At 58.0% G+C, this 115,343-nt stretch carries 103 protein-coding genes and 2 pseudogenes (2 of these 105 only partly in view); 53 read left to right on the plus strand and 52 right to left on the minus strand.

The window, feature by feature from the left end:
- Together pqqA and S7A_RS10110 are read right to left on the minus strand one after the other, a co-directional pair.
- On the minus strand, positions 1-65 hold the 5' portion of the coding sequence (pqqA, locus tag S7A_RS20810; RefSeq protein WP_009090272.1) for a pyrroloquinoline quinone precursor peptide PqqA. 7 nt of this gene lie to the left of the window's left edge; only the first 65 of its 72 coding nucleotides appear in the window; it begins with the start codon at positions 63-65; its stop codon lies off the left edge, out of view.
- Positions 66-207: 142 nt separating this feature from the next.
- Positions 208-1,224: a dipeptidase gene (locus S7A_RS10110; protein WP_009090273.1), complete on the minus strand. Its 1,017-nt coding sequence runs from the start codon at positions 1,222-1,224 to the stop codon at positions 208-210.
- 165 nt (positions 1,225-1,389) lie between these two features.
- On the opposite strand from S7A_RS10110, the gene leuA reads away from it, so the two are divergent.
- Positions 1,390-3,105, plus strand: coding sequence for a 2-isopropylmalate synthase (gene leuA, locus S7A_RS10115; protein ID WP_009090275.1), 1,716 nt, complete (start codon positions 1,390-1,392; stop codon positions 3,103-3,105).
- Here the strand turns inward: leuA and S7A_RS10120 are convergent.
- Complete coding sequence (locus S7A_RS10120; protein WP_009090277.1) at positions 3,026-3,805, minus strand: helix-turn-helix transcriptional regulator; 780 nt, start codon at positions 3,803-3,805, stop codon at positions 3,026-3,028. The two genes, leuA and S7A_RS10120, sit on opposite strands and share 80 nt — an antisense overlap.
- The gene (locus S7A_RS10125) at positions 3,802-4,662 is read right to left on the minus strand and encodes an NAD(P)-dependent oxidoreductase (protein ID WP_009090278.1); all 861 of its coding nucleotides are present in this window, start codon (positions 4,660-4,662) and stop codon (positions 3,802-3,804) included. The genes S7A_RS10120 and S7A_RS10125 overlap by 4 nt, the downstream gene beginning before the upstream one ends.
- 195 nt (positions 4,663-4,857) lie before the next feature.
- Here S7A_RS10125 and pqqU point away from each other — a divergent pair, with 195 nt between their 5' ends.
- Both pqqU and S7A_RS10135 read left to right on the plus strand, forming a co-directional pair.
- The gene (gene pqqU / locus S7A_RS10130; protein WP_009090280.1) at positions 4,858-6,978 is read left to right on the plus strand and encodes a TonB-dependent receptor PqqU; all 2,121 of its coding nucleotides are present in this window, start codon (positions 4,858-4,860) and stop codon (positions 6,976-6,978) included.
- Between the two features lie 343 nt (positions 6,979-7,321).
- Positions 7,322-10,141, plus strand: a complete 2,820-nt coding sequence (locus S7A_RS10135) for an autotransporter outer membrane beta-barrel domain-containing protein (RefSeq protein ID WP_009090281.1) — start codon at positions 7,322-7,324, stop codon at positions 10,139-10,141.
- A 74-nt stretch (positions 10,142-10,215) separates the two neighbouring features.
- Here the strand turns inward: S7A_RS10135 and S7A_RS10140 are convergent, their stop codons facing one another.
- From S7A_RS10140 to S7A_RS10150, 3 genes are all read right to left on the minus strand, one after another.
- On the minus strand, positions 10,216-10,773 hold the full coding sequence (locus S7A_RS10140; protein WP_009090283.1) for an isochorismatase family protein: 558 nt from the start codon (positions 10,771-10,773) through the stop codon (positions 10,216-10,218).
- A gap of 9 nt (positions 10,774-10,782) precedes the next feature.
- Positions 10,783-11,214 (minus strand): MarR family winged helix-turn-helix transcriptional regulator, encoded by a 432-nt coding sequence (locus S7A_RS10145; protein WP_009090285.1) that lies wholly within the window; start codon positions 11,212-11,214, stop codon positions 10,783-10,785.
- Positions 11,215-11,280: 66 nt separating this feature from the next.
- Positions 11,281-11,838 carry a helix-turn-helix domain-containing protein gene (locus S7A_RS10150; protein ID WP_009090287.1) on the minus strand — a complete coding sequence of 186 codons (558 nt, stop codon included), beginning with the start codon at positions 11,836-11,838 and terminating at the stop codon, positions 11,281-11,283.
- Positions 11,839-11,976: 138 nt separating this feature from the next.
- On the opposite strand from S7A_RS10150, the gene S7A_RS10155 reads away from it, so the two are divergent.
- The 4 genes from S7A_RS10155 to S7A_RS10170 all read left to right on the plus strand — a co-directional run bounded on the left by S7A_RS10155 (position 11,977) and on the right by S7A_RS10170 (position 20,071).
- Entirely contained in the window at positions 11,977-13,152 is a 1,176-nt protein-coding gene (locus tag S7A_RS10155; protein ID WP_009090288.1) for a benzoate/H(+) symporter BenE family transporter, read from the plus strand.
- Positions 13,153-13,323: 171 nt separating this feature from the next.
- Positions 13,324-14,745: an SrfA family protein gene (locus S7A_RS10160; protein ID WP_009090289.1), complete on the plus strand. Its 1,422-nt coding sequence runs from the start codon at positions 13,324-13,326 to the stop codon at positions 14,743-14,745.
- 2 nt (positions 14,746-14,747) lie between these two features.
- Positions 14,748-17,711, plus strand: a complete 2,964-nt coding sequence (locus S7A_RS10165; protein WP_009090291.1) for a virulence factor SrfB — start codon at positions 14,748-14,750, stop codon at positions 17,709-17,711.
- Positions 17,708-20,071, plus strand: a complete 2,364-nt coding sequence (locus S7A_RS10170; RefSeq protein WP_009090293.1) for a virulence factor SrfC family protein — start codon at positions 17,708-17,710, stop codon at positions 20,069-20,071. Before S7A_RS10165 ends, S7A_RS10170 begins: the two co-directional genes overlap by 4 nt.
- Before the next feature lie 90 nt (positions 20,072-20,161).
- Here the strand turns inward: S7A_RS10170 and S7A_RS10175 are convergent, their stop codons facing one another.
- The 3 genes from S7A_RS10175 to S7A_RS10185 form a co-directional block, all read right to left on the minus strand.
- Positions 20,162-20,425, minus strand: coding sequence for a barstar family protein (locus S7A_RS10175; protein ID WP_009090295.1), 264 nt, complete (start codon positions 20,423-20,425; stop codon positions 20,162-20,164).
- Positions 20,425-20,859 carry a ribonuclease domain-containing protein gene (locus tag S7A_RS10180; RefSeq protein WP_009090297.1) on the minus strand — a complete coding sequence of 145 codons (435 nt, stop codon included), beginning with the start codon at positions 20,857-20,859 and terminating at the stop codon, positions 20,425-20,427. Before S7A_RS10180 ends, S7A_RS10175 begins: the two co-directional genes overlap by 1 nt.
- A gap of 86 nt (positions 20,860-20,945) precedes the next feature.
- Positions 20,946-21,287, minus strand: a complete 342-nt coding sequence (locus tag S7A_RS10185) for a helix-turn-helix domain-containing protein (RefSeq protein ID WP_009090299.1) — start codon at positions 21,285-21,287, stop codon at positions 20,946-20,948.
- A gap of 301 nt (positions 21,288-21,588) precedes the next feature.
- Here S7A_RS10185 and S7A_RS10190 point away from each other — a divergent pair, with 301 nt between their 5' ends.
- Positions 21,589-22,743: an efflux RND transporter periplasmic adaptor subunit gene (locus S7A_RS10190; protein ID WP_033736255.1), complete on the plus strand. Its 1,155-nt coding sequence runs from the start codon at positions 21,589-21,591 to the stop codon at positions 22,741-22,743.
- Between the two features lie 12 nt (positions 22,744-22,755).
- Positions 22,756-25,908, plus strand: coding sequence for a multidrug efflux RND transporter permease subunit OqxB (oqxB, locus tag S7A_RS10195; RefSeq protein WP_009090302.1), 3,153 nt, complete (start codon positions 22,756-22,758; stop codon positions 25,906-25,908).
- 68 nt (positions 25,909-25,976) lie between these two features.
- Here oqxB and S7A_RS10200 read toward each other — a convergent pair whose 3' ends face one another.
- From S7A_RS10200 to S7A_RS10215, 4 genes and pseudogenes are all read right to left on the minus strand, one after another.
- Positions 25,977-26,333: a type II toxin-antitoxin system HicB family antitoxin gene (locus S7A_RS10200; RefSeq protein WP_009090304.1), complete on the minus strand. Its 357-nt coding sequence runs from the start codon at positions 26,331-26,333 to the stop codon at positions 25,977-25,979.
- Entirely contained in the window at positions 26,326-26,607 is a 282-nt protein-coding gene (locus S7A_RS10205; RefSeq protein ID WP_009090306.1) for a type II toxin-antitoxin system HicA family toxin, read from the minus strand. Before S7A_RS10205 ends, S7A_RS10200 begins: the two co-directional genes overlap by 8 nt.
- A gap of 161 nt (positions 26,608-26,768) precedes the next feature.
- Positions 26,769-27,254 (minus strand): annotated as a pseudogene (locus tag S7A_RS10210) (Rrf2 family transcriptional regulator); the annotation flags it as partial.
- A 207-nt stretch (positions 27,255-27,461) separates the two neighbouring features.
- A complete protein-coding gene (locus S7A_RS10215; protein ID WP_009090310.1) occupies positions 27,462-28,646 on the minus strand; it encodes an MFS transporter in 1,185 nt (394 codons plus the stop codon).
- A 199-nt stretch (positions 28,647-28,845) separates the two neighbouring features.
- Between S7A_RS10215 and tus the strand changes: the two genes are divergently transcribed.
- Positions 28,846-29,775, plus strand: coding sequence for a DNA replication terminus site-binding protein (gene tus / locus S7A_RS10220; protein ID WP_009090311.1), 930 nt, complete (start codon positions 28,846-28,848; stop codon positions 29,773-29,775).
- Between the two features lie 39 nt (positions 29,776-29,814).
- On the opposite strand, the gene fumC is transcribed toward tus, so the two are convergent.
- Entirely contained in the window at positions 29,815-31,212 is a 1,398-nt protein-coding gene (gene fumC, locus S7A_RS10225; RefSeq protein ID WP_009090312.1) for a class II fumarate hydratase, read from the minus strand.
- A 197-nt stretch (positions 31,213-31,409) separates the two neighbouring features.
- Here fumC and manA point away from each other — a divergent pair, with 197 nt between their 5' ends.
- The 3 genes from manA (at position 31,410) to add (ending at position 35,401) form a co-directional block, all read left to right on the plus strand.
- The gene (gene manA, locus S7A_RS10230) at positions 31,410-32,585 is read left to right on the plus strand and encodes a mannose-6-phosphate isomerase (protein WP_009090314.1); all 1,176 of its coding nucleotides are present in this window, start codon (positions 31,410-31,412) and stop codon (positions 32,583-32,585) included.
- A gap of 131 nt (positions 32,586-32,716) precedes the next feature.
- Entirely contained in the window at positions 32,717-34,216 is a 1,500-nt protein-coding gene (locus tag S7A_RS10235) for a YdgA family protein (RefSeq protein WP_009090316.1), read from the plus strand.
- 189 nt (positions 34,217-34,405) lie between these two features.
- A complete protein-coding gene (gene add, locus S7A_RS10240) occupies positions 34,406-35,401 on the plus strand; it encodes an adenosine deaminase (RefSeq protein WP_009090317.1) in 996 nt (331 codons plus the stop codon).
- Between the two features lie 293 nt (positions 35,402-35,694).
- Here the strand turns inward: add and S7A_RS10245 are convergent, their stop codons facing one another.
- The 5 genes from S7A_RS10245 to S7A_RS10265 form a co-directional block, all read right to left on the minus strand.
- Positions 35,695-36,741, minus strand: coding sequence for an oxidoreductase (locus S7A_RS10245; protein ID WP_009090319.1), 1,047 nt, complete (start codon positions 36,739-36,741; stop codon positions 35,695-35,697).
- Positions 36,742-36,820: 79 nt separating this feature from the next.
- A complete protein-coding gene (araC, locus tag S7A_RS10250; protein WP_009090320.1) occupies positions 36,821-37,738 on the minus strand; it encodes an arabinose operon transcriptional regulator AraC in 918 nt (305 codons plus the stop codon).
- Between the two features lie 76 nt (positions 37,739-37,814).
- Positions 37,815-38,798 carry an L-arabinose ABC transporter permease AraH gene (gene araH / locus S7A_RS10255; protein WP_009090322.1) on the minus strand — a complete coding sequence of 328 codons (984 nt, stop codon included), beginning with the start codon at positions 38,796-38,798 and terminating at the stop codon, positions 37,815-37,817.
- A gap of 12 nt (positions 38,799-38,810) precedes the next feature.
- Positions 38,811-40,331 (minus strand): L-arabinose ABC transporter ATP-binding protein AraG, encoded by a 1,521-nt coding sequence (gene araG / locus S7A_RS10260; protein ID WP_009090324.1) that lies wholly within the window; start codon positions 40,329-40,331, stop codon positions 38,811-38,813.
- Between the two features lie 99 nt (positions 40,332-40,430).
- Entirely contained in the window at positions 40,431-41,414 is a 984-nt protein-coding gene (locus S7A_RS10265) for an arabinose ABC transporter substrate-binding protein (RefSeq protein ID WP_009090326.1), read from the minus strand.
- Between the two features lie 365 nt (positions 41,415-41,779).
- Between S7A_RS10265 and S7A_RS10270 the strand changes: the two genes are divergently transcribed.
- The 3 genes and pseudogenes from S7A_RS10270 to S7A_RS10280 all read left to right on the plus strand — a co-directional run.
- Complete coding sequence (locus S7A_RS10270; protein ID WP_009090328.1) at positions 41,780-43,483, plus strand: ribulokinase; 1,704 nt, start codon at positions 41,780-41,782, stop codon at positions 43,481-43,483.
- Positions 43,484-43,674: 191 nt separating this feature from the next.
- Positions 43,675-45,174: an L-arabinose isomerase gene (gene araA / locus S7A_RS10275; protein ID WP_009090330.1), complete on the plus strand. Its 1,500-nt coding sequence runs from the start codon at positions 43,675-43,677 to the stop codon at positions 45,172-45,174.
- Between the two features lie 1,359 nt (positions 45,175-46,533).
- Positions 46,534-46,821, plus strand: a pseudogene (locus S7A_RS10280) (GNAT family N-acetyltransferase); the annotation flags it as partial.
- A gap of 30 nt (positions 46,822-46,851) precedes the next feature.
- Here S7A_RS10280 and yjfF read toward each other — a convergent pair.
- The 4 genes from yjfF to ytfQ form a co-directional block, all read right to left on the minus strand.
- On the minus strand, positions 46,852-47,838 hold the full coding sequence (yjfF, locus tag S7A_RS10285; protein ID WP_009090334.1) for a galactofuranose ABC transporter, permease protein YjfF: 987 nt from the start codon (positions 47,836-47,838) through the stop codon (positions 46,852-46,854).
- Entirely contained in the window at positions 47,835-48,851 is a 1,017-nt protein-coding gene (gene ytfT, locus S7A_RS10290; RefSeq protein WP_009090336.1) for a galactofuranose ABC transporter, ATP-binding protein YtfT, read from the minus strand. Before ytfT ends, yjfF begins: the two co-directional genes overlap by 4 nt.
- Positions 48,844-50,364: a sugar ABC transporter ATP-binding protein gene (locus tag S7A_RS10295; protein WP_009090337.1), complete on the minus strand. Its 1,521-nt coding sequence runs from the start codon at positions 50,362-50,364 to the stop codon at positions 48,844-48,846. The genes ytfT and S7A_RS10295 overlap by 8 nt, the downstream gene beginning before the upstream one ends.
- 63 nt (positions 50,365-50,427) lie before the next feature.
- Positions 50,428-51,384 carry a galactofuranose ABC transporter, galactofuranose-binding protein YtfQ gene (gene ytfQ / locus S7A_RS10300; RefSeq protein WP_009090338.1) on the minus strand — a complete coding sequence of 319 codons (957 nt, stop codon included), beginning with the start codon at positions 51,382-51,384 and terminating at the stop codon, positions 50,428-50,430.
- Between the two features lie 685 nt (positions 51,385-52,069).
- Between ytfQ and ydgT the strand changes: the two genes are divergently transcribed.
- From ydgT to S7A_RS10350, 10 genes are all read left to right on the plus strand, one after another.
- Entirely contained in the window at positions 52,070-52,285 is a 216-nt protein-coding gene (gene ydgT / locus S7A_RS10305) for a transcription modulator YdgT (protein WP_009090339.1), read from the plus strand.
- Between the two features lie 109 nt (positions 52,286-52,394).
- Positions 52,395-52,838: a DUF2569 domain-containing protein gene (locus tag S7A_RS10310; protein ID WP_009090340.1), complete on the plus strand. Its 444-nt coding sequence runs from the start codon at positions 52,395-52,397 to the stop codon at positions 52,836-52,838.
- Positions 52,839-52,962: 124 nt separating this feature from the next.
- The gene (gene rsxA / locus S7A_RS10315) at positions 52,963-53,544 is read left to right on the plus strand and encodes an electron transport complex subunit RsxA (RefSeq protein ID WP_009090341.1); all 582 of its coding nucleotides are present in this window, start codon (positions 52,963-52,965) and stop codon (positions 53,542-53,544) included.
- Positions 53,544-54,122: an electron transport complex subunit RsxB gene (gene rsxB / locus S7A_RS10320; protein ID WP_009090345.1), complete on the plus strand. Its 579-nt coding sequence runs from the start codon at positions 53,544-53,546 to the stop codon at positions 54,120-54,122. Before rsxA ends, rsxB begins: the two co-directional genes overlap by 1 nt.
- Positions 54,115-56,613: an electron transport complex subunit RsxC gene (gene rsxC, locus S7A_RS10325; protein ID WP_009090346.1), complete on the plus strand. Its 2,499-nt coding sequence runs from the start codon at positions 54,115-54,117 to the stop codon at positions 56,611-56,613. The genes rsxB and rsxC overlap by 8 nt, the downstream gene beginning before the upstream one ends.
- Entirely contained in the window at positions 56,614-57,672 is a 1,059-nt protein-coding gene (gene rsxD / locus S7A_RS10330) for an electron transport complex subunit RsxD (protein WP_009090347.1), read from the plus strand.
- Positions 57,673-57,675: 3 nt separating this feature from the next.
- Positions 57,676-58,308, plus strand: coding sequence for an electron transport complex subunit RsxG (gene rsxG / locus S7A_RS10335; RefSeq protein WP_009090348.1), 633 nt, complete (start codon positions 57,676-57,678; stop codon positions 58,306-58,308).
- Positions 58,301-59,005, plus strand: a complete 705-nt coding sequence (locus S7A_RS10340; RefSeq protein ID WP_009090356.1) for an electron transport complex subunit E — start codon at positions 58,301-58,303, stop codon at positions 59,003-59,005. Before rsxG ends, S7A_RS10340 begins: the two co-directional genes overlap by 8 nt.
- Positions 59,002-59,634 (plus strand): endonuclease III, encoded by a 633-nt coding sequence (gene nth / locus S7A_RS10345; RefSeq protein ID WP_009090357.1) that lies wholly within the window; start codon positions 59,002-59,004, stop codon positions 59,632-59,634. The genes S7A_RS10340 and nth overlap by 4 nt, the downstream gene beginning before the upstream one ends.
- A gap of 161 nt (positions 59,635-59,795) precedes the next feature.
- Positions 59,796-60,527 (plus strand): HPP family protein, encoded by a 732-nt coding sequence (locus tag S7A_RS10350; RefSeq protein ID WP_009090358.1) that lies wholly within the window; start codon positions 59,796-59,798, stop codon positions 60,525-60,527.
- A 55-nt stretch (positions 60,528-60,582) separates the two neighbouring features.
- Here S7A_RS10350 and S7A_RS10355 read toward each other — a convergent pair whose 3' ends face one another.
- On the minus strand, positions 60,583-61,278 hold the full coding sequence (locus tag S7A_RS10355) for a CTP synthase (RefSeq protein WP_009090359.1): 696 nt from the start codon (positions 61,276-61,278) through the stop codon (positions 60,583-60,585).
- Between the two features lie 578 nt (positions 61,279-61,856).
- Between S7A_RS10355 and dtpA the strand changes: the two genes are divergently transcribed.
- Positions 61,857-63,353, plus strand: coding sequence for a dipeptide/tripeptide permease DtpA (gene dtpA / locus S7A_RS10360; protein ID WP_009090360.1), 1,497 nt, complete (start codon positions 61,857-61,859; stop codon positions 63,351-63,353).
- Positions 63,354-63,500: 147 nt separating this feature from the next.
- Positions 63,501-64,106, plus strand: coding sequence for a glutathione transferase GstA (gstA, locus tag S7A_RS10365; protein ID WP_009090361.1), 606 nt, complete (start codon positions 63,501-63,503; stop codon positions 64,104-64,106).
- A gap of 32 nt (positions 64,107-64,138) precedes the next feature.
- Here the strand turns inward: gstA and pdxY are convergent, their stop codons facing one another.
- The 4 genes from pdxY to S7A_RS10385 form a co-directional block, all read right to left on the minus strand.
- Positions 64,139-64,999, minus strand: coding sequence for a pyridoxal kinase PdxY (gene pdxY, locus S7A_RS10370; protein ID WP_009090363.1), 861 nt, complete (start codon positions 64,997-64,999; stop codon positions 64,139-64,141).
- A gap of 56 nt (positions 65,000-65,055) precedes the next feature.
- Complete coding sequence (tyrS, locus tag S7A_RS10375) at positions 65,056-66,330, minus strand: tyrosine--tRNA ligase (RefSeq protein WP_009090365.1); 1,275 nt, start codon at positions 66,328-66,330, stop codon at positions 65,056-65,058.
- A gap of 140 nt (positions 66,331-66,470) precedes the next feature.
- Positions 66,471-67,127, minus strand: a complete 657-nt coding sequence (gene pdxH / locus S7A_RS10380) for a pyridoxamine 5'-phosphate oxidase (protein ID WP_009090367.1) — start codon at positions 67,125-67,127, stop codon at positions 66,471-66,473.
- Between the two features lie 25 nt (positions 67,128-67,152).
- Complete coding sequence (locus S7A_RS10385; protein ID WP_009090369.1) at positions 67,153-67,467, minus strand: MliC family protein; 315 nt, start codon at positions 67,465-67,467, stop codon at positions 67,153-67,155.
- Between the two features lie 189 nt (positions 67,468-67,656).
- Between S7A_RS10385 and S7A_RS10390 the strand changes: the two genes are divergently transcribed.
- The 5 genes from S7A_RS10390 to ycgZ all read left to right on the plus strand — a co-directional run bounded on the left by S7A_RS10390 (position 67,657) and on the right by ycgZ (position 69,841).
- Complete coding sequence (locus tag S7A_RS10390; RefSeq protein ID WP_009090370.1) at positions 67,657-67,860, plus strand: hypothetical protein; 204 nt, start codon at positions 67,657-67,659, stop codon at positions 67,858-67,860.
- 384 nt (positions 67,861-68,244) lie between these two features.
- A complete protein-coding gene (locus S7A_RS10395; protein WP_009090372.1) occupies positions 68,245-68,478 on the plus strand; it encodes a YgdI/YgdR family lipoprotein in 234 nt (77 codons plus the stop codon).
- 15 nt (positions 68,479-68,493) lie between these two features.
- The gene (locus S7A_RS10400; protein WP_009090374.1) at positions 68,494-68,724 is read left to right on the plus strand and encodes a YgdI/YgdR family lipoprotein; all 231 of its coding nucleotides are present in this window, start codon (positions 68,494-68,496) and stop codon (positions 68,722-68,724) included.
- Between the two features lie 378 nt (positions 68,725-69,102).
- On the plus strand, positions 69,103-69,375 hold the full coding sequence (locus S7A_RS10405; RefSeq protein WP_009090376.1) for a hypothetical protein: 273 nt from the start codon (positions 69,103-69,105) through the stop codon (positions 69,373-69,375).
- Positions 69,376-69,601: 226 nt separating this feature from the next.
- Entirely contained in the window at positions 69,602-69,841 is a 240-nt protein-coding gene (gene ycgZ, locus S7A_RS10410; RefSeq protein ID WP_009090377.1) for a regulatory protein YcgZ, read from the plus strand.
- Positions 69,842-69,915: 74 nt separating this feature from the next.
- On the opposite strand, the gene S7A_RS10415 is transcribed toward ycgZ, so the two are convergent.
- Positions 69,916-70,530 (minus strand): TetR/AcrR family transcriptional regulator, encoded by a 615-nt coding sequence (locus S7A_RS10415; RefSeq protein WP_033736262.1) that lies wholly within the window; start codon positions 70,528-70,530, stop codon positions 69,916-69,918.
- A 427-nt stretch (positions 70,531-70,957) separates the two neighbouring features.
- Between S7A_RS10415 and umuC the strand changes: the two genes are divergently transcribed.
- The gene (umuC, locus tag S7A_RS10420; RefSeq protein ID WP_009090382.1) at positions 70,958-72,220 is read left to right on the plus strand and encodes a translesion error-prone DNA polymerase V subunit UmuC; all 1,263 of its coding nucleotides are present in this window, start codon (positions 70,958-70,960) and stop codon (positions 72,218-72,220) included.
- A gap of 61 nt (positions 72,221-72,281) precedes the next feature.
- On the opposite strand, the gene S7A_RS10425 is transcribed toward umuC, so the two are convergent.
- The 12 genes from S7A_RS10425 to S7A_RS10480 all read right to left on the minus strand — a co-directional run bounded on the left by S7A_RS10425 (position 72,282) and on the right by S7A_RS10480 (position 85,689).
- Positions 72,282-73,715 carry an anion permease gene (locus tag S7A_RS10425; RefSeq protein ID WP_009090384.1) on the minus strand — a complete coding sequence of 478 codons (1,434 nt, stop codon included), beginning with the start codon at positions 73,713-73,715 and terminating at the stop codon, positions 72,282-72,284.
- Between the two features lie 98 nt (positions 73,716-73,813).
- Entirely contained in the window at positions 73,814-76,423 is a 2,610-nt protein-coding gene (gene acnB / locus S7A_RS10430) for a bifunctional aconitate hydratase 2/2-methylisocitrate dehydratase (RefSeq protein ID WP_009090385.1), read from the minus strand.
- Positions 76,424-76,489: 66 nt separating this feature from the next.
- Positions 76,490-77,050 (minus strand): alpha/beta hydrolase, encoded by a 561-nt coding sequence (locus tag S7A_RS10435; protein ID WP_009090392.1) that lies wholly within the window; start codon positions 77,048-77,050, stop codon positions 76,490-76,492.
- Positions 77,051-77,079: 29 nt separating this feature from the next.
- Positions 77,080-77,952, minus strand: a complete 873-nt coding sequence (gene citG, locus S7A_RS10440) for a triphosphoribosyl-dephospho-CoA synthase CitG (protein WP_009090394.1) — start codon at positions 77,950-77,952, stop codon at positions 77,080-77,082.
- Complete coding sequence (gene citX / locus S7A_RS10445; RefSeq protein ID WP_009090396.1) at positions 77,921-78,475, minus strand: citrate lyase holo-[acyl-carrier protein] synthase; 555 nt, start codon at positions 78,473-78,475, stop codon at positions 77,921-77,923. The genes citG and citX overlap by 32 nt, the downstream gene beginning before the upstream one ends.
- Complete coding sequence (gene citF / locus S7A_RS10450) at positions 78,472-79,992, minus strand: citrate lyase subunit alpha (protein WP_009090398.1); 1,521 nt, start codon at positions 79,990-79,992, stop codon at positions 78,472-78,474. The genes citX and citF overlap by 4 nt, the downstream gene beginning before the upstream one ends.
- A gap of 30 nt (positions 79,993-80,022) precedes the next feature.
- A complete protein-coding gene (gene citE / locus S7A_RS10455) occupies positions 80,023-80,898 on the minus strand; it encodes a citrate (pro-3S)-lyase subunit beta (protein WP_009090399.1) in 876 nt (291 codons plus the stop codon).
- Positions 80,895-81,188 (minus strand): citrate lyase acyl carrier protein, encoded by a 294-nt coding sequence (gene citD, locus S7A_RS10460; protein WP_009090400.1) that lies wholly within the window; start codon positions 81,186-81,188, stop codon positions 80,895-80,897. Before citD ends, citE begins: the two co-directional genes overlap by 4 nt.
- Before the next feature lie 24 nt (positions 81,189-81,212).
- Positions 81,213-82,286 carry a [citrate (pro-3S)-lyase] ligase gene (gene citC / locus S7A_RS10465; protein WP_009090402.1) on the minus strand — a complete coding sequence of 358 codons (1,074 nt, stop codon included), beginning with the start codon at positions 82,284-82,286 and terminating at the stop codon, positions 81,213-81,215.
- A gap of 55 nt (positions 82,287-82,341) precedes the next feature.
- Positions 82,342-83,205 carry a fumarylacetoacetate hydrolase family protein gene (locus S7A_RS10470; RefSeq protein WP_009090405.1) on the minus strand — a complete coding sequence of 288 codons (864 nt, stop codon included), beginning with the start codon at positions 83,203-83,205 and terminating at the stop codon, positions 82,342-82,344.
- A 74-nt stretch (positions 83,206-83,279) separates the two neighbouring features.
- A complete protein-coding gene (locus S7A_RS10475) occupies positions 83,280-84,521 on the minus strand; it encodes an MFS transporter (protein WP_009090407.1) in 1,242 nt (413 codons plus the stop codon).
- 79 nt (positions 84,522-84,600) lie between these two features.
- Positions 84,601-85,689, minus strand: a complete 1,089-nt coding sequence (locus tag S7A_RS10480; protein WP_033736263.1) for a 4-oxalomesaconate tautomerase — start codon at positions 85,687-85,689, stop codon at positions 84,601-84,603.
- 159 nt (positions 85,690-85,848) lie between these two features.
- Here S7A_RS10480 and S7A_RS10485 point away from each other — a divergent pair, with 159 nt between their 5' ends.
- Positions 85,849-86,775: a LysR family transcriptional regulator gene (locus tag S7A_RS10485; protein WP_033736264.1), complete on the plus strand. Its 927-nt coding sequence runs from the start codon at positions 85,849-85,851 to the stop codon at positions 86,773-86,775.
- Positions 86,776-86,935: 160 nt separating this feature from the next.
- On the opposite strand, the gene umuD is transcribed toward S7A_RS10485, so the two are convergent.
- Both umuD and S7A_RS10495 read right to left on the minus strand, forming a co-directional pair.
- Entirely contained in the window at positions 86,936-87,355 is a 420-nt protein-coding gene (umuD, locus tag S7A_RS10490; protein ID WP_009090412.1) for a translesion error-prone DNA polymerase V autoproteolytic subunit, read from the minus strand.
- Positions 87,356-88,006: 651 nt separating this feature from the next.
- The gene (locus S7A_RS10495; protein WP_009090413.1) at positions 88,007-88,231 is read right to left on the minus strand and encodes a hypothetical protein; all 225 of its coding nucleotides are present in this window, start codon (positions 88,229-88,231) and stop codon (positions 88,007-88,009) included.
- A gap of 551 nt (positions 88,232-88,782) precedes the next feature.
- On the opposite strand from S7A_RS10495, the gene S7A_RS10500 reads away from it, so the two are divergent.
- From S7A_RS10500 to S7A_RS10510, 3 genes are all read left to right on the plus strand, one after another.
- A complete protein-coding gene (locus S7A_RS10500; RefSeq protein ID WP_033736266.1) occupies positions 88,783-89,040 on the plus strand; it encodes a biofilm development regulator YmgB/AriR family protein in 258 nt (85 codons plus the stop codon).
- 276 nt (positions 89,041-89,316) lie between these two features.
- On the plus strand, positions 89,317-90,165 hold the full coding sequence (locus S7A_RS10505) for a manganese catalase family protein (protein ID WP_009090415.1): 849 nt from the start codon (positions 89,317-89,319) through the stop codon (positions 90,163-90,165).
- Positions 90,166-90,236: 71 nt separating this feature from the next.
- Entirely contained in the window at positions 90,237-91,100 is an 864-nt protein-coding gene (locus tag S7A_RS10510) for a glucose 1-dehydrogenase (protein WP_009090416.1), read from the plus strand.
- Here S7A_RS10510 and S7A_RS10515 read toward each other — a convergent pair.
- On the minus strand, positions 91,097-92,101 hold the full coding sequence (locus S7A_RS10515) for a UV damage repair endonuclease (protein ID WP_009090417.1): 1,005 nt from the start codon (positions 92,099-92,101) through the stop codon (positions 91,097-91,099). The genes S7A_RS10510 and S7A_RS10515 overlap by 4 nt on opposite strands.
- 102 nt (positions 92,102-92,203) lie before the next feature.
- Between S7A_RS10515 and S7A_RS10520 the strand changes: the two genes are divergently transcribed.
- Positions 92,204-92,569 (plus strand): MmcQ/YjbR family DNA-binding protein, encoded by a 366-nt coding sequence (locus S7A_RS10520; RefSeq protein WP_009090418.1) that lies wholly within the window; start codon positions 92,204-92,206, stop codon positions 92,567-92,569.
- Positions 92,570-92,648: 79 nt separating this feature from the next.
- Here the strand turns inward: S7A_RS10520 and zinT are convergent, their stop codons facing one another.
- Positions 92,649-93,296 (minus strand): metal-binding protein ZinT, encoded by a 648-nt coding sequence (gene zinT, locus S7A_RS10525; protein ID WP_050544663.1) that lies wholly within the window; start codon positions 93,294-93,296, stop codon positions 92,649-92,651.
- Between the two features lie 389 nt (positions 93,297-93,685).
- Between zinT and katE the strand changes: the two genes are divergently transcribed.
- Complete coding sequence (gene katE / locus S7A_RS10530; RefSeq protein ID WP_009090420.1) at positions 93,686-95,950, plus strand: catalase HPII; 2,265 nt, start codon at positions 93,686-93,688, stop codon at positions 95,948-95,950.
- Positions 95,951-96,033: 83 nt separating this feature from the next.
- On the opposite strand, the gene S7A_RS10535 is transcribed toward katE, so the two are convergent.
- Positions 96,034-97,692, minus strand: a complete 1,659-nt coding sequence (locus S7A_RS10535; protein ID WP_009090421.1) for a methyl-accepting chemotaxis protein — start codon at positions 97,690-97,692, stop codon at positions 96,034-96,036.
- Positions 97,693-97,906: 214 nt separating this feature from the next.
- Here S7A_RS10535 and S7A_RS10540 point away from each other — a divergent pair, with 214 nt between their 5' ends.
- Complete coding sequence (locus S7A_RS10540; protein ID WP_009090423.1) at positions 97,907-99,163, plus strand: mechanosensitive ion channel family protein; 1,257 nt, start codon at positions 97,907-97,909, stop codon at positions 99,161-99,163.
- A 35-nt stretch (positions 99,164-99,198) separates the two neighbouring features.
- On the opposite strand, the gene S7A_RS10545 is transcribed toward S7A_RS10540, so the two are convergent.
- Positions 99,199-99,492 (minus strand): hypothetical protein, encoded by a 294-nt coding sequence (locus tag S7A_RS10545; RefSeq protein ID WP_009090426.1) that lies wholly within the window; start codon positions 99,490-99,492, stop codon positions 99,199-99,201.
- 413 nt (positions 99,493-99,905) lie between these two features.
- Between S7A_RS10545 and treZ the strand changes: the two genes are divergently transcribed.
- The 4 genes from treZ to S7A_RS10565 all read left to right on the plus strand — a co-directional run bounded on the left by treZ (position 99,906) and on the right by S7A_RS10565 (position 107,226).
- Positions 99,906-101,690, plus strand: coding sequence for a malto-oligosyltrehalose trehalohydrolase (gene treZ / locus S7A_RS10550; RefSeq protein ID WP_009090428.1), 1,785 nt, complete (start codon positions 99,906-99,908; stop codon positions 101,688-101,690).
- A complete protein-coding gene (gene treY, locus S7A_RS10555) occupies positions 101,687-104,215 on the plus strand; it encodes a malto-oligosyltrehalose synthase (protein ID WP_009090430.1) in 2,529 nt (842 codons plus the stop codon). Before treZ ends, treY begins: the two co-directional genes overlap by 4 nt.
- A gap of 50 nt (positions 104,216-104,265) precedes the next feature.
- A complete protein-coding gene (glgX, locus tag S7A_RS10560; RefSeq protein WP_009090432.1) occupies positions 104,266-106,341 on the plus strand; it encodes a glycogen debranching protein GlgX in 2,076 nt (691 codons plus the stop codon).
- A 120-nt stretch (positions 106,342-106,461) separates the two neighbouring features.
- On the plus strand, positions 106,462-107,226 hold the full coding sequence (locus S7A_RS10565) for an SDR family NAD(P)-dependent oxidoreductase (RefSeq protein WP_009090434.1): 765 nt from the start codon (positions 106,462-106,464) through the stop codon (positions 107,224-107,226).
- 98 nt (positions 107,227-107,324) lie between these two features.
- Here S7A_RS10565 and S7A_RS10570 read toward each other — a convergent pair whose 3' ends face one another.
- Complete coding sequence (locus S7A_RS10570; protein WP_009090436.1) at positions 107,325-107,597, minus strand: hypothetical protein; 273 nt, start codon at positions 107,595-107,597, stop codon at positions 107,325-107,327.
- Between the two features lie 381 nt (positions 107,598-107,978).
- Between S7A_RS10570 and S7A_RS21410 the strand changes: the two genes are divergently transcribed.
- Genes S7A_RS21410 through S7A_RS10580 form a run of 3 tightly spaced genes read left to right on the plus strand, consistent with a single transcriptional unit; the run spans position 107,979 to position 109,840 of the window.
- Complete coding sequence (locus tag S7A_RS21410) at positions 107,979-108,137, plus strand: hypothetical protein (protein ID WP_158000251.1); 159 nt, start codon at positions 107,979-107,981, stop codon at positions 108,135-108,137.
- Between the two features lie 3 nt (positions 108,138-108,140).
- Positions 108,141-108,680, plus strand: coding sequence for a TetR/AcrR family transcriptional regulator (locus tag S7A_RS10575; protein WP_009090438.1), 540 nt, complete (start codon positions 108,141-108,143; stop codon positions 108,678-108,680).
- Positions 108,680-109,840 (plus strand): MFS transporter, encoded by a 1,161-nt coding sequence (locus S7A_RS10580; protein ID WP_009090439.1) that lies wholly within the window; start codon positions 108,680-108,682, stop codon positions 109,838-109,840. The genes S7A_RS10575 and S7A_RS10580 overlap by 1 nt, the downstream gene beginning before the upstream one ends.
- A gap of 96 nt (positions 109,841-109,936) precedes the next feature.
- Here the strand turns inward: S7A_RS10580 and S7A_RS10585 are convergent, their stop codons facing one another.
- Positions 109,937-110,173, minus strand: coding sequence for a hypothetical protein (locus S7A_RS10585; RefSeq protein ID WP_009090441.1), 237 nt, complete (start codon positions 110,171-110,173; stop codon positions 109,937-109,939).
- A 296-nt stretch (positions 110,174-110,469) separates the two neighbouring features.
- On the opposite strand from S7A_RS10585, the gene S7A_RS10590 reads away from it, so the two are divergent.
- The 3 genes from S7A_RS10590 (at position 110,470) to S7A_RS10600 (ending at position 112,763) form a co-directional block, all read left to right on the plus strand.
- The gene (locus tag S7A_RS10590; protein ID WP_009090443.1) at positions 110,470-110,991 is read left to right on the plus strand and encodes a GNAT family N-acetyltransferase; all 522 of its coding nucleotides are present in this window, start codon (positions 110,470-110,472) and stop codon (positions 110,989-110,991) included.
- 99 nt (positions 110,992-111,090) lie between these two features.
- On the plus strand, positions 111,091-112,302 hold the full coding sequence (locus tag S7A_RS10595; RefSeq protein ID WP_009090445.1) for a diguanylate phosphodiesterase: 1,212 nt from the start codon (positions 111,091-111,093) through the stop codon (positions 112,300-112,302).
- Between the two features lie 227 nt (positions 112,303-112,529).
- On the plus strand, positions 112,530-112,763 hold the full coding sequence (locus S7A_RS10600; protein WP_009090450.1) for a DUF4060 family protein: 234 nt from the start codon (positions 112,530-112,532) through the stop codon (positions 112,761-112,763).
- A 46-nt stretch (positions 112,764-112,809) separates the two neighbouring features.
- Here S7A_RS10600 and anmK read toward each other — a convergent pair whose 3' ends face one another.
- Entirely contained in the window at positions 112,810-113,931 is a 1,122-nt protein-coding gene (gene anmK, locus S7A_RS10605; RefSeq protein WP_009090451.1) for an anhydro-N-acetylmuramic acid kinase, read from the minus strand.
- 282 nt (positions 113,932-114,213) lie between these two features.
- Between anmK and slyB the strand changes: the two genes are divergently transcribed.
- Entirely contained in the window at positions 114,214-114,681 is a 468-nt protein-coding gene (slyB, locus tag S7A_RS10610; protein WP_009090452.1) for an outer membrane lipoprotein SlyB, read from the plus strand.
- Positions 114,682-114,718: 37 nt separating this feature from the next.
- On the opposite strand, the gene slyA is transcribed toward slyB, so the two are convergent.
- Positions 114,719-115,156 carry a transcriptional regulator SlyA gene (gene slyA, locus S7A_RS10615; protein WP_009090453.1) on the minus strand — a complete coding sequence of 146 codons (438 nt, stop codon included), beginning with the start codon at positions 115,154-115,156 and terminating at the stop codon, positions 114,719-114,721.
- Between the two features lie 150 nt (positions 115,157-115,306).
- Between slyA and S7A_RS10620 the strand changes: the two genes are divergently transcribed.
- On the plus strand, positions 115,307-115,343 hold the 5' portion of the coding sequence (locus S7A_RS10620) for a DUF1656 domain-containing protein (protein WP_009090455.1). 200 nt of this gene lie beyond the right edge of the window; the window shows 37 of its 237 coding nt (coding positions 1-37); the start codon lies at positions 115,307-115,309; the stop codon falls past the right edge of the window.

Genomic DNA, 115,343 nt, shown 5'->3' on the forward strand with positions numbered 1-115,343 from the left:
TTGGAGATGTAGAGAGTCACTTCCAGACCGAGACGCAGATCAACGAAGGTTGGTTTTTTCCACATAATTTATATCCTCTTTATTAACAGTAATTTAGCTGCCTGGAATCAGCGTGACAGCGATTAAATGAGAGCACTGTCACAATTTCCAGGCAGATGGTGCGCCAATGGCGCGTCGGGATCAAGTCCGGACGTAAGGAAATTGTTATCACAGCCCGGTCAGACGTAAAACCCGCTGCCAGTTTCCCCATGCCAGCTTCTCTGTCAGTGTCTGATCATAGCCCGCTTCCCGGAAAGCCGCGAGCAGACGCGGCATCCCGCTGACATCCCCCAGCGCATCCGGCGGGGTGATGCCGTCGAAATCGGAGCCAAAGGCCACATGGTCGCTGCCCATTATCCTCAACAGATGATCACAATGCTTAACAATTTCTGTTAATGGCGTGTCAGCGTCGCGTTTACCGTCGGCCCGCAGAAACGCGTTGCCGAAGTTGATGCCGACCAGACCCCCGCTGTCGCGGATCGCCATCAGCTGCGCATCCGTGAGATTGCGCGGCTGCGGGCAGAGGGCGTGCGCGTTAGAGTGGCTGGCGACCAGCGGCGCAGCGGCGATCCGGGCAGTATCCTGGAAGGCCTTTTCATTCATGTGAGAGACGTCGATCATCATATTGAGCGCGCTGGCCTGCTGGATCAGCCGTTCACCGGCCGGGGTCAGCCCCGGCCCGGTATCGGGCGAGCCGGGGAAGCTGCCGCTGACGCCCTGACCAAAGCGGTTAGGCAGATTCCAGAACGGCCCGATACTGCGCACCCCCGCCTGCCAGAAGGCGTGCAGCTGTTCGCCCTCTTCATCCAGCGCATCGGCCCCTTCGATATGCGCCACCATCGCCAGCACATCCGCCGCCCGGCACTCTGTAATCTCCTCCACGCTGCGGCAGAGACGCGCCCGGCCCCCTGATTCATCGGCCAGTTGCTGCAGGATCTGCAGCTGCTGCCACATGATCTCAAGCGGTTGCCAGGGTTCACCAGCACGGGCTGGCACGGTGCGGGCAATGTACTCCTGCGGCGGCACAAAAATCGCAAACAGCCCGCCGCCAAAGCCGCCCTGCTGAATGCGCGGGAAATCGAGGTGGCCCCGTTCAATACCCTGATAAAACGCCTGTACAGGCGCATCGCGATGGTGCAGCCAGAGGTTAAGCAGCAGGTCGTTGTGACCGTCAAAAATCAGCATAAGTGTTCACCCGGAGAAACAGGCGATCATGCTAACCCCGCCCGGCAGATTCATCAAACCGGAGCGCACGCAGGGTGTTGTCACTTTTGCGCATCAGGTTGTCAGCATCGCGCGCGCGGCGGAGAGGCGCTGGCGGCAGACTGATAAAAAAACAAGGAGAACCCTATGCTGACGCAACCCGCTGATAAATACCGTCCCGCCCCGCTGATGTCGCTGCCCGATCGTCAGTGGCCTTCACGCCAGCTCACTCAGGCACCGCGCTGGCTCTCTACCGATCTGCGCGATGGCAATCAGGCGCTGGCAGAGCCGATGGATCGCGAGCGCAAAATGGCCTTCTGGGATCTGCTGCTGCGCTGCGGTTTCCGGGAGATTGAGGTCGCCTTTCCCTCAGCATCGCAGACAGATTTTGATTTCGTTCGCGATCTGATTAAACAGCAGCGCATTCCGCAGGATGTAACGCTGCAGGTGCTGACACAGGCGCGCGCCGATCTGATCGCTCGCACCTTCGAATCGCTGCAGGGGGTGCCGCGCGCCATTGTGCATCTCTATAACGCCACTGCGCCGCTGTTTCGCGAACGGGTTTTTAAACAGAGCAAAGCGGAGATTATCGCCCTCGCCACCGCAGGCGCGCGGCAGATCCGCGCCGGATGCGAGGCGCAGCCGGCAACCCACTGGACCTTTCAATATTCACCCGAGACGTTCTGTTTCACCGAACCCGCGTTCGTTATGGAGATTTGCGAGGCGGTGGCGGATGTCTGGCAGCCTGATGTCACGCGGCCGATGATCATCAACCTGCCCGCCACGGTGGAGGTGAATACGCCGAATGTCTATGCCGATCAGATCGAGTATTTCTGTCGCCACTTCAGCCGCCGCGATGCCGTCTGTATCAGCGTCCATCCGCATAACGATCGCGGCACCGGCGTCGCCTGCGCGGAGCTGGCTCTGCTGGCAGGCGCTGACCGGGTTGAAGGCTGCCTGTTTGGCAACGGCGAGCGCACCGGCAATGTCGATCTGGTCACGCTGGCGCTGAATCTCTACACGCAGGGCGTTTCGCCGCAGCTCGACTTCAGCAAAATGCAGGAGGTGATTGAGGTGGTGACCCGCTGCAACCAGTTGCCGGTGCATCCCCGCCATCCCTACGCGGGGGAGCTGGTCTTCACCGCCTTCTCCGGTTCGCATCAGGACGCGATCAAAAAAGGGTTCGCCATTCGCGCCGAACAGCAGGAGACGCTGTGGCAGATGCCCTACCTGCCCCTTGACCCGGCCGACATCGGCTGCAGCTATGAGGCGGTGATCCGTGTCAACAGCCAGTCAGGCAAAAGCGGAGCCGCCTGGCTGCTGGAACAGAATCACGGTTTACAGCTGCCGCGTGCCCTGCAACAGGATTTCAGCCGTTGTGTGCAGCAGGAGACAGACCGGCACGGTGGCGAGATGACGCACTACGCGCTGTGGCAGCTCTTTTGCCGCCGCTACGGTGTGACGCAGCCGGCAATCACCCTGGAGCAGGCTGACAGCCAGAGCGACAGCGCCGGACAGACGCAGATGCGCGCCAGCGTCCGCTGTCAGGAGCGTCCGGTGACGCTCACCGGCCGGGGCAATGGCTGGCTGTCGGCGGCGGTCAATGCCCTCGCTGGCGCGTTCGATCTTCATCTGACCATTGAGGATTATCATGAACATACGCTGGGGCGGCGCAGTGACAGCCGTTCCGTGGCCTATATCAGCTGTGTGGATGCGCGTGGGGTGCGGGCATGGGGTGTGAGCATCGACAACGACACAACCCGTGCGGCCCTGCAGGCACTGCTCAGCGCGGCGGGCTGCTTTCTGGCGGCGGAAAGTAGTCCGTCGGTGACACGCCCAGCAGACGACGAAACATCGCACTGAAGGCGCTGGGGCTTTCATAGCCCAGCTCCAGCGCCACCCGCAGCACCGCGTCGCCCTGCGCCAGTCGCGTCAGAGCGATCGCCAGCCGTGCACGTCGCACCCAGTCGCTGAACTGCAATCCGGTTTCGCGCATAAAATGGCGGGCCAGCGTCCGGCCCGAGACGTTCAGGTGGGTACTGGCGCGCAGTAACGTCCAGTTTTCGCCGGGGGTCTGCTGGATCCGCTCACACAGCGCCTGAAGCCGGGCGCTGTGTGGCGTCGGCAGCGCAAATGGCAGCACATCCATGCCGCGAATTTCATCCAGAATCAACTCCATTACCCGCTCAGCCCGGCTGCCTGCTTCGTAATGCACCGGCAGCGCGAGTGCGGTAACAATCAGCTCACGCAGCAACGGCGAGATCTGCACCACCTGACAGCTGGCGGGCAGATCGGCACGTGCCAGCGGATCGATAAACAGCGTGCGCGCCGCGACGCTGCCGGTAATCTGCAACGCATGACGGGTAAATGCGGGCAGCCAGACGCCGCGGCTGGGTGGCACGATCCAGCTGCCATACTCCGTTTCCACCCGCACCACGCCGCTCAGCGTGTGGATCAGCTGAGCGCAGGTATGGTGGTGCCAGGGCTCACTGGCACCGTGCCGGTAGTCGTGCGCCAGTGGCACCAGCGGACGATGGCTGAAGTCAACCGGCTGCTGGCTCATTGCGCCTTCAGATAGCGGTAGATCACCGCCAGATCCTCTTCACCATGTCCTTCATCAACCGCCTGCTGCCAGAGCCGGGAAATATTCTCCAGCGCCGGCAGCGGCGTTTCTGCAGCATCCAGCGCCAGTCGGGCATCCTTCAGCGCCCAGACCAGATGCATCTGCGGGGTGTAGTCATCGCGGGCCATCATCTCCAGCTTCATTTTTGCATAAGGGGCTGCGAGCGGACCGCCCTCCAGCACCTGCCAGAGATCGTCGGTGGAGAAGCCGAACTGCGCTGCCAGTTGGGTACTCTCTGCCAGGCTCTGCATCATGCCAATCAGCCAGCTGTTGATCACCAGCTTCATACGGCTGCTTTTACCCGCTTCGCCCAGCCATTGCGTACCTTTACCGATGGCGGTAAACACCGCTTCTGCCGCCTGCGCCCGGCTCTGATCGCCACTGGCGAGCACCAGAATCTGTGCGTTTTCGGCCGGTGCCTTAGTGCCGGAAACCGGCGCATCAATAAACAGCAGATCGGGACGGGCCTCTGCGAAAAAGGCGATCAGCGCATCCGTTTTTTCCACCCCGATGGTGCCCATCTGGCACAGCGTTGCACCCTGTTTAAGGGCTTCCTTAACCTGATGCAGCACCTGCTCAGTGGTATCACCGTCCGCCAGCATGGCGATCACGACATCCGCCTGCCGCACTGCCTCGTCTGGCGTGTCAGCCAGCTGCAACCCCGCGTCCAGCAAATCTTCGCCGCGTGCGCGGGTGCGATTCCAGCCGTGCACGGTAAAGCCTTTCTTCAGCAGATTAGCGGCAAATGCGTGCCCCATCGCGCCTAATCCCAGAACCGCCACTTCAGGTTGTTTCATGCTGACTCCCTTGAGTTATCTGACGGCATCCCACAACGGTGGATGCCCGTGACCAGTAAAGTTGCGTTTCAGCCTGGCGGTAAACAGAGAAAAAATCCAGCCCGAAACGGTGTACCCCAACCGGGCAAACCCTTACCATACGCGACAATTGTTCCATCTGGTTCAATACCTCTTCTCTTTTCCAGGCGACTTATAATGAAAATAATTTCTCTGCGTCAAATGACGCTGGTCATGTTGCCCGCCATGCTGCCGCTGCCGCTGCTGGCAGCGGATAACGACGCGACCCTAGTCGTCACCGCCGCACCGTCAGAACAGGGGCTCAACGAACTCGATACCCCCGCGGCCCTGAGCGTGGTCAGCGGCGACGATATGCGCCAGGCCGCCCCGCGCGTGAACCTGTCGGAAAACCTCAGCAGCGTGCCCGGTCTGCAGATCCAGAACCGACAAAATTACGCCCAGGACCTGCAGATTTCGATGCGCGGCTTTGGCTCCCGTTCCACCTATGGCGTGCGCGGCCTGCGCATTTATGTGGATGGCATTCCGGCGACCATGCCGGATGGGCAGTCACAGACCTCAAATATTGATATCGGCTCGGTTGACCATGTTGAAGTGCTGCGCGGCCCCTTCTCAGCACTCTATGGCAATGCGTCAGGCGGGGTCATCAACGTCACAACACAGCAGGGGCAGCAGCCGGCGACGCTGGAAGCCGGCAGCTGGTACGGCAGTTACGGCAGCTGGCGCAACAGTATCAAAGCCAGCGGCGCGACCGGTGATGGCTCGCATGCCGGCGATGTGAACTACACCGTTTCTGCCTCCCGCTTTACCACCCACGGCTATCGCGACCACAGCTCCGCCCAGAAAAACCTCGGAAACGCCAGACTCGGCGTGCGCATTGATGATGTCAGTACCCTGACGCTGCTGTTTAACAGCGTTCACATCGACGCACAGGACCCGGGCGGCCTGACCGCGGCACAGTGGCGCGACAATCCGCGTCAGGTGGTGAACAATGTCTCGCTCTATAACACCCGCAAAACGGTCGATCAGACCCAGGGCGGTCTGCGCTATCAGCGCCAGATGAGTGAAAATGACGACCTCAGCGTCATGCTCTATGCGGGCATGCGCGAAACGACCCAGTTCCAGTCGATTCCCGCCGCCGTGCAGCTTAAACCTTCCCATCCCGGTGGCGTGATCGCCCTGACCCGCCATTATCAGGGTGCAGACACCCGCTGGACTCATCGCGATACCCTGCTGTCCATTCCGGTAGCGCTGACCGGTGGCCTCGACTATGAAACCATGAGCGAGCGCCGTAAGGGCTACGAGAACTTCACCGTCAGTGATGGCGTTACGCACCTGGGCGAACAGGGCAATCTGCGACGCAACGAGCGCAACCTGATGTGGACGCTCGATCCCTACCTGCAGACCGCCTGGCAACTGACGGATAAGCTTTCGCTCGATGCGGGCGTGCGCTTCAGCACCGTCAACTTTGACTCGAATGACTTCTACATTCGTCCCGGCAACGGCGACGACAGCGGGAATGCGCGCTATCACAAGTGGCTGCCCGCGGCGGCGCTGAAGTATGCCGTTGATCCCGGCTGGAACGTGTGGATCTCTGCCGGGCGCGGCTTTGAAACCCCGACCATCAATGAGCTTTCCTATCGTTCGGATAATGCGACCGGCCTGAACCTGGGACTGAAACCCGCCACCAGCGACACGCTGGAGGCAGGCACCAAAAAACGTATCGGCAATGGCCTGCTGAGCGCGGCGCTGTTCCAGACTGACACCCGCGATGAGATTGTGGCAGATGCCAGCAGCGGCGGTCGTACCACCTATAAAAACGCCGGTCAGACACGCCGTCGCGGTCTTGAGCTGAGCCTGGACCAGCAGTTTGCCTGGGACTGGCGGCTGAAGATGGCTTACACCCTGCTGGATGCGCGCTATCGCAGCAACGCCTGCGGCAGTGACAGCTGTGACGGCAACCGCATTCCGGGTATTGCCCGCAACATGGCCTACGCAGGCCTGGGCTACCTGCCCGAAGAGGGCTTCTATGCGGGAAGTGAAGTGCGCTACCTGAGCCAGATTGCCGCTGAAGATCAGAACAGCGTTAACACCCCCTCTTACACGGTGGCCGCACTGAACAGTGGCTATAAATGGAAACTGGACGCGTGGACGCTGGATCTGTTTGGGCGGGTCGATAACCTGTTTGACCGGCATTACGTGGGGTCGGTGATTGTGAACGAGAGTAATGGCCGTTATTTCGAGTCTGCGCCCGGTCGTAATTACAGCGCTGGATTCACGGTGAGTTACGCATTTAACTAATTTAATAAGTGGCTTTTATAAAGCCACTTATTACCGTCGAACCCTGCATTGCCAATTAATAATATTCGTTACATTCTTAGTTGATTAATAACCCACACAGGCCCGCACTCATAAGAAAAGCCCCTTATTTACCCACCCCCGTAACCTTATTGCAACCAGAACCCTCTTTTGATAATAGAAACCGGGGCACATTTGGGATAAATCAAAAATAGAATCCGCCTTCCCTGATAAATTATCCTCAGCTCAAACGTATCTGCTCAGGCGCACATTGAATAATTAATTTTTCTGTGTGCGCGTTGATTTTTCGTGCCACACAGGGAATGTTTTGCTGATGAATAAGATAATGAGTCGTTTAACGCCGCTGGCGTTACTGACAGGATTTATGATGAGCGGTAACGTGGCGGGTGAGAATATCGGAAGCCAGACAGGGGCGAATATAACCCTGAATGATGGCGACATTCTGACCGGAGACGCCACCTATTCAGGCGGGCTATATGGCGTCGTCAATCCCTACAATCAGACCGGAATTGTTAATCTGGGTCGTCGCGCTTTTATAAACGTTACTGATGCCGATAATTATGCACGCGGCGTAGTCATCTGGGGGAATGAGAGCCAGCTGTTTGCGGAAGGACTTACTCTCAATATCAGTGGAAATAGTGCCCTGGGCATTAATATTACGGGTCAGGATATTACTGCCGATCTGGGGACGGGAACCACTGTCAATGTGACCGGAACCGCTACCGCTTCCGGTATCCTGATTCGGGGAGCGTCATCGCTGAAAGCGGAAGCCCTTACGGTGAATCTGACAGGAGACGGTGGTTTTGGCCTCAGCGTCAGCAATGCGGGCACCCGCGTGGACCTGGGGAGTGGCAGCACCCTATCGACTCAGGGCAGAGGAAGCCACGCTATCAGGGTCCATGCCCTGAATGGGAAAGAGTCATCCCGCCGCACAACACTGACCGCAAATCAACTGACGCTCAACACGACAGGCGATTCTGCTTATGGCCTCAATCTGCAGGCCGATTCGCTCGCCAATCTCGGATCCGGAAGCACCATCACGACAACTGGCGCGAACGCCTTTGGTATCTGGAACTTTGGTGAACTCGCCGCTGATAATCTGACCATTAATACGACAGGAAGCGGCTCAATCGGTCTTGAAGTGCGTCAGAATGGCGTTGCTGACATTGGCCCCGGCAGTCAGGTAACGTCTGCTCAGGCTGGCAGCATCGTCGCCAGCGGCACGTCAGCAATCATTAACTTCAAAGGAACAGCAGAACAGCGAAACAGCCTTCATTCAGGCGGTTCTTATGCCGCATCTGCCCAGACGTCTGGCTCCTCTGTTACGCTTGATGAGACCGATATTACCAGCGCCGACATGGCGCTGTGGGCGCTGAACGCGGGTCATATCTCGGCGAATAATGTTTCCATCAGTAGTTCAGTGACTCCCAGAGCGGCGCTTTATGCAATGACAGGCGGCGAGATCAATCTGACCGGTAATGTCGATATCGCTATGGCTTCGGCAGATCAGTTCGCCATCGCCACGCAATATAACGAAGGTTATGCACAGGGCGTGGTTAATATCGACGGCAAACTGAATATGACAGGATCCGTTTATTCCCGCGGCGGATTCGTTGATTTAGCGCTGCAGCCCGGCTCGGTCTGGCAAGGCGCAGCCATCAGCGACGGTGTGAATAAGGGGTATCTGAATACGACCTTAAATAAAAGTGACTGGTATGTCAGCGCAAATTCAAATGTGGATCGGTTAAACATGAATAAGGGGCAGATTGATTTTACCCGGTCAATCTCTGCATCCGATTATTCCACCTTAACCGTTGCCGATCTGTCAGGTAGTGGTAATTTTAATATGCGTATTGATCTGGCAGGTGAAGGTGATGGCGTTAATAACCATGGCGATAAGCTGGTTGTCACAAACAGCAGCCAGGGTGACTTCACATTGTCATTTGTTAATCAGGGCAGTCTGGCGACAACAGGCCATGAGTTATTAACCGTGGCAGAAACTCCTGACGGGATAGCAAATTTTACCACAGCATCAGATATTGAACTGGGCGGCTATCTCTACTCAGTGCGTAAAACCGGCACGAACTGGGAACTCTATTCTTCCGGCGCCGCATCAGCACCGGAACCAGAACCCGCTCCGGATCCGGCACCAGATCCAGCCCCTGCTCCGCAGCCTGCGCCAGAACCTGAACCTGAACCTGAACCTGAACCTGAACCGGCACCGACGCCCCCGATTACCACCACGGCAGATGCAGGCGGTAATTTCCTGCATATCAGTTACCTGATGAACTATGTCGAAACGCAAACCCTGTTTCAGCGCCTGGGCGACATCCGTCAGGACAATGCGAAAGGGAATGTCTGGCTGCGGGGCTTCGGCGGTAAACTGAACACCTTCTCAGGCGGCAGACTGAGTGACTTTGAAATGGGCTACAGCGGCTATCAGTTTGGCGCAGATAAGCGTCTGGCCGAAGATATAAACGTGTCAGGCGGCCTGTTTATGGGGACCACCCACGCCTCACCTCACTACCGCGGGGGCGAGGGTACGGCCAAATCAGAACATGTGGGGGGCTATCTGACCTGGGTCGCCGACAACGGTTTTTACGTCGATCAGGTCGTTAAGATCAACCGCATCCGCAATCAGTTCAAGGTGAAAGATAGCCAGCAGAATCTGGTTTCCGGTCAGGCCAAATCAACCGGATTCACATTTTCCGTTGAGGCGGGCAGGCGTTTTCACTTCTCTCCTGATGACCAGGGCTTTTATCTCGAACCTCAGGCTCAGATTACCGCAGGCCGGCAGAAAGGGTCGCAGACCCGGGCCAGCAACGGTCTGGTTATCGCGTTTAAAGATTATCATTCCGTTAACGGTCGGGCAGGCGCGCTGGCAGGATACAGTCAGAAAAGTGGAGCCACGAATTACAATGTCTATTTCAAAACCGGCGTGGAACGCGAGTTTTCAGCCAGCATGCAATATGCTCTGAACGGTTCAACGGAGAAAGCGGATCTCAGCGGAAATGCCTTGCGCAACGGACTGGGAGTCAGTGCCGATATAGACACCGCACATCATCTTTATCTGGAAGCCGATTTAACGACCGGTCAGCGCTTTGATCAACGCCAGCTCAATGCCGGTTACCGTTTTAGCTTTTAACTGAAGGTGGCACGTTCAGCCATCCCTGTCCTGCCCTCCGTGGCAGGACTTTTTTTGCCTGATACTCAGTCAGATCAGGCCTGCGGCAGCAGCGCAACAATCTCCTCACTGCTGCCGGTTTCACCCAGGCGCGGGAAAATGAGATTGATGCTGTTGTTGTGCGTATCAATGTTGAGATCGGTCATCGCATCGGTTGCCAGCGTGACGTTGTAACCCGACTCATAGGCCTGTCGCGCCGTGGACTCCACACCGATACTGGTCGCGATCCCGCAGATCACCACCTGGGTGATGCCGCGCTGCTGCAATTCCTCGTGCAGCGCCGTGGCCTGAAACGCGCCCCAGCTCTTTTTGGTGATGGTGATGTCATTCTGCTGCGGCGTCATCGCCGGAACCAGCGTCGCCCAGTCGGCAGGCAGTTCACCGCTGTGACGGGCCTGCTCAGTGCGGCCTGGCGCACCACCGGCCACGTTAACCAGCACAACCGGCAGATTATGCTGGCGGAATGCCGCCGCCAGCGCGGCACAGCGCTCGATTACCGGCTGCGGCTCATGGACCAGTGGCAGCGCCACAATGCCATGCTGCAGGTCGATAACAATCAGCGCCGTTTTTGCATCAAGTGTGGTTACAGCCATATTAAATCCTTAAAGTGAATGGTCAGCGAGTCGCTGCAGTAAAGGGAGAACATCGGTCAGTTGCTGCTGTTCAGCCGGTGTCAGCCGGGCCTCCAGCGTCCGTACCAGCCAGTCGTCACGCATCGCGCGGCTGGAAGCAATCACCGCCAGGCTGGCCGCGGTCGGCAGGTAGCGGGTCTTGCGGCCATCGTGCGGGTCGGGTTCCCCTGTCACCAGATCCGCCGCCAGTAACCCCGCAACGGTGCTGCCCATCGACTGGCTGCGCACGCCTTCCGCCGCGGCCAGCTGCGTCACCGTCATCGCCCCGTCCCGCACCAGATGGCCCAGTACCGCCACCTGTGACCAGGTTAACTCACCGGGTGGGGCCGATTCGCGCAGGCGGCGACTCAGCTTACCCACCAGCATGCGCAGCAGGGCTGCCGATTCAGTCAGATCGCTCATTGCCGGTCTCCATAGCCAGGCGAAAGTATAGAGATACGAAGGTAAACTGTGTAGTTTACTCAGGTATCAATTTGTAACGTCCGGACGCTGCAGATAGTGGATCAGACTGTGAAAACGCAGTGGCGTCGCCAGCGGATTACGGTAGCTGTGTGCCACATCCGCCCTGAACTGGAACGCCTCCCCCGCCACCAGTCGTCGCCAGATATCACCGACGCCCAGCAGCAGCTCGCCCTCAATCACCACCACCTGCTCGACACAGCCCGCTTCATGGGGGGACGACTGGCTCTGCGCGCCCGCTGCCAGCTCAACCGCCAGCAGATCAAAACGCAGCTGCGGATCGTAAGGCAGCAGCGGATGAACCGTCATCTCGGCATTGGCCTGGCTGAACCCGGCGACCGCGCCAGAGGGAAGCACCCGTCCGTCGATAAAAAAGGAAAAGGGAACGCTGAAACCGGTGGCGATCTTCCACAGCGTGGCTACGGTCGGACTCGACTCGCCGCGCTCAATCTGCCCCAGCATCGCTTTACTGACGCCGGTTCGCTCTGCCGTGAGCGTCAGGCTCCAGCCGTTGGCCTGGCGCAACTGTCTGAGCGCGGCGCTCAGGTGTTGCTGAAAATCTGCCATTTTTTCTCCTGCATTTTTCGTCAATGAGCTGACGTTATGCTGCCAGTGTAGCACTTGTGCGTTATAGCGTATCATGCAATTATGTGCGCTATAACGCACAACGCAGATTCACCTTCGCTGAAGGTGACAGAGAGAGCGATGATGAAAAGAGTGGGACATCCCCGTTTTACCCTGCCGATGGTGGTTTCCGGCTTTGTCGCCGTGCTGGTGGGCTACAGCAGCAGCGGCGCCATTATTTATCAGATGTTTCAGGCGGCGGGCGCCACACCGGCGCAGATCGGCGGCTGGCTCTCGGTACTCGGCATCGCGATGGGGATCGCCTCGCTGGGATTGTCGCTGCGCTACCGTATGCCGGTGCTGGCCGCCTGGTCAACACCGGGCGCGGCGCTGCTGGCCACCAGCTTTCATGGCATTTCGCTGAACGAGGCGGTGGGCGTCTTTGTGTTCTCCAATCTTCTCATCGTCCTGTGCGGGGTCACCGGACTGTTTGCCCGACTGATGAATCACATTCCCGCCTCGCTGGCGGCGGCGATGCTGGCCGGGATTCTGCTGCGCTTCGGGCTGCAGACCTTTGCCGATTTGCAGACCAACTTTGTGCTCTGCGGCAGCATGTGTCTCGCCTGGCTGCTGGCCCGCCGCTGGCTGGCCCGCTATGCCATTCTGGTCACCCTGCTGATCGGTATCGCCGTCGCGCTGGCGCAGCACGCCATTCACTTTCCGCCGCAGCCCTTAAGCGTAATGCTGCCCGAACCGGTGATGCCGCACTTTACCCTGACCACCCTGCTGGGAATCGGAGTGCCCTATTTTCTGGTTACGATGGCGTCGCAGAACGCCCCCGGTATCGCGACCTTACAGGCGCACGGTTATCGTGCGCCAGTGTCTGCCCTGATGAGCTGGACTGGCCTGACGGCGCTGCTGTTATCACCGTTTGGCGGTTTTTCCGTCTGTGTGGCGGCCATTACCGCGGCGATCTGCATGAGTGATGAGGTCGACCCCGATCCGCAGCAACGCTGGCGCGCGGCGGTACTGGCGGGAATTTTCTATCTGCTGGCGGGTGCGTCCGGGGCGTTGATCGCCGTGCTGTTCAGCGCCCTGCCTGGAGTGCTGATTGAAGCGCTGGCGGGACTGGCTCTGCTTGCCACGCTGGGCGGCAGCCTGCAGCGCGCGCTCGAACAGCCTGCTGAACGCGACAGCGCGCTGATCACTTTTCTGATCACCGCTTCCGGCGTCTCGCTTCTGGGTATTGGTCCGGCCTTCTGGGGCCTGGTGGGCGGCATTATCGCCCATCTGCTGCTGGTGCGCAGACGCGCCTGAATCTGCTGATCTCACTGAACTGGCGGTTGTTTTTCCGCCAGCCAGTGAAAAAAACGCTGGATTTAGCCCCTTTTCTGCCGTTTGATTTGTCATTGCCCCGCGTAAAATCAACGTAATCGTCGATAACACGCGATTTTCTGCCTCAGACAACGACCGATAAGGGCCCAACAGGTGGCAAAAACTTTTCTGCGCAGCGGTAATTTAGATGCAGTTCTGGCATTAGGTGAAAATGGCCAGCCGGTCTACGCCTCAGCACTGCAAATTCGTGAAACCCTGCGCCTGCGCCGTCAAAGCGCACTGGCAGATTGCCTGGCCATTCCCCAGGCCAACGACCGGGGCGACCGCCTCGACTGGTATGCCCCTTTCAGCGGCCGGGTGAAATCCTGGCTGGGCGCCAGCGATCATGAGCGTCGCGCGGCGCTGCAGCACCTTACCGCCTGCCAGCAGGATATGCAGGATCTCAGTACGCGCGCGCGCGCGGCAGAGAACCCGTCGATGCGCCTGTTTGGCGCGCTGCTGAGCAAAACTCTGCAATTTCCCGACCAGCAGTATGTCTATCTGGTCGATGGCAAACCGGTGATCACGTTCTGGGGCTTTGTCGACGCGCAGGCGCGCAGCCGCGATGACGCGCTGGCCTGCCTGCGTGACACACTGGAAGAGAATCTGCCGGTGGCGCTGGTTGAACCGCCACCGGCTGTGTTGCCTGCCGCGCCTGTCGTGGCAGAGCCGGAGACCTTCGCGCCGCCACCGGTTCCGGAACCTGAGATCCTGCCTGAACCTGAACCCCAGCCTGCTGCGCCTGTCGACGCTCAGCCCGTTGCGCCTCTCCCGGCGCGTCGCCGTTTCCGCGTCTGGTATCTGCTCCCACCGGTCGCGATTGCCGCCGCCGTCATGGTGGCGGTGCTGCTGCATCGTCAACCCTCTGAGTCCACCCCGTTGGCAACGGCGAAGCCAGCGGCGACCCCGGCGACGGTGCCGGCTCCCGCTACGCCGGCAGTCACGGCGAGCCAGCCTCCGGTGGCTGCCGCACCGACCGTGGCCGCCAGCGCGCCTGCGGTGACGACGCCGGCCACCCTCACCCCGCCAGCGGTGACGGCCACGGCTGAAGCGCGCCCCGACACACAGCCGCAGTCAGCGGCCAGCACCACCGAGACCCCGCCTGCCGCCGCGTCTGCTACCCTTGCCAGTGAAGCGACCCCGACGGTACCGGCGAAGCCAGACGATCTGATTGTGACGCCGGATGCGGTGCGTGACGGGCAGGTGCAGGTGATCGATGGCCGCTGGCGGGTCACCATCAACCAGATGCCGACGCCAACCGGTAAGCCACCCGTGATGCGCTTCCAGTTTAAAAATGGTAAAGGCAGCGTGCAGGTCACTCAGGGTAATACCAGCTGTAAAGCCGATGTCAGCGCCGCCATGACCAGCGCCGGTAATCTGGTGATTGAGAGCCGCTACACCGCGAAGTGCCAGAACAATTCGCGCTACCGTATGCCGCTGCTTGTCTGCCACGCCAGCATTGGCGCCGCGCAGTGCGAAGCGCAATTTGCTGAAGACCGGGTCTTCCCGATGACGATTAAGCGTGAGAGTAAATAACGATGCTGGCTCCCCTGATCGATGACAAACAAAAAATTTCGCTGATTGAAAACAGCGGCGTGCAGTTCCTGGATTTTGGCCTGCAACTCTCAGATACCCCGGCGCGCCGTCAGTTTGTGCGCCAGACGGCCAACGGCCCGCTGCTGCGCCTGAACGTCGATGGCAACAGCGGAAAGTTCCTGCTCTATCCGGAAGATGGTGGTGCTGCCGAAGTGGTGCGCCCGGAATCCGATATCGCGCTGGCGGACTCCCTGACGCTGCTGTCAGCCTGCTGGCTGCCGCTGCCCATGCTGCGTTGTGCCAGCGGACGTCGTTTTATCGGTGGCCCTGAAAACTGGGCGCGGATGCGTCTGGTTGCCCTGCCCGCACCGGACGCAGCGGGCAATACCCATCGCGTTACCCTTGCCTTTGATACCCGCTGCGTGGCGGAAGAGGATGGCGGCGAGCAGCTGGGCCTTACCCCGGCGGATGCGCAGAATGGTGTCACCTTTGCCCTCGCCTGGCACAACTACGAGCTGGGCGACTTTCTCGATCTGACCTGGGTCGATGGCTGGCTGCGCGAATCCTTTACCGACCGCGTCAGCGACCGCCGCGAGCAGGCGATCAAACAGGCGCTGCGTGAATTTGAGTATCAGGCGCACTACCTGAATCTGCTGGAGCTGCTGGGCCAGCAGCTCGACCTCAGCGAGATCCACATTCAGGCCGCCACACTGCAGACCCCGGCGGTCAACGTCGATATCATCCTTGATGTGGGCAACTCCCACACCTGCGGCATCCTGGTGGAAGATCACCCGGAAGAGAGCAACGGCCTGAAGCAGACCTATGAATTGCAGCTGCGCGACCTCTCTCAGCCGCATCAGGTTTACAACGAGCTGTTTGACAGCCGTCTGGAATTTGCCGAAACCCGCTTTGGTAAAGCGAACTTTTCGCTGGAGAGCGGGCGCGAACAGGCCTTTATGTGGCCGTCGCTGACGCGTGTCGGTCGTGAGGCGAGCCGTCTGGCCCTGCAGCGTGCGGGACTGGAAGGCAGCACCGGCCTCTCCAGCCCGCGCCGTTATCTGTGGGATGAGGCACGCTATCAGCCGGGCTGGCGCTTTAATACGCCGGGCGAGCAGGCGGAACCGCTGGCTTATGGTGCCCCCTTTACCACGCTGCTGAACGATGAAGGCCAGCCGCTGTCGACGCTGGCGCCGGACGATCGTCTGCCGGTCTTTTCACCGCACTACAGCCGCAGTTCGCTGATGACCTTTATGCTCTGTGAGCTGCTGGCTCAGGCGCTGATGCAGATGAACAGCGCGGCTCAGCGTCAGCGTATGCCGCAGAGTCACGCGCCGCGTCAGCTGCGCCATGTGATCCTGACGCTGCCGTCCGCGATGCCCAAGCCGGAGCGTGAAATCTTCCGTCGCCGGATGCAGGAGGCGCTGGCGCTGGTCTGGAAAGCCGAAGGCTGGCTCGCGGATGAGGATGATCTGGCATCGGCCGTCTCCCGTCAGAACCCGAAACCTTTGCCGGATGTGCAGATGGAGTGGGATGAAGCCACCTGTGGTCAGATGGTCTGGCTGTTCAATGAGACGCAGGTCAACTTTGCCGGTCGCGCTGAAGACTTTTTCAGCAGCATGGCGCGTCCGGATCGGCCGCGCGATGAGGGCGAACTGCCAGGTAAGAGCCTGCGCATCGCCTCGATTGACATCGGCGGCGGCACCACCGACCTGGCGATTACCCAGTATCGTCTGGATGATGGTCAGGGCAACAACGTTAAAATCACGCCGCGCCTGCTGTTTCGCGAAGGCTTTAAGGTGGCAGGTGATGACATCCTGCTGGATGTGATTCAGCTGTGGATCTTACCGGCGCTGCAGCAGCACCTGCAGAAAGCGGGCCTGACGCTGGCGGAACCGCTGATGAACAAGCTGTTTGGTCACGACAGCCGCATGGACGGTCAGGCCACGCTGCGTCAGCAGGTTACGCTGCAGCTGTTTATCCCGCTGGCGCAGGCGGTGCTGGAACGCTATGAGAACTGGGATCCGCTGGAGAGTCATGCAGAAATCAACGCCCTGTTCGGCGAACTGGTTGAGCAGACGCCTGGCGAGGCGGTGCTCGCCTTTGTCAACGGCGAGATCCAGCGTGAGCTGGGCGGCAACAGCCGCTTTGATCTGCTGCAGGTGCCGCTGGTCGTGAGCCTCGCGCAGCTGCACGGCGAGTTTATGCAGCACCGGATGGCCATTATCCCGGCGCTGCGCTCCATGTGTGAGGTGGTCTCGCTCTACCAGTGCGATGTGCTGCTGCTGACCGGGCGTCCGTCACGCTTCCCTGGCATTCAGGCGCTGGTGCGCCATCTGCAGCCGCTGCCGGGCAGCCGCATTCTGTCACTGGAAGGCTATCACACCAGCGACTGGTATCCGTTTAACAAGCACGGCCGCATCGACAACCCGAAATCGACCGCCGCCGTCGGCGCGATGCTCTGCCTGCTGGCGCTGGATCTGCGCCTCAGCAGCTTCTGGTTCCGCGCGGGTGATTTTGAACCTTACTCGACCATCCGCTATCTGGGTATGCTCGATGAAAACCAGGCCCTGACGGATGAGAATCTCTGCTACAGCGACATTGACCTCGACGATCCTGGCTTTGCGCTGGACCGGAAACGCAGTTTCCGCATCCGGGGTAACGTCTGTCTGGGCTTCCGCCAGCTCGATAACGATCGCTGGCCCGCCTCACCGCTTTACAGCCTGACGCTGAACGACCCGACGCTGGCGCGTAAAGTCGCGGGCGAAAGCGTGCTGCGCATCCGCCTGGCGGTCAAAGCCGGCCCCGGTGCGTCCGGCCCGGAAAACCTGGTGCTGAGCGATGCGCAGCTGGATGATGGCACCCGAGTGCCGCTGGAGCAGTTGAGTCTGAAGCTGAATACCCTATCGGCGACCGGCAACGCCAATGCGCAATACTGGATTGACAGCGGGAGCGTGTGTAAACGATGAAAGCCCTGAAACCCCGTCAGCCTCAGACGCTGGCAAAACGTCTGGGCCTGTTACAGGACGCCCTGAACAACAGTCTGGAATGGATTGAGAACAGCCGTGAGCAGTCGCCGCGTCTGTCGCTGGAGGCGGAAACGCTTACGTTGCAACTGCGTCAGGCTCGCGTGCAGACCCAGGCGCTGGCACAGCAGGTCGCCCGCCCGGTGACGCTGGCCCTGTTTGGTCAGTCGCAGGCCGGCAAAGCCTGGCTGCTTAACGAGATGGTGGCCGATGCACAGGGCCAGCTGGTGACCCGCATGGGCGACAAACAGCTCTACTGGTTCCAGCATATCAATCCCGGCAACCTGGATTTTGCCACCGCCACCCGCTTCAGCCATCAGCGCGAGCCGCTCTCGACTGAGTGGCCGGTTGAACTGACCCTGCTGAATGACGCAGAAGTTATCCGTCTGATGCTCGCCTGTTCCGCTGCAGGCACACCCGACGTGGCGCAGATCGACAGCGGGCTGCAGCGTCTGCAGCGCCATCGCCTCGCCTCACCGCTGGCCGGTCTGGACAGTGATGCGCTGGTCACGCTCTGGTCCTGGTGCCGTCGCCGTCCGCACTACGATGCGCGCCTGGATCGCCACTTCTGGCCGCAGGCGGTTGAGCTGGCTCCCTGGCTGAGCGTCGACGACCGGGTGCAGCTTTTCTCCCTGCTCTGGCCCGCCGAACCGGCGCTGAGCGAGATGCTGCGCACGCTGCTGCATCTGCGCCATCAGCTGCGTAACAGCAGCCGGGTGCTCGCCCCCTTAAGCCTGCTGGTCGATAACGCCCTGCTGCCTGCCGGGCAGCTGATTGTGCCAGCCAGCGAACAGGATCAGCAGCAGCCGGTGGAAGTCTGCCCGCTGAACGGTAACCGCATCGGCAAGGCCCAGCGCGTCCCGCTGGGCCTGCTGGCCCTGCTGACGCTGGAAGTGCTGGTGCCGCTGAGCTCCACTCCGCGCACCGCGCTCTATGATGATGCTGATATGCTGGAGCTGCCTGCGCCCGGTCACGCCAGTGATGTGGCGACCCAGGAAGATCGTCAGCGCCTGCAGCAGCAGGACCCGCTGCGCGCACAGCTGCTGGAACAGAAACGCGCCCTGCTGCCGGGCTTTTATGCCGCGCGACAGGCGATCGATCTGCTGCTGGTCTGCACGGCGGCCAGCCAGCGTCAGGATGCGGATCGGGTCAGCGAAACGCTGCGCGAATGGCAGCGCCAGCAGCCTGCTCAGGAGGCCGCAGAGAAACCGCGCCTCATCTGGGCCATCACCCCCTTCGACGCCCGTCATCAGCAGATTAATGTGGATGAGGCGGTGCAGCGGCAGATGGGACAGCCCGGTCAGCACTGGGGCTCCATGCTGGCCCTGGATCGCGCGGGCGTCGATCGCATGGCGAGCTGGCTGCAGGATGAGATGCAGCCTGACGCCCGCCGCGACATGCTGCTGGCCCAGCTCGCGCAGATTCAGCACACCGTCGTAGAGCGGCGTTTACTGCCGTGGACCGAGGCGGGTGCCAGCCCGGAACAGGCGGCACGCAAGCAGAACATCGCCGACACGCTGCTGAAATGTTTACAGCATCGCACCGGCCTGCATGGCGAGCTTCTGGAGCGTCTGCAGCCGCCGCGCGAAGCACTGCGTCAACTGTGGCTCAATCAGACGACCCTGCCGGGCAGCAAACCGGCCCATCAGGCGCCGGAGAATCAGTTCGGCATCGGGTTTGAATTTGACCTGTTCAGTGACGCACCCGCTGACGTACCGGCTCAGCCGCGTCAGAGCCTGCACAGCAGCCAGCAGTTTCCGCGCCAGGTGCTGCTGCTGTGGCTGGATCACCTGCGTCAGCTGCCGGAAAACCGCAGCCTGCTGGCGTTACTTAACGTGGATAAGGCGACGATGGAGTGGCTGGTAGAAGAGCTGATCACCGCCGGGTTCCGCACCGATATTGCGCAAAAACTGCAGCAGGCGCTGCACGAACCTGACACGCAAAGCGTGACGCACGAATCCCGCGCCGACCGGCAGGTGACGCGGGCGATGACGGTGCTGGGCGATTTTGTGGCCTGGCTCGGCTTTTTACAGCGCCCGGAATCAGAACGTCCCGCCAGCCGCGTCAACCGCGGCCAGGTGATTTTCTCGCGCCCGCCCGCTCCCAGCGTCAGCTTCGGTGCCGGTCAGCGCCTGACCCGACTCTCTGCGGCACCGGCGAATCACACCGCCTATTACATCTACGACTGGCTGGTGGGACTGAATCAGGTGATCGTTGAGAACAACGGCTATACCGGCGGTGGCGATCTGCCACTGGCGGCCCGCGAGGCGCTGATTGCCCTGCTGAAGCCGCTGCGCACGTAATCTATAACCGGGTGCAGTTCGCCTCTGTGCGGCTACCCCCCGCTTCCCGGCCGACCTGAGACTGAGACGGCAATAAAAACCGTTGCCGGCTTACTCCACGATCAGGTGCAGTTCGCCTTCCAGCGACTGCGCCGCTTCTTCCAGCAGCGCCAGCACCGGCGCTAAATCAGCCTGATGCGCCGCGTAATGCTGCAACCGCAGTGTGGCAGGCAGCGCCATGCCGCCCGTCAGCCAGTCCCACAACGCATCCAGGTTATGACCAAAGGTCGGCGGGCAGCCGCTCTGCCCGGCAAACTCGCGATAAAAAGCCGCGCGCGTGGTGAGCTCGCGCAGATCAAAGTTCAGTTCAAGCATCAGGGCACCTGTCTGAAGCTGCGGTAGTGATCGGTGGAGAGAAACACCAGCCCGTCAGAGGAATAGACCAGACGATCGGCGTCGCGATGTCCGCAGCGGTAATTCACATCCGCTTCATACCACTGGCGACCCGCACGCGGTGGCAGCCGCTTTTCGCGGTTAGCAAAACGGTCACCGCCGATGGCTCTGCCAGGCAGAACCTCACACAGGTTACCTTTGGCCGGATTCCAGCCGCGTTGCCGCGCTTCGTTTTTGGTCAGGTAGTAGTCCGGTAACTGCTGATGCTGTAGCACCCAGCGCGCCACGGTGTGGGCATCGGTCAGGGTGGCGATATCGGCCTGAGCCGGCGCAGAAACGGTGTTGAGATAAGGTTTAAGGCCGTAAAAGCAGGCCGCGAGGACAAAGAAAAGTCCAATCCAGAGTTTTTTTGACATGATGGCATCCGTGACGACAGGATGCAGATGATACCAGTTTTGCGCCCGGAGGAAAGCGCGGGCCAGACAGGCTGGCCCTGGCGAAGTTATGCAGCGTGCGAATCACCGCTGTGACGACGCCATGCACCCGGTGCCACACCATACTGGCGTTTAAAGCTGCGGTTGAAAGACTGCTGAGAGTCAAAGCCCAGTGAAATCGCGACGTTCAGAATCGGTTCATCGGTGCTGGTCAGGCGATCGGCAGACTTTTTCAGCTTCTTCACCCGGATGTACTCACCCAGGGGATAGCCGGTGTGCTCTTTGAACATGCGCTGCAGGTGCCACTTGGAATAGCCCGCGCGCTCTGAAACGGTATCCAGGTCCAGACGTGCTTCGATGTTGTTATCAATCCAGTCGATTAAATCGTGAATAAAGGCGTCACTCATCATTCCAGTCTCTCCTGTCGCTGTAGCGAAAAGTATTAGTATCAGTTGCAGTTACACTTAAGGGTGGCTGACTATGCCATTTAATGCAAGTTTTATTGGTACATTAAATGCCGCACTTTTTTCAGGGTTTTTCCCGGATTGCTCAGGCTTTCATCGCCCCGCACTAAACCGCACATAAAGTGTATCTGTTATTCTTGCAGTTGCCCGCGACGCAAGCCTACACTCCCTGCGATTAATTGCAATCTTAAAAGTTGCAAATATTGGCCTGCAGGTCGTCTTTTCTATTTATCGCGGAATAACAACAATGATTACGAACCGGGTTCGTCAGGGGTTGACCCTGTCAGGGATGGTCATGTTTATCAGCCTGCTTAGCGGCTGTGATAAGGGTGTGGCGCAGAACGCCCCGCCGCCACCGCCTGAAGTAAGCGCCGCGCCGGTGCTCATCAAGCCGGTGAGCCAGTGGGACAACTTTAATGGTCGCGTTGAAGCGGTGCAGAGCGTGCAGCTGCGTCCGCGCGTCTCTGGCTACATCGAGTCAGTGAACTACCGCGAAGGGGATGAGGTTAAAAAAGGTCAGGTGCTCTTCACCATCGACGACCGGAGTTATCGTGCGGCGCTGGAACAGGCCCGGGCGGAGCTGGCCCGGGCGCGCAGCCAGGCGAGTCTGGCGCGCAGCGAATCGGGTCGCAGCGAGAAGCTGATTGGCACCCAGGCGATTTCGCGTGAGGTGTGGGAACAGCGTCGCGCTGCCGCCAGTCAGGCGCAGGCGGATGTACTGGCCGCCGAAGCCGCCGTCGATATGGCGCAGCTGAATCTGGACTTTACCCGCGTCACCGCGCCGATTGACGGTCGCGCCAGCCGCGCCATGATCACCCCCGGCAATCTGGTGACCGCCGGTGACAGCGCCAGTGTATTGACCACGCTGGTATCGCAGCAGCAGATGTATGTCTATTTCGACGTCGATGAAAACACCTTCCTGCACTATCAGGCGATGGCGCGTCAGGGCCAGCAGCGTCATGCGCTGCCGGTTGAGATTGCACTGGTCGGCGATCAGGGTTTCCCGCATCAGGGCAAGGTCGATTTCCTGGATAACCAGCTGACCGCCAGCACCGGCACCATTCGTATGCGCGCCCTGCTCGACAATCAGGCGCGTCAGTTTACACCCGGTCTGTTTGCCCGCGTGCGTCTGCCAGGCAGCGCGCAGTTCGAGGCCATGCTGATCGATGATAAGGCGGTGCTGACCGACCAGGATCGCAAATATGTCTACGTGGTGGATGGGGAAGGCAAAGCTCAGCGGCGCGATATTCAGCCCGGCGCGATGGTGGAAGGTCTGCGCATCGTCAAATCGGGTCTGCAATCGGGCGACCGGGTGATCGTCGCCGGACTGCAGAAAGTGTTTATGCCCGGCATGCCGGTCACTGCTCAGCAGGTCGCCATGCGTGCGGCAGCCGCTCACTAATTCGAGGCCGCTATGGACTTTTCCCGCTTTTTTATCGACCGGCCTATTTTTGCGGCGGTGCTGTCAATCCTGATCTTCGTGACCGGGGTGATTGCTATCCCGCTGCTGCCGATCAGCGAATATCCCGACGTGGTGCCACCCAGCGTGCAGGTGCGCGCCGAGTATCCTGGCGCTAACCCGAAAGTGATTGCAGATTCCGTGGCGACGCCGCTGGAAGAGGCGATCAACGGCGTCGAAAACATGATGTACATGAAATCTGTGGCCGGTTCTGACGGCGTGCTGGTGACGACCGTCACCTTCCGTCCCGGCACCGATCCCGATCAGGCGCAGGTTCAGGTGCAGAACCGCGTCGCGCAGGCCGAAGCGCGTCTGCCGGAAGATGTGCGGCGTCTGGGTGTCACCACCCAGAAGATGTCGCCGACCCTGACGCTGGTCGTCCACATGTTCTCACCCAACAATACCTACGATTCACTCTACCTGCGTAACTACGCCACCCTGAAGGTGAAAGATGAGCTGGCGCGTCTGCCGGGCGTCGGTCAGATCCAGATTTTTGGCGCGGGCGAATATGCGATGCGCGTCTGGCTGGACCCAAACAAGGTGGCGGCGCGTGGCTTAACCGCCTCAGACGTAGTGACCGCGATGCAGGAGCAGAACGTGCAGGTTTCTGCCGGTCAGCTCGGCGCCGAGCCGCTGAAAAAGCAGAGCGATTTTCTGCTGTCGATCAACACGCAGGGACGGCTGGAGAGCGAACAGCAGTTTGGCGACATTATCCTGAAAACCTCAGAAGATGGTTCGCTGGTGCGCCTGCGTGATGTGGCGCGTATTGAGATGGGGTCCGGCAGTTACGCCCTGCGCTCTCAGCTGAACAACAAAGATGCGGTCGGCATCGGTATCTTCCAGGCTCCGGGTGCCAACGCCATCGATCTCTCCAATGCGGTGCGCGCCAAAATGGATGAGCTCGCAACCCGTTTCCCCAATGATGTGAAATGGGCGGCTCCTTACGATCCGACGGTGTTTGTTCGTGACTCGATCAAAGCGGTAGTGCAGACCCTGCTGGAAGCGGTGATTCTGGTGGTGCTGGTCGTCATTCTGTTCCTGCAGACCTGGCGCGCCTCCATCATTCCCCTGCTGGCGGTGCCGGTGTCGGTGGTCGGAACATTCAGCGTGCTCTATCTGCTCGGCTTCTCGCTCAATACCCTGAGCCTGTTCGGGCTGGTGCTGGCGATCGGGATCGTGGTGGATGACGCCATTGTGGTGGTGGAGAACGTTGAGCGTAACATCGAGATGGGCCTGTCGCCGCGCGCGGCAGCCCATCAGGCGATGCGTGAGGTCTCCGGCCCGATTATCGCCATTGCGCTGGTGCTCTGTGCCGTATTTGTGCCGATGGCGTTCCTCTCCGGCGTGACCGGGCAGTTCTATAAGCAGTTCGCCACTACTATCGCGATCTCCACGGTCATCTCCGCCATTAACTCCCTGACGCTCTCTCCGGCGCTGGCGGCGATGCTGCTGAAAGATCATCACGCGCCGAAAGACCGGCTGACGCGGATTATTGATGCGCTGTTTGGCTGGCTGTTCCGGCCCTTCAACCGCTTCTTCCAGCGCAGCGCACATGGCTATGAATCACTGGTTGGCCGGACGCTGCGTCGGCGTGGCGCGGTGTTCGCGGTTTACCTGCTGCTGCTGGCCGGTGCCGGATTTATGTTCCACACCGTGCCGGGCGGCTTTATTCCGACTCAGGATAAGCTCTACCTGATTGGTGGCGTCAAGATGCCGGAAGGCTCCTCGCTGGCGCGCACCGATGAAGTGATCCGTAAGATGAGCGAAATCGGCATGCAGACTGAAGGCGTCGCCTATGCGGTGGCGTTCCCCGGCCTGAATGCCCTGCAGTTCACCAATACGCCTAACAGCGGCACGGTGTTCTTCGGCCTGAAACCGTTCAGCGAGCGTAAGCACACCGCGGCGGAGATTAACGCGGAGATCAATGCGAAGATTGCCCAAATTCAGCAGGGCTTTGGCTTCTCGATTATGCCACCGCCGATTCTGGGGCTGGGTCAGGGCTCAGGCTATTCGCTCTATGTGCAGGACCGCGCGGGTCTGGGTTACGGTGCGTTGCAGACGGCGATTAATACGCTGTCGGGCAGCATCATGCAGACGCCGGGGATGCACTTCCCTATCTCCTCCTATCAGGCCAATGTGCCACAGCTGGACGTCCAGGTGGATCGTGATAAAGCCAAAGCTCAGGGGGTGTCACTGACGGCGCTGTTCAGCACGCTGCAGACCTATCTCGGCTCCTCCTACGTGAATGACTTTAACCGCTTTGGTCGCACCTGGCGGGTGATGGCGCAGGCCGACGGCGAATTCCGCGACAGCGTCGAGGATATCGCTACCCTGCGCACCCGCAACGACCGCGGGGAGATGGTGCCGATTGGCAGCATGGTCAACATCACCACCACCTACGGCCCCGATCCGGTGATCCGCTACAACGGCTACCCGGCGGCCGATCTGATTGGCGATGCCGATCCGCGCGTGCTCTCTTCAGCGCAGGCGATGCGTCAGCTGGAAACGATGTCCGGTCAGCTGTTACCTAACGGCATGAACATCGAGTGGACCGATCTGAGTTATCAGCAGTCAACGCAGGGCAATACCGCACTGATTGTCTTCCCGATGGCGGTGCTGCTGGCCTTCCTGGTGCTGGCCGCGCTGTATGAGAGCTGGACGCTGCCGCTGGCGGTGATTCTGATTGTGCCGATGACCCTGCTCTCTGCCCTGTTTGGCGTCTGGCTGACCGGTGGAGATAACAACGTGTTTGTTCAGGTCGGACTGGTGGTGCTGATGGGGCTGGCCTGTAAGAACGCGATACTGATCGTCGAGTTTGCGCGCGAGCTGGAGATTCAGGGCAAAGGCATTGTAGAGGCGGCGCTGGAAGCCTGTCGTCTGCGTCTGCGTCCGATTGTGATGACCTCCATCGCTTTTATCGCCGGTACGGTGCCGCTGATTCTGGGTGAAGGCGCGGGCGCAGAGGTGCGCGGCGTGACCGGTATTACCGTCTTCTCCGGGATGCTCGGCGTGACGCTGTTCGGCCTGTTCCTGACCCCGGTGTTCTACGTCGCCCTGCGTAAGCTGGTGACGCGCCGGTCAGGTGATGCCGAAACCGTGACGGCGTAAACCCTCAACGTTGAAAGGGGCGATCGGATGATCGCCCCTTTTTTTGTCTGAGACTGGCAGCATGCCGGTTAACGCTGCTTTAATTTTTCGTTGAGCGCTTCAATGATAAAGGCATTCAGCGAGGTTTCATTTTGGGCCGCAGCCTGCGACAGCCGTACGCCGAGTGATTCAGGGTAGCGCAGCGTGAAGGTCTTAATTTTTTCCTGCTCCGCATAGGGATTAATGCCGGAGGCAGCGCAATCTTCCAGGTATTCGCGCAGCGATATCTCACCCTCTTTGTGCAGCCCCTGCACACTGTCTGAGACAAAATCACAGTAGCCTGACAGGCCAGTAAAGCGTCCACGGAACATATTGATTTCAGGGACATAGGTGATGACGGCAGGTTGCCCGGCGACAGTGATTGATGAATTTGAACGATTATTCATAGGGATCGACTCCGATACTTTCCAGCCATTCGCGCAGATTCACAACTGCGCCTTTATCCGTGTCTGGCGAGGGGTGTGGGCGATGAAAACGCGCTATTTTTCCGTTGAGAAGAAAGCGAACCCGCGAACCACTACCCTCTTTAATCTCGCCATCCAGCGCCCTGATGAGTGACTCAACTGCCTGCCATTTTAAGCCGGACGGCGGTGGCGTTTGAAAAATCTGCTCCAGTGTTTCACGCTGTTTCTTCCGTAATTTCCTGACGGCGGCGTTCATCCTGATCTCCGCGACTTCATACCATGAAGTCATTCTATTACGATCAATCAAGAGGTCAAGATGGGATTAACGGAGAGAGGTGACTGAGTGACAGATCTGATGAAAAATAGCTTAGCAATGTCTATTAAACAGCCATAAAAAAAGCCGCTCATCAGCGGCTTTTTTTTGCAGAGATCGTCAATCTCTTCGGGTTCAGGTTCCGGTACAGCAGTGCAGTTGCTGGTATCGCGCTTTTTCAGCTCATTCAGCGCATCGGCAACGGTGCGTTTTGCCAGCACATCCAGTGACGCCTGCTCGGCTTCATCGGCTATCGATTTAAAGTACCAGCAGAGGTTAGCACTGACCAGACAGCGCGGAGCGACGTCGGGACGCGCAGCCCAGATTTTTTTATCCTCAATGACGGAGACATAGATATCCTTGAGGGTAATCTCCGCAGCCGGACGGCCCAGATGAATCGAGCCGGTACGGCCCAGCGTGGAGACGATAATGCCATCACGGGTCAGCGGGACCATCAATTTTCGTATGAAACTGGGATTCGCTTCCAGCCCGTAGGCCAGAATCGCGCTGGTAGAGCGTTTTCCCATTTGCTCCGCCATCGCTACGCTCAGAACCATTTGCAAAGCTGTCGGGAAGCGGTAATCAAGCATTTATTTATCCTGAGTTGCGGTGCATCTTCTTGTTTTATTGCCGCATAAATGAACAATCAATGAGCAATAAATATAACAAACACTGTTGCTTTTTTGAAGCAAACCGGCAGTCACAAGGCACGTATTCACCAAAGGCAGAGGCCCGATAGCACAAGCTGCTTAGCCTGTTCACTGCCCTGTTCCGGCGGAATCTGAAGCCGGACGCCTTCACGCAGAACGGGTCGATGCCGCCGGTAATTGCTGCTTCAGTGCTATCACCAGTACCACGTTAAAGATTGCCAGGCCGCAAAGCAACCACAGCGTCGCCGTTGCGCCCATGCTTTCAATGACATATCCGCCAATCAGCGGCGTCAGTGCCTGCCCCATCAGTGCCGGGCGCGCCATCTTACCCATCACGATGGCGTAAGACTCTGGTTTGACCATCGCCAGCGGTAAAGTTCCACGCACGATGGCACGTAAGCCATTTCCTGCGCCATAAAGCACCATACTCAGCAGCGCCATCTGCGGCATTAATGCCAGCAACAGCAGGCCCAGCGCCACCAGCCCGACAGAAAAAAAGGCGGTACGGATAGGATGGCTGCGTTTAAAAGCGACATCGACAATACGGGAGCCAACCTGACACGGGCCGATCACGGCGCTGATCGCCAGCGCCGAAGCCAGCGTATGACCACTCGCCTGCAACAGCGTAATAAGCTGCACGGAAACGGCGGTCATGATCACCGAAGCCAGGGTAAAAATGGCGCAGAGCAGCCAGAACAGCGCTGGCGCGATCTCTGCCGTAGCTGGCTGCGCCGGACGCTTTTTTAATGACCGGGTGAGATGACCGGCAGGCAAGGCAAAGAGATAAGCAGGCAGCACGCACGCCACCATCAGCGCAGCAACGATCAGCGAGGCCTCCCGCCAGCCAAAACCGTGGATAAGCAGAGCCGTTCCCGGCCAGGCCAGCGTGGTGCAGAAACCGGAAATCAGCGTGATGCCGGTAATGGCAGCCCGAGCCTGACCGCCATAGCAGGTGCCCAGCGTGGCAAACAGTGCATCATACAGGCCCATCGCCATACCCACGCCGATAATGACCCAGGCAAACAGAAACAGTGGCAACGCGTGGCTGAGCGCCATGATGACCAGCCCCACCGCCATCACCAGCCCACTGAGTGCCAGCAGGAGACGGCCACCGGTACGGGCTATTATTCTGCCTGCCAGCGGTGACAGCAGGCCCGACACCAGAATCCCGAGCGACAGCGCACCGTAAATCCACTGCTGGGACCAGCCCGTTTCAGCCGCGATGGGGTTCGCCATCACCGCCATCAGGTAGAACGATCCTCCCCAGGAAAGGATCTGCACACAGCCCAGGGTAAAAATGGCCGCGATGCCCGGTTTAATGTTCTGATTCACATCGACTCTCTTCGTTAGCAGGCAAACCGTTTTATAGCATGTTCCGCAGGCAGCCTGCATGCATCACGCACTTCTGACCTGATGACCGGCAGTTCGCACGTTTTTGTATAGCAGATTTAAAGTATGTTGTAACTATACACACTTGCAACTGCCGCTGGCTTCTGCCACATTGTGGACGTTGTAACTATGGAGGCTCATCATGACGCGCTACGACTTAGTGGCTGATATGCATCAATGTGTTAACGACCTGGAGCAGGCGCTGGGTGAACTGCGGGAGCAGATTGAAGCGCAGCCGCTGCTGATCGCGCGCGTTTTCAGCCTGCCGCCAGTGGTGAAAGGTCGCGAGCATGACGCGATAACCCGCATTGCCGTTGAGCAGCATCTGGGCGACAGCGCGCGGAAGATGGCGCTCGACCACTACTGCCGCCTCTTTATGCAGCATCAGTCAGAGCAGCTGAGTACCAAGGCCGCCGTGCGTCTGCCCGGTGCCCTCTGCATTGAATGCGATGCAGAACGGGAAGCGGAGATCGGCGCGCTGGTCGATCTCATCAATCAGCTGAAAGCCCGACTGGAGCAGCTGATTACGGTGGAGTCCGGCTTGCCGAGTGAAGCGCGATTCGAGTTCGTTCACCAGCATCTGCGCGGGCTGATTACCCTGAATGCCTATCGCACCATCACCCTGCTCAGCGCCCCGGACAGTCTGCGGTTTGGCTGGGCCAACAAACACATCATCAAAAATCTTAAGCGCGAAGAGGTCATTGCCCAGCTGGAAAAAAGCCTGAAGGCGGGACGCGCCCAGGCTCCGTGGTCGCGCGAACAGTGGGCTGAGAAAGTGCAGGAGGAGCTGGCCAGCGTGCGCGCCCTGCCCGCTTCAGCCCGCCTGAAGATCAAGCGTCCGGTTAAAGTCCAGCCGGTGGCGCGCGTCTGGCGCGCAGAGGAGAAAAAGCAGACTCAGCTGGCCTGCCCGTCACCGATTCTGGTGATCTGCCGCGATCGCAGTCAGGTTCCGGTACTGGGCGAGTTGCTCAACTATGACGCCGATAACATTACCTATCGTCATAAACCGGCCGCTGAGCCGCTCAATCTGCTGATCCCCCGGCTGCACCTCTGGGTTGACTGCCCGGTTTAACAGAGAGGCCGGTGCAAACCGGCCTCATCGCGCATCACGTTACGACTTCATGCTGCCAACCATCTCTTCCGGCCGCACCCAGGCGTCAAACTCCTCTTCGGTAAGATAGCCGAGCTTCAGCGCTGAGCCTTTCAGGGTCAGCCCCTCTTTATGCGCCTTTTTGGCAATTTCGGCCGCTTTGTCATACCCGATATGGGTATTGAGCGCGGTCACCAGCATCAGTGATTCGTTGAGCAGCTGATCGATTCGCTCGCGCACCGGTTCAATGCCGATCGCACAGTGATGGTTGAAGCTGTCCATGCCATCCGCCAGCAGGCGAATCGACTGCAGGAAGTTATGGATAACCATCGGACGGAAAACGTTCAGCTCGAAGTTACCGGATGCGCCGCCCATATTGATCGCGACGTCATTGCCCATCACCTGACAGCAGAGCATGGTCATCGCTTCACACTGCGTCGGGTTTACTTTGCCCGGCATGATTGAGCTGCCAGGTTCATTTTCCGGAATGGCAATTTCCCCGATGCCGCAGCGCGGGCCGGACGAGAGCCAGCGAACGTCGTTGGCGATTTTCATCAGGGACGCGGCCAGACCTTTCAGCGCGCCGTGCGCATGCACCAGCGCATCACAGGTGGCCAGTGCCTCAAACTTGTTAGGGGCCGTAACAAACGGCTGCTGCGTCAGTTCGGCCAGCGCCTTCGCCACGCGCACCGCATATTCCGGGTGCGTGTTGAGGCCGGTGCCGACGGCGGTTCCGCCCAGAGCAAGTTCTGCCACGTGCGGAATGCTCTGCTCGATATGCTTCAGGTTGTGCTCCAGCATCGCTACCCAGCCCGAGATCTCCTGCCCCAGGGTCAGCGGCGTGGCATCCTGCAGGTGGGTACGGCCAATCTTAACGATATCTTTGAAGGCGTCGGACTTCTGGCTCAGGGTAGCTTTCAGCACGTGGATCTGCGGGATCAGCTGTTCACGCAGGGCGATCACGGCGGCAACGTGCATGGCGGTCGGGAAAACGTCGTTGGAGCTCTGGCTCTTGTTCACATCATCATTGGGATGGACCAGGCGCGACATCCCCCGCTCTCCGCCGAGTATCTCACTGGCGCGGTTCGCCAGCACTTCATTCATGTTCATATTGGTCTGAGTGCCGGACCCGGTCTGCCAGATTGCCAGCGGGAACTCATCACCATGTTTGTCAGCCAGTACCTCATCTGCCGCGCTGACAATCGCGTCTGCGCGGTCAGCAGGCAGCAGCCCCAGATCCCGGTTAACGCTTGCCGCGGCGCGCTTGGTCAGCGCCAGAGCATGAACCAGTGCCGTCGGCATCTTTTCTGTTGAAATGCGAAAGTGTTCCAGCGAGCGCTGCGTCTGCGCGCCCCACAGTTTGTCTGCCGGTACGTCGATGGGACCCATTGAATCTTTCTCAATGCGGTTGGCTGCCATGAATACGTCTCCTTAGCTTTGGTTTTAAAAATGACCGCCCGGCCGCGCTTCGCGTCTGGCACCAGGGCGTTCAGGATACTAATACACAATAATTTAACATTATCAGAGCTTAGCGTCCTTTTGCGCTGGATATGTATTTTTACCGGCGGTTTCTGCTTTAATACCGGCAATCATTTCGCGTGAGAAAGGGTTAAACGATGCAAAAAATGAACAACTCGCTGCAGAATTACGCGTGGGGCAGTAAAACGGCGCTGACGGCGCTCTACGGTATCGCGAATCCGGAGGGTCTGCCGATGGCGGAACTCTGGATGGGTGCACACCCGAAAAGTCCCTCTGCCGTCATGGATCAGGGCCGCGAACGTTCGCTGCGCGACGTGATTGATGCTGCGCCTGACGCCATGCTGGGCGAGGCGGTGGCACAGCGTTTTGGTGAGTTACCCTTCCTGTTCAAGGTGCTGTGCGCCGACCAGCCGCTCTCCATTCAGGTTCATCCCAGCAAACACGCCGCGGAAGCGGGCTTTGCCCGTGAGAACGCGGCGGGTATTCCACTGACAGCCGCCGAGCGCAATTACAAAGATGCTAACCATAAGCCGGAGCTGGTCTATGCGCTGACCCCGTTTCAGGCAATGAACGGTTTTCGTACAATCACGGAGATGGTTTCCCTGCTGGAGCCAGTGGCGGGCGCACATCCGCAGATTGCCCACTTCCTGCAGCATCCCGACAGGGAGACGCTGGCCACCCTCTTCCGGACCCTGCTCTCTCTGGAGGGGGACGCCAAATCGCTGGCGCTGGGCGTGCTGAAATCCGCACTTGACGCACAACAGGGTGAGCCCTGGCAGACTATCCGCGTTATCGCGGCGGAATACCCGGACGACAGCGGACTGTTTTCCCCGCTGCTGCTGAATGTGATTACCCTGCAGCCGGGCGAAGCGATGTTCCTCTATGCTGAAACTCCGCACGCCTATCTTAACGGCGTGGCGCTGGAGGTGATGGCGAACTCGGATAACGTATTACGCGCCGGGTTGACCCCGAAATATATCGATATTGCTGAGCTGATGGCGAACCTGAAATTTGAGGAGAAGCCTGCCAGCTCGCTGCTGACCCAGCCGGTCCAGCAGGGTAACGCACTGCGCTTCCCAATCCCGGTGGAAGATTTTGCCTTTGCCATTCATACCCTGAGTACAGAACCGCAGCCGCTGGCACAGCAGAGCGCCGCGGTGCTGTTCTGTATTGAAGGTCAGGCCGTGATCGCCAGCGCTGCGCAGCAGCTGACCCTGAAGCCGGGCGAATCATGCTTTATTGCGGCAAGCGAATCGCCGGTTACGGTCGCCGGAACGGGCCGGCTGGCGCGGGTATTTAACGAGTTGGGGTGAAGCGGCTGACGGCATCGCGGTTAACTGCTATTATTTCAATCTATTAGCGCTAAACGCCTGCGGGCGTTTTTCTTCGGTCGTCGGGGTTAACCTGCGGCATAAGCGGACTCAAGGATAAGGACGAATCAGCAATGAAAAAGACCAATGTTGCCGTAGGTGTCATCATCGCACTGGGCGTGATCTGGACAGGCGCGGCATGGTTTACCGGCAAGCAAATCGAAAGTCACAGGGATGAGCTGGTACAGAATGCCAATGCTCAGCTGAATGCTTATGCCCCAAACAGCCGACTGAAGATCAGCTATCAGGATTACCAGCGCGGCGTGTTCAGCAGCAAAGTAAACCTGGTGGTGCAGGCTGACTCGCAGACGGAAGATAATCCCCTGCTGAAGCCGGGTCAGAGCGTTATCCTGAATGAAACCATCGACCATGGCCCCTTCCCGTTCGCTCAGCTGAAGCACTTCAATCTGATCCCGAGCATGGCGTCGGTGCATACCGAACTGGCTAACACCGATGCGGTGAAGAAGCTGTTTGAGCTGACCGGCAACAAGTCGCTGATTAATGCAGACACCCGCATTGGCTACAGCGGTGCCACCGATACGGCGCTGCGCATACTGCCCGTGGATTATCAGAATGCACAAACCGGTGAGCGTCTGGCGACCAATGGCGGAACCTTCAATGTCAGCGCGGACAACAAAGGCGATAAAGTCTCGCTGGACAGTGACGTCGATAGCCTGGCACTGACCACTAAAAATGAGATGGGTCAGCCGGTTCTGTTTACCGTCAATGGACTGAAACTGAGCGGGAATACGCACCTCAGCCCGGAAGGCGTGCGGATCGGTGACCAGGCGGTGGATATTGAGAAGGTCAATGCCAGCATCAACGGTCAGGACGCTCTGACGCTTCACAAAATGAAAGGCAGCTCCTCTTTCGATAACAGCAACGGCAAGATTGGCGGCAATATCGATTATAAAGTGGAAAGCGTGCAGCTCCAGAAGCAGGACTTTGGTCAGGCGGCGCTGAAGATGAAGCTGTCACAGTTTGATGCGCAGGCGGTGAAAGCCTTCTCCGATCGTTACAATGCGCAGATGCAGACGTTGCTGAATCAGCCGGGGATTACCGAGGACCCGATGCGTTATCAGGCGGGCGTCCATCAGATTCTGATGAGCAATCTGCCCCTGCTGCTGAAGGGCTCGCCCTCTGTCAGCATCGCGCCACTGAGCTGGAAAAATGATAAAGGCGAGAGCACCTTTAACCTGACGGCGAATTTCAACGATCCGTCGACCGTGACCGGCGAAGCGCAGAGTCTCAGCGCGATGGTGGATCGGGTGCTGAAAACCCTGGACAGCAAGCTGACCATCAATATGCCAATGGCGACTGAAACCATGCATAAAGTGGGTCTGGCCGAAGGTTATCAGGCAGATGACGCGCAGAAGCTGGCCGATCAGCAGGTGAAAGGTCTGGCAGCCATGGGGCAGATGTTCCGTCTTACTCAGCAGCAGGATAACAATATCGTGACCAGCCTGCAGTACGCCAACGGCCAGGTGAACATGAACGGCGATAAGATGACGCTGGAACAGTTCCTCTCCCGCTATATGCTGGGCATGCCAACCAGCGAAGGGATGCCCCAGTAATTTTCTGAGCCCCTCTGAGGCGACCTTCGGGTCGCCTTTTTTATGCCTGAAGGCCGCGGCCCCCCTGTTTAACGCCGGTAGTGCGTAATTAAGCAGCATCCGGCGCCGCTGTTGCGCAAATAACTGGCGTGGTTGCGCAAGATATTTTTATAATGCTCTGCACTTCACCGACAACTCAGCGAGTGCGCCATGATCGATTTTAAAATTCCTCTGACTGACATTCATCGCCACCTTGATGGCAACATTCGTGCACAAACCATTCTCGATTTAGGCCGCCAGTTTAACCTTGCCCTGCCCGCCTCAACGCTGGAGACCCTGCGCCCGCATGTGCAGGTTGGCGAGAATGAACCCGATCTGGTGAGCTTTCTGCAAAAGCTCGACTGGGGCGTGAAAGTGCTGGGCGACCTGGATGCCTGCCGCCGGATTGCGCAGGAGAATGTGGAAGATGCGGCCCGTGCAGGCATTCATTATGCGGAACTGCGCTTCTCGCCAGGCTATATGGCGATGACCCACAATCTGCCGATTGCCGGCGTGGTTGAAGCGGTGATCGACGGCGTGCGTGCAGGCCGTCAGCAGCATGATGTTGATGTGCGCCTGATTGGCATCATGAGCCGTACCTTTGGCGAAGAGGCCTGCCTGAGTGAACTGGATGGTCTGCTGGCCCATCGCGATCACATCACGGCGGTCGATCTGGCGGGTGATGAGCTGGGCTTCCCGGGCAGTGAGTTTCTGAGCCACTTTAATAAGGCGCGCGACGCCGGTTTCCGCGTCACGGTGCATGCCGGTGAAGCGGCCGGCCCGGAGAGCATCTGGCAGGCGATTCGGGAGCTGGGCGCGGAGCGTATCGGCCACGGCGTGAAAGCCATTGAAGATCGCGCGCTGATGGATTTCCTCGCGGAGCATCATATCGGCATTGAATCCTGCCTGACCTCCAATATTCAGACCAGCACCGTGTCGTCACTGGCACAACATCCGCTGAAGACCTTCCTGGAGCATGGCATTCTGGCGACCATCAACACCGATGACCCGGCGGTTCAGGGGATTGAACTCGCCCACGAGTATCATCATGCCGCCCCGGCAGCGGGACTGAGCGCCGCACAGATCCGTCAGGCGCAGGAAAACGGTCTGACGATTGCGTTCCTCAGCGAAGCAGAGAAAGCGGCTATCCGCGCCCGCGTGCAGTAATCTGCCTGTGAGCCATAAATAACGGGCGGAAATCCGGCCCGTTATTTTGCTGCCATCCCTCCACTCCCGGAAAATATGACAAACACGTACAGGCTTAACGCGCAGGAAACAGGGTCAGAGGAGGAAAGCGTCCCGCGCCAGGACGGCGCGGGCCGAGCGAGCCAGGGATGGCGGCTTTTGCGACTTTCCGATCTGCCCCTGTTCCCTGCGCTGTCTCGATCTTACAGTTGCACCCGCTAACAAAACGGGCCGGAAATGCGGCCCGTTTTCAGTGCTGCGTCACACGCTGCGGATCAGACGCGCTTCAGCGACATCGTCTGGCGCTTCTCGGCGGATTGCAGACCCAGTTCGATCAACTCCATCACCTGAATCGCCTCTTCCGCGGTGACCGGATTGTTTCCGCGTCCGGCGATCGCATCCCGGATGCCCGCATAATAGGCCGGATAATTACCCGGCTGAGTCAGCTGGGTGGTTTCCGTCAGAGCATCGCCCTCGACCAGCGTCAGGGTGCCATCGCGCATGTCGTAGCCCCAATCCTCCTGTGGCGGGAAGTTCCCCGACTTCAGACGATCTTCCTGCGGGTCCAGACCATATTTGATGTAACTGCCTTGCGTGCCGTGAACGGTATAGCGGGCGGATTCCGCTGCCACCAGCATGCTGGCGTGTAACACCACCCGACGCTGCGGATAGGTCAGCGTGGCGTGGAAGTAGTCTGTGGTCTGCGCGCCCGGACGCATCTCCGCCAGGTCAACGTTGATGGCGACCGGCGGACCAAACAGCTGCAGCGCCTGATCCAGCAGATGCGGCCCCAGGTCATACCAGATGCCGCTGCCTGCGCCTTTCATTTCGCGCCAGCGGTTGCGCACTTCCAGACGGAAGCGGTCAAAGTGTGACTCGAAGTAGCGCACCTCGCCCAGCGTGCCTGCCTCAAGCAGGGATTTCAGCGTCAGAAAGTCGCTGTCCCAGCGGCGGTTGTGGAACACGGAGAGTAGCAGCCCTTTAGCTTTCGCCAGCGCATCCAGTTCGCGCGCCTGTGACAACGTCACGGTAAAGGGCTTATCGACGACGACATGCTTACCGGCATTCAGCGCCGCTTTCGCCAGTGGAAAATGCGTGTCGTTCGGGGTGGGAATCACAATTAACTGCAGGGTCGGGTCGTCCAGCAGCGCCTGAGGATCGGACACGACCTGAACGGCGGGCCAGTCGGCGTGGACTTTGCTGGCGTCGCTACTGGAGATGGCGGCCAGCTCAACGTCCGGCGTTCCCGCGATCAGCGGGGCGTGAAACGTTTTACTGGCAAAGCCGTAGCCGATCAGACCAACACGTAATTTATCGCTCATTTTGGTTCCTCGTTGTCGCTAACCTGAATGATTTAAGACCATTAACCAGGTGAGAACAAGGCGGAATTCCCCGAAAAAACTAAGAGATAGCACTTCGGGCCAGCGGCCAGGCGGTCTGAGCGGCCAGACTGTCGTGTGCATCCTGATTGCGACGGCGGAAATCGCTGGGACTGACGCCGACCCGCTTGCGGAATACCCGGGAGAAGTAAAGCTGGTCGTCGTAGCCCACTTCACGGCCGACCGAAGCGATTGGCTCCTGGGTGGTCTGCAGCAGCAGTTTTGCACGGATGACCCGCTGATCTTCACGCCAGCGCAGCAGGTTAACGCCCATCTGCTCGCGGAACAGGTGCGCCAGCCGCGACGGTGACAGACAGACGTGGCGCGCCACCTCCTCTATCCTGACCTCGCTGGCGAGATGGTTGGTGACATACTGGCAGGCTTCAATGACGCGCGGATCGCGGATTAACTGATGGCTGCGCGGATCTTCTTCTACCGCACGCAGCAGCAGCCGTTCCAGCAGGTTCATCGCCAGCTCTTCAGCAAAGCGGCGGCCGGAGTTATGTGTCTGTTCGATACTGGCAAACAGGCGGTCGAACTCACCGCGCAGCGACTCCGGCAGCAGCAGGCGGCCGACGCCTTCCTGCTCATCCTGCCAGCGCAGCCAGTCGTGCCAGTAGGCGCGAGGACGGAAATAGACCCAGCGATGGAACCACTGCGGGCTGTCCGGTGCGCGGCCATAATAGTGGGCGGTCTTAGGCTGAAACAGCAGCATTTCGCCGGGCTCGCAGTCAAAGGCCCGCTCGCCATCAAACACCCGCCCTTTTCCTTTAATGGTGAGATTCAGAATGTAACCTTTCATGCCGTGCGGGCGATCGATAAAGAAGTCGAGCGGTCCTTCTGCGGTGATGGGCGTCAGCCCTGCCACCAGCCAGGCATTGAATGAATAGCCGGGCAACAGGGGGTTTTGCTGCCCGGCCGGTAATTCGCGGTGATACATAGCGTCCTCACTCAGTCTGTTATTGTTCAGATAGCCCGCAGCGGCGTCAGCGTCTGCAGGCCAACGGCTCGCGCAATCAGGCTTTTTTCTGTTTGTAACGGTCGAATATCACCGCAGCTAACAGTATCAGACCGCGCACCACATACTGTGAGAATGGCGAGATATTCAGTAAATTCATCGCATTCTCAACGGTGCCAAGGATCAGGACGCCCGCCACCACGTAGGAGATTTTCCCGATGCCGCCCTTCAGCGATACGCCACCCAGAACACAGGCGGAGATCACCACCAGCTCATAGCCGATGGAGGTCATGGGCTGGCCGCTGGTCATACGCGACGCCAGGATGATGCCCGCCGCTGCCGACACCAGGCCGGAGAGAACAAAGATGATGATGCGGGTCCGCACCACCGGCACACCCGCCAGCCGCGCCGCCTCTTCATTGCCACCGATCGCCAGGGTGTTGCGACCAAAGGTGGTTTTATTGAGCAGGAAGCCGAAGATCAGCATCGTGGCCAGGGTCAGCCAGATCGGGGCCGGCACGCCAAACCAGTTCGCAAAGCCCAGTTCAAAGAAGCGCTCATCTTCAATGCCGACCGCCTTGCCGTCAGAGAAGATGTAGGCCAGACCGCGCACGATCTGCATGGTGGCCAGCGTGGTGATCAGCGCATTGATTTTAAGACGGGCAATCACAAAGCCGTTGATAAAGCCGGTGATCATGCCGAGCACCAGACCGGCGGCAACGCCAATCCACAGGCTTTCGGTCATGTTGATCACCACCGCGGTAACCACCCCTGCGCAGGCGATCACCGAGGCGACCGAGAGATCAAAATCGCCGGAAGCCAGGCAGAAGAGCATGCCGCAGGCGACCATGCCTGACATCGACATCGCCAGGCCCAGGCCTTTCATATTGATAAACGAGCCGAAGTTCGGCACAAAGATCGCACAGACAATAAACAGCAGTGCAAATACCACCAGCATGCCGAAGTTGTCCCAGATGCGACCTAACTGCAGGCCGCCGCGTGATGCAGGCTGCGGCGTATTTGAGGTCGTGGATGAAGCCATGATGATCTCCTGTCAGGCCACGGCGGCCGCTTGAGTGGTTTTGGGCATGGCCAGGCTCAGCGTCTGCTGCTCCGTGGCGTCGTCGTGCAGCAGTTCACCGGCGATAGCACCTTCGCGCATCACCACAATCCGGTCGGCCAGGCCCATCACCTCCGGCAGGTCACTGGAGGCGAACAGCACCGCAATGCCCCGGTTCGCCAGCTGATAAATCAGGTTGTAGATTTCATGCTTGGCGCCGACATCGATACCGCGCGTCGGCTCATCGAGCAGGATCACTTTCATCTCCTCGGAGAGCCAGCGCCCCAGGATCGCCTTCTGCTGGTTGCCGCCGGAAAGGTTCATGATCAGCTGATCGGCGCTGGGCGTTTTAATGTTGAGTGAGCGGATATGGCTGTCGGCGTTTTTGCTTTCCCAGCCATTTTTAATCAGGCATCCGGCGGTCAGGTTGTGGCGACGGGCGCTGATGTTGATGTTGTCACGCACCGAGTGCACCGGGATGATGCCTTCGGCTTTACGATCTTCCGGACAGAGCATGATCCCCGCCCGGATGGCGTCGATCGGCTCGCGCAGCGGCAGCTGTTTGCCGTCCAGGATCACCTGACCACCGCGCAGACGGGTGCCGCCAAACAAGCCTTTCAGCAGTTCGCTGCGTCCCGCGCCGACCAGACCAAACAGCCCGACAATTTCCCCGGCATGGACTTTCAGTGAAATCGGCGTCCGCACGCCCTTCGCTTCGACCCGATCCAGCTCCAGCCGTACCGCCCCCACAGGCCGTGGCGCATAGCCATAGATATCGCCAAGGTTACGGCCCACCATCGCCTGCACCAGATCGTCGTGATGGGTATTGGCCATATCCGTAAAGGTGCGCACATAACGGCCATCTTTGAAGACGGTGATGGCGTCGCTGAGGGCAAAAATTTCCTCCATGCGATGCGATACATAGAGCACCACCCGGCCCTCCTGGCGGAGCTGACGGATGACGCGGAACAGGTTGTCGATTTCACGCGCCGACAGTGAACTGGTCGGTTCATCAAAGGCGATAATGCGCGCGTTGCGCGCCAGCGCTTTGGCAATCTCCACCATCTGCCACTGTCCCAGCGACAGATATTTCAGCGGCATATCGGGGTCGATATCCATGCCGAGATTTTTCAGTTGCAGGCCGGCTTCGTAACGCATCAGCCGGCGGTTAACCAGTCCATGTTTGTGCGGGATCTGACCGAGATAGATGTTCTCCGCCACGCTCATTTCCGGCACCAGATGGAGCTCCTGGTAAATAATGGCCACGCCCGCATCCAGCGCATCGGTGGTGCGCTGAAAGTTCATCGGCTGGCCTTTGATCCGAATCTCACCGCCGCTCGGCTGATAACTGCCGCTGAGTATTTTTAACAGCGTCGATTTGCCTGCGCCGTTCTCGCCCATCAGCGCATGGACTTCACCGCCCCGGCAGTCGAAGGAGATATCCTGCAGCGCTTTCACGCCAGGAAAGGTTTTACTGATGCCATGAAACGACAGAAAAGCTGAATCAGTGTTCATGTTTATCCTCACTCTTGCACGTCGCCGGCCTGTGCGGGCGGGCGACGTGAAGCAGGCTATGCAGGATGCCAGGCGGCGAAACGCCTGGCAGGCTCAGGGTTACATCAGTCCTTTTTTCGCCAGTTCAGTTTTGAAGTTGTCACGGGTGATCAGCACCACATCGGTGACCTCAGTGAATTTCGCCGGCTCTTCGCCTTTGCTCACCCAGTTGTAGAGCATCTGGCTGCTCTTATAACCATGGATATCCGGGCTTGGCAGCAGCGAGCCGTAGAAGCCCGTCGCTTTGTCTTTCGACAGTTCACTGACCGCATCCACGCCGTTAATACCGATGCCGATGACGTCAGCCGCTTTAAAGCCCTGACCTTCCGTCGCGCGCACGCCGCCCAGCACGGTGTTGTCGTTCATGCCAACAATCAGCCAGTGTTTGACCTCAGGATGCTGCACCAGCAGGGAGTTACCGGCGTCAAAGGCGCCAGGGATGTCGTTGGATTTGGTCGGAACCTGATAGATCTGAGCGGCCGGGAAGCCCGCAGCTTTGATGGCGTCCATCGATCCACCGGTACGACGGCGTGCGGTATCCAGTTCGTTGGCGGTAATCGCCATCACGCCGGTGGTTTTCACATCCCAGCCGCGCTTCTGCATCTCTTTATAAAGCTCCTGCCCCTGACGCTCGCCGATTTTGGTGGCGGCCATCATCACCAGCGGCACGGTATCCATCGGTTTACCTTTGGCGGTCACAAACTGATCGTCCACGGCAATGACTTTCAGGCCGTAGCCCCGCGCTTTCGCCATGATGGCGGAGCCCAGCTTGGGATCGGGCGTACAGATAACGAAGCCTTTCGCGCCGTTTGCGGCAAGGCTGTCGATAGCATTCAGGGTTTTTTCACCATCCGGGACGGCAATTTTGATGACGTCGAAGCCGAGATCTTTGCCGGCTTTATCGGCAAATTTCCATTCCGTCTGGAACCAGGGTTCTTCTGGTTGCTTGACTAAAAAACCCAGCTTCATGGTCTCGGCGATAGCGGATTGTGACATAACCGCTGCCAGGCCGATGGCCGCGAATGCTTTAGTGAATTTATGCATGATGCTCTCCGGTACCAGGTTATTTTTCGCTGCTCATAACGAATCGGTGTAAGCGCTACCAGTTGGTCTTGTTTTGAGGGTACAGCCATAAATCAGTGCGTTAGGTTGCTATGTGTTGTCAGCCTGTCCAGACGCTGGGCTAGTTTTAGCGGTATTGGCGGAGAAAAATGTAGAGCGGTATCACATCTTAAAATCACGACAAAATGATCCATATATTCAGCAAATTTAACCGGAGCTTAACTTTTGCAATGGATCACAAAATCACTGCCGATGGCAGGAAAGTGCATATTGTCAGCCAGCCATGACTAACTGTTCCGGCGCGCCGAACCCAGGATACAGGAGTTAACTAACTACAGGAGATTCCGATGCGTGCTGGAGCCATCACCCTTGGGCTGGACTTTGGTAGTGATTCGGTGCGTGCGCTGGCCGTCGATTGTCACAGCGGCAGCGAGCTGCAGAGTGCGGTGTGCAGCTACCCGCGCTGGCAGCAGGGTCTGTACAGCGATCCGCACACCAATCGTTTTCGTCACCATCCACAGGATTACATCGACGCCATGGAGCAGGCGCTGCTCGGCGTACTGAACGCCCTGAGCGAAGATCAGCGCAACGCCGTCGTCGGCATTGGCGTCGACAGCACCGGTTCGACCCCGGCGCCCATCGATCGCGACGGCAATGTACTGGCGCTGCGCCCGGAGTTCGCTGACAACCCCAACGCGATGTTTGTGCTGTGGAAAGATCACACTGCAATAGAAGAAGCGGAAGAGATCAATCAGCTCTGTCACAGCGGCCGTTTCACGGATTACAGCCGCTATATCGGCGGCATCTACTCCTCTGAATGGTTCTGGGCAAAGATTCTGCACGTGTCGCGGGAAGATGCGGCGGTGCGTGACGCGGCGGTCTCCTGGGTGGAGCTGTGCGACTGGGTGCCTGCCCTGTTAAGCGGCACGACCGCGCCCGACAGACTGCGCCGTGGCCGCTGCGCAGCCGGGCATAAAGCCCTGTGGCATGGCGACTGGAACGGCCTGCCGGATGTCGATTTCCTCAACGCGCTGGACCCGCTGTTAACGCAACAGCTGGACTCGCCTCTCTTCACTGAGACCTGGACCGCCGATCTGCCGGTCGGCACGCTCAGCCCGGAATGGGCGCAGCGTCTGGGGCTGACGCAGACCGTCACGCTCTCCGGTGGCGCGTTTGACTGCCATATGGGTGCGGTCGGAGGCGGTGCCAGACCTTACACTTTGGTGAAAGTGATCGGCACATCAACCTGCGACATCCTGATCGCTGACAGCGAAAAAGTCGGCGATCGCGATATTAAAGGCATCTGTGGTCAGGTGAATGGCAGCGTGATACCGGGAGCGATTGGGCTGGAGGCGGGTCAGTCCGCCTTTGGTGATATCTACGCCTGGTTCAGCCGGTTGCTGGGCTGGCCGCTGCAACAGGCGGCTGAGCGTCACCCAGAGCTGAAACCTCAGCTGGCGGAGATGCAAAAGAGTCTGATTAGAGATCTGACCGACGCCTGGGCCGCCAATCCGCAGCTCGACCATCTGCCGGTGGTGCTGGACTGGTTCAACGGTCGCCGCACGCCGAATGCCAATCAGCGCCTGAAAGGGGTGATTACCGATCTGAATCTGGGTACCGATGCCCCGGCGCTGTTTGGCGGTCTGGTCGCGGCGACAGCATTTGGTGCGCGCGCCATTATGGAGTGCTTCGAGCAGCAGCAGATCCCCGTCGAGAGCATTCTGACGCTGGGCGGCATCGCACGGAAATCCCCGGCGATTATGCAGGCCTGCTGTGACGTGATGAACCGGCCACTGGATATTGTCGCCTCTGATGAGTGCTGTGCGCTGGGTGCGGCCATTTTCGCCGCCGTCGCTGCCGGTGTTCACGCCAGCGTTGCCGAGGCGCAGCAGGTGATGGCCAGCCCGATCGCCGTCACGCTGCAACCCGATCCGGCGCGTGTCGCCCGCTATCAACAACTCTATCAACGCTATCAACAATGGTGCGTGACGGCTGAACCGCAGTACGCCGCCCGCCCCGCTTCCGCTACGAGCCTGGCCCAGCAGGCGTAATTGTTGCAGGCAGCCTGTACCCGGACAGCGCGGAACAAGCAGGCGTACACGGAGTACGTGAGGATTACTCGCTGTGCTCGCCCGCACTTCAGGGCGTTCAGGTTGCTAAAGCAGCTGTGTGAGCACTGCCCGGGTTCAGACTGACAAATAAATTAGCCTATTAGGTAGGCGCAAAGTAAAGGAGTGGTTTTATGGAACAGTCAAACAGCTACAGCGTGTGGTTTGTCATCGGCACGCAGCACCTCTACGGGCCGGAAACGTTACGCCAGGTTGAACAGCATGCGCGTCAGGTCGTCGAGGGCCTGAATCAGTCCGGGTTACCGCTGCGCCTTGAGCTTAAACCGCTGGTGAAATCACCGGATGAAGCGCTGTCCCTGTGTCGCGACGCTAACTATGACCAGCAGTGCGCCGGCATCATTACCTGGCTGCACACGTTCTCTCCGGCCAAAATGTGGATTGGCGGCCTGAGCGTGCTGAATAAGCCTCTGCTGCAATTTCACACCCAGTTCAATGCGGAGATCCCGTGGGACAGCATGGACATGGATTTTATGAACCTGAACCAGACGGCGCACGGCGGTCGTGAGTTCGGTTTTATCGGTGCCCGCATGGGTCTGCAGCACAGCGTGGTGACCGGACACTGGCAGGATAGCGCCAGCCAGCAGCGTCTGGGCAACTGGATGCGTGCAGCCCTGGCGAAGCAGGCCAGTCAGCAGCTAAAAGTGGCGCGTTTTGGCGACAACATGCGTGAAGTGGCCGTGACCGAAGGCGATAAGGTCGCCGCACAGATTCAGTTCGGCTATTCGGTGAATGGCTGGGGCGTGGGCGATCTGGTTGAGGTGATCAATGGCGTCAGCGATGGCGATGTGAATGCGCTGATCGACGAGTACGAAAGCCTCTACCGCTTTTCCGATGTCGCCGCCGCCGGTGGTGAAAAGCGGCAGAACGTGCTGGATGCGGCTCGTATCGAGCTGGGTCTGAAGCAGTTCCTTGAAGCGGAAGGCTGCCACGCCTTTACCACCAACTTCCAGACCCTGCATGGCATGACCCAGTTACCGGGTCTGGCGGTGCAGCGTTTGATGGGTCAGGGGTATGGTTTTGCGGGTGAAGGCGACTGGAAGACCGCTGCGCTGCTGCGTATTTTCAAGGTGCTGGCTGGCGATCGCAAAGGTGGCACCTCATTTATGGAGGATTACACCTATCACTTCTCACCCGGCAACGACCTGGTGCTCGGCTCGCACATGCTGGAGGTCTGCCCGTCGATCGCCATTGAAGAGAAGCCGCTGATCGATGTGCAGTTCCTGGGCATTGGTAATAAAGCTGACCCGGCGAGGATGATCTTCTCCACCCCGGCCGGTCGTGCGATTAATGCCAGCGTGATCGATATGGGCGACCGTTTCCGTCTGCTGGTGAATGTGGTCGATGCGATTGAACAGCCGAAACCGCTGCCGAAATTGCCGGTTGCCCGTGCACTCTGGAAAGCGCAGCCGTCACTGGCGACCGCATCCGAAGCGTGGATTCTCGGGGGTGGCGCACACCATACGGTCTTCAGCCAGGCGCTGACGCTCGACGACATGTATCTGTACGGCGAGATGAACGATATCGAGGTGCTGGTGATTGATGAGCACACCCGCCTGCCTGCGTTTAAAGACGCGCTACGCTGGAACGAGGCGTACTACCGGTTAAAACGTTAATGAGTGATTCGTGGCGCTTTGCATCTCTCCAAAAGAGAGATGCAGGGCCCGGAAGCCGTCGTATGTCAAAAACCAGTGCTATTCAGTCGGGAATGACGGGCGTTCCGTAAAGTCGCCGTAAATACCTCCCTGTAGGCTCGGCGGACGCTTTATTTCACTGCCCGCGATGCCCTCACGGATTTCGTACAGCAATGATTAAGCCTAATCGGGAAGGAATGGTATGCCTGAAGAGCAAAGCGTCCGCGCCAGGGATGGCGCGGCCGATCCGCATGGATGCGGGAACCCTTTGCGATCAGGCATACCTTTCCTTACCTTTCACCTGCCATCAACAGCGACGCCTTTTCGTGCAATTAGCACACAAGCCCGTGCTATTCAGTCGGGAATGGCGGGCGTTCCGTAAAGTCGCCGTAAATACATCCCTGTAGGCTCGGCCGCCGCATCCATGCGGCGGACGCTTTACTCCACTACCCGCCATCCCCTCCTTTTTGTGACATCTAAGCGAATAATTCACAACTAACAGCATCTGGTGAGTAAGCAAACTCATGTGTTGGATGCTTTACTCCATTACTCTCCACTCCCTCACTCAACGCAATTTCGCACGGATTTATCTCAGCAATGAGAGAGCCTAACCGGGAAGGAATGGTATGCCTGAAGAGCAAAGCGTCCGCGCCAGGGATAGCGCGGCCGATTCGCATGGATGCGGGAACCCTTTGCGATCAGGCATACCTTTCCTGACCTTTCACCTGCTACCAACAGCGACGCCTTTTTTGTGCAATTAGCACACAAGCCCGTGCTTTTCAGTCGGGAATGACGGGCGTTCCGTAAAGTCGCCGTAAATACCTCCCTGTAGGCTCGGCCGCCGCATCCATGCGGCGGACGCTTTACTTCACTGCCCGCCCCCCCCCTTTTTGTAGCGCCTGAGCGAATGTTCAGGCACTCAGTGCATCAACAACTGTGAATAAAACACCGAGTCAGATCCGCCTCCGACCCGTTCCTCCTGCCTCACATTCCGATCGATTTTATTACAGCAATGATTAAGCCCGACCGGGAAGGAATGGTATGCCTGAAGAGCAAAGCGTCCGCGCCAGGGATGGCGCGGCCGATCCGCATGGATGCGGGAACCCTTTGCGATCAGGCATACCTTTCCTGACCTTTCACCTGTTACCAACAGCGACACCTTTTTTGTGCAACAAACGCACAATCCCGTGCTTTTCAGTCGGAAATAATGGGCGCTCCGTAAAGTCGCCGTAAATACCTCCCTGTAGGCTCGGCCGCCGCATCCATGCGGCGGACGCTTTACTCCACTGCCCATCATTCCCTCCTTTATGTGGTATTTGAGCTTGTCTTTAAAAGCTAAATACCAGGGCCGCATTCTGCAGCGTTATTCGTTATGAACTGGATGACATTGCGGCAAGGGAATACTGGCTGGGTGAGGTCGTGACAGACAAAAAATTCCGCGGCCAGGGCGTGGCAAAGGCGCTGATTCAGCGGGCGATTGCACGTGCCAGACAACAGCAGATCGCTGAACTCTGGCTCTATACTCCCGATCAGCAGGCGTACTATCAGCGTTCAGGATGGCAGGCGGTGGAGCAGCGGCACATAGCCGGAGAAGAGGTGACCGTGATGGTGCTGAACCTTGCGCAGTAACGGGCGGCTCCTGTGAGCCGCCCTCTCATATCAGGAACTCAATCGCTTAACCGGCGCGTTCTGCTGACGATCCCAGATCACTGTCAGTAACCGCTGCAGGGCGATAAAGGCAAACAGCAGAATCCCGATGGCGATTTTGGTCCACCAGGAACTCAGCGTGCCGTCGAAATTTATCCATGTCTGAATCAGCCCCTGAATCAACACACCAAACAGCGTGCCTAACACCGTGCCGACACCGCCTGACAACAGCGTGCCGCCAATCACTACCGACGCGATCGCATCCAGCTCTACCCCCAGCCCGGCCAGCGCATAGCCTGCTGAGGTATAGATCGAAAACACAATCCCGGCCAGCGTGGCCAGCGTGGTGGAAAGCATATAGATCTTAATGGTGGTGGCGCGCGTCGACACCCCCATCAGCTGCGCCGATGTCAGATTGCCGCCGATGGCGTAAACCCGATTACCAAAGCGGGTGCGGTGCGCCAGAATAATCCCGCCTACCACCACCAGCAGCATAATCACCGCCAGCAGACTCAGCCGCCCGCCGCCCGGTATTTTCCACGCCAGACCCGACAGCGTCGTATAAAACGGATGATCGATGGGAATCGAATTCTCGGACACCAGATAGCTGCATCCGCGCAGGAAAAACATCCCTGCTAACGTAATAATAAAAGCCGGGATCTTCAGCGCATCGATCAGCCAGCCCATCATGGCACCAAACAGCGCCCCCAGCGCCAGAATCAGCGCAAACGCCAGCAGCGGATTGACATGAAAATCGCCAATTGCGCGCGCCAGAAAGACGCCGGTAAAGGCGATCACTGCGCCGACCGACAGATCGATACCCCCCGATAAAATCACGAAGGTCATTCCCACCGCGATAATGCCCAGAAACGCATTGTCGGTCAGAATGTTGCAAATCACCCGGGTTGAGGCAAAGCCCGGAAACTGCGTCAGGCAAAACAGGTAACCCGCCACAAACACCAGCAAGGTGATCATCAGCGGAAGATGACGTTTGATCATGTCGGCCGTCTCCGTTTCAACATCGCAATAAATCGCGGTGACTGCAGCAACAGCACGCACATCACCACCACCGCTTTCACCACCTGGTTCAGCTCAGGCGGGAAACCGGAGAGCAGAATCCCGGTATTCATCGACTGAATGATCAGCGCCCCAATCAGCGACAGCACCAGATTAAAGCGACCGCCCATCAGCGAGGCTCCGCCGATCACCACGGCCAGAATCGCATCCAGCTCCAGCCATAAACCGGCGTTGTTCGCATCCGCTCCGCGAATATCCGCCGCCACAATCAGCCCCGCCACGGCGGCACAGACACCGCTGATCGCGTAGGTCGACATCACCACCAGCCAGCCTGTCACCCCGGCATTGCGGGCCGCGCGCAGGTTGATCCCAACCGCTTCGATGAACAGACCCAGCGCGGTCTTGCGCGTCAGCAGCCATACCGCCAGCGCCACCACCAGCGTAATCCAGACCGGCACCGGCAACATCCACAGCGCGCCGTTACCAAACCAGCCCAGACTGTCGCTGTCGAAGGTCACAATCTGCCCCTGGGTAATCAGCTGGGCGATACCCCGTCCGGCCACCATCAGGATCAGCGTGGCGACAAACGGCTGAATGCGCAGCAGCGCCACCAGCACCCCGTTCCACACGCCGCAGGCCAGTCCGGTTCCCAGCGTGGCAAGGATGATAAACGGCACCCCGTGACCGGCTACGGTCAGCGTCGCGGCGGTTGCGCCGGCTATCGCCATCACCGCACCCACGGAGAGATCGATGCCGCCGGTTGCGATCACCAGCGTCATACCAATCGCCAGCAAGGCGACGGGCGCCGCGCGGTTCAGGATATCGATCGGGCTGCCGAACAGACGCCCCTCCTGCAGATGCACGGCAAAAAAGTTATTCGCCACCAGACTGTCAATCAACAGCACCAGCAGCAGCGCCGCAATCTGCGGCATCCCCTGCGGCAGCTTCAGTTTGCGACGCGGCGTTTTTTCAGAAGTCATAGGAGACTCAAGCATGTTTTACTCCTCCGTCAGCGATGGCATTGACAATCGACGCGACCGAAAGCTGCTCCAGGGGGATTTCAGCCACCTGCTTCAGATCGCGCATGATCAACACCCGATCGGCATAGCCCACCAGCTCTTCGAGTTCAGAGGAGATCACCAGCAGCGCCAGACCGTCGGCGCACAGGGATTCGATTAAACGGATAATCTCGGCGTGCGCGCCCACATCAATGCCGCGCGTCGGCTCGTCGAGGATCAAAAACTGCGGTTTTGTCACCAGCCAGCGCGACAGCAGCACCTTCTGCTGGTTGCCGCCCGATAACAGCTCTACCGGCTGCTCCGCGTGCGGTGTGCGGATGCCCAGACTTTTAATGAAACGGTCGGCAATCGCCTGCTGCTCGCGCTTTTTAATCGGCCGTAGCCAGCCACGCTGCGCCTGCAACGCCAGGATGATGTTTTCGCGAACCGAGGCCGCGCCAATAATCCCGTCGGTCTTCCTATCCTCCGGGCAAAAACCCATTCCCAGCTGTGAGGCTCTGGCCGGATTGGTAATGCGCTGCACTTTACCTTTGATTTTCGCCGTGCCGCGATCGGCGCGCCGGATGCCAAACAGCACTTCAGCGGTTTCGGTGCGTCCGGATCCTAACAGCCCCGCCAGCCCGACCACTTCGCCAGGGCGGACCGCCAGGTTAAAGGGTTCAATGGTGCCTTTTCTGCCGTAATCTTCAAACGAGACGACCGGCTGATTGCTGCGCAGCGTACTGCCCTGCCGTTGCAGCGCCGTCTCCAGCAGTTCGCGTCCCAGCATCAGCTTGATCAGCTCAATCTGCGGCAGCGTGGCGGTGTCGCGGGTGGCAATAAACTGCCCGTTGCGCAGCACGGTAATCCGATCGGTAATGCGGTACACCTGGTCCAGAAAGTGGGTAACAAAAATCAGGCTCATCCCGCGGGCTTTCAGCTGCGCCATCAGGGTAAAAAGCATCTCCACCTCGCTGGCGTCCAGGCTGGCCGTTGGCTCATCCAGGATCAGCACCTGCGCCGAGAGATCGACCGCCCGACAGATCGCGATAATCTGCTGCATCGCCACCGAATAGTGGCCCAGCGGACGGGTGACATCGAGCGAAAAACCGTAATTGCGCATCAGCGCATCGGCATCACGCACCATCCGGCGGCGATCGATCATACCGAAACGCCGGGGTTCGCGGCCAATATAGAGATTATCCGCCACCGACATGTTCGGCAGCATATTCACTTCCTGATAGACGGTGCCAATGCCCATCTCCTGCGCCTGCGCGGTGTTGTGCGGCGTAATCGCCTCGCCATTCAGGACGATGGTGCCGGCATCCCGGCTGTAGACGCCGGTCAGCACTTTGATCAGGGTCGATTTACCGGCACCGTTCTCACCCAGCAGCGCCATGATCTCCCCTTTGCGGATATCAAAGGAGACGTTGTTCAGTGCTTTGACGCCGGGAAACCCTTTGCTGACGCCGCTGATGGACAGCAGCGGTGCTTCATTTTGCGTGGTCATTCTGCTCACTCCGCCTGGTCATAAAAAACCGCCCCACAGGGCGGTCTGCGGCTGGTCTGCGGATCAGTAGCCCATGCCTTTTTTCCTCTCCAGCTCCTTCTCAGCGTCAGCAGGCAGGAACAGTTTCGACTCGGTCTTGATCACTTTTGGCGGCAGCGTGCCATCTTTTTTGAATTTCTCCAGCGCATCAAACGCCGGGCCAGCCATGTCCGGCGTCAGCTCCACGTTGGCATTTGCCTCACCCGCCAGCATCGCTTTGTAGATATCCGGCACCCCGTCAATCGAGCCGGTCAGGATATCTTTGCCCGGTTTCAGACCCGCCTCTTTAATGGCCTGAATGGCACCGATCGCCATATCATCGTTGTGCGCATAGACCATGCAGATATTCTTGCCGTTGTTTTCCGCCTTGATGAAGCTCTCCATCACCTCTTTACCTTTACTGCGGGTAAAGTCACCGGACTGAGAACGGATCACTTTAATGTTTGGATGGTTGCTGATCGCTTCAGCAAAGCCTTTCTTGCGATCGATCGCGACGCTGGCCCCGACGGTGCCCTGCAGTTCCACCACGTTACACTGCTTGTCGCCGACGGTTTTCACCAGCCAGTCACCGATCAGCTTGCCCTCCAGCACGTTATCCGCCGTAACCACCGCCTGATAAAGCGACTTGTCTTTCACAACGATGGCCCGGTCCAGCAGATAGACCGGAATTTTGGCGTCTTTGGCTTCTTCCAGCACCGGTTCCCAGCCCGTCTGCACCACTGGCGCGATGAAGATGGCATCCACGCCCTGCGCGATGAATGAACGTACGGCCTTGATCTGATTCTCCTGCTTCTGCTGTCCGTCGGCGATTTTCAGGGTGATGCCGCGTTTTTTCGCTTCGCTTTTCGCCACATTGGTTTCCGCCGAGCGCCAGCCAGATTCTGAACCGACCTGCGAGAAGCCGACCGTCATGTCTGCCGCGAGCACCGGGCCGGTTAATGCGGCGCTGACCAGCGTGGTCAGAAGTAAACGTTTCCACATAGTTTTCATTCCTCTGAAGGGCGTTTGCTGTTTAGGGTAGAGAGCACGCTTAGCCTGGACTAAAAAAGGGTGCATAATGGCGACGCGCCTCACAAAACAGAGCAATTTAAAGGAGTTACGTGTAACGAGAGGGGGTTGCTGGCCGTGGCGTTATGGAGAGAACTGCTGAGAAATAAAAACTTTGCGGTTAAATAATTGTAATAAACAGAATCGCTTATGTGTAATGGTGCTGGAAACGATTACAGCCAGGCGTACAAAACGGGTTATGACGCTGAGCCGCAACAAAAAACAGGTTTTGTGACTGCCCGCACAATCGCCTGCTGACACCGTCCGGGAGCGAAACGTTTCTCTGACGACAGCGAAGAGGTTCAGGATAACGCTGCAGTAAAAACCGCGAAAAAAAGCCACTGACGGGCGATTCGCGCCGGGAGCGCAAAAACCGGCTTTTATCGTGGCAGGCAAAGCGGTTTTTTGCCGGTTCTGCCGTTGAGGATGAAACATTCACGCGCAGCCAGAGACGGGATAATGGCTGTGGACAGTGGTAAAAAAATAAAACTACGAATTTTCATTACGTTTACGGTGCGTTAGTCTGATTTTCACCTTTTCTTACCTGCCCGATCTGGACAGGCAAGGCCCGCCCCCTATACTGAGCACTCCTTTGTTACTTCTATCTGTTATGGCAATGATGACTGCGCACGATTACCTGCTTAAATTCCGCAAAGTAAATAATTCAGACAGTCTGGAAAAGCTTTTCGACCACCTCAACTACTCACTGACGAATGATATCGAGCTTATCAACATGTATCGGGCTGCCGACCACCGGCGTGCTGAGCTGGTCTCCGGCGGACGCCTGTACGATCTCGGCTGTGTTCCGAAAACAGTGTGGCGTTACGTGGTCTGACTTTCTGCTGTTAACCGCTCTTTTACCCCCTGACCTGTCCGGATGGGCGAGCCCTTCCGGACATGTTATCCTGCTGCGTTTCGACTCTCCGAGACAGGAATAACTCCCGATGAATGAACAGGTTGCTGCGCCACGTATTGGCGGCTGGCTTTTGCTGCCGCTGGCCTGGCTGATAATGACTCTGTTAACCACCGTTCTGGTGCTGGCGATGTATCTCACCCCGCTGTTCAATGCTGAATGGCGTGTGGCGCTCTTTTCGCACGGCAGCACACTCTTCTCCTACTGGGCCATTTCCCTGCTTACGGCCGTCGCGGTCTGGGCCTACAGCCTCTGGATCAGCTGGCTGTTCTTCAAGCGATCGCATCGCCTGCCGCGTCACTACCTGCTCTGGCTGCTGATTACGGTGCTGTTAGCGCTGAAAACTTTTGCGTTCACGCCGGTTGCCGACAGCCGTGCGCTGCAGACGCTGCTGTTGTCGCTGCTGGCCGCTGCGGTTTTCGCGCCCTATTTCAAACGTTCAAAACGGGTGAAAGCGACCTTCATTGCGCCGTAACGCTGTGAGTTATGTCAGGAATTTAATTCTGAGTGCGGTCTGCCGCTCTGCCGATGGCGCGGGTGTTGAGATACGCCGCGCTATCAATGATAATAAGCCGCTTTCTGGCTCCCAGGCGAAAAAAATGATCGATTATCTGCTTCTCTTTGTTGGCACCGTGCTGGTGAATAACTTCGTTTTAGTGAAGTTTCTCGGCCTCTGTCCTTTTATGGGCGTTTCCAAAAAACTGGAAACGGCGATTGGCATGGGCCTCGCCACGACTTTCGTGATCACGCTGGCCTCGATCTGCGCCTGGCTGGTCAACCATCTGATCCTGCTGCCGCTGGATCTGGTCTATCTGCGTACCATGGCCTATATCCTGGTGATCGCCGTCGTTGTGCAGTTCACCGAGATGGTGGTGCGTAAAACCAGCCCGTCGCTCTATCGTCTGCTGGGGATCTTTCTGCCGCTGATCACCACCAACTGTGCGGTGCTGGGCGTGCCTTTGCTGAGCGTCAACCTCAACCACACCTTTATGCAGGCCGCGCTCTATGGCTTCAGCGCCTCTATCGGCTTCTCGCTGGTCATGGTGCTGTTCGCCGGTATGCGTGAGCGGCTGGTGCTGGCCAATGTTCCCGCCCCGTTTAAAGGTAACTCCATCGCCCTGATTACCGCGGGCCTGATGGCACTGGCCTTTATGGGCTTCAGCGGGCTGGTGAAATTCTGATGACCGCGATCTGGATTGCTATTGCTGTACTGAGTGCGCTGAGCCTGGTGTTCGGCGGCCTGCTGGGTTACGCCTCGCGCCGCTTTGAGGTGGAAGAAGATCCCATTGTTGAGCAGATTGATGCCGTTCTGCCGCAGAGCCAGTGCGGCCAGTGCGGCTATCCTGGCTGCCGTCCCTATGCCGATGCGGTCGGTAATAACGGTGAAGCGATCAACAAGTGCGCGCCGGGCGGTGAGCAGACCATGCTCAAGCTGGCGGCCCTGCTTAACGTTGAACCGCAGCCCATCGATGGCGACGAAACGGCGAAAGAGCCGGTGCGCACCGTGGCCTTTATTGATGAAGCCAACTGTATTGGCTGCACCAAATGTATTCAGGCCTGTCCGGTGGATGCGATTGTCGGGGCCACCCGCGCCATGCACACCGTGCTGAGCGATGTCTGCACCGGCTGCGATCTCTGTGTCGCCCCCTGCCCGACTGACTGCATCGAAATGCGTCCGGTTGCCACCACGCCAGCTAACTGGAAGTGGGATTTGAATACCATTCCTGTACGGGTGATCCCGGTAGAAACTCATGCTTAATCTGTTTAACTTCCTGAAAAAAGAGAAGGTCTGGGATTTTCAGGGCGGCATTCATCCGCCCGAAATGAAAACCCAGTCCAACGGCACACCGCTGAGCGAACTGCCCCTGCCGGACCGTTTCGTTATTCCGTTAAAACAGCATATCGGCCATGAAGGCGAGATCTGCGTGGCGCCTGGCGATAAGGTGCTGCGCGGTCAGCCGCTGACGTTTGGAACCGGCCGTATGCTGCCGGTTCATGCGCCCACCTCCGGGGTGATTGATGCGATTGGCCAGCACATGACCGCGCATCCTTCCGGTCTGTCCGAACTCTGCATCTTTATGACGCCCGATGGCGAAGATCGCTGGGTGCCGCTCGATCCCCTGCCTGACTATCGCCAGCATCCGCGCGCCGATATTGTGCAGCGCATTCACGATGCAGGTGTGGCGGGCCTGGGTGGCGCGGGCTTCCCGACCGCCACGAAACTGAAAGGCGGCCTGCGCGGGGTAAAAACCCTGATTATCAATGCGGCAGAGTGCGAGCCTTACATCACCGCGGACGATCGCCTGATGCAGGATTATGCCGCCGAGGTGCTGGAAGGCAGCCGCATTCTCGGCTGGGTGCTACAGGCTGAGCGGGTGCTGATCGGCATCGAAGATAACAAACCCGAAGCGATTGCCGCCCTGAAGCAGGCGCTGGGCAGTGAGCGTGATCTGCAAATCCGGGTGATCCCGACCAAATACCCCTCGGGCGGTGCCAAGCAGCTGACCCGCATCCTGACCGGCAAGGAAGTGCCACACGGCGGGCGCTCAACCGATATCGGCGTGCTGATGCAGAACGTTGGCACCGCCTGGGCGGTGAAGCGCGCCATTATCAACGGCGAACCGATTACCGAACGCGTGGTCACCCTGACCGGTGAAGCAATTGCTCAGCCGCGTAACGTCTGGAGCCGTCTGGGTACCCCTATCAGTCATCTGCTGCATCAGGTGGGATTCACCCCTGCGCCGCGCCAGATGGTGATCATGGGCGGTCCGCTGATGGGCTTTACCCTGCCGTCGCTGGATGTGCCGGTGGTGAAAATTACTAACTGTATTCTGGCGCCTTCAGCCAGTGAGATGGGCAACAACGACGAAGAGCAGTCCTGCATTCGCTGTTCAGCCTGCGCCGATGCCTGTCCGGCGAAGCTGCTGCCACAGCAGCTCTACTGGTTCAGCCAGGGCGGCGATCACGATAAAGCGCGCGCTCACCATATCGATGACTGCATTGAGTGCGGTGCCTGCGCCTATGTCTGCCCGAGTAACATCCCGCTGGTGCAATATTACCGGCAGGAAAAAGCGGAACTGCGCGCCATCGATCTGGAAGCCAAACGCACGCTGGAAGCGAAAGCGCGCTTTGAAGCGCGTCAGGCGCGACTGGAGCGTGAAAAGCAGGCCCGCGAAGCACGGCACGAAGAGGCGAAGCAGCGGGTGGCTCGTACGGATAACGGTGAACTGGCCGCCGCAAAAGCGCGGGTGAACGCGCGTCCGGCTGCCCAGCCGGATGAAGCGACGCTTGAGGCGCAGCGTGAAGCCCGCCACGCGCAGGCGCGTCTGCGTCAGGCCGAGGCGCAGGCTGAAACCCAGCCGGTCACGCGTCAGACCACCGATCCGCGTAAAGCGGCGGTGGAAGCGGCGATTGCCCGCGCCAAAGCGAAGAAAGCCGCGCAGGCGGACAATGCGGAAGCGTCCACGCAGGCTGTCACCGACAGCGCCGCAGACGCACCGGCTGAAACCGACCCGCGCAAGGCCGCCGTGCAGGCCGCCATTGCCCGCGCCAAAGCGAAGAAAGCCGCGCAGGCGGACAATACTGAAGCGTCCACGCAGGCTGTCACCGACAGCGCCGCAGACGCACCGGCAGAAACCGATCCGCGTAAGGCCGCCGTGCAGGCTGCCATCGCCCGGGCCAAAGCGAAGAAAGCCGCGCAGGCCGAGAATGCGGAAGCGTCCACGCAGGCTGTCACTGACAGCGCCGCAGACGCACCGGCTGAAACCGATCCGCGTAAGGCCGCCGTGCAGGCCGCCATCGCCCGCGCCAAAGCGAAGAAAGCCGCGCAGGCGGACAATGCGGAAGCGTCCACGCAGGCTGTCACTGACAGCGCCGCAGACGCACCGGCTGAAACCGATCCGCGTAAAGCCGCCGTGCAGGCCGCCATTGCCCGGGCTAAAGCGAAGAAAGCCGCACAGGCGCAGCACGCTGAACCCGCTACGCCCGCCACCGACAGCGCCCCTGAGCCCTCACAGGCGGAACAGGAGGCGGACGCCGCGTCACGCGACGCCGCCGCGCTGGCGACCGCCGCGCATTTTGCGGTGGAGAAAGCGGAGCAGGCTCAGGAGCAGGCAAACAATGCGAATGCCGAACCTGAACAGGCACCTGAACTGAATCAACCCGATGATGCGCGCAAAGCCGCTATTGCTGCCGCCATCGCCCGTGCCAAAGCGCGTAAAGCGCAGTCGTCTACGACGCTTGAGGATTAAATGGCTTTTCGTATCGCAAGTTCTCCCTACACCCATAATCGCCGCAGCACCGGCAATATCATGATGCTGGTGGTGCTGGCTGCGCTGCCCGGTTTTGCCGCACAGTGTTATTTCTTTGGCTACGGCACCCTGTTACAGGTTTTACTGGCGACGCTCACCGCCTGGCTGACCGAAGCGGCGATTCTGCGGCTGCGCAAAGCGCCGGTTGCCAGCACGCTGGCAGATAACTCAGCGCTGCTGACCGCCGTGCTGATCGGCATCAGCCTGCCGCCGCTGGCGCCCTGGTGGCTGGTGGTCGTCGGTACGCTTTTTGCCGTGGTCATTGCGAAACAGCTGTATGGCGGGCTGGGTCAGAACCCCTTTAATCCGGCAATGGTTGGCTATGTGGTGCTGCTGATCTCCTTCCCGGTGCAGATGACCAGCTGGCTGCCGCCCGATACCCTTCAGGCGATCAAACCCAGCCTGCTCGACAGCCTGAGCATGGTTTTCCGCGGACATACCCTGGCGGGCGATACCATGCAGCAGCTGCAGATGGGTGTGGATGGCATCAGCCAGGCGACCCCGCTGGATACCTTCAAAACCGGCTTACGCGCGGGTCACAGCGCTGAACACCTGCTGGCCCAGCCGATTTACAGCGGCGTGCTGGCGGGTCTCGGCTGGCAGTGGGTCAACGTCGGCTATCTGGCGGGCGGCCTGTTCCTGCTGTGGAAAAATGCCATCCGCTGGCATATTCCTGCGGCGATGCTGCTGTCGCTGGCCGTCTGCGCCACGCTGGGCTGGTTCTTTTCACCGGACTCGCTCAACAGCCCGCTGATCCACCTGTTCTCCGGTGCCACCATGCTGGGCGCGTTCTTTATTGCGACCGATCCGGTAACAGCCTCAACCACTAACCGGGGCCGCCTGATTTATGGTGCGCTGATTGGCCTGCTGGTCTGGCTGATCCGCAGCTTCGGCGGCTATCCCGATGGCGTCGCCTTTGCCGTGTTGCTGGCGAATATCTGCGTGCCGCTTATCGACTACTACACCCAGCCGCGCGTTTACGGCCATCAGAAGGATTAAGCGATGCTGGAGACGATTCGTAAAAATGGGGTAACGCTGGCGATGTTTGCCGCGATCACCACTGCGGCGACCGCCGTGGTGAACACCGTGACTAAACCCACGGTCGAACATCAGACGCAGTTACAGCAGAAAAACCTGCTGGATCAGGTGGTTCCGACCACGCTTTATGACAATAACATTCAGCAGGATTGTTACGTTGTCACCGATCCGGCACTGGGTAACAGCGCGCCCCATCACCTCTATCTGGCGCGCAAAGGCGCTCGGCCGGTGGCTGCCGCACTGGAGACCACTGCGCCTGACGGCTATTCTGGTGCCATACAGATGCTGGTCGGTGCCGATTTCCAGGGTAAAGTACTGGGCGTGCGGGTGATTGAACATCATGAAACGCCCGGCCTGGGCGACAAGATCGAACTGCGGATTTCTGACTGGATCAACAGCTTTAACGGCAAAGTGGTTCAGGGACCCGGCGATAAGGCCTTTGCTGTGAAAAAAGATGGCGGCGAGTTCGATCAGTTTACCGGCGCCACCATTACCCCGCGCGCGGTGGTCAATGCCACCAAACGCACCGCGCTGTTAATGAAAACGCTGCCGGAGAAACTTTCTTCGTTACCGCAATGTGGAGACGCAAATGAGTGAAGCTAAAAGTCTGCTGGTTGGCGGATTGTGGAAGAACAACTCGGCGCTGGTGCAGCTGCTGGGCCTCTGTCCGCTGCTGGCGGTCACCGCAACGGCCACCAATGCGCTCGGTCTGGGGCTGGCGACCACGCTGGTGCTGACCCTGACCAACAGTTTTATTTCGGCCTCGCGCCGCTGGGTCCCTTCGGAAATCCGCATCCCGATCTACGTGATGATCATCGCTTCGGTGGTGAGTTGCGTGCAGATGCTGATTAACGCCTATGCCTATGGACTCTATCAGTCTCTGGGGATCTTTATCCCGCTGATCGTGACCAACTGCATCGTGGTGGGCCGTGCCGAAGCCGTGGCCTCTAAAAGCAGCATTCCGCTGGCGGCGCTCGATGGTTTCGCCATCGGCATGGGCGCGACCTGCGCCATGGTGGTGCTGGGCTCGCTGCGCGAAATTATCGGCAGCGGCACCCTGTTCAACGGCGCCGATCAGCTGCTGGGGCCGTGGGCAAAATCGCTGCGCATTGAAGTGGTCCATTTTGATTCGCCGATGCTGCTGGCCATGCTGCCGCCTGGCGCGTTTATTGGCCTCGGCATGATGCTGGCGGGCAAATACCTGATCGATCAGAAGATGAAGCAGCGCGCGGCACTGCGTGCTGAAGCCGCGGCCAGCGCCGCACCGCAGGGCGCAGCCGGGAAAGCCGTGTGAATCAGACGAAACGCACCGAGATCCTGCGGCGTCTGCAGGAACATAATCCGCATCCGACCACCGAGCTTCACTTCAGCTCGCCGTTTGAACTGCTGATTGCGGTCCTGCTTTCCGCGCAGGCGACCGATGTCAGCGTCAATAAAGCCACCGCGAAACTCTATCCGGTGGCCAACACCCCTGCCGCCATGCTGGCGCTGGGAGTGGATGGCGTGAAGTCCTATATCAAAACCATCGGCCTGTTTAACAGCAAAGCGGAAAACGTCATCAAGACCTGCCGCATTCTGCTGGAACAGCACAACGGCGAGGTGCCGGAAGATCGCGCGGCGCTGGAAGCGCTGCCAGGCGTCGGCCGCAAAACCGCCAACGTGGTCCTCAACACCGCCTTTGGCTGGCCAACCATCGCTGTCGACACCCATATCTTTCGCGTCAGCAACCGCACCCGGTTTGCTCCCGGTAAAAACGTGGAGGAGGTCGAACAGAAGCTGCTGAAAGTGGTTCCGGCGGCGTATAAGGTCGATTGTCATCACTGGCTGATTCTGCACGGCCGCTACACCTGCGTGGCGCGCAAACCGCGCTGTGGCTCCTGCCTGATTGAGGATCTCTGCGAGTATCCGGAAAAAACGGACTGACCCGCTGCGGCGGGTTTTTTTATGGCCTGATTGCCCTCTGCTTCTCTCTCAGCCACCGCCCTCCCTGCCGTTCTGAATAACGTCACAGTTTGTCGGGTTGTTACCTCGCTGTTGATGATGGAAAATCGCCGCCCCTGACGATAAGAAAATGTTATGACCCGGTGAGTAAAGCAACGAATGAACGGCCTCCTGCTGCGAGGCATCCTCTGCGCCAGTTCCTGGCGCGACTCTGGCCGCACCCGCTGGCGGTCACGCAAAAGCATATCCTGTTCGCCGCGCTGGGCGCCGGCTGCGGATTGATGCTGACCAGCCTGCTGAGCCACTGGATGCTGGGTGAGCTGAACCTCTGGTTTGTCGCGCCGGTCGGCGCCTCGGCCGTGTTACTGTTTGGTGTGCCCGCCAGTCCACTGGCGCAGCCGTGGGCCATCGTCGGCGGCAACAGCCTGTCAGCGCTAGCGGGCGTGACCGTCAGCCTGCTGATCCCCGATCCGGCAATCGCCTGCGGCGTGGCAGCCTGTGTGGCGATCCTGCTGATGTTTCAGCTGCGCTGCCTGCATCCGCCCGGCGGCGCGGTGGCGCTGACCGCCATTCTGGGCGGACCTGCGGTGCAGCAGCTGGGCTATCAGTTTGTTCTGACGCCGGTTCTGCTCAACTCCCTGACGCTCGCGCTGCTGGCGCTGCTGTTTAATAATCTGGCCGGTCGCCGCTATCCGCATCCGCTGGCTCCCGCAGAGAGTAAACCTGAGCCGGTGGCGATGCCGGTGCCGCTGACCCGCGCCGATCTGCATCAGGCGATGCAGGGCGGTGAACTGCTGGATATTGATGAAGAGGATCTGCAGGCCCTGCTGCTGCGCGCTGAACAGATCGCGCAGCGCCGCCAGCTGAATCGCTGACGGTTATCATCGCGCCCGCCCGGCTATCCGTGACGGTGTCACCTGATAAAGCCTGTCAGCGCTGCGCCAGCGCGGCCTGCATCCACGCGACCACCAGCGGAGCGTCTTTCTCCTGCAGGGCGGCGCGCTCTGACTGAAACAGCGTCGCGACAAAGAAGGGATGGTCGGGCAGCTCTACGCCGCGCACCTCACCCGCCTCGTCCCAGGCGGTAATGCGCAGCGTGTTCTCGCCCAGTGCGGTACTGAATGCCGGGTTGACGCCAAAGTTGCAGTGGTAGCCTTCATCGCTGCTGAGCGCCCCATAGGCCAGGGCGATACGGGAGTTCGCTTCAAATCTTACTGTGCCGCGCTTCTCCACCAGCGAACAACTCAGTGGCGTAATCACCTGTCGCCCGCCCGTTTCCGTTTCGGCGTGACGCGCATCCTGCCAATCCAGCACATTGCGCGCGTATTCGATGACCGCATACTGAAATCCGCCGCAGGAACCGAGGAAAGGTTTGCCGCTTTCCCGCGCCCGGCGAATGGTGTCGAAGACACCCGCGTCATTATGATAAGGACTGCCCGGCACGACCCAGATAGCATCGCTCTGCGCCAGATGCGCCTCGCTAAGCTGTTCAGTGGGGATCCATTCTGCTTCCGCAGTGATGTTCAGCCGACGGGCGGCACGTTCAATCGCAAGGGGAATAGCCTGATGGGCAACCGCACTGGCGCGGTAATCACCGACCAGTGATAAACGCAGGGAGGAGGACATAGCGAGTTCCTGTAAGGGGAAATTGAGAGGCTACAGGAATGTGAATATTCTGTCGAGCGTGCTCAGCAACACGGGTTTTCGTACCCGCCAGCCCCGCGCAATCGATTTCTTGTTTTACTTTCTGAAATAAATCGCCGTTTTGTGTTCCGGATCGTCACCCGGACGCTTTTTCATCAATGCGGCAGGCTTAACGTTTTAATTTTCGGCAGATCGCCTGGGGAATAGCCATCTTCTGCCGGTTAGTGCTGCTGAATTATCATCCGGCAAACGTTTAATCTGCATAAGGCGCCATTAGCAGTTAATATTAATTTCATCCAGTAAGCCGCCCTCATTTGGCATTTTTATACTGAAGTGATATTTGAGATCAATATTAAAATCTGCCTCATCGTTTATTGTAAGATTTTTAACCTGACATTATCAGGTTACACGGGGTGTCAGAAAACTCTTGCCCTGCTGCCCGTAATCAGCCAAATTAGTCGCCGCTCCTCCCTTCTGATAACAATTTTGCGCATGGAACACTCACATGACGCAGACTTAATTCCTGTCCCGAAACAGGATGTGACAAAACTGAGGTACAAGTGTCAACTGCAAACAAACACACTGATGAGGCTGTCAGCCTCAATGCGTTTAAACAGCCAAAGGCGTTCTACTTAATCTTTTCGATTGAGTTATGGGAACGTTTTGGCTTCTATGGCCTGCAGGCCATTATGGCGGTTTACCTGGTGAAGCAGCTGGGATTGTCTGAATCAGACTCTATTACCCTGTTCTCTTCATTCAGTGCGCTGGTTTATGGTCTGGTCGCCATCGGCGGCTGGCTCGGTGATAAGGTGCTGGGTACCAAACGCGTCATCGTACTGGGTGTGCTGGTTCTGGCGCTGGGTTATGCGCTGGTCGCCTTCTCCGGCCACAACGTCAGTATCGTCTATCTCGGTATGGCCACCATTGCCGTGGGTAGCGGCCTGTTCAAAGCGAACCCCTCTTCGCTGCTTTCGACCTGCTACGAGAAAGATGACCCGCGTCTCGACGGTGCGTTCACCATGTTCTACATGTCGATTAACATCGGTTCGCTGTTCTCGATGATGCTGACACCGTGGTTAGCCGCAAAATATGGCTACAGCGTCGCCTTCTCCCTCTGCGTCATCGGTCTGGTCATCACCCTGTTCAACTTCCTGTTCTGCAAACGCATGGTCAAAGATTACGGTTCTAAACCGGACTTTGCGCCGCTGCAGGTCGGTAAACTGCTGATGACCCTCGTGGGCGTCGTGGTGCTGGTCGCACTGGCAAACTGGATGCTGCATCACCAGGCGATTGCACGCGTGGTGCTGGCGGTGATTGCACTGGGCATCGTGCTGGTGTTTGCCAAAGAAGCCTTTGCGCTGCAGGGCGCGGCGCGTCGTAAGATGATCGTGGCCTTCCTGCTGATGGTTGAAGCGATTCTGTTCTTCGTGCTCTACATGCAGATGCCGACCTCTCTGAACTTCTTCGCTATCCGTAACGTTGAGCACACTATCTTCGGCATTACCTTTGCTCCGGAGCAGTTCCAGGCGCTGAACCCGTTCTGGATCATGCTGGCCAGCCCGCTGCTGGCGTCGCTCTACAACAAACTGGGCGATAAGCTGCCGATGCCGCACAAATTTGCCTTTGGCATGGTGCTCTGCTCCGCCGCGTTCCTGGTGCTGCCGCTGGGCGCGAAGTTTGCCAGCGATGCCGGTATCGTTTCTGTGAACTGGCTGATCCTGAGCTATGCGCTGCAGAGTATCGGTGAGCTGATGATCTCCGGTCTCGGCCTGGCGATGGTCGCGCAGCTGGTGCCTCAGCGTCTGATGGGCTTTATCATGGGCTCCTGGTTCCTGACCACCGCCGGTGCGGCGGTGATTGCCGGTAAAGTCGCTAACCTGATGGCTGTGCCTGAAAACGTGACCGATCCGCTGATTTCACTGGCAACCTACAGCCGTGTGTTCCAGGAGATTGGTATCACTACGGCAGTGATCGCCGTGCTGATGCTGATTACTGCGCCGCTGCTGAACCGCATGACGCAGGACTCTGAAGCAAAAGCCCGGGATGTGCAGGCCTGACAGCCACCCTGTCATCTCTCAGCCGGGCTCTGCCCGGCTTTTTTATGGCTGACGTCTCCCCCTGATTATTCCCTGATCCCTGTCACTGGTAATTCTGCTCTGAGCATTTACTATGCAGTAACCCCATTGCCACAAGGAGACCGGGTTATGAAACTGTTTTGCAAAGCGGGTGCCTGTTCGCTCTCACCTCACATTGTCATGCGCGAATGCGGGCTCGACTTCACCCAGGTCAGCGTTGATCTGGCTACAAAGCTCACCGAACGCGGCGACGACTTTCGCCAGATCAATCCCAAAGGTCAGGTACCCGCCCTGCAGCTCAGCGATGGCACCGTGCTGACGGAAGGCGTCGCCATTGTGCAGTACCTGGCGGATCTCAAACCCGATCGCCACCTGCTGGCACCGGTTGGCAGCCTGACGCGCTACCAGACCGTTGCGTGGCTCAGCTACGTTGGCAGCGAGCTGCATAAAAGTTTCGGGCCGCTGTTCCGGCCGGGTTACTCTGACGAGGTAAAAGCGCAGACCCGCAGTCAGCTGGAAGCAAAATTTCGTTTTGTCGATGAATCACTGCGTGACAGACAGTGGCTGATGGGGCTGCACTTCAGCGTGGCCGATGCGTATCTCTTCGTGGTGACGCGCTGGGCAAACGCGCTGGGGCTGGATCTGTCTGAGTATACGGCGCTGAAGGCGTGGTTTGAGCGGGTTGCAGAGCGGCCTGCGGTGCAGGCGGCACTCAGGGCCGAAGGATTAGCCTGAGTGAACAGGGCCGGATAACCGGCCCTGATGCGTTACAGCTTTTCAGCAGCAAAGTGCTGGGTAGGATGGGCGATGGCATCCTGTGCTGCCACCAGCTGCAACTCATACTCACCCATCTGATGGGTTTTCAGCATCACCTCATAAACCGCAGCGGTGACGTGCTCCAGCGCATCCTGCAGCGATTTACCGTGCAGCAGATTAACCAGCAGCAGTCCGCTGGTCAGATCCCCCACCCCGACCGGCTGACGGACGCCAAAGTCCACCAGCGGACGGCTGATGTGCCAGGCATCCTCTGCCGTCACCAGCAGCATCTCAAAGCGATCGCTGCGACGTCCCGCACGCGCCAGATGTTTCACCAGCACCACGCGCGGCCCCTGAGCGATCAGCGCCCGTGCTGCGTCCACCGCCGCGTCTACATCGGTGACGGTGCGTTCGCTCAGCATCTCCAGCTCCAGCAGGTTCGGCGCGATGATGTCGCTGGCAGGCATCGCCATTTTGCAGTGAAACTCTGCCACGCCCGGGGCGACGATACAGCCTTTCTCCGGATGGCCCATCACCGGATCGCAGAAGTACCAGGCGTTCGGGTTGGCCGCTTTGACCTGACGGACAATCTCCAGAATCTGCTCGCCCTGCTCCGCCGAGCCGAGATAGCCGCTCAGCACCGCGTCACAGGTCTTCAGACGGTCGATGTCCGCAATGCCTTTCACGATGTCGGTTAAGTGCGTTGCTGGCATCACCGTGCCGGTCCAGTGGCCATATTGCGTATGGTTGGAAAACTGCACGGTATTCAGCGGCCAGACGTTTGCACCCAGGCGGCGCATCGGAAACTCAGCCGCCGCATTCCCGGCGTGACCAAAAACAACGTGCGACTGAATCGCTAAAATATTTTTCACTTGTTTGCCCTGTCCTGCCTTGCCATAAAAAAGGGCCGGAGACCGGCCCTGAAATCTTACTGCCAGTTAATCAGGCAGTAATGTTTCTTACCGCGACGCAGCAGCGTGAAGCGGTTAAACAGTTTGTCACTGTCGCTGAAGCGGTATTCCGCGTCAGACTGCTTTTCACCGTTCAGAGAGACGGCGTTGGAGCCAATCATGGTGCGAGCCTGACCGCGTGACGGCACCAGTTCCGCTTTCACCAGCGCCTGCTGCAGATCGTCTTCAGCGCTCAGGGTGATGGTTGGCATGCCATCCTGCGCCAGCTGCTCGAAATCCGCTTCGGTCATATCGCTCACGGCGCCGGAGAAGAGGCTGGCCGTGATGCGTTTCGCCGCCGACAGACCCGCTTCGCCATGCACCAGACGCGTGACCTGCTCAGCCAGCACATACTGCGCACGTGGCGCGGTACCGCTGTTTTTGTCCTCTTCTTCCAGCGCGTTGATCTCTTCAATGCTCATGAAGGTGAAGAACTTCAGGAAGCGATAGACATCTGCGTCCGCGGTGTTGATCCAGAACTGATAGAACTTGTACGGACTGGTCTTCTTCGCATCCAGCCAGACTGCGCCGCCTTCGGTTTTACCGAACTTGGTGCCGTCAGATTTGGTGATCAGCGGCACGGTCAGGCCAAACACCTGGTTCTGATGCAGACGACGGGTCAGGTCGATACCGGAGGTGATGTTACCCCACTGATCCGATCCGCCAATCTGCAGCGAGACGCCGTGGCGCTCATTCAGGCAGGCAAAGTCATAGCCCTGCAGCAGATTGTAAGAGAACTCGGTAAAGGAGATGCCCTGATCGTCACGGTTCAGACGCTGCTTCACCGCTTCTTTGTTGATCATCTGATTGACGGAGAAGTGCTTGCCGATATCACGCAGGAAGGTCAGCACGTTCATGCTGCCAAACCAGTCGTAGTTATTGGCGGCGATTGCGCTGTTGCTGCCGCAATCGAAGTCGAGGAAGGGAGCCACCTGCTGGCGGATCTTTTCAACCCATTCACCGACGGTTTCGCTGGTATTAAGTTTACGCTCTGCGGCTTTGAAGCTCGGGTCGCCAATCAGGCCGGTTGCGCCACCGACCAGTGCCACCGGCTTGTGGCCGGCATCCTGAAAACGCTTCAGGCAGAGCAGCGGTACCAGATGGCCCAAATGCAAGCTGTCGGCTGTGGGGTCAAAGCCGCAATAGAGCGAAATTGGCCCCTGCGCCAGTTTCTCTGTCAGCGCCTCTTCATCCGTCACCTGGGCGATAAGGCCCCTCTCCTGCAATTGTTGTATCAGGTTACTGCTGGTCATTACTGACTCCAAATTGATCAGACTGCACCTAGGCTGGTACACAGCTTTCCGCCGGGATGCGGAATCGAAAAAAATCAGGGCTATAGCATAAAGCGCTGACGCTCTCTGTGCCAGCGCTGATAGGGGGGAATCGTGCAGATTCAGGGTGCCAGACGGTCGATTTTCCAGCCATCGTGATCGCGCTGGTAGATGAAGCGATCGTGCAGGCGATGTTCGCCCCCCTGCCAGAACTCCAGCGTATGAAATTTCACCCGATAGCCACCCCAGAAACTGGGCAGCGGCACGTCACCCTGCTGGAACTTCTGCTTAAGCTCAAGGAACTTCCCTTCCAGAATGCCGCGCGCCGAAATACGGCTCGACTGCTTCGACACCCAGGCCCCGATCTGACTGTCACGCGGACGGCTGTGGAAATATTTCAGCACCTCCAGCGGCGAGAGTTTTTCCACTTCGCCCAGTACCATCACCTGACGCTCCAGGTAGTGCCACGGGAAGTGCAGGCAGATGCGCGGATTGTTTGCCAGCTGTAACGCCTTGCGGCTGCCGAGGTTGGTATAGAACACCATGCCCTGCGCATCGAAGTGCTTCAGCAGCACGATACGCTGCCACGGCTGGCCCTGTTCATCGACGGTTGCGACCGTCATGGCCGTCGGATCGGGCAGTTTTGCCTCGCAGGCCTGGCTCAGCCACTGTTCAAACAGGACGACGGGATCGTCCGGCAGATCCTTCCGGCGTAATCCGCCACGGGTATATTCACGCCGCAGATGGGCAATGGTGTGTAGCGTTTCGCTGTCGCTCATAATGCTCGCCTTTTCAGATAAAGAGTCAGCTGGCAGGTTGCAGCTCACAATCGTTCACGACAATTTTATCGTTCCGTTCAATAAATGCGCCGTTGCCTTTAGACCAGAAAACATAAGTACCATCGCTGTAACGGGCACCGGATGCCGATACGGTCTGCTTCAGCGTCAGCGGCTGGCCGTCCATAATGAAACTGACCTGCTGCTGACCCTCATCCAGCGTCACGGTCAGCGGCAGCGTCCCACAGCGATAGTGCAGCGTCTGCGGCGCTGGCGGCTGTTTATGCAACAGGCTGCAACCCGACAGCAGCAGCACAGCGGCAACGATTAATCCTTTCGACATAAGCGGGTCCCCTTCACAAGTGAAGCTGGCATTATAAGAAGGATTTGGCGTGAAGTAAGTGGGAATCCGCGCCAATCGGATGAATGGCGTCGGGCAGAGAGAATTATTGTCGCTTTTCAGGCGGTTGTCTGAATGCAGAGGTCGCGTTATCAGGCTACGCTCTATGCATCTTAAGCGAGGGAAACAAACATGAAATTTGATAACGAAGATGCATTCAAGCTGGCCGTGGCGTTTATGAATCACAAAGAGAATGCCACCATTGCCAGCAGCTACTTTAAGACCTTTATCGACACCTACCAGAAGTTTGACCGCTGGCTGAGCGCCTCCGATCCGGTCAGCGCCATGAAGGCGGAAAAAGCGGCCGCCAAAGCGGGCGAAGACTCTGTCCTCTGATAGCCTCTCTCTGGCCCGGGATCGCACCGGCTTCGGGCCACTCATCCTCCCCTGCAGGAGAGCTCTCCCCGGCGCCCGCGTTCCGCGCTGCGATCTATTCTCCTGCTGACGGTTCGGACGTTAACAAAATAGCGGCCCTTATCTCCGATCTTATTTTCGCCTTTGGCTTTGTGCTTATTGTGACGGGATGCCAGCGCCGCAAAACGTCCGTGCCGACAATATAAAGTTGCAATAAATGCTATTTCCCGGACTCAGCGTCGGAAATAATCACAGTGGCCACTGTTTTTGCTTAAAAAAAACGCAACGGAGCGGGTCAGGGCCAGCAAAATTTATAAAGGCGTCTATGCTGTAAACGTCTGGATATGAATTCATGGAGAACAAAAAATGAAAATGAAATCCCTGTCAGCTATCGCATTGCTGGCTCTCTCTTTAGGCACACTGGCAGGCTGCTCTTCCAATCAATCGATTAAGACCACTGATGGCCGCACCATCGTGACCGATGGTAAACCGCAGATTGATTCAGATACCGGTCTGGTTTCTTATCGCGATGCTCAGACAGGTAAAACTGAGCAAATCAATCGCAATGAGATCAGTAATATGAGTGAACTCGATAACTAATATAAGGTGAATAAGATGAAAAAAGCGCTGATTTTACCGCTCGCCGCATTGATTGGTATGACTGTATTAACTGGCTGCACCCGCACCAGCTATGCGATTCAGACTAACGATGGACGCACCATTATTAGTGATGGCAAACCGTCAGAATCTGATGCAGGCCTGCTGGCTTACACCGATGCAAACGGCGTGAAGCAACAGATTAATAAAGCCGACGTTAAAGCGGTTTCCGAAGTACCGAATAAATAACGCTCTCTGTGGAATAAAGCCGCCTTCGGGCGGCTTTATTCTGTCTGTCAGTCGTCCGCCTCTTTTTATAAACCCCTTCTCCTTTCTCTGTTGCTGAAACAGGCGCGCTTTAATGTGACCCTGTGCCTGGCCAGAGTCGCTGGCTTATCTGAATTTCAGGCATCTCCCTCTCTGTTTAATCGTCAAAATCGCTCAGTTATTTTATGAACAGAGGTGTCTGAAATTTTTTATGCTGGAATATTAACAGGTTAGCGCTTCGCTTTGAGGTGCCATTTATTTTGGGAAAAGACCGATCGTTTTGACCTGCTATTTCTGCTCTTTTAGTCAGAGACGCCTTTAACTAAACTGGCGTATGGCTCATTAATCAGGAGATAACATATGGTGTATTATGACAAAAACGTCGGTCATATGATTCTTGGTGAAGCGGCAATTAATCTGGCTTTTACAGAGCAGGAAATCACGCTCGTTTCACTGATTCGCCAGCTGGGTGAAATGGCCGAGCATGAGCGCAGTGATGAACGCGTCGCCCAGATTGCCGATGCGCGAAACTGGCTCAAAAGTTTCACCGAAGCCGCATCGCGCGACCGCGCCGAACTTAACTGGCTGGTTGAGACCGGACAGGCACCGGTTTTCCTGAAAGATTACCGCTAGCTATGCTGCAGGCCAGGCTGTCGGGTGCAGGCAATCTGCGCTCGCCTGCTGCTTTTTCACCCTGCGCCGACTCCGCTCATCCTGTTTTTTTCCCCTGCCACTGTCAGCGCAGCCGTACTGAATAAAAAGCAGGCGATTTCTGCCGAAATAGCTGTACAACACAGACAATACTGTATAACTTTGTGCCTATTCGTTAGATGCTGAATTATTCGCCAGGAAATGACCCATGTACCCGAACCAGAGACTGCCACAAACGGCAGACGATATTGCCCGTTATTTTAATGCGGCAAGCCTGCCTTCACAGCAAGAGACGCTGGGACAGGTGGTGGTAGAAATTCTGAATGCCGGTCAGAACGTGAATCGCAAATCGATCTGCACCAAACTGCTGCGCCGCCTTGAAACAGCCTCTTCACAGGAAGAAGAGCGCCACTATCACGCGCTCATCAGCCTGCTGTTCGGCCGTTAATCGTCGGGGGCGTTTCAGCCCCCCGCGTGCCGGACATGCTCCGGGCGGAGTCACGTCACACAGCGGGCTCGCTGTTACCCCAGCACCTTCAATGCCAGTGCCAGCGTCTGCTGCTCATTGACCATATCGCCCACCTTGCCTGTCACCCGCATACCAAATGCAATGCAGAGAATCAGACCCGCTGCCGCTTCACTGTTCAGCGTGTTATCGATGGAGCCATCCCGTTGCCCCAGCTCCAGCAGTGAAACCAGGAAGCGCTGATTGCGCTGTATAACTTCATTGATGCGCTGCGCCAGCGCTTCATCCATTGTCTGCAACGCAATGGCACTGGCGACAACCAGACAGCCGCGCCGTCCCTCCGTCGCCCGCGCCGAATCCAGATAGAACTGTAACAGCTCGGTGATCTTCTCCCGCCCGCTCACGCAGGGGGCCAGACGACGGCGCAGATCGGCATTGCGCAGCAGCAGATAGCGCTCGAAGACCAGCAGAAACAGTGAGCGTTTATCTTTAAACGCCTTATAGATACTGCCTGCAGAGAGGTTCATCGCCTCACTCAGATCGCCGATGGAGGCTGCATGGTACCCCTTTTGCCGGAAAACGATCATCGCGTGATCCAGAGCCTGCTCGATATCGAACTCTCTGGGCCGTCCCCGCTCTCTGCTTTTTTGCGTTGTCGCTGTCGTGATCATTATTACCGGCCTGAAGAGGTGCATTTCGGTCAAATCAACCGGGGATTCTAGCGCAGGCAGCAGTGATAAGTACACTACGCGCATTAAGCGTCGCGCTAACGCAGCCTGCATCCTTTATCTGACGAGGAGCTGAACATTGTGCGGTGCCGGCTGGGATATGCCGCAGCCCCTTCACGCACCTGCCGCACGAACAATAAAAATAGCTTTCATATCATAAAGTTAAAAATAATCGGCATGGCGTAACTTGACCAGCATCGCTGATTGGCACTACTGTGTTTATATACAGCATCCGCAAAGATACCTTTATGCCCCTTTTCAGACCCGTGACATCTCAACCGCGCGCTCATGCCGGTGTCACTGCCCATGCTGGTTATCGGCTGGCCAGCCACTCCCTGATTAACAGTCCGCTAAACAGGGCCGATCGCTGATGTTCGCCCTGGTTGATGTCAACTCCTTCTACGCCTCATGCGAAACCGTTTTCAGGCCCGACCTGAGAGGCAAGCCCGTCTGCATCCTGAGTAATAATGATGGATGTATTATCTCCCGCTCGGCCGAGGCAAAGCAGTTGGGGATCAAAATGGGGGCACCCTATTTCAAAATCAAAGAGGATTTGCAGCGGCTCAACGTTCACGTTTTCAGTTCAAATTACACGCTTTACGCTGATATGAGTAACCGGATCATGACCACGCTGGAGGCGATCTCGCCAGCCGTTGAGATCTACTCCATTGATGAAGCGTTTGTCGACCTCACCGGCGTTCGCCACTGTCGCGTTCTGGAAGAAGTCGGGCACGAGATCCGCTCGCGCATCAAACAGGATACCCATCTTACTGTCGGTGTCGGCATTGCACAGACCAAAACTCTGGCCAAACTGGCGAATCACGCCGCAAAAAAATGGTCAAAAACCCGTGGTGTGGTTGACCTCTCAAATGTGGATCGCCAGAAAAAGCTGATGGCCCTGATCCCGGTTGAAGATGTCTGGGGTGTGGGAAGACGTCTCAGCAGGAAACTGAATGCCATGGGCATCATCACGGCAAAAGACTTATCGGAACAGAGTACCTGGGTTATTCGCAAACATTTCAACGTGGTGCTGGAGCGAACGGTCAGGGAGTTGCGCGGCGAACCCTGCCTGGAACTGGAGACCTTCTCGCCTGCGAAACAGCAGATCATCTGCTCACGCTCTTTTTCAGGACGCATCACAGCGTATGCTGATATGCGGGAAGCCGTGTGTAACTATGCCGTCAGAGCGGCGGAAAAACTGCGTGAGGAGCGGCAGTTCTGTCGGCAGGTCGCCGTGTTTATCCGCACCAGTCCGCATGCTGAAGGAGAGGGTTTTTATGGTAATCAGGCTATGGCGCAGTTACCTATCCCGACTAACGATACCCGCGACATTATACGCGTGGCCGCCGAAGCGCTGGATCGTATCTGGCTGGATGGCTGCCGCTATATGAAGGCAGGCGTTATGCTGGGGGACTTTTTTAATCAGGGCGTGACGCAACTTAATCTTTTCGATGAGTTTCAGCCCCGCCCTGGCAGTGAAGCGCTGATGCGCGTGGTCGATGGCATTAATCAGAGCGGAAAAGCGAAGTTATGGTTTGCCGGTCAGGGCGTCCAGAAGCCCTGGGCGATGAAGCGGGAAATGTTGTCACCCGCCTACACCACCCGTTATCAGGATCTCCCCGTGGCAAAATAACGTGCCATGCAGAGCGAGGGCTGATCCGACGCGGTGTCAGCCAGCAAAGCCCTGACCGTGTTTACAGCAGGCCGTGCTGCAAAAGGAAGCTCCACCAGGGAAGGCCGATGAGCATATGCAGGATAAAGGTTAACAGGGTAATCACCGTTCCCGTGATCCACCACGATTTAATGTCGTTGTAGCCCGCGGCAAAGATAATCGGGCCTGCCGCGCCGCCATAGTGCGTCAGGCTACCGCCATAGGAGTTAGAAAAGAGTATCGCCAGCGCAAGCAGGACGGGTGCCGCGCCGGTGACCAGTCCCACCGTGGCTAACACCGGCACCATCGCGGCCACATAGGCACCGCCTGAGGCGAACAGATAGCGTACCGCCAGGCTCAGCAGGACAATGATGATAATCGTGCTGTTATCCGGCCCCAGAAAGTTCAGGTGTGCCGACATCACCTCTGCCAGCCAGTGAAAAATCCCCTCTTTGCTGAGCGTCGTGCTGAGTCCGATAATGCCGCCGTACCAGATCAGGGTATTCCAGCCCCCCTTATTCTGCAGCACATCATTCCAGCTGATGATGTTAAAGATCAGGGCAGCCACCATCGCGATAACGGCAACCGCCGATTCGTTTAACCCCAGATGGCGGGAAAAGATCCATCCCAGCAGGGCGGCAATAAACACCACGATAAGCCCTTTCTCTTTCGGACTCATTGGCCCCAGCGCCTGCAGACCGGCCGTGGCGATGTGAACGTTGTCTAATTTTTTTAATTCCGGACGCACGATTTTATAGGTCAGGAAGGGGATCAGCGCCAGCATCAGCAGCCCCAGCGGCACGCCAGCCAGCGCCCAGCCACCCCAGCTAATCTGAATGTGAAAAATGTCAGAAATTAACTGGAGGGCTAAGGCATTGCCCGCGAAAGCGGTAAGAAACATGTAGCTGGTGGTTTTGGTGACCATATAAACATTCACCATCAGAAACCGCCCGGCTTTACGCGGCGTCTCGCCTGGCGTGGAGCCTAAGACCAGCGCGATGCTGTTGATGATGGGAAAGACGACCCCGCCGGCGCGGGCGGTGTTAGAGGGCGTCGCTGGTGCCAGAATGACGTCCAGCAGTGCGGTGACATAGCCGAGTCGCAATGTGGTCGAGCCAAATTTCAGGATAAACCCGTACGCCAGACGCCGGCCCAGTCCGGTGGTCACAAAGGCTGCACTCAATGTAAAGGCGCTGAACACCAGCCACGTCGTGCCGGAGGCATAGCCGCTCAGCACATCCAGCGATTTCACCGGAGAGTCGTCAAACCGGGCGATGGCAAGACAGGAGAGCGCCACGGCGACCAGCATGATGACCGGTTCAGGGTAAGGCTTGCTGATCAACCCGACAATCGCCGCGAGATAGATCCCGGCCAGTATCGCGGCCTCCCGGGTTAACCCTGTGGGCGGCGGCAAAACGAGGGGTAAGAGAAGGATAAAAATGAGCAACGCTATTTTTGTGGTTTTTGCGGTCAACATACACCTCCCTGTGTGCCGCACCCGGAACAACAGAAACGTCACACTCTGCCTCTGCTGTCTGCCCGGATGCGGCTCACGCTTAGATTAAACGCCACGGATTACAGGTTCTGCCCGGCAAACGTTTTAATCACCCTCTTTTCATCGTGCGCAGACCGATAGTGCGGTAACTGGTCGAAATTAAGATAGCGATACGTCTCGTCGCGATGCGGGTGAATCTTCTCCATCTGCCGAAGATACTGCTCCACCGTCGGCATTTTACCCATCATCGCCGCCACCGCGCTCAGTTCAGCCGACGCCAGAAAAACACGGGCATCCGTTCCCAGGCGATGCGGGAAGTTACGGGTCGAGGTTGAAACAGCATGGCTGCCCTGCCGCACCCGGGCCTGATTCCCCATACAGAGTGAACAGCCAGCAGGTTCGATTCGGGCACCCGCCTGAATAAACCGGTTAAAGTAGCCTTCGCGGGAGAGCTGCTGCGCATCCATTTTGGTTGGCGGCGCCAGCCAGAGCCTGGCAGGCAGATCCTTCACGTCCGACAGAAGTTTACCGACCGCACGAAAATGGCCAATATTGGTCATGCAGGAGCCAATGAACACCTCCTCAACTGGCGAACCGGCCACCTCTGACAACAGGCGGGCATCATCCGGATCATCCGGCGCACAGACAATTGGTTCGGTGATTTCTGTGAGGTCTATCTCGATTATGGCCGCATACTCAGCATCCTGGTCAGCCACCAGCAGCGACGGATTAGCCAGCCATGCTTCCATCTCTGTAATCCGTCGCGCCAGGGTCCCGGCGTGCTGATAGCCCTGCTCTATCATCCAGCGCAGCAGCGCAATATCCGAACGCAGAAACTCCGCCACATTCTCCTCTTCCAGACGCAACACACAGGCCGCCGCAGAGCGTTCAGCCGACGCATCCGCCAGTTCGAAAGCCTGTTCGGCTTTCAGGCTGCTCAGCCCTTCGATTTCCAGAATCCGGCCGGAGAAAATGTTGATCTTGTTTTTCTTCTCTACCGTCAGCAATCCCTGTCGGATGGCATAAAGCGGGATGGCGTGAACCAGGTCACGCAGGGTGATCCCTTTCTGCATGTCGCCGGTGAAACGCACCAGCACCGACTCCGGCATATCCAGCGGCATAATGCCGGTTGCTGCGGCAAAGGCGACCAGACCGGAGCCGCCCGGAAACGAGATCCCTAATGGGAAACGGGTGTGAGAGTCTGCGCCGGTGCCGACCGTATCGGGGATCAGCATGCGATTAAGCCAGGAGTGAATGATGCCATCGCCGGGTCTGAGCGCGACGCCATTCCGCAGGCTGATAAACTCTGGCAGTGTCTCATGCAGCTTCACATCAACCGGTTTAGGGTACGCCGACGTGTGACAGAACGATTGCATGAACAGGTCGGTGGAAAAGCGCAGGCAGGCGAGATCGGTCAGCTCATCGCGCGTCATGCCGCCGGTGGTATCCTGCGAACCGACCGTGGTGATTTTAGGTTCGCAATACTGGCCGGGCCGCACGCCCGCCACACCACAGGCTCTTCCCACTATTTTTTGCGCCAGGGTAAAACCTGCCGTGGACGGTGCGGGGGCTTCAGGCTGCCGGAAGAGGTCGGAAGGCGGCAGTCCCAGCCACTCCCGTGCTCTGGCCGTCAGGCTTCGGCCAATGATCAACGGAATACGCCCGCCCGCACGCACTTCGTCAGGCAGCACCGCCGTTTTCAGCGTGAATCGGGTGATCAGCTGCTGGCTGGCGTGGTCGCGCACTTCGCCCCGGTAAGGATAAAGGTCGATCAGCATGCCCGTCTTCAGGCCGGAGACGTCCATTTCGACAGGCAGTGCGCCCGAGTCCTCAAGCGTGTTGAAAAAGATGGGGGCAATTTTTCCGCCAAACACCACGCCGCCGTTGCGTTTATTGGGCACCCAGGGGATATCCCTGCCGATATGCCACAGAAGCGAATTGGTGGCCGATTTTCGCGACGAGCCGGTTCCCACCACATCCCCGACGTAGACCAGTGGATAGCCCTGCTGCTTCAGCGTCGCCAGCTGCGTCATCGGCCCCCGGCTGCCAGGCTCATCCGGCTCCACCCCCTCGCGCGGATGGCTCAGCATAGAGAGCGCATGCAGCGGAATATCGGGACGTGACCATGCCTCAGGCGCGGGAGACAGGTCATCTGTATTGGTTTCACCGGTGACACGGAAGACGTTGAGCGTCATCGTCTCCGGGAGTGCCGGGCGGCGTGTAAACCATTCGCCCCGCGCCCATGACTGCATCACCGCCTGTGCAGGGTGATTCCCCTGCTGCGCTTTTTCAGCCACATCGTTAAATTTTTCAAAAATAAGCAGGGTGTGACTCAGCTGTTGCGCCGCGCAGCTCGCCCATTGGGGGTCATCCAGCAGATCGATCAGTGGCTGAATATTGTATCCACCCTGCATGGTGCCCAGCAGTTCAATCGCCTGCTGAGGCGGAATGATGCCCGCCTGGTCACCGGTTTTAATCTGCTGATAAAGAAAATCCGCTTTAACGCTGGCGGCCGGATCGACGCCGGGCGGAACGCAATGGGCTAACCGCTCCAGGAGCCTGTTTTTATCGTCACCCTCTGCACATATCAGCGCATCAATTAACGCGCGGGTCTGCCCGGCATTAAGCGGCTCAGGAGGAAGATTTTTTAAAGCACGTTCCTGTACATGCTTACTGTAGCTGTCTGACATAGTTTCTCCGAAACAGACATCACCTGTCTGAATTGCGTGAAGTAAAGAGTGTGCGTCATTCTGCTTTTAATTATCGGTCTCAAGGCCTTCGCCAAATGCGGCCAGTTGCGCCAGGCCAAATTCCCACTCCCCAAAGCCGGCCGCGCTATTAATGTGCCCGGCGTCACCCAGATCGATAAGGTGTGCACCCCAGCATTCCGCCCAGAACCGGGCGCGTTTAAATGGCATGAGGGGATCGTTGTGGCTGACAAACATCACGCCGGGAACGGGCAGTTTTTCCGGCAGCACCTGCTCCTCCAGTCCGAACAGCGCGGGCTCTGCGGGCGCAACCAGCATGATGCCGGCCACGGGCAGCGTCTGCGTCTGAACCAGACGGCAGGCGGCGAGCGCGCCAAAACTGTGTCCGACCAGAATCGCCGGGCGCTGGCAACATAAGCGCTCCCGGCGTATCGCTGCGATCCAGCCATCAATATCGGGCGCCAGCCAGTTTCGCTGACGTATCCGTTTCCAGTGAGGAAAACGCCGATGCCAGCAGCTTTGCCAGTGACCTTCATCACTGTCGCGCACCCCCGGCACCAGAATCACCGTGAACCGCTCGCTCAGCTGGTGCAGCCGTTGCGTCATCATTCTTTTTTCCTCGCCCTGTTCATGCGGTTTCATGACGCCGGATAATGGGAAAGGAGCCACCCCACCGCCAGAAGATCTGCGCTGCCTCCCGGACTGATATTTTTCTGAATGAAGGCGTTATCCATATGTCTCAGCGCCTTTGTGAGCGTTTCACCGGAGAGATCCCTGATTTTCAGGAGCCGGGTGGCGTAGCGCCGGGCATAGTTCAGTCCCCGCATACCGCCCCGCGAAACCAGATTGGTGTCGGGATTGGCGGCGATTAAAGCCAGCAGCATCCTGAGCAGGGCCTCCTCTTCCGATCCCCCCGCACGCAGGACGTTTTCCCACTGCGGCAGACCATATCGCCTGACGGTGTCAAAGCCCTTCTCCGCCTCACCGCGTGCGCCGGTTAATCCGAATGCCTGAAAAATCTGTTCGCCTTTGGTTTTTGCCTGACCGGGGTTGCTGAGTTCGTTGCTGACCAGACCTGCGCACATCGCGCGGATTTCCCGACAGAGGCTGTGCTGGCTGAGCCTTATCGCGTTTTTAGCGAGCCGGCCTGCGGCAGCGCACAGTAGCCCCAGAGAGAAAATTCCGCCTTTATGGGTGTTGATGCCTCCCGTGGCCTTAAACATCGCCTGCTCACAGGCCAGCCCCGTGGGTCTGATTGCCCGTAACGTCTGGGAAGCGGGCAAACCAGCGGTGGCAACCCCCTGGGCATAAAAACGGGGAAACCAGGGTGAGACGGCGCGAATACTGGCCATAAAGTGCATGAAATTCATGTCGCTATGCGCCCCATTATTCCGGCGATCCACCAGCCCCGGCTTAGGGGTCAGCTTCACCTCTTTGACCATCGCCTCTGCGGCCAGCCAGGCAATATCCCCGGCGCGCTCAGGCTGAACGCTGACCGCTGAAATAGTCATAGGTTATCTCCTCAATTCTCTGCGCCAGTTCATCCTGGGCATGGCGGCGCATACGGGAGCAGACGTGGGCGGGTTCATGACAGAGAAAGCATCTGCGCATCGGCTGATGTATCGCACTGCGCTTGATCAGGCCCGCAGTGGGACAAAAGACATCAATGTCCCACAAACGCCCAAGAGGATGGTTATCCTCCAGATCGGCCATGACATGCTTGATCATCCAGGCGGGTGACGACACGGACCAGAACGCCTCCGGGCCGGTGACGGGAAAGGCCGCCTCCTGCCTGGCGATCCGCCATCGGTGCTGTTGCAGCCGCTGATTAATCGCCTCTTTCGCCTCAGCCATGACCTGCCGGGCAAGCGGGGTATCTTTGACCTCCCCCGGCCAGACGAGCGTGGCTGTAATCACTGGCTGCCCATACTGGCACAGCCACGCCTGCTGCCGACGCGCGCGCGCCTCTCTGGCGTTCAGCACATCGTCAAGCGCCAGACGCCTGCACGATGCCGGGGCCACAACACGGTTCACGCTTTCACCTGCCTGACCACGTCGATGACGCCGCCATCGCGATAGCGCACCACGCCGACGATGCGGGAGGTAAACGCAATGGGCTTTGGCTCGCCCGAGATGAGCAGCGCGCGCTGATAAAGCGTGTCGATATCGACCACCGGCAGACCCGCGGCCATCAGGCGGGCCTTCACCTCCTGTCGGGCGGGATTGACGGCAATCCCGTGATCGGTGACCAGAACATCGACGCTCTCTCCCGGTGTCACCCGTGTGGTCACCTGACGAACGACGGTCGGAATACGGCTGCGGATCAGCGGAGCCACCACGATGGTCAGATTCGCCGCGGCGGCCACGTCACAATGGCCGCCGGATGCCCCGCGCATCACGCCGTCGGAGCCGGTCAGCACGTTCACATTGAAATCCGTATCGATTTCCAGCGCGCTCAGGATGACAATATCGACACGATCGCAGCAGGCGGCTTTGGCGGAGGGGTTGGCATACACGCTGGTGGAGATTTCAACGTGATGCGGGTTTTTCGCCAGCGAGGCGCCGGCAACCCCATCAAAACTCTGCGTATCCAGCAGTGTTTTAATCAGTCCCTTTTCATGCAGATCCACAAGGGTGCCGGTAATGCCGCCCAGAGCAAAACTGGCCACAATGTTCTGTTTACGCATGCGTGATTCCAGGAAACGGGTGCAGGCTGTCGAGGCGGCACCCGAACCGGTTTGCAGCGAAAAGCCGTCGCGGAAATAGCCGGAGTGCTCAATCACGTCGGCAGCCGAGCGCGCAATCATCAGTTCACGCGGATTACTGGTGACGCGGGCAGCACCGACACTGATTTTTGCCGGATCGCCGACGCTGTCGATTCTGACAATGTAATCCACCTGATCCTGGGTCAGACTGGCGGGCATCAGGGGAAACGGCTCAATGCTTTCCGTCAGCAGCACCACCTTTCTGGCATATCTGGCATCCACCATCGCATACCCCAGCGAACCGCAGCGCGATGCACCGCCGCTGCCGCTGGCATTGCCATACTCGTCGCAGCAGGAGACCGCTAAAAAGGCGATATCGATGCTGATTTCCCCTTTCTCAATCAGATGAACCCGGCCGCCATGCGAGTGGATCTCTACCGGTTCCGCCATCAGCCCATGTGAAATCGCCTCGGCGAGTTCACCACGCATGCCGGAGGTGTAGATTTTGGTCACGACGCCCGCTTTAATGTGTTCGATCAGCGGCGCGTTGCAGGTCATTAACGAACTCGAGGCCAGCGTCAGCCCTCTGAGGCCTTTTTCGGCCAGCTTGTCCATGACGTAATTAATCACCTTATCCCCTTCACGAAAGGCGTGATGAAACGAGACGGTCATCCCATCACGCAGTTCGCAGCGTTCTAAAACGTCATCAATACTGTCGAAAAGTTTGCGCTGATATTTCTGCCGGAGATCGGCGAGGTGCGGGGTGTGGGTATGGGCACCGGTAAAGCGTTCATACTGATATGCGCTGCCGGAGAGGGCCTGGAGTGCTCGGGTTAAATGGCTCATCATTTCATCCTGTTAGTCGGGGCGGAAGGGCTACTGACGGACGCCGGAGGCGTTTTTACGGTCAAGGACGACGCGGGCATGGTTGATAATCGGCGCATCAATCATTTTTCCGTTCAGCGACACCACGCCCAGCCCCTGACGATCCCCCTCTTCTGCTGCAGCAATCACGCGCTCTGCGTAATCAACTTCTTCCTGCGTGGGCGCGTAGGCGTTGTGTACGATCTCAATCTGCCGGGGATTGATCAGCGACTTGCCGTTAAATCCCAGACGTTTAATCAGCTCCACCTCTTTTAAAAAACCCGCCTCATCATCAATGTCGGCATAGACCACATCAAACGCATCGATCCCTGCGCCACGCGCCGCATGCAATACCGCACAGCGCGCATAAAAAAGTTCGGCGCCGTCGCCCCGCTCCGTCTGCATATCCATCACGTAATCAAAGGCCGCCAGCGCGATGCCCATTAAACGCGGCGATGCTTTGGCGATAGCGACCGCATTAATCACGCCGACAGCCGATTCAATCGCTGCCATCAGTTTTGTTGATCCCACCGGACGGCCACATTCCGCCTCGATGCGGGCAATTTCACTTTCCAGCTGATCAATATCATCCGGCGTATCTGTTTTCGGTAAGCGAATAACATCCGCGCCGCCCCGAACCGCCGCTTCAACATCTTTCAGCCCAAAGGGGGTATTCAGCGGATTAATTCTGACCACCGTTTCGATCTCTTTATACATCGGGTGCTGTAAGGCATGAAAAACCAGCAGCCGCGCGCTGTCTTTCTCTTTTAATGAAACGGCATCTTCCAGATCAAACATGATTGAATCGGGGCGATAAATAAAAGCCGTGGAGAGCATGGCGGCACTTGAACCGGGTAAAAAAAGCATGCTGCGACGTAATTTTTTCATGATATTTTTTCCCACACGATATCGGTGCGATCTGCGCCACGCAATATTGCCGCCTGCAGTCTGGCGCGAATAACGCAATCCAGCGCCCCTTTATCTTCAATAACAATTTCCCCCTGGGTCACATTAAGTGCCGCCAGCGTTTCTTTCACCACGGCGGCAATCTGTTCGCCAAACTGTTTAAAAACTTCACTGCGGATCGTAATCTCCAGCCCCTCTTCACCGGGGCTGACTTTAACCACCAGGTCGCTGGATTCCAGCGTGCCGGCAATAGCCGCCTTAACTATTTTCATTTTATTTTCCTGAATACTGATTTATCAGACGTTCGCCAGGTCATAATCTGGCTGCGTAAAAGCGTGGTGTGACAGCCACCGGGTTAAAAAAGGCAGCGTCGTGGCGGGCACCATTCGTTTAACCGCATCCATATCCTTTCTTTTTAATGCCGCCCTTACCGCAGAAGCCGATATTGGCAGATTATTTTCATCCGTTATTCTGGCGATCTCAGTCACGTTAATGATGGCGTCTGCCATTATCGCCTCATCTTCGAGCCAGTTATGCATCGCATGGTTATAGTGCGCCGTAACTTTGCAAAAGGGTTCTGTTCCGACAAACCGCTGTGTGATATTTAACGCAGGCGCAATGTAGCGACGGAATAAGATGAGATCGATGGCAGCGAAGACGTCATTCACGATCTGCTTCTCTTTCAGAAAATAACCGGGAAAAGTCCCGCGCGAAATAATATAGCGCGAGCCGGGATGAACCGAGGCATTCGGAATATGCCGTGCCCCCGCCTGGACCATCGCGAAACGTTCCTGAAAGGAGAACGCCGATAAATCCTCTTCGACCACAAAAATATGCAGCCAGTCGCAGGAGTGTGCAGCCTGCTCAATGAGATAGCGATGTCCGGAGGTAAACGGATTGGCATTCATGACAATCGCGCCAACGTGATCGGCCTGAACCCGATGATGAGCACGTAGCTTTCTGCAGTAGTGATCGATGCCGACCGGCGTGTTCTCCATCAGCGTGGCGCGGTTATCCAGCGTCACCAGCGGATAGAATCCGCATCCCCGGAAGGCTTTCACCCTCTCTGGCGTAGTCAGGAGAAAGAGCTGATGCTCGCCATTCTGAATAGCCTGCACTTCCGCTTCATGAACGATCTTCAGCCCCAGTGCGGTTCCGCGCCAGCCGCTTTCCACCGCGACGCATTTTAAGGTATTGCCCGCGATGCCTGCACAGGCCACCAGATCCCGTTTGCAGCGCGCCACAACGAACTGCTCAATATCCTCATCCATGCCTAATCCATTCCCTGCCAGAAAAAGGCGGATCTCTTCCCGCAGCGTAACGTGGCGGGTGTCAACCGTTTCGAACGTCAGCGCCTGGTCGCTATACATCGGGTTACTCCTGAAAATACCGTTGAGGGTCACATTCCGTTGTCACTGGCAGAAACTACGACGCCAGCCGCTGATGCTGCGGATCGGACTCCACAATCGTGTTGGTCAGGTGCCCGACATTTTCAATAACCACGTCGACCTGGTCGCCTTCATACATAAAGAGGGGCGGCGTGCGCTTTTTGCCAACGCCACCGGGCGAGCCGGTAATAATGACGTCTCCGGCACTGAGTGAAGTGAAGGTGGTAATGTAGCTAATCAGGTCAGCAATTTTATGGATCATGCTGGCTGTGGAATCATTCTGTACCAGCCTGCCGTTCAGCCAGGTCTGAATTGACAAAGCATGCGGGTCCGGAATGGCATCCGCCGTCGTCATACAGGGGCCAAAGGCGCCGGTATGAGGCCAGTTTTTACCGGCGGTAAACCAGGCGTGCTGCCAGTCACGCACGGAGCCATCCATGTAGCAGCTGTAGCCGGCAACGTGCTGCATCGCCTCACTTACCGCGATATTGCTGCCCGGTTTGCCAATAATCACGGCCAGCTCCCCTTCGTAATCGAACTCGCTGGATAAGGCCGGTTTAACGACCGGCGTTCCATGCCCGGTCTGGGAGTCAGGAAACCGGATAAACAGGGTTGGCGCATCGCTGGTTTCAGCAAACTCCTGACGTTTTTCGGCGTAATTCATGCCGACACAAAAGATTTTTTCGGGTGTTTCAATGACAGGCAGGAAGGTAATCTCACTCACCCTGACGTCGGCAGGGTCATCCTGATATTGCCGGGCAACGTCGATGGCATCCTGCTGCAGTAAGGTTTTCAGATCAGGCCAGGTATGACCGATTCTTTTACCCAGGTCGATAATGCCGTTCTCGGTAAAGATGCCGTAGCTTTTACGGCCGTGATGACTGTAGCTGGTTAGTTTCATAGTAGAGCCTGCTTCTTCTGTTCACATCTGTCCGGGTTCACGCCGCCAGAGACGGCGTGAAGGTGTTTACGGGGTTATTTCACGGGCGTGGCGGGCACCAGCTTTTTTTGTTCCCCACCCGCCAGCGACGTGGCCACTACGGCAGCCACGACCAGCAGGGCGATAATGAAAGCGGTCATTCCGTGCCAGCCGGTGCCATGGAAGACAAAGCCGTTGACGAAGCCAATCACTGAGCCGCCCATGTAGTAGAAGAAAAGATAGAGTGCGACCGCCTGCCCCCGCGCATGGGTGGCATTTTTGCTGACCCAGCGCAGACCAATTGCATGACAGCCAAAGAAACAGCCCGTGAAAATAACCGCCCCGACGATAAAGATGGCCACGTTATTCACCAGCGTCAGCAGCATGCCCAGCGCCATCATGGCGAAGAGCATTCTGAGTACCGTCATGCTGCCATATTTTTCGGCAAACCGGCCCGCCTGCGGTGCAGTAAAGAAACTCAGGGCAAAGCTGAAGGAGATCAGACCCGCATTGGCTGGCGTAATATTGAAGGGTTCGCCCTTCAGGAAAAAAGCCAGATAGTTATAGAGTGAGGTAAAGACACCAAAAATAATAAAACTGAGAATAAACACCCGAGAGAGATTTTTATTTTTAAAGTGTGCCGCCGCGCCCTTCACCACACACAATACATTCAGATTTTCAGTCGGCTTAAAATTGCGTGAGGCGGGCAACAGGAAATTAACCAGGATCGCCACGACGATGAGGCTGGCGGCAAATCCATAGAAGATGGTGTTTATAGAAATATGTTCAATCAGCTGACTGGCAATAATACGCCCGGACATGCCACCCATGGAGTTGCCAAACACAAAGTAACCGGTGACAACGCCAGCCACCACCGGCGCCACTTCTTCACTGATATAGGCGGTTGCCGCCGCCGCAATACCACTGAGTGCCAGTCCGATAACGGCGCGCAGAGCAACCAGCAGCGCCCACGATTGCGCCAGCGGGCAGAGAAGCGTCAATATCCCCCCTGCCAGCAGCGAAACGATGATTAATCGCTTTCTGCCATAATGGTCGGATAACGTTCCGGTAAATAACAGACCGAACGCCAGTAAAGCGGTCTCGGCGGAGAGAATAATACTCACCTGACTGACAGGAACGTCATATTCCACCGCCAGAACCGGCAGCAGTGGCTGAATAAAGAACAGCGAGGCTAATTCTGCCAGCCCGGATAAAGCCAGGGCCAGAATGATGCGAAGATAAGCACCAGTTTTGACCTCACTCATGGGGTCTGCTTTTTTATCGGTCGTTATAGTCATAACATCCTCAATATTATTTTCAGGGTACAGAAAGCGATAGCTCGCCTGCGCGGCTATTATTTTTATCAGAGGTCAGTAATTAAATAACTGCTGGAATGACAGCATCCGGCACACAGACAACGCCCTCGAAAAGTTTGCGGCATGTCCGGATAACCGCGGCCCGCGTTTTTTCTATTTCATGACTGTCATTGGTTAATGAAACGGAAATTTTCCCGCCGGGATGTTCAATATCGATAATATTGGTGTATGGCGTCTTTGGCTGTCCGGCAATCACGCGGTGAGCGACAGAGTTTTCAATGCGCGTTGCGGTTGAAATGCCGATCGACCCGGTAATCGCCAGCGAGCGGTGGCAGGCATGCGGCATAAAGTAACGAACGCTAATCGTCCCTCCCGCCTGGGGTTTGCTCAGCAGAACAGGTTTAGGGATCACTTTGTCAGCGACGTCACCCAGCCCCATTGCCCGGCCAGCCTGACGACGAAGATGCTCCAGGCGCGCCATAAATGCGCGGTCCGCTTCCAGCTCCGCCGGTTTTTCATAGCCCGTTTTTCCCAGCTGAGCCGCATCAATGAGCATCATCGGCATGGCCATATCGATACAGGTCACCTCGACCTCATCGATACGATCGATAACGTTACCGGTAGGCAGTAATTTACCGGTCTTACAGCCAGCCGAATTCAGAAAGGTCAGTCCCAGAGGCGCTGCGGTGCCGGGAACCCCGTCGATGTGTGTGTCGCCTTCATAAGTGACACGCCCGTCAGGCGTCTGCACCTCTGCGTCGACCAGAGTGCCGGTGTTGAGGTTACGAATTCGCACGGTGGTGACGGGACAGGTGGCGCTGACAAGCCCTTTTTCAATCGCAAAAGGCCCGACAGCACAAAGCATATTGCCGCAGTTAGGCGTGGTATCGACCCGTCGCTCGTTGACCATCACCTGAACGAAAAGATAATCGACATCGGCATCCGGGTGCTGTGACGGGCTGACAATCGCCACCTTGCTCGTCTGGGGACTTCCGCCACCAATACCATCAATTTCGAGCTCATGGCCTGCGCCCATCAGCCCCAGCAGCACAGCGTCACGCTCTTCAACATTGGCCGGTAAATCGCTGGCCAGAATCACCGGCCCTTTCGACGTCCCGCCCCGCATCAGTACGCAAGGAATCTTTAGCATGATGTTTTCTCATTTCTGATAGTGATAAGAACCGCATCAAAATTCCACAGCGCCATCGATAACTCTAATGTCAATATTCGCGTCATTAATACGCTTTGCGCATAGATACCCACTGAGTTAGTGTGGTTAAACCTTCATCACAATAAGGCGTGAACGGTCATGCAGCATGAGCTTCAGGGAATACAAGCATTTGTTAAAATTGCAGAAATTGGATGTTTCACAAGAGCCTCGCACTTTCTTCACATTTCACAACCTGCGTTAACACGCAGAATTAAGAAACTGGAGGAGAACCTGGGAACAACGCTATTTGAACGGACGACAAGAAATATCAGGCTTACGGCGGTTGGCAGAGAGTTTTTACCTAAAGCGAAGAATTTAATCGACTTCTATGAAAGCTCGATTCTCAGTATTAAGGAGATGGCGACACATCAGAGCGGAGTGATTACCCTCTCCTGCTTGCCTACGGCGGCGTTCTACTTTCTGCCCTCCGCTATCAGAGATTTTAACAATCTCTATCCCAACATTCGTATCCGGATTCTCGAACACAGTGCCAGCGACTGCCTCGAAGCCGTCTTAAATGGCGACGCAGATTTCGGCATAAATATGATAAACATCACACATCCCAACATCGATTTTAGCCCGCTCGTCAATGAACCCTTTGTTCTCGCCTGTCGGCGCGATCACCCGCTGGCGCAAAAACCGCTGGTGACGTGGGAAGATTTGGCGGGTTCAAGACTGATTGGTGTGCGGCGCTCAAGCGGTAACCGATCGCTGATCGACCAGGCGCTGGAGGGCGGAACCTTTAAACCCGACTGGTTTTACGAGGTCAGACATCTCTCAACGTCACTCGGTATGGTGGAGGCGGGCCTGGGTGTCGCGGTGGTGCCGAACCTGGCGATGCCCATGGATGAACACCCTGTTCTTGTCAGCCGTCCGCTGGTTGAACCGGTGATCCGACGCACGCTGGGCCTGGTTCAGCGCAGAGAGACGGGACTCAGTCCGGCGGCGGAAAAGTTCCGGGAACGGCTGTCACAGCTCTGGTCTCAGGAAACCCATAACCCCTGGATTGGTCAATTCACGACATGAATGTCGCCCTCGCCTGTGACGCGCGTGCCGTGGTGCTTGCCAGGCTAGTGCAGGCGCGGAGAGTCCGGCTGAAGCGGGCTCTCCGCGCCTGTCTCATTGCATCAGCGCACCGATGCTTTCTGCCGGATAGCGGCATTCAGTCAGGCCAGCGCAAACATGCTCAGTGCGTCGATTTAATCACAAAGGTGACGACGCCAAACACTTCCAGCACATCTTCAGTCTGGATGGCGATGGGCTTAAATTTGGTGTTCATCGGCATCAGTTGCAGGCAGGGATGAAGCTGCAGGCGTTTCACGGTAAATTCCCCGTCGACGGCGGCTACCACGATGTCCCCATGCCCGGCGGTGAGAGAGCTGTCGACCACCAGCATGTCACCATCATTGATGCCCGCCTCTATCATCGATTCGCCGCTGACCCGGACAAAATAGGTGGCGCTGGGGTGCTGTACCATCAGGGTATTCAGATCGATACGCTGTTCAACATAGTCCTGCGCCGGGGAGGGAAATCCGCACGGGACACGTTCGATATAGAGCGGCAAGGCCATTGCGGCGCGTATGTCCGCAGGTTTGATAAATTCCATCATTGTTCTCCTCTTCCGGATTACTGTATATAAATACAGTAATATCGAATCCCCCTTTTAATCAAGCGAAACGAGGTGTTTTTAAGTAAAGCGCCTGACAACCACACACTTTTTTTAATCTTTCTTTCTGGCTGCCGCGATATTAAGCGAAATCAGATGATTTTCTCCGCAGCGATAAAATAACGCTGAGAGCGACTTACATTCATTCTTCTTATAAATTCACCCGCTGACTTTTTAACTTAAGCACAATCGGATCACGCCCGGCGGCCATTTAAACAGGCAACGCAGCCTGATTATTCCGCTTTTTTAAACGGCAACGCGCGACAGCCTTAATGCGGTGACGCTGGCTGAAGGACATTTATCGCAGGCAGAAAAAGAGAATGTTCAGCCACGTGCGCTGAATCATTCCGGGAATGAAAAGAGGTCAGATAAGAGAGTGATCGTGCGCAAAAAACAAGAAGAGCGGAGCGGTCGGGAGAAAGGAAATAAGCAGCGCACAGGCTCTGCCACGCTATTCAGTCTGAGCCGGGGGCGATGAGATAACCCCCTTTCCGGCAGTGCCCGACAGTGACCGTTCGCAGGCTGTGCGGGTCGCTGCCACCGCCCTGTTCTCTTCCGTCTCAGCGGCGGCGGTGGCCTCGCCGTCAGCGTTTAAACCGCGCTGTCGCTCTCCAGCGCATCCTGAATCGCGTCGGCCAGATTGCCAATTTCATTGGCCACTGCCTGCAGATCCCAGGAGGCTTTAGAGCCGGTAGCCGAGGTCGAGGCGCTGACGGACTCTTTTGCCACTGACAGGGCAGCCGCCACGGCGACCGAACGTTTGTGTTGCTCCTGAGTGATGCCCGCAGGCGGTATCGCGAAATAGTCGTGAACCATGATCGTTTCCTTGTGATGAATTAGGGGTCAACCTTAGTCTTCTGCCTCCGGCGTGTGAAGTGAATTATGCGTCCTGGCCGGCCGGACGGTCAGGATTCCAGCAGCCGCGTTGCACGCTGATCCTGTGCACCGCAGAAACCTGTACAGGTTGTACAGGTTTCTGGAGAAAAACGGCGTAAAAAAGGCAGTTGTAACGTTTTTACCGGGTGGCCGCAAAATAAACGGGTGCCTTGCCCTTCCCACAACGCTGGCCGGGATAACAAATTAACTCTTTGTATTTAATGATATAAAATAAATAACCTTGCCATTTTGCCGGAAAACTCAACCCACCAACACCTCCGACCAGTACACTTTTATCAGATTTCATTGTACAAGTTTCTCATTCTTGTATAACTTTACTGCGTGACGATAAATCACTTGTAACGAAGGGTGCTTTGCACCGCATCTGAAGGTGTTGTGGATTTCCACCTTCAGATGCAATTTTTTTTTGCGTCTGCCGGTCACCGGATCTGAATCGACGCATCAACCCCCAATTTCTTATGAGGCCTGACATGCAACCTACGATGAATACAGAGTCTCAGATTTCTGATTACTTCATGAACTCTGGCAAGACACTGACGACTGAAAAACAGGTTATCGCGGCTGTCCATGCTGAACTCGCCCGCGCTAAAGCTCACGTTTCCGATAAAGACGTCGTGCTGGGCCTGATTAACCGCCTGGAGAGTGAGCGTGACGTGGTTAAACAGGACGTTTACCGTCAGGCTCTCGAACATGTTCTGCAGCGTGCGCCGGCAGCCAGCGCCAGCTAAAAAACCTGTGTCTGTTACGATGGAACGCGAATTAGCATGGATGCGTTTCCTGTCCGGAATCTGCCCCTGATAAGGGGCTTTTTTTGTCCTGCAACCCCCTTTCCGTTCCCTCTTTTCCGCCCTCTCTTACAGCCAGATATCGTGCCAGATTTAACCATTTTTGCCGCTTATTTCACCATCAATTGCGGTTAATTGCTCTCGGTTCGCTTTATTTATCCGATATCTGTGTCCAGGCTTTTTCTGCATCTCCTGCAAACACAGACGAGGAAAATAATCATGTTTCATCATTCATCAAAACTTCAATTTCCGGTTCGTGTAGAGAAACCCGATCCAGAGTTTGCCATGCTGTTACAGCAGGCCATCGGCGGCGTCGAAGGTGAAATTCGTGTAGCGATGCAATACTTTTTCCAGGCAATGGGCGCACGCGGTGATGTGCGGATTCGCGATCTGCTGATCTCAACCGCCACCGAAGAGCTGAGCCATATCGAAATGCTGGGCTACGCTGTGGCGCTTAATCTGGAAGGTGCCCCCCTCTCTTACCAGGAAGCCTCCGCGAAAGATCCGGTGGTTAATGCGATTCTGGGTGGCATGAACCCGCGCCATATTCTCTCTTCCGGCCTGGCCGCAATGCCGGTGAACGCCAACGGGATGCCGTTCGACATGAGCCACATCTACGCCTCCGGTAACGTCGCGGCGGATATGCTGGCCAACGTCACCGCAGAGGCCACCGGTCGCGTGCTGGCTACCCGTCTCTACAACATGACCGAAGATAAAGGCATGAAGGATTTCCTCTCGTTCCTGATCGCCAGGGACACCATGCACCAGCAGCAGTGGCTGGCGGTGATTGAGGAGATGGGCGGACTGAACGCCTCGCTGCCGATTCCGAACAGCTTCCCGCAGGAAAATGAGGCGCAGGAACACTCCTACTACTGCCTGAACACCTCACTGGATAAACCGCTGCCGGAAGGCCGCTGGAGCAGCGGTCCGGCTTACGATGGTCAGGGTCAGTTCAGCGCGAAACAGCAGCCCGATATTCTGGGTGACGAACCGCTGCTCGGTAACGCCCGCCCGGGTTCCGGTGCCCAGGCCGAGCAGATTGACGGTATCACGCCGCCAAAACCTTAATCACTCATGCTGCACGCCTGTCGGGGAGTGACGCCCTGACAGGTTTCGCCCCTTTTACTGGAGGAATAGCCATGTCATCCACTCAGCGTCCACAGCCACCTTTCGCCGAACAGCAGCAGACGTGGCCAGGCAGCACTGCCGCGATGCAGCCGCAGCCCGATCATGGCGAAGAGAGCTATCAGGGATCAGGCCGCCTGACGGGTAAAAAAGCCATTATTACCGGTGGCGACTCTGGCATTGGCCGGGCTGTCGCCATTGCGTTTGCCCGCGAAGGTGCCGATGTGCTGATCTCCTACCTCGATGAACATGAAGATGCGCAGGATACGGCCCGGCTGGTAGAGGCCGCCGGTCGCAAAGCCGTGCTGGTGCCCGGCGATATTACCGAGGCGTCTCACTGTAATGCGCTGGTCGATCGGGCGGTAGAGGCGTTCGGGGAGGTTAACATTCTGGTCAACAACGCCGCCTTTCAGATGACGCGTATGTCGCTGGATGAGATCAGCGATGAAGAGTTTGACCGCACCATGAAAACCAACCTCTACGCGATGTTTTACCTGACCAAAGCCGCCACCCGGCATATGCCGGCGGGCGGGTCGATCATCAACACCGCCTCAATCAATGCCGATCAGCCAAAACCGAAGCTGCTCGCCTATTCGGCCACGAAAGCCGCCATCGTCAACTTCTCCGGCGGACTGGCCGCTCTGCTGGCTGAAAAAGGTATCCGCGCCAATGCGGTCGCGCCCGGCCCTATCTGGACGCCGCTGATCCCCTCAACCATGCCGGTTGAACAGGTGAAAAACTTTGGCAGTGAGGTGCCGCTGCAGCGGGCCGGTCAGCCTGCTGAGCTGGCACCCACCTATGTGATGCTGGCCAGTGACGAAGGCAGCTACATTTCAGGGGCAACCATCGCCGTCACCGGCGGCGTGGCGATTATTTAACAGGACGCTTCCCTGGCACACTCTGTCAGGGGATCGGCTATCCGCTGCTGCGCTATCGCCCAGGCGTAGAGCGGTTCCCGCGCCAGATTCTTCATTTTCACTTCGCACATAATGTCGAAATCCTGAAACGACAGCGCCCATCCATTCAGCGTCGGGTTAAAGAAGTAGTCAGAGTGCGCCCGCAGTTTGCTTTTGCTCACCCCCAGCGCCGCCTGATCGGGCCAGCCCTGCGGCGGAATGATCCCCTCCTGCGAAATCGAGTAGTGCAGCACCGGACGCACGCCGCGCCAGGAGTCGATAACGCGGGCAACACGCGGATCGTCTGGCTGAATAAACTCACTCTCTTTTACCCAGTGATGGTGAATATCCAGCACCACCGGACAGAGCGGTGCCGCCTGCAGCACGTCATCCAGCGAACAGGAGATCTCATCATTCTCCACCGTCAGCATCCGTTGCGCTTCCGGGCTGAGCTGCTCAAAGGCGCGTTTAAATCCGTCGAACCCCGCCTTGCCGTTCATATGGATGTTGATTTTGAAATCCTGAAACTGTTTGCCGTAGCCCATCAGCGTGGCGCAGAGCGTGTGATACTCCACATCCTCCAGCGCGCGCGTCACCACATCGGGATTATCGGAGGCCAGCACGGTGTACTGGCCCGGATGGAAGGAGAGCCGGATATCGTTTGCCCGCGCCAGTTCACCACAGCGGGCAAACAGCGGATGGAGTTCGGGCAGAAACGCCGCAAACAGCGGTGTGGCTTCGGGCACGGTGTAAAGCGGCAGCAGATCGCTGCCGATACGCATCATCCGGAGAGGCGCGGGTAAGGTAGCCAGTTGCTCCAGCGTCTGATAAAGATGATTCAGATTGGTCACGCTGATCTCATGGAGCAGCTGATAACGTTCATCATGCGATAAACTCAGAAACCGTTTACGGGTGGTGGCGCGAAACGGGAAAAATTGTTTGCCATCACTGTTGAGATACTTACATGCAAAGCCTAATTTCATGACTGCTCCTGATTGATGCTTATCAGAAGTGTAACAGGCCTCTGGCGACCAGCCAGTCGCGGGGGCGCAGAGGCAGGCTATAGAGTGACAGGGAGAAACGCTATGCAGGGCCATGAAATCCAGCGCATCGCCATCGACGCAGCGGAGCGGCTGCCCGCCGCCGAATGCAGCTATCCGTTCGGGCCGAAACATCAGGTATATAAAGTGTGTGGAAAAGTGTTTTTGCTGCTGACCGAACTGCGCGGGGTGCTCATCATCACGCTGAAATGTGAGCCGCAGCAGGCGGAGCTGCACCGGGTCATCTACCCCTCCATTACCCCCGGCTATCACATGAATAAGCGCCACTGGATTACGGTCTCGCCCGGTGACGGCCTCTCGCCCGGCCTGATTCAGCAACTGGTGGAGGAGGCTTATCGCCGCGTCGTGAAGGGTATCCCCGCTTCGCGCCGCCCGGTCTGGGTGGGCTGACAGCGCGGCCACGGGTCAGGAGAAGGACGGCGGACAGGAGTCCGACCCGCCGTCACCCGTGAGCCATCTTACCCCGCGCTTAATGGTGCAGCATCTCCTCCACCACCTCAGCATTCATCATCTGGTAGGGATAATAGGTCGGCCAGTTCTCCATCTCCGCCAGCAGCGCCTGCTGAGAGTCGTTGCCCGTGAAGATATGGAAATGGGCAGACTTACGCGGTCCGATGGTGTGGTCGCTGAACTGCACATATTTTGGCGCGCGGCTGTTCGCGTCTTCACAGGTAAAGAGGTAGCGCACCCCTTTTTTGCCGGAGCTGTAGGTCAGGATTTTATAGCCGTCATAGCGGTAGTGACAGGCGCTGACCTGGTTGCCCACGTGGAACTCCATCACGCCATTTTCAATACCGATGGTATCGACGCGGGTGGCATACCCTTTGCGATAATATTCTTTATATTCTGCGGCCGTTTTATGGGGGTCCTGCTGCGCTTTTTTCTGCCAGACCGGGTCCAGCTCGCCACTCTGCAGCAGCGGATAGACCGACTGCCACAGCCCATCCCAGTCAGAAAGCGAACGATCTTTCACGTCGCTGTCAGCAAAGACCCCTTCTGCGGCTTTCTGCTCCTGCGCTGACAGCGGTTTGCCATGTGCGTGACTGCCGTGTGCCTGCACCTGCTGCGTGATTAACAGCGCCGCCACGATCCCTATCCATTTACCTGCATGATTCACCACAACCTGACCCTCAGTAAAAGTTACAAAATGAAATGTTATGATATAACATTTCCATATTCAACCCGTTTGCCGCTTTATCAACATTAAATCTGTTTATGGTTATCTTTCCGGTACAGCGCCTCAGCGGGGAGAGATGGCAGGTCAGGCCGGCGCAGGAAAAACAGAGCGGATGGCCTGGCGGGCGGGCACTGACCCGCCGATAAGCCAGACGGCACAGGGGGTGAATAAGCGAAGCGACAAGGCGTACCCGCAGATAAGCGTACGTTTTCAGCCGGACGAAAAAGAGGCAGCCATCCGGATTAAATGCCCGGTTTACCCTCAGCATTGTTCAGGTTGTTCTATATTTAGTGTCGTCGAAAATAAAACAACAGCCGGAGCATGGATTAATGTCGAAAGAAACTGAGAAGAAACCCCTGAGCCACCGTGCGCCCACTACCGGACCAGAGTCGTCAGAGCCGGGTCTGGGTTCGCTGGCACCGAAAGATGGTTCGCATCAGCCACCCGCCGAACCCACTCCGCCAGGCAAGCAGCCTACCGCCCCAGGCAGCCTGAAAGCGCCACAGACCCACAACGCTAAACTCGACCAGCTTGAAGCCAGCCGTAAAAACGGCACGAACCAGCCGCTGACCACCAATCAGGGCACCCGCATCGCCAACGACCAGAACTCCCTGCGAGCCGGTACGCGCGGTCCGACCCTGCTGGAAGACTTCATCCTGCGTGAGAAGATCACGCACTTTGACCATGAGCGTATTCCTGAGCGCATCGTGCATGCACGCGGCTCAGCGGCACACGGCTACTTTCAGCCTTACCGCTCACTGAAAGATCTGACCAAAGCTCAGTTCCTCAGCGATCCGAATCAGACCACCCCGGTTTTCGTGCGTTTCTCCACCGTACAGGGTGGTGCTGGCTCTGCCGATACCGTGCGTGATATCCGCGGTTTCGCCGCCAAGTTCTATACCGAAGAGGGCGTGTTTGACCTGGTCGGTAACAACACCCCGGTGTTCTTTATTCAGGATGCGCATAAATTCCCTGACTTTGTGCACGCCGTTAAGCCGGAGCCGCACAATGAAATCCCGCAGGGCCAGAGCGCCCATGACACCTTCTGGGATTATGTCTCCCTGCAGCCGGAAACCATGCACAACGTCATCTGGGCGATGTCCGATCGCGGCATTCCGCGCAGCTATCGCACCATGGAAGGCTTCGGGATCCACACCTTCCGCCTGATTAACGCCGAAGGCAAAGCGACCTTTGTCCGCTTCCACTGGAAGCCGGTGGCCGGTAAAGCCTCACTGCTGTGGGATGAGTCGCAGAAACTGACCGGCCGCGATCCGGACTTCCACCGCCGCGATCTGTGGGAAGCCATTGAAGCGGGCGATTTCCCGGAATATGAACTGGGCCTGCAGCTGATCCCGGAAGAGGATGAGTTCAAATTTGACTTCGACATTCTCGATGCCACCAAACTGATCCCGGAAGCGCTGGTGCCGGTTGAAATTGTCGGCAAAATGGTGCTGAACCGTAACCCGGACAACTTCTTTGCCGAAACCGAGCAGGTGGCATTCCATCCGGGTCATATCGTGCCGGGACTCGATTTTTCCAACGATCCGCTGCTGCAGGGTCGCCTGTTCTCCTATACCGACACGCAGATCAGTCGTCTGGGCGGCCCGAACTTCCACGAGATCCCGATTAACCGTCCGACCTGTCCTTACCATAACTTCCAGCGTCAGGGGATGCATCGTCAGGACATCGACACCAACCCGGCTAACTACGAGCCGAACTCGATCAACGACAACTGGCCGCGTGAAACCCCACCGGCGGCGAAAGGCGGCGGCTTCGAGAGCTATCAGGAGCGGATCGAAGGCCACAAGGTGCGCGAGCGCAGCCCCTCCTTCGGCGAATACTATGCCCAGCCGCGCCTGTTCTGGCAGAGCCAGACCGAGGTTGAGCAGCAGCACATCATCGGTGCCTATTCGTTTGAGCTGAGCAAAGTAGGACGTGCCTATATTCGTGAGCGCGTGGTGGATCATCTGGCGCGCATCGATACCAAACTGGCGCAGGGTGTGGCCGACAATCTGGGCATCGCCCTGACCGACGAGCAGCTCAATATCCAGCCGCCGGCACCGGTCAACGGCCTGACCAAAGATGACAGCCTGAGCCTCTATGCCGTGCCGGATGGCGAGATCAAAGGCCGTCAGGTCGCACTGCTGCTGAGCGACGGCGTGAAAGCGGACGGTGTGCTGGCGATCCTGCAGGCGCTGAAAGCGGAAGGCGTGCACGCCAAACTTCTGGCGCCGCACATGGGCCAGGTGCGTGCCGACGATGGTTCCGTACTGCCGATTGACGCCACCTTCGCCGGTCTGCCTTCGCTGACCTTTGATGCGGTGATCGTACCGGATGGCAACATCGATGCGCTGCTGTTAAGTGGTGATGCCCGCTACTTCCTGCTGGAAGCCTACAAGCACCTCAAGGTCATTGGCCTGGTGGGCGACGCGCGCCGCTTCAAAGCGCAGTTCGGTCTGGGTGATGGCGATCAGGAAGAAGGCATCGTGCAGGGTGACTCGGCGGAAAGCGCCCTGACCTCTGAATTTACGCAGGCGATGAAAGCGCACCGCGTCTGGTCCCGCAGCCAGAAGGCGCAGTCTGTTCCGGCCTGATGCGTTAAGTGAATAAAAAACCGCCCCCCGGGCGGTTTTTTTATGGCGGAGAAAGCGGAACCCTGACGTAAAAGGCGTTCCCGTCAGAAGCTCTGCCAGTTGTCGTTGTCTGCCACGGCAACAGGCTGACGCTGTGGCGCGGCGATCGCCTTCGCGACCGGTGCGGCTGAAAACGCGGCGTGCAGCGTGCCGGTTTTGAAAACCGCGACCGTTTTACGCAGATAACTTGCCTGCTCCTCCAGCGAGGCGGCGGCACTGGCAGACTCCTCCACCAGCGCGGCGTTCTGCTGCGTAACGCCATCCATCTCTGAAACGGCGATGCAGACCTGCTCAATGCCACGGGTCTGTTCGGTCGAGGAGGCGGCGATCTCTTCGATCAGCTGCGTGACCCGGCTTACCGATGTCACGATGCTCTCCATCGCGCTGCCCGCCTGCGCGGCGTAACCGGCACCGGTTCTGATCCGCTCAGCAGAGCGGTCAATCAGGCCGCGGATCTCCTGCGCGGCCGTGGCGCTGCGGCCAGCCAGCGAGCGTACTTCACCCGCCACCACCGCAAATCCCCGGCCCTGCTCCCCGGCGCGCGCCGCCTCAACAGCCGCATTCAGCGCCAGAATGTTGGTCTGAAACGCGATGCTGTCGATAATAGCGATAATCCCGGCGATCTGACCGGAGCTTTCGCTGATCTGATCCATGTTGGCGATAACCCGGGCCACCGTCTCGCCGCCCTGCACCGCCGTGGTTGACGCCTCTTTTGACACCGTGGTCGCCTGGCGGGCGTTGTCGGCGTTGAGTTTCACCGTCGAGGTGAGCTGCTCCATGCTGGCCGCGGTCTGCTCCAGCGCGGCGGCCTGCTGTTCGGTGCGGGAGGAGAGATCGCTGCTGCCCGCGGAGATCTCCGCCGCACCGGTGAAGATTGAACGGGTAGCGTCATCAACCGAGGTGATGGTCACCACCAGCGCATCGCGCATCTGCTGCAGCTCCTGAACCAGCAGCCCCATCTCATTGCGCCCTTCCTGCTGAATCGCGGAGGTCAAATCACCGCCTGAGATGGCACGCATGTAACCGGTCAGCCTGCCGAGCGGGCCAACCAGCAGTTTTTGCAGCCCGACCCAGACCGCTGCGGCCACCACAACGGTAATCAGGCCGATGGTCAGCAGCGTCCAGAGTGCATCCGTCAGGCTGCGCTGATTATGCTCTGAGGTCGCTTTCATCAGCTGGATGTTCAGCGCACGCCAGGCCTGATAGGCGCTGTCGAGCTGATCCTGGGCGGCCTGCGCCTCCAGGTTGCCGTAAGCCGGGTAGTTGCCCTGCTTCAGAAAGGTGATGGAGGCGAGCATGGTTTCACGCATCTGCTGATAGGCCGCCTTCACCTGCGTCGCCTGCGCGTCGCTCTGTTTCTCCTGCTGCGTCAGCCCCTGCCAGGCCGTGAAGTCGGCGTCGGCCGCCGCCGCAGACTGCCCCGCCTGCTCCAGCAGCGTCGCCATCGCCGCCAGCGATTTCGGGTCCTGCTGATTCTTCAGGAAACGGATCGCCACACGGTTGATGGTGACGCGGGTTTTGATCAGGGTTTTTACGGCATCGCTCAGGTGCTGCTGCTGCAGCGTCAGCTGCTCAGCGGCCACGAAGTTTTTATCGGCTTTTGCCATGCCGTTGTAGAACAGGAAACCGGTCAGGGTGAGTAAAATGATGAAGACGGCCAGCACCGCCAGAATACCGTGCGTTATTTTAAGATTTTTTATCATGTGAGCAGGCTCATATCAGAGGAGATAGTAGCGTTATCGGCCAGCGCCGCGTTTATCTGAGTGCCTGATGGAAAAGCTTTTTCACGGCGTGATGCCAGGCACACTCAGCCGGACAAAAAAAGCGCCGCGAAGGCCTCTGAGCGCATTCGCCGCTTAACATCCGCCCCTCTGCTGTGGTTGAATTCGCCCCTTACATTTTTTGCACGTGGTTATCATGCATTACATACAGAGTCTGATGCGTTTTATTGAGGGAAACAGCGTGTTGTCGGCCAGCTTCAGCCTGCTGCTGCTGATTATGGCCGGGATGGTCACTCACCTGATCTGCAAATTCTTCATCGTCAAAGTGGTCAGGAAAGTCTTCTTCAGCAGCCACAAGCAGGGCGTGCCGCTGGACAAAGATGTGCGCCTCTCGCAGAAGCTCTCCAATTTTGTGCCGGTCATTGTGGTCTACAATTTCCTGCAGTTCATGCCCGGCCTGCCGGAGCATCTGAAGATCGCCGTGCAGACCATCTGCGGCATCCTGTTCTTTATCTATCTGTCGATCTTCTTCAACGAAGTGCTGGAGATCGTTAACAGCTCCTATTCGCGCAAATCGAAGCGCAAGAATCACTCGATTAAAGGCTACATCCAGATTGGTAAAATCCTGGTGCACATTATCGCCGCGATCATGATTCTGGCGATTATGTCCAATAAGTCACCGGCGATCATCATCTCCTCGCTGGGTGCGGTGGCCGCCGTGCTGATGCTGATCTTTCAGCATACGCTGCTGTCGCTGGTGGCCAATATTCAGCTCTCCTCCAACGACGTGCTGCAGCTGGGCGACTGGATTGAGATGCCGGATAACAATATCAGCGGGGAGGTGATCGATATTGCGCTGCACACCATCACCATCCGCAACTGGGACAACACCATTTCGCGCATCCCGACCAAGAACTTCCTGACCGAGACCTACACGAACTGGCAGGCGATGTTCTCCTCCGGTGCGCGCCGTATCATGCGCAGCTTTTATCTGGATCAGAAGTCGATCACCTTTGTGAATCAGGAGATGTTGCAGTCGATGAGCCAGATCCGCATCGCCAGCGAAGCGATTACCGGGCTGCTGGACGGGCGCGACATCAGCGCTGTGGGCGACCGCTGGTTTATGGAGAATGGCATTACCAATCTGATGGTATTTCGTAAGTTCCTGACCGCCTGGCTCGCCCAGCGTCACGATATTCAGAAAGAGATGTATATCGTGGTGAGGCCGCTGAAACCGTCACCGGATGGGTTACCGGTGGAGATCTACTGCTTCACCTCCTCCATTCTGTGGGTGGACTATGAGAATACCCAGGCGGAAATTTTTGAGTTTATCTATTCGATGGCCCGTCTGTTTGAACTGCAGATCTATCAGCATCCGGCGGGGTCCGATTTCGCCCGGCTGGCTCAGCCGCACCCCGGAAGCCGGGACGCGCAGCAGAGCAGCGAACAGTAACCCCCCACGCGCGGCGGCCCCTGCTGCCGCGCGGTTCAGCTTTTACTCAGCGCATAGTTCAGCACTCTGTCATTTTTCATCTGCACGGTCAGCGTCTGCCCCTCGGTGGTATTCAGGGTGCGCGCCTCACTGTAGGTCCATTTCAGCAGCCGCTGCCCGTCCGGGTAGGGCGTTTCACTGTCGGGCTGGCCGAACAGGGCGATCAGCTGGGCTTTGGTGGTCTGACCGGCATGAATCTGCTGCAGATGCGAATTGTCCAGCCGGTGTCCGACCCGGTTAGAGCAGGCAGAAAGCAGCAGCAACACGGCTAACAGGGCGTTTTTCCTCACATCCTCTCCTTAAACATTCAGCGTCACGGGCGAGCCTGTCCGGACGTGCCTGAGCTTATAGCGAATCCGCCCCCTCCGTCAGCCTTTTCTGCGCCGCCCCCGCTTTCACTCATCCCGGATCACGCTGATTCAGCGTCATAAACGCAAATTTTGTTCACCAGCCCCTCCGCCGCCCGGCGAGGGCAACATCTTAGTCTATGATTATTCACTGTAGCCGCGTGGAAGCGGTCTCACCGCCCTTTTCCACCGCATCACACTGAATACCAGTCCAGCTTCCTGGCTGAAGAGACGCGCCGGCCCACCCGGCATCCTGGTCTCGCTGGCAGGTTTATGATTTTTGACATTTGCATGATCAACATCCTTTTCGCGCAATGGACGCCATTGCGCATTTCCAGGCTAAATGAGGCAACTGAATGGAATCCAAATCTTTTTCCAAAAGCTGGGGCGCTGAACGGGTTGCCCGTGATGAGGTGCGTTTTCGCCTCTGGGCAACCGGCCAGCAACGTGTGACGCTGCGCCTCTCCGGTAAAGACATAGAGATGACCCCGCAGGCTGACGGCTGGTTTGAGACGCAGGTTGCCGGTGTGGCCGCCGGCGCGGAGTATGACTTTGTGCTGGCCGATGGCACAGCCGTGCCCGATCCCGCCGCCCGCGCCCAGAAAGCGGAGGTCAACGGCCCCTCTCTGGTGATCGATCCTGATGCTTATCAGTGGCAGAACACGGCATGGCGCGGCCGTCCGTGGCCGGAGTCGGTGGTGTATGAACTGCACATCGGCACCTTTACCCCCGAAGGCACTTTCCGGGCCGCGATTGAAAAGCTTCCGGTGCTGGCGGAAACCGGCATTACCATGATCGAGGTGCTCCCGGTGTCGCAGTTTGGCGGCAACCGCGGCTGGGGCTACGACGGCGTGCTGCTCTACGCACCGCACGCCGCCTACGGCACACCCGATGATTTCAAAGCCTTTATCGACGCAGCGCACGGCCACGGTCTGTCGGTGGTGCTCGATATCGTGCTGAACCACTTCGGCCCGGAGGGCAACTATCTGCCCCTGCTCTCGCCTGACTTCTTCCATCAGGAGCGCAAGACGCCGTGGGGGGCAGGCATCGCCTATGACGTTGATGCGGTTCGTCGCTACATTGTGGAGGCGCCGCTCTACTGGCTGCAGGAGTTTAATCTCGACGGCCTGCGTTTTGACGCCATCGATCAGATTGACGATCCCAGCGAAAAGCATGTGCTGATTGAGATTGCCGAGCGTATCCGCTCGACGATTACCGATCGCCCTATCCATCTCACCACCGAAGACTGCCGCAATGTCACCTTCCTTCATCCGCGTGATGAAAAAGGCGACGCTCCGCTGTTCACGGGGGAGTGGAACGATGACTTCCACAACGCCGTGCATGTGCTGGCGACCGGGGAAGATCACGCCTACTACCAGGACTTTGCCGATCATCCGGCGCAGCAGGTGGCGCGGGCGCTGGCAGAAGGCTTTGTCTATCAGGGCGAAGTGTCGAAGCAGTCAGGTGAACCGCGTGGGGTGAAAAGCAGCAGCCAGCCGCCGGTGGCCTTTGTCGACTTTATCCAGAACCACGACCAGACGGGCAACCGGGCGCAGGGCGAAAGGCTCATCAGCCTGGCTGGCGCGGCGCGCACTCAGGTGCTGCTGGCCACCCTGCTAGTCTCGCCGCATATCCCGCTGCTGTTCATGGGCGAAGAGTATGGCGAAACCCAGCCGTTCCTGTTCTTCACCGATTTCCACGGCGATCTGGCTAAAGCGGTGCGCGAAGGCCGCGCCAGAGAATTTGAAGGCCATGCCGGTCACGGTGAAACCGTGCCGGACCCTAATGATGTGACCACTTTTGAACAGTCGAAACTTAACTGGCAGAAGAGGGAGACGCCGGAAGGCCAGCAGTGGCTGGCACTGACGCGCCAGCTGCTCAGCCTGCGTCAGCAGCATATTGTGCCGCTGCTGCAGAGCGCCGGGGGGGACGCCGGCCAGGTGATCACGACGTCAGAGGGCTTCCTCGCGGTGCGCTGGGACTTCCCGGCGGGCACGCTCTCCCTTGCGCTGAACGTCAGCAACCGCACGCAACCGATCCCCGATCTGCCGGGTAAGACCCTGTTTGCCTGGCCGCAGGCCGCAACTGAACTCGCGCCTGACTCTATCGTGGTGCGTCTGGCTAAGGGAGAAACCGCATGACTATTCCAACCGCAACCTATCGCATCCAGTTCCGCAACGGCATGACCTTTGACCGCGCCGCGGCGCTGGTGCCCTATCTGAAACAGCTTGGGATCAGCCATCTCTACGCCTCGCCGATCTTCAGCGCGACCGCGGAGTCCACTCACGGCTATGACGTCACCGACGTCAACGAGATCGAGCCCGCCATTGGCGGACGCGAAGGATTTGATCGGATGGTCGCCGCGCTGCAGGCCGCCGGACTGGGCCTGATCCTCGACATTGTGCCGAACCATATGGCCGCGTCGCTGGAGAACCCGTGGTGGCACGACGTGATCGAACATGGCGAACAGAGTCGCTACGCCACCTATTTTGATATCGACTGGTCACGTCGCCTGACACTGCCGTTCCTCGGTGACACCTTTGAGGCGGTGCTGGCGAATGGCGAGATCAGCGTGCAGCGCGACCCGCAGAGTGGCAAGCCGGCGCTGGCCTACTTTGACAATTTCTACCCGCTGGACCCACGGACCTGGCAGGATCGGGAAGAGGCGGTGCTCGCCCTGCGCGATGCCGCAGAGATTGCGGCCCTGCATGACCAGCAGCCGTGGCGACTGATGTCCTGGCGCGATGCGCCGCGCGACCTCTCCTACCGGCGTTTCTTTGAGGTGACCGGTCTGGTGGGCGTGCGCGTGGAGGACAAAACGGTCTTTGACGCAGCGCATCAGCTGATTCTTGAACTGGTTCACAGCGGTGCGGTGCAGGGCTTGCGGGTGGATCACGTCGATGGCCTGGCCGATCCGCGCGGCTATCTGGAGCAGCTGCGCCAGGCGGCGGGTCCCGACTGCTACCTCACCGTGGAGAAGATCCTGGGTGAGGATGAACAGCTGCCGGATGAGTGGCCGGTTTCCGGCACCACCGGCTATGAGTTTATGGCGGCGCTCGCCAACCTGCTGGTCGACAGCGATCGCCTGAGTGGCCTGCGCAAAGCCTATCAGGCGGTGATTGGCAAAACCGTGGACATGAAAGCGGAGCTGCGCGCCGCCAAGCTGTTGATGGCGAACCGTAATTTTGCCGGAGAATTTAACCGGTTACTCCGGCTGGCGCTGACGATTGCCGACGCAGAGGGCACGCCACAGCCGGAGCCGGAGCTGAAAAATGCGCTGCGCGAGCTGCTGGTGGCGTTCCCCGTCTATCGCACCTACGGCACCCCGGAGGGCCTGACCCCTGCCGACCAGCAGCTGCTGCAGGAGGTGGTCGGCCAGGTGAAAGCCAGCGCCACGGCACCAGACAGCGCGGCGCTCGACTTTCTGACCCGGATTCTGCGGGCTGAGGTCGCCTCTGCGGCCCGCGAGGATGCCACGCAGTTCCGCACCCGCTTCCAGCAGCTGACCGGCCCGCTGATGGCGAAGTCTGTCGAAGATACGCTGTTCTTCCGTCAGCACATGGCGCTGGCGCTGAATGAGGTCGGCGCTGAACCGCTGGCGCATCACTTCTCGCTGGCGCAGTTCCACGCCGAAATGCAGGCGCGGCGCGAACATCAGCCCGATGCACTGTCGGGCACCTCAACGCACGACACCAAACGCGGTGAAGATGCGCGTGCGCGGCTCTATACCCTGACCGAAGCGCCGCAGCGCTGGGCGGATTGCGTGAGCCGCTGGCGGGAGATCAATCAGGATCAGGTCGTCCGGCTGAAAGATGGCCCGGCACCGGAGCCGGCGGTCGAATGGATGCTCTATGAAGCGCTGGCCGGAGTCTGGCCGACCACCCTGCAACCGGACGACGCAGAAGGTCTGGCAGCGCTGGAAGCCCGCTTTGTGGTTTACGTGGAAAAAGCGCTGCGTGAAGCCAAGCTGCGCACCGACTGGACCGACAACAATGACGCCTATGAAGAGGCGGTGCTGGGCTATGCCCGTCACCTGCTCTCGCCCGCCAGTCACGCCTTCCTTAATGACTTCTGCGAGGCGCTGCAGCCCTTTATCCGCGCGGGCCTGGTCAACAGTCTGACCCAGACCGTGGTGAAACTCACCGCGCCGGGCGTGCCCGATATTTATCAGGGCAGCGAGGCGCTGGACTTCAGCCTGGTCGACCCCGATAACCGCCGCGAGCCCGACTTTGACGCGCTGGCCGCCATGCTCCGTGCGCCGCAGCACGACGGCAGTGAGGCCCACTGGCGGCGTGGTCAGGTTAATCAGCAGGCGATTGTGAAGCTGCTGGCGCTGCGCCAGCAGCAACCTGACCTGTTCCGCCACGGCGACTATCTGGCGCTGGAAGCCGGGGGTGGGCAGCCGGACAAGGTGCTGGCCTTTGCCCGCGCCCATGGGGATCAGGCGGTGATTGTCATTGTGTCGCGCCGGGTCTTTGACGCCCTGCCGGAAAACCTGGATCAGCCGCCTGCGGCGCGCTGGGCAGAGATCAGCCTCGCCCTGCCGGACGGGCTGCGTCAGCGCCATTATGAGGATGTGCTGAGCGGTAACATGCTCGATGCAGGCGATGCGCTGGCGCTGGGCGACCTGGCGTCGCAGTGGTGCGCCGTGCTGGTGGCACGCTGAAACCTTTTTTCTGTTACGCGTCAATCTGTTCACTGAATAACGAGGCATCAATGTCAAACAGTCAGCGTTTTGAAATTACGGCGGGTTACAGCCATTTGCTGGGGGCAAACTTTGATGGTCAGGGCGTAAACTTCGCCCTGTTCAGTGCCCACGCCGAGCGGGTGGAACTCTGTCTGTACGATCCCAGCGGTAAAACGGAAATCGCCCGTCTGGAACTGCCGGAATATACCCATGAAATCTGGCACGGCTATGTGCCGGGTCTGAAGCCAGGTGCGCTGTATGGCTATCGCGTCTATGGTCCCTACGACCCGGAGAATGGTCATCGCTTTAATCCGAACAAGCTGCTGCTCGATCCCTACGCCCGCGAACTGGCGGGCGACATCGCCTGGAACGAGGCGCACTTCGCCTACGATCTCTATCACGACGATAAAGATCTCACTTTTGACAGCCGCGACAGCGCGCCGTTTACACCGAAGTGCCGGGTGGTCGATCCCAACGAGTTTGACTGGCAGGACAGGAACCGTCCGAACGTGCCATGGCCGAAAACGGTGATCTATGAAACCCACGTCAAAGGCTTTACCCAGCTCAACACGGCGCTGCCGCCCGAACTGCGCGGCACCTTTGACGGCATGGGCCATAAAGCGACCGTCGACTACATCAAAAGCTTAGGCATTACCTCGGTCGAGCTGCTGCCGGTGCACTGGTTCCCGGACGATCAGCATCTGCTGGATAAAGGGCTGAAAAACTTCTGGGGCTACAACACGCTGGGCTTCTTTGCGCCCGCGACCCGCTACTTCGGCCCGCGCGGCATTCAGGGCTTCCGCGACATGGTTCGCGCCTTTCATGATGCCGGCATTGAGGTGATCCTCGACGTGGTTTACAACCACACCGCCGAGGGGAATGAGCTGGGGCCGACGCTGTCGTTTAAAGGCATCGATAACTTCTCCTACTACCGGACCCTGCCGGAACAGCACCGCTACTACATCAACGACACCGGAACCGGCAACACCGTCAATACCTCGCATCCGCGCGTGCTGCAGATGGTGCTCGATTCGCTGCGCTACTGGTCTGAGTCGATGCATATCGACGGTTTCCGTTTTGACCTCGGCACCATTCTGGGACGCGAACCGGATGGCTTTGACCCGCGCGGCGGCTTCTTCGATGCCGTGATGCAGGACCCGATCCTGTCACAGAAAAAGCTGATTGGAGAGCCTTGGGATATCGGACCGGGTGGCTATCAGGTGGGCAGCTTCCCGCCAGGCTGGGCAGAGTGGAACGACCAGTATCGCGACACGGTGCGCGACTACTGGAAGGGCAACAACGTTTCGACCGACTTTGCCGCCCGTCTGCTGGGATCCGGCGATCTTTACGATCAGCACGGCCGTCGCCCGTGGGCCAGCGTCAACTTCGTGACGGCGCACGATGGCTTCACGCTCAACGACCTGGTCTCCTACAACGACAAGCACAACGATGAGAATGGCGAAGATAACAACGACGGTCACAATGACAACCGCTCGTACAACTATGGCGCGGAAGGCCCGACGGACGACGAAGGCATCAACGCCGTACGCGAGCGCCAGAAGCGCAACTTCCTCGCCACCCTGATCTTCTCACACGGCACGCCGATGCTGCTGGCAGGCGATGAGTTTGGCCGCAGCCAGATGGGCAACAACAACGGCTACTGCCAGGACAGTGAAATCTCCTGGGTTCACTGGGATAACCTGCCGGAATCCGCCGAAGCGCTGCGCGCGTTCACCCGCCAGATCCTGAGCCTGCGTGCGCAGCAGCCTCTGCTGCGTCGGGAGAACTGGCGCGACGGCATGGATATCAAATGGTTCAACGCAGGCGGCGGGTTCCAGCAGAGTGAGCAGTGGGATGAAGGCTCCACGCTGGGCGTCTATATCGGGCGGCCCGACCTGCAGACCGAAGAGGGCATCTGGCACGATGTGCTGATGCTGCTTAACCCGTTTGAGGGCAACGTGCCCTTCCGCATCCCGCAGTTTGGTGAAGGGGGCTGGGTGCTGGAGCTGACCACCAGCGACGTGGCGAAACGCGGTCTGGTCATCACCAAAGAGAAGGATTTTGAGCTGGAAGGACGCAGCTTCGCACTGTTCAAACGTCCCTGATTAGGGATGACGGTAAGGCTTCAGGCGCAGCGCCTCTGACGCTGCGCTTGAATTTCTGGCAATCACTGCCAGGCTTAACCGGTTGTTAAACGTGAAAATTGATGCTGATAAGGAGGCATAATGTCCAGATTTACGCAGAAAGTTGTGGTTGTGACAGGTGCCGGGTCCGGCATTGGTGAGGCGAGCGCAAAACGCTTTGCAGAAGAAGGCGCGTCAGTGGTGCTGGTGGGACGCACCGCGCAGAAACTCGAAGAGACGCTGGCCGGACTGACGCCGGGTGACCACCTGGTAGCGGCCTGCGACGTCTCAGACGCTGCCCAGGTTAAACAACTGTCAGAAACCGTGCTGAACAAATATGGCCGGGTTGACGTGCTGGTGAATAATGCTGGCGTGATTGTCCAGGGCCGCATCCATGAAGTGGATCTTGAGGACTGGAAAACGCTGATGAAAACCGACCTGGACGGGGTTTTCCACGGCGTTCACTACTTCATGCCTGCCCTGCTGAAGAGCAAAGGTAACGTGGTTAACATCTCCTCGGTCTCCGGCTTAGGCGGTGACTGGGGCATGAGCATCTACAATGCCGCCAAAGGGGCGATCACCAACTTTACGCGCGCTCTGGCGATGGACTACGGCGCGGACGGCGTCCGCATCAATGCGATCTGTCCGGGCTTTACCTTTACCGATCTGACGGAAGATACAAAACAGGATCCGGCGCTGCTTGAGCGCTTTTACGATCGTATTCCACTGCGTCGCGCGGGTGAGGCGGATGATATCGCCAGGGCTATTGTCTTTATTGCCAGCGATGAGGCGAGCTATATTACCGGCGTCAATCTGCCGGTCGATGGCGGGCTGACCGCATCAAACGGACAGCCTAAACAGGCATAATCCTCAGGGCAGCATCTTAACGCTGCCCTTTTTTAATTCAGACTACCCCCGCTTTTATTCCCGCCCTTATCTGCTTTCCCGGAAAAAGAGCCCGGCGCTTAATGTTTTGGCGTATGACGGGTTGGCGTGGCAGCGCGTGCCGGTTTAATTACCGTACTGCTGCCCGGACAAATAAAAGTACTCAGGCAGGCATTACAGAGAATGGCATTGGCATGATGTATTTTCGCCACGGCCAGCGCCTGCTGACGGGTATAAAGCGAACCAATAAACACGCGCTTATCGTTCTTTGACAGATTAACGCAACCTTCTTTGTGTAAAATCCATCCACCCATGGGACGCGGGCACAGATAATAATAGCTGGCTTTGAGCATGGTAGTCATCCTGATAGTTGCTGTATGTGTCTTAAAAAAACGAACCAAAATTCGTAAGAGATTTTATTTGTAATCTGAAGCTTTATTAAACTAACTGAGAATTATCCCTAAAACCACTTTATTACAGAGGGCGGACTGACTTTGAGAATATGCCCTTTTTACCCGCTTCACTCGCTTCAGCTATTTATCGCCGCCGCTCCCCGCCTGCCGCTTCAGCGCGTCATAAGCATTTACCGTGCTAATGCATGCCAGAACAGCATATAATCTAAATTATACATATAAAACAATCTCTTAAAATGAAATCCTTCAGGAAAAACCGCTTCTGCCGTCCGGGTCATATCAGACGCAGCGCTGATATCACTTACCCCCGCAGGGGTAATTATGAGTATTAATGAACTGAAGCTGAAAAAGTGTGAAAGCGACAGAGGGCGCGCCTTTAAGCGGAACGCTAAATCCCCCGGCTTCGCGGATTTATCAATACCGGTGGACGCATCCAGCCGTGCCCGGTTTGCAAAAGTAAAACGAACGGTTTACTTTTAAAGGATGAAAAAACGCGATGACATCATTCAGGCTGCCGAGCGGCTGTTTTACACTCACGGGTTTCACGCCACCAGTACCGACCAGCTCTGTCGGGAAGCGGGCGTCTCCACCCGAACCTTCTATCATCACTTTCCCTCACGCGAGGCGATGACCGCTGCGGTGATGGCGGCGCGTGAGCAGCGATTTATGGCTGAGCTGCTGCCGGCCCACCAGCCGGAGGCGATCGCGCAGCTGTTTAGCGTGCTGGCCAGCTGGACAGAGGCAAACGGTGCGCACGGCTGCTTCTTCCTTAAAGCCTGGGGAGAATATGCCGGACGGGATCAGGCGCTGGCAGAGCAGGCGCTGGCATTCCGCGCCACCATGCGCCGCTACATCACCGACTGTGTAACCTGCCTGCACGGTGCCGAAGATCGATCATTGAGCGATGCCATCTGGATGCTCTTTGAAGGGGCGATTACCACCGCGCTGATTACCGGCCCCGCCGCCGCGCAGCATGCGGCGCAGATCGCCAGCCAGCTGCTGCTTCAGAAAGGGGCTTCCTGATGAGGTCGCCTGCTGCGCTGGCTCTGACCGGCTTCAGCCTGATCGCGGTAACCTATGGCATGGCCCGCTTCTCATGGGGGCTGATGCTGCCCGCCATATCGGCAGCGATCCCGTTAAGCCCGCAGCAGACGGGGCTGCTCTCCGCCTGCAGCTTTGTCTCTTACTGTCTGACCATTCTCAGCGCCGCGGCGCTGGCCCGGCGCTACGGTGCGCGGCTGACGGCGCTACTCGCCTCACTCTGTGCGACGGCAGGTCTGCTGCTGCTTGCCCTCGCCACCTCGCCGCTGCTGCTGGCGGCCGGGCTCTTTATCGCCGGATTCAGTTCCGGCCTGGCGTCTCCCGCCCTGGCGGCGGCAGTCAGTGCCTGTGTGCCCGCGGCGCGCCAGCCGCGCATCAACACCCTGATCAATGCCGGTACCAGCGCGGGGATTATCCTCTCCGTTATCATTCTCGGCACGCTGCCGGGTGGCTGGCGCGCCGCCTGCGGACTCTTCGCCCTGCTCGCTCTGGCCTGTACGCTGCCGGTGATGCGTCACATATCCTCTCACACCGCTGCTCACAGGCCGCAGAGGCGTCACGGGCAGCCGCGCCTGTACTGCCGCGCGCTGCGGCGGCTGATGGGCATTGCGCTTGTTTCAGGTCTGATCAGTGCGGCCTGGTGGAGTTTTGGATCGGTGCTGCTGCGTCAGCACGTCGGCGTGGATGCGGAGAGCGCCCGTTTGCTCTGGCTGATTGCCGGAGGAGCGGGCATTGCCGGTGTGCTTACCGGCCCGCTGGCTGCCCGTATCGGACTGAATGGGGTCTACCGGCTCGCGCTGTGCGGAATGGCAGTGCCGCTGCTGGTGCTGGCCCTGAGCCGGGGCGACTCTGCGGGCTTAATGGTGGCGGTGGCCTGTTGTGGCGCGGGCTATGTCACGCTGTCAGGGGTGTTACTGGTCTGGGGCGCACAGGCCACCGCTGACGATCCGGCAACCGGTGTCGGGATGCTGTTCTTTATGCTGGCGGCAGGTCAGGTGGTGGGATCGCTGCTGTTTGGCCAGCTCTATGCCGCGCTGGGCGCCATTACGGCTTTGACGCTGTTTGCTGCCAGTGCCCTGCTGCTGCTGTTTGTTGCCCCGCGCCGTGTGAAAGCGCCACAGCGCGATCGGCGGCAGCCGTGAACAGAGCGAAAAGAGGGATAACGCACATTTTCTGGCGAATTAATATGACCTCCGCACGCGGAGGTTATTAAGCGTGGCGGGCGATAGCGGAATTAATCAGTTCAGCGCCCGGATATTATTAATGCGCGGATTAATCGTCTGCTCAGTTAAATCGTCATCGGCACCAAGATAATAAGGCACGACGCAATGCCTGCCATCTTTGGTAAAAATAATCTGGTTATCGTGCAGAAATAGCGCAGTGAAATGACCGAGCACCACACCATTTAATTCAAAGCAGTGATTTCTCGCGGCGCGCAGCCCCTGCTTACTTTTCAGAAAATCAACAAATCGCATCACGCCGCACCCCCGGATATTAAATCAGCTCAACCGAAACCGCAGAGATAATAGCCCTAACCCTGGAATGAATCATCCGGCTGGCGCGGTTTTCAGAAAAGGCTTAATACCCCCGGATATCGCCTCTTTCATGCTGCCTGGCATTCTGCCCCCCGATTTGCCAGGATTAATCCTGGTAAGCGAGCCGACAGGAGAGAATGCGCACCCGCAAGATTTTCATTGCGTCCCCTGACGACCCGCTATACCGTTGTTTTTTCACCGGGTACAGCCGTTAAAAATAATACCGGAGCGTGACAATGGAAATTTTTGCAGCAGAGGATGTTCATATCCCGGCGATTCAGCAGATTTACGCCTGGCATGTCCTTAATGGCACCGGCTCCTTTGAGACGGTTCCGCCTGATGTCGCCGAAATCGCCGGGCGGATGCATAAGATTCAGCAGGCGGGCCTGCCGTGGTTTATCGCCGTCAGCGACGGTGAAGTGCGCGGTTTCTGCTATCTGGCCCCCTATCGTCCGCGTCATGCGTACCGGCACACGCTGGAAGATTCGATCTATATCGATCCGGGATTTCAGCAGCGTGGCGTCGGGTCACGCCTGTTACATCATGCGATTGCCTGGGCAGAGCAGGCGGGGTTTCGTCAGCTGATCGCTAATGTAGGCGACAGCGGGAACCAGGGCTCCATTGCGCTGCATCGCGCAGCGGGCTTTGAGATGACCGGCATCCTGCGTTCGGTCGGGTTCAAACAGGGCCGCTGGCTGGATACGGTTTTTATGCAGCGTGCGCTGGGAAAAGGTGATTCAGCGCTTCCTGTCGACTAAAATAGTTCCAGAGTAAGAAAGGCGCACTCCCCCTCGTTCTCCCCAGGAGAACCTTCTGGTAAGGTGTGTTAACAAAAATAAAAAATCCCGGAAATCTTTATGTTGTCGACAATCATCTACAGAAGCCACATCACTGAAAATGTGTCACTGGGGCTTCTGCATGATTTGGCATTAAAAGCGAACAAAATCAACAAATCATCCAGCGTCACCGGGATTCTGTTGTTCAATGGAACACACTTTTTTCAGCTGCTGGAAGGTCCGGAAGCGGCCGTAAAAGCGGTCTATAACCGGATTTGCCAGGATCCGCGCCATCATAATCTGGTTGAACTGTTGCGCGACTACGCGCCGGCGCGACGGTTTGGTCACGTCGGTATGGAACTGTTCGATCTCCGTCTGCACGATAAAGAGACGGTACTGGAAGCGGTGCTGGAGAAATGCACCACCCGCTACCAGATGACCTATTCCGACCGCGCCCTGCAGTTCCTGCGTACCTTTGTCGAAGCGCGGGAAAAAGAGAACTATTTTGAGATCCCTTCCGCCAGCGGCTGGACCTTTATCCGCGACGAGTCAGAGCAGCGTGAAGGCGATGCCGCACTGATGGCGACGGATGAGGTCAGCTTCGCGTTTCAGCCGATCGTCGATCCTTTTGCCTGTGAAATCGTTTCACTGGAGGCACTGCTGCGCGGCCCGCAGGGTGAACCGCCACTGGATTATTTTGCCGGACTGTCACGTGAACAGCTCTATCAGACCGATCTGCAGTCGAAAAAAATCGCGTTTGCTCAGGCAAAACAGCTGGGGATTGAGGGGATGACCCTGTCGATCAACCTGCTGCCGATGACGCTGGTGGAAGTGCCCGATGCGGTTCCGTTTTTGCTGGAGGCGATTGCGGCCCAGGGGCTGGTGCCGGAGCAGATCATGGTGGAGTTCACCGAGAATGAAATTATCTCGCAGCCGGATGCCTTTGAAGCGGCCCTTCGCCAGCTGAAGGCGGCGGGCATCAGCCTCGCGCTGGACGATTTTGGCGCCGGCTTCGCCGGGCTGTCGCTGCTGACCCGCATTCAGCCCGACAAGATCAAGATTGACCGGGCGATTATCTCAGGCGTGCATAAAAGCGGACCGAAGCAGGCGATCATTCATGCCATTCTGAAATGCTGCTCGTCACTGGAAATCGGCGTGATCGCGGAGGGCATCGAACAGCCCGAAGAGTGGATGTGGCTCGAAGCGGCAGGCGTGACCCAGTTTCAGGGCTTCCTCTTCTCAAAACCTGAGCTGAACCGCATTGCGGCCGTCGCCTGGCCAGAACTGCTTTAACCCCCTGCGATTTGGATGATTTTGCGCTTTCCTGCCTTGCCGGATCCCCTGGCGACTGCTAAATAATAAACAGCGCCGGGCGATCATTTTTCTGTCATCTTCGCCCGGCAGAGTCAGTTATTGCCCAGTCTGTGATTACCGATTTAGCAGTCAGATGTTCAGTGTTTAGGCCAGCGCAACGCGCCATGCGTGCGACGTGACTCCAGGGACAGCATTTGAGGAACTGAATGAAGCAAATCATCCGCGGTGATAAAGAACCCTCCCATATCCTGGCAGCAACCCGTGCGCTCGAAGCGCACTACGCCCGCTACGGAGAAGGCAATAAGTACCATCCCATCATCTACTCCATCGCCTACCGCAGCCGTTTTTATCAGGTCGAAGTCATTACCCGACGCGAAACCATGGTGGCAACCGTGATTACCGGCGTCCGTAACCTCACTCATCTCCCCGGTGCCGCCTGACGGTCACCCCTTACCCAGCGGGGGCTGACCGCCCCCGGTTCGCAGGTTAACGCCGGTAGAGCGCATTGGCCGGATAGATGGCGCCAATTACGCTCTTCTCCCGCGCGCCCGTTACCGCCGGCAGATTGCCCGGCAGCCCGGAGAGCGTGCGAAACGCCAGCCAGGCAAACGCCAGTGCCTCCATATCGTCCCCGCTGATACCCGCCGCATCGGTGGTAGTCACTTCGGTGCCGGGAAGATGAGCAGCCAGGCGCGCCATCAGCAGCGGATTGCGGCCGCCGCCGCCGCATACCAGCAGACGGTCACAGCCATCGTTGAGCAATATCTGCTGGGTGATGGTTATGGCGGTCAGCTCCACCAGCGTCGCCTGCACATCCTGCGGAGCCAGCCCCGGGAAATAGCGCAGATGCTGCTCCAGCCAGCCCAGATTAAAGTGCTCGCGCCCGGTGCTTTTGGGTGGCGGCAGCGCAAACCAGGGCTCCCTTAAGAGCGCCTCCAGCAGCGCCGGAACCCGCGAACCGCTTCGTGCCCACTGCGCATCTTTGTCATACGGCAGACCCTGATTCCGCCAGATCCAGGCATCCAGCAGCATATTACCGGGACCGGTATCGAAACCCCGCACCGGCTGCCCCGGTATCAGCAGCGAAAGGTTGGCGATGCCGCCAATATTCAGCACCATGCGGCGTTCCGCGGCATCCATCAGCAGGGCCTGATGAAAAGCCGGCACCAGCGGCGCGCCCTGCCCGCCCAGCGCCATGTCACGGCGACGGAAGTCGCCCACCACCGTGACGCCGGTCGCCGCCACAATCTGGTTGTTGTCGCCAATCTGCAGGGTGTTGGGCGCGTCGCTCTGCGGCTCATGCCAGACAGTCTGACCGTGACAGCCAATCGCCGTGATATCGCTGGCCTCAAGGGATTCGCGCTTCATCAGCGTGACGACCGCCTCGGCAAACAGCTGGCCGAGACGGGTGTCCAGCTGCCCCAGCTGCGACAGCGTCAGGGATTGTCCCTGACAAATCGCGAGGATCGCCTGGCGAAGCCCGGCGGGGATAGGATGCGAATAGCTCGCCTGCTGAGCCACCATATTTTCGTCAATGGCCGCCAGCACCACATCCACTCCATCCAGGCTGGTGCCTGACATTACTCCGATATAGCGTCCTGATTTCATAGCCATTCCTTACATCCGGCGGGAGGTGCAATTTATCTGCGGCTAGCCTGACAAATTACACCCGCTAATTCTATGATTAATTTGTTTTTATCCAAATGTGCTGACCGGTAACGCCGCGGGACTATTTTTGATCCACGATTGAATTATTGTTGATCTTACATAGTCTATGCTTCGTTCAACCGTGTTTTATTCGGACAGGGATTAATTTGCCAGGTTTGTGTCTTATACTGTGAGCAGGATACAGCGGTAAACGTGGCGCCTTCTCGACTAAAGGAGTTTCAGATGATTAAGCGTGTAATTGTGGTCGCTCTGACCGGTGTCATGCTGGCAGGTTGTAGCAATACCAGTACGCTGTCGGGTGATACCTACAGTGCCAGTGAAGCCAAGCAGGTGCAGAGCGTCTCTTACGGTACGTTAGTTTCCGTTCGCCCGGTGAAAATCCAGGGTGGCGATGAGAGTAACGTTATCGGTGCTATCGGCGGTGCCGTGCTGGGTGGCTTCCTGGGTAATACGATTGGCGGCGGCGCAGGTCGTAGCCTGGCGACAGCCGGTGGTGCGGTGCTGGGCGGCGTTGCGGGCCAGGGCGTTCAGGGCGCAATCAATAAAACCGATGGCGTTGAGCTGGAAATCCGCAAGGATGACGGCAACACCATCATGGTGGTTCAGAAACAGGCCGCCTCACGCTACTCCGTTGGCCAGCGTGTCGTGATGGCCTCTAACGGCAGCCAGGTCACCGTTTCACCTCGCTGAGATAGCAAAAAAAAACCGACGCCTGGGCGTCGGTTTTTTATTTCTCTTTGTTCTGCAGTTCGAGAATGTTTTTCTCAAGCCGGGCGATAAGCGTCACCATCTGGCTGATCTCTTCCCGACTGATGCCGGACAAAATGTCGTCCCGCGTCTCATCAATCACGCTCTCCACCTGCTCAATGATGGGCTCCGCCTGCTGCGTGAGTTTGATGCGCTTGGCGCGACGATCGCTGGCACAGGTCGAGCGGGTAATTAACCCTTTTTCTTCCAGCTGATCCAGCGTGCGGACCAGGGAGGGCTGTTCAATGCCAATCGCCTTGGCTAACTGGATCTGCGACTGTTCGGGCGGCAGTTGATGAATATTGTGCAGCGTCACCCAGTGAGTCTGAGTCAGCTCAAGCGGCTTCAGCCGCTGATCAATCAACGCGCGCCAGATGCGCACCAGGCGAGATAAATCCGTTCCGAGGGGCGTATCCATTTCATCTCCTTATAATTAGCTTGCTAGCTATCAAGCCAGATTCTACACTATTCTGCGAGTTTACAGGACAAATTACAAATCCCGGGCCAGGCCAGGAAATCGCGGCAGCGCTCTCCCCCTGCCGTTTGGGTTAACGAGGGATGTTATCACGTGCTCACCTCCGCTTTTTCAGGCGCGAAACCGCTGA

The organism is Pantoea sp. Sc1 (genome assembly GCF_000255315.1).
Lineage (GTDB): Bacteria > Pseudomonadota > Gammaproteobacteria > Enterobacterales > Enterobacteriaceae > Pantoea > Pantoea anthophila.

Bases quoted from the DNA above. Each gene is read 5' to 3' on its own strand.
- S7A_RS10400 (WP_009090374.1), top strand. From the start codon at position 68,494: ATGAAAAAAGCGCTGATTTTACCGCTCGCCGCATTGATTGGTATGACT.
- umuC (WP_009090382.1), top strand. From the start codon at position 70,958: ATGTTCGCCCTGGTTGATGTCAACTCCTTCTACGCCTCATGCGAAACC.
- manA (WP_009090314.1), top strand. From the start codon at position 31,410: ATGCAAAAAATGAACAACTCGCTGCAGAATTACGCGTGGGGCAGTAAA.
- araH (WP_009090322.1), bottom strand. From the start codon at position 38,798: ATGGCTTCATCCACGACCTCAAATACGCCGCAGCCTGCATCACGCGGC.
- yjfF (WP_009090334.1), bottom strand. From the start codon at position 47,838: ATGATCAAACGTCATCTTCCGCTGATGATCACCTTGCTGGTGTTTGTG.
- anmK (WP_009090451.1), bottom strand. From the start codon at position 113,931: ATGAAATCAGGACGCTATATCGGAGTAATGTCAGGCACCAGCCTGGAT.
- S7A_RS10165 (WP_009090291.1), top strand. From the start codon at position 14,748: ATGCTGGCTCCCCTGATCGATGACAAACAAAAAATTTCGCTGATTGAA.
- S7A_RS10480 (WP_033736263.1), bottom strand. From the start codon at position 85,689: ATGCTAAAGATTCCTTGCGTACTGATGCGGGGCGGGACGTCGAAAGGG.
- ytfT (WP_009090336.1), bottom strand. From the start codon at position 48,851: ATGCTTGAGTCTCCTATGACTTCTGAAAAAACGCCGCGTCGCAAACTG.
- araA (WP_009090330.1), top strand. From the start codon at position 43,675: ATGGAACAGTCAAACAGCTACAGCGTGTGGTTTGTCATCGGCACGCAG.
- S7A_RS10185 (WP_009090299.1), bottom strand. From the start codon at position 21,287: ATGATGAGTGACGCCTTTATTCACGATTTAATCGACTGGATTGATAAC.
- S7A_RS10515 (WP_009090417.1), bottom strand. From the start codon at position 92,101: ATGAAATTAGGCTTTGCATGTAAGTATCTCAACAGTGATGGCAAACAA.
- S7A_RS10120 (WP_009090277.1), bottom strand. From the start codon at position 3,805: ATGAGCCAGCAGCCGGTTGACTTCAGCCATCGTCCGCTGGTGCCACTG.
- pdxH (WP_009090367.1), bottom strand. From the start codon at position 67,127: ATGAGCGACAGCGAAACGCTACACACCATTGCCCATCTGCGGCGTGAA.
- acnB (WP_009090385.1), bottom strand. From the start codon at position 76,423: ATGTCAGACAGCTACAGTAAGCATGTACAGGAACGTGCTTTAAAAAAT.
- S7A_RS10200 (WP_009090304.1), bottom strand. From the start codon at position 26,333: ATGAATAATCGTTCAAATTCATCAATCACTGTCGCCGGGCAACCTGCC.
- S7A_RS10245 (WP_009090319.1), bottom strand. From the start codon at position 36,741: ATGAGCGATAAATTACGTGTTGGTCTGATCGGCTACGGCTTTGCCAGT.
- S7A_RS10340 (WP_009090356.1), top strand. From the start codon at position 58,301: ATGAGTGAAGCTAAAAGTCTGCTGGTTGGCGGATTGTGGAAGAACAAC.
- S7A_RS10570 (WP_009090436.1), bottom strand. From the start codon at position 107,597: ATGCTCAAAGCCAGCTATTATTATCTGTGCCCGCGTCCCATGGGTGGA.
- S7A_RS10565 (WP_009090434.1), top strand. From the start codon at position 106,462: ATGTCCAGATTTACGCAGAAAGTTGTGGTTGTGACAGGTGCCGGGTCC.
- S7A_RS10190 (WP_033736255.1), top strand. From the start codon at position 21,589: ATGATTACGAACCGGGTTCGTCAGGGGTTGACCCTGTCAGGGATGGTC.
- ydgT (WP_009090339.1), top strand. From the start codon at position 52,070: ATGACTGCGCACGATTACCTGCTTAAATTCCGCAAAGTAAATAATTCA.
- S7A_RS10150 (WP_009090287.1), bottom strand. From the start codon at position 11,838: ATGGCAGATTTTCAGCAACACCTGAGCGCCGCGCTCAGACAGTTGCGC.
- S7A_RS10295 (WP_009090337.1), bottom strand. From the start codon at position 50,364: ATGACCACGCAAAATGAAGCACCGCTGCTGTCCATCAGCGGCGTCAGC.
- S7A_RS10600 (WP_009090450.1), top strand. From the start codon at position 112,530: ATGAAGCAAATCATCCGCGGTGATAAAGAACCCTCCCATATCCTGGCA.
- S7A_RS10180 (WP_009090297.1), bottom strand. From the start codon at position 20,859: ATGTCAAAAAAACTCTGGATTGGACTTTTCTTTGTCCTCGCGGCCTGC.
- S7A_RS10170 (WP_009090293.1), top strand. From the start codon at position 17,708: ATGAAAGCCCTGAAACCCCGTCAGCCTCAGACGCTGGCAAAACGTCTG.
- S7A_RS10110 (WP_009090273.1), bottom strand. From the start codon at position 1,224: ATGCTGATTTTTGACGGTCACAACGACCTGCTGCTTAACCTCTGGCTG.
- rsxD (WP_009090347.1), top strand. From the start codon at position 56,614: ATGGCTTTTCGTATCGCAAGTTCTCCCTACACCCATAATCGCCGCAGC.
- S7A_RS10505 (WP_009090415.1), top strand. From the start codon at position 89,317: ATGTTTCATCATTCATCAAAACTTCAATTTCCGGTTCGTGTAGAGAAA.
- rsxB (WP_009090345.1), top strand. From the start codon at position 53,544: ATGACCGCGATCTGGATTGCTATTGCTGTACTGAGTGCGCTGAGCCTG.
- S7A_RS10470 (WP_009090405.1), bottom strand. From the start codon at position 83,205: ATGAAACTAACCAGCTACAGTCATCACGGCCGTAAAAGCTACGGCATC.
- S7A_RS10270 (WP_009090328.1), top strand. From the start codon at position 41,780: ATGCGTGCTGGAGCCATCACCCTTGGGCTGGACTTTGGTAGTGATTCG.
- S7A_RS10585 (WP_009090441.1), bottom strand. From the start codon at position 110,173: ATGCGATTTGTTGATTTTCTGAAAAGTAAGCAGGGGCTGCGCGCCGCG.
- S7A_RS10520 (WP_009090418.1), top strand. From the start codon at position 92,204: ATGCAGGGCCATGAAATCCAGCGCATCGCCATCGACGCAGCGGAGCGG.
- ytfQ (WP_009090338.1), bottom strand. From the start codon at position 51,384: ATGTGGAAACGTTTACTTCTGACCACGCTGGTCAGCGCCGCATTAACC.
- oqxB (WP_009090302.1), top strand. From the start codon at position 22,756: ATGGACTTTTCCCGCTTTTTTATCGACCGGCCTATTTTTGCGGCGGTG.
- S7A_RS10205 (WP_009090306.1), bottom strand. From the start codon at position 26,607: ATGAACGCCGCCGTCAGGAAATTACGGAAGAAACAGCGTGAAACACTG.
- treZ (WP_009090428.1), top strand. From the start codon at position 99,906: ATGGAATCCAAATCTTTTTCCAAAAGCTGGGGCGCTGAACGGGTTGCC.
- S7A_RS10175 (WP_009090295.1), bottom strand. From the start codon at position 20,425: ATGCTTGAACTGAACTTTGATCTGCGCGAGCTCACCACGCGCGCGGCT.
- rsxC (WP_009090346.1), top strand. From the start codon at position 54,115: ATGCTTAATCTGTTTAACTTCCTGAAAAAAGAGAAGGTCTGGGATTTT.
- S7A_RS10390 (WP_009090370.1), top strand. From the start codon at position 67,657: ATGAAATTTGATAACGAAGATGCATTCAAGCTGGCCGTGGCGTTTATG.
- S7A_RS10500 (WP_033736266.1), top strand. From the start codon at position 88,783: ATGCAACCTACGATGAATACAGAGTCTCAGATTTCTGATTACTTCATG.
- S7A_RS10510 (WP_009090416.1), top strand. From the start codon at position 90,237: ATGTCATCCACTCAGCGTCCACAGCCACCTTTCGCCGAACAGCAGCAG.
- pqqU (WP_009090280.1), top strand. From the start codon at position 4,858: ATGAAAATAATTTCTCTGCGTCAAATGACGCTGGTCATGTTGCCCGCC.
- S7A_RS10425 (WP_009090384.1), bottom strand. From the start codon at position 73,715: ATGTTGACCGCAAAAACCACAAAAATAGCGTTGCTCATTTTTATCCTT.
- add (WP_009090317.1), top strand. From the start codon at position 34,406: ATGATCGATTTTAAAATTCCTCTGACTGACATTCATCGCCACCTTGAT.
- S7A_RS10580 (WP_009090439.1), top strand. From the start codon at position 108,680: ATGAGGTCGCCTGCTGCGCTGGCTCTGACCGGCTTCAGCCTGATCGCG.
- ycgZ (WP_009090377.1), top strand. From the start codon at position 69,602: ATGTACCCGAACCAGAGACTGCCACAAACGGCAGACGATATTGCCCGT.
- S7A_RS10135 (WP_009090281.1), top strand. From the start codon at position 7,322: ATGAGTCGTTTAACGCCGCTGGCGTTACTGACAGGATTTATGATGAGC.
- citC (WP_009090402.1), bottom strand. From the start codon at position 82,286: ATGTATAGCGACCAGGCGCTGACGTTCGAAACGGTTGACACCCGCCAC.
- katE (WP_009090420.1), top strand. From the start codon at position 93,686: ATGTCGAAAGAAACTGAGAAGAAACCCCTGAGCCACCGTGCGCCCACT.
- S7A_RS10590 (WP_009090443.1), top strand. From the start codon at position 110,470: ATGGAAATTTTTGCAGCAGAGGATGTTCATATCCCGGCGATTCAGCAG.
- S7A_RS10540 (WP_009090423.1), top strand. From the start codon at position 97,907: ATGCATTACATACAGAGTCTGATGCGTTTTATTGAGGGAAACAGCGTG.
- rsxA (WP_009090341.1), top strand. From the start codon at position 52,963: ATGATCGATTATCTGCTTCTCTTTGTTGGCACCGTGCTGGTGAATAAC.
- S7A_RS10155 (WP_009090288.1), top strand. From the start codon at position 11,977: ATGATGAAAAGAGTGGGACATCCCCGTTTTACCCTGCCGATGGTGGTT.
- citG (WP_009090394.1), bottom strand. From the start codon at position 77,952: ATGACTATTTCAGCGGTCAGCGTTCAGCCTGAGCGCGCCGGGGATATT.
- S7A_RS10415 (WP_033736262.1), bottom strand. From the start codon at position 70,530: ATGATCACGACAGCGACAACGCAAAAAAGCAGAGAGCGGGGACGGCCC.
- S7A_RS10140 (WP_009090283.1), bottom strand. From the start codon at position 10,773: ATGGCTGTAACCACACTTGATGCAAAAACGGCGCTGATTGTTATCGAC.
- glgX (WP_009090432.1), top strand. From the start codon at position 104,266: ATGTCAAACAGTCAGCGTTTTGAAATTACGGCGGGTTACAGCCATTTG.
- araC (WP_009090320.1), bottom strand. From the start codon at position 37,738: ATGTATCACCGCGAATTACCGGCCGGGCAGCAAAACCCCCTGTTGCCC.
- treY (WP_009090430.1), top strand. From the start codon at position 101,687: ATGACTATTCCAACCGCAACCTATCGCATCCAGTTCCGCAACGGCATG.
- umuD (WP_009090412.1), bottom strand. From the start codon at position 87,355: ATGGAATTTATCAAACCTGCGGACATACGCGCCGCAATGGCCTTGCCG.
- citD (WP_009090400.1), bottom strand. From the start codon at position 81,188: ATGAAAATAGTTAAGGCGGCTATTGCCGGCACGCTGGAATCCAGCGAC.
- S7A_RS10535 (WP_009090421.1), bottom strand. From the start codon at position 97,692: ATGATAAAAAATCTTAAAATAACGCACGGTATTCTGGCGGTGCTGGCC.
- S7A_RS10235 (WP_009090316.1), top strand. From the start codon at position 32,717: ATGAAAAAGACCAATGTTGCCGTAGGTGTCATCATCGCACTGGGCGTG.
- tus (WP_009090311.1), top strand. From the start codon at position 28,846: ATGACGCGCTACGACTTAGTGGCTGATATGCATCAATGTGTTAACGAC.
- leuA (WP_009090275.1), top strand. From the start codon at position 1,390: ATGCTGACGCAACCCGCTGATAAATACCGTCCCGCCCCGCTGATGTCG.
- citE (WP_009090399.1), bottom strand. From the start codon at position 80,898: ATGAAAAAATTACGTCGCAGCATGCTTTTTTTACCCGGTTCAAGTGCC.
- S7A_RS21410 (WP_158000251.1), top strand. From the start codon at position 107,979: ATGAGTATTAATGAACTGAAGCTGAAAAAGTGTGAAAGCGACAGAGGG.
- S7A_RS10385 (WP_009090369.1), bottom strand. From the start codon at position 67,467: ATGTCGAAAGGATTAATCGTTGCCGCTGTGCTGCTGCTGTCGGGTTGC.
- S7A_RS10395 (WP_009090372.1), top strand. From the start codon at position 68,245: ATGAAAATGAAATCCCTGTCAGCTATCGCATTGCTGGCTCTCTCTTTA.
- S7A_RS10435 (WP_009090392.1), bottom strand. From the start codon at position 77,050: ATGATGACGCAACGGCTGCACCAGCTGAGCGAGCGGTTCACGGTGATT.
- fumC (WP_009090312.1), bottom strand. From the start codon at position 31,212: ATGGCAGCCAACCGCATTGAGAAAGATTCAATGGGTCCCATCGACGTA.
- S7A_RS10575 (WP_009090438.1), top strand. From the start codon at position 108,141: ATGAAAAAACGCGATGACATCATTCAGGCTGCCGAGCGGCTGTTTTAC.
- rsxG (WP_009090348.1), top strand. From the start codon at position 57,676: ATGCTGGAGACGATTCGTAAAAATGGGGTAACGCTGGCGATGTTTGCC.
- S7A_RS10475 (WP_009090407.1), bottom strand. From the start codon at position 84,521: ATGACTATAACGACCGATAAAAAAGCAGACCCCATGAGTGAGGTCAAA.
- S7A_RS10265 (WP_009090326.1), bottom strand. From the start codon at position 41,414: ATGCATAAATTCACTAAAGCATTCGCGGCCATCGGCCTGGCAGCGGTT.
- citF (WP_009090398.1), bottom strand. From the start codon at position 79,992: ATGAGCCATTTAACCCGAGCACTCCAGGCCCTCTCCGGCAGCGCATAT.
- gstA (WP_009090361.1), top strand. From the start codon at position 63,501: ATGAAACTGTTTTGCAAAGCGGGTGCCTGTTCGCTCTCACCTCACATT.
- S7A_RS10355 (WP_009090359.1), bottom strand. From the start codon at position 61,278: ATGTCCTCCTCCCTGCGTTTATCACTGGTCGGTGATTACCGCGCCAGT.
- tyrS (WP_009090365.1), bottom strand. From the start codon at position 66,330: ATGACCAGCAGTAACCTGATACAACAATTGCAGGAGAGGGGCCTTATC.
- S7A_RS10595 (WP_009090445.1), top strand. From the start codon at position 111,091: ATGTTGTCGACAATCATCTACAGAAGCCACATCACTGAAAATGTGTCA.
- slyA (WP_009090453.1), bottom strand. From the start codon at position 115,156: ATGGATACGCCCCTCGGAACGGATTTATCTCGCCTGGTGCGCATCTGG.
- slyB (WP_009090452.1), top strand. From the start codon at position 114,214: ATGATTAAGCGTGTAATTGTGGTCGCTCTGACCGGTGTCATGCTGGCA.
- S7A_RS10485 (WP_033736264.1), top strand. From the start codon at position 85,849: ATGCAGCATGAGCTTCAGGGAATACAAGCATTTGTTAAAATTGCAGAA.
- S7A_RS10145 (WP_009090285.1), bottom strand. From the start codon at position 11,214: ATGAGCGATCTGACTGAATCGGCAGCCCTGCTGCGCATGCTGGTGGGT.
- S7A_RS10125 (WP_009090278.1), bottom strand. From the start codon at position 4,662: ATGAAACAACCTGAAGTGGCGGTTCTGGGATTAGGCGCGATGGGGCAC.
- S7A_RS10405 (WP_009090376.1), top strand. From the start codon at position 69,103: ATGGTGTATTATGACAAAAACGTCGGTCATATGATTCTTGGTGAAGCG.
- S7A_RS10495 (WP_009090413.1), bottom strand. From the start codon at position 88,231: ATGGTTCACGACTATTTCGCGATACCGCCTGCGGGCATCACTCAGGAG.
- araG (WP_009090324.1), bottom strand. From the start codon at position 40,331: ATGAACACTGATTCAGCTTTTCTGTCGTTTCATGGCATCAGTAAAACC.
- S7A_RS10310 (WP_009090340.1), top strand. From the start codon at position 52,395: ATGAATGAACAGGTTGCTGCGCCACGTATTGGCGGCTGGCTTTTGCTG.